Below are 108941 nucleotides of genomic sequence, written 5' to 3' on the forward strand. Positions count from 1 at the left end.
GCGCAGGCAGCCGAAGTAGTTCAGCTGCATGGTGCGCTCGAAGTCGTGGAAGCGGTCGTAGCTCGACTCGATGGCGCGGCGGATCGAACGGCCGGCGTTGTTGACGAGGAAGTCGACGCCGCCATGCGCCTCGGTCAGTGCCTGGATGAAGGCGGCGCAATCGGCCTCGTCGGCGATGTCCACGCTGTAGCTGTGCACGATCGAGTCCTTGCCGGCGAAGGCCTTGATTTCCTTCACCGCCTCGGCGAGCTTGTCGTTGTCGCGCGCACAGATGATGGTGATCGCGCCGGCCTGCGCGAACTTGCACGCTGCCGCCAGGCCGATGCCCGACGAGCCCCCGGTCACCAGCACCACCTTGCCTGCCACCGTGCCGCGCAGGGATCGGTCAATGAACAGCGCCGGGTCGAGGTGGCGCTCCCAGTAGTCCCACAGTCGCCAGGCATAGTCGTGCAGGTTGGGACACTCGATGCCGCTGCCCTTCAGCGCCGCGTCGGTCTCGCGGCGATCGAAGCGGGTCGGGTAGTTGACGAAGGTCATCATGTCCTCGGGCAGGCCGAGGTCTTTCATCACCGCCCTGTAGACACGCCGCACCGGCGCCAGCGCCATCAGGCCCTTCTTGACACTCTTCGGGATGAAGCCGAGCAGCGCCGCGTTGACGAACAGGTTCATCTTCGGCGCGTGCGCGGCCTTGCTGAAGATGTCCAGCACGTCGCCGACGCGGTAGCCCACGGGGTCGACCAGGTGGTAGCACTTGCCGCTGGCGTGGAAGTGGTGGCTGATGTGGTCGAGCGCGGCGACGACGAAGTCCACCGGCACGATGTTCACGCGCCCGCCTTCGAGGCCGACGCTGGGCATCCACGGCGGCAGGATCTGCCGCATGCGCTGGATCAGCTTGAAGAAGTAGTACGGGCCGTCGACCTTGTCCATTTCGCCCGTCTTCGAGTCGCCCACCACCATGGCCGGGCGGTAGACGGTCCAGGGCACCCTGCACTCCTTGCGCACGATCTTCTCGCTTTCGTGCTTGGTCATGAAGTACGGATGGTCCAGGCCCTCGGCCTCCTCGAACATGTCCTCGCGGAACACGCCTTCGTAGAGGCCTGCCGCGGCGATGGACGAGACATGGTGGAAATGCTTGACGTCGATCGCCTTGGCGAATTCGACCGCGCTGCGGGTGCCCTCGATGTTCGTCCTGACCTGGCTCTCTTCGTCGGCCTGGAGGTCATAGACCGCCGCGAGGTGGTACATGTGGTCGATGTGCCCCTTCAGCGCCTTCACCTCGTCGGAGCCCACGCCGAGCTTCTTGCTCGTCAGGTCGCCGTACACCGGTATCGCGCGCGTCCGGCCCACACCCCAGTACTGCAGCAACTCGGGCACCTTGCCTTCCGACTCCGGGCGCAGCAGGAAATACACGACCGCTCCGCGTCGCGCCAGCAGCGTCTTGACGAGACGCCTGCCGATGAAGCCGGTGGCGCCGGTGACGAAGTACTGCATGGGGCTCCTCCTGGGTGGAAACGGGTTTGCACCTATTCTTGACTAAAGGTCCTGGAGCGACGCTGCGCGCTTACCCGGAGCGCTCCACGCCCGGCGTAGAGCCCTCGCCCTAGAGTTTTAGGCTGCTCCCTCCAAGAGGGGTGCCTATAGTGCAACTCATCCCCGCACACCACAGAGGACAGACCATGGTCAAGAAGCTCAAGCAGATGGCGAACAAGAAGGCCACTTCCTCGGCAAGCCTGTTGGACGGCGCGCTCGCCGGCTCGGTGAAGGACTCGGCGCAGCAGATCTGGCTGGCCGGCATGGGCGCCTTCTCGAAGGCGCAGGAAGAAGGCGGCAAGGTGTTCGAGGCTCTCGTCAAGGAAGGCCTGTCGCTGCAGCGCAAGACGCAGGCAGTGGCTGAAGAGAAGATCGGCGCCGTGACCGGCAAGATGACCAGCATGGCCGGCGACGTGCAGAGCAAGGCCGGACAGCACTGGGACAAGCTCGAAACCATCTTCGAGGAGCGCACCGCCAAGGCACTGAACAAGCTGGGCGTGCCCTCGGCGAAGGACGTGGAGGCGCTGATCAAGCGCATCGACGCGCTGAGCGCCCAGGTCGCCAAGCTCTCCAAGGGCGAGGCGCCAGCAAAGAAGGCTGCCGCAAAGAGCCGCGCCAACGGCGCGGCCAAGCCCGCCGCGAAGCGCGTGGCCGCGCGCAAGTCGGCTGCAGCCTGAGCGCCGCCTCCTGCTGCGGGCGGGGCACCAGGGGTGCCCCGTTTCGTCTTGTGCGCGCCGAATCCGATCTAGACACGCTGCTCCAGCGGGAAGCACGTGTCGCGGCCTAGACTGAGGCCATGATGAATCGCCCCCGCATCGGTGTGGCCCTGGCCGGCGGGGGCCCGTTGGGTGCCGTCTACGAACTCGGCGCGCTGTGCGCGTTGGACGAGGCGATCACCGGCCTCGACCTGGCCAACTGCCACGCCTACGTCGGCGTTTCGGCAGGCGGCTTCATCGCCGCTGCGCTGGCCAACGGCATGAGCCCACGCGAGCAATGCGCCTCGTTCATCGAGAACGAGGGGGCGGCCCACGACATCTTCGAACCCTCGCTGCTGCTGCGGCCGGCCTGGGGCGAATTCGCCAGGCGCCTTGCCGCGCTGCCGCGCGTGGCATGGCAGGCGCTGTGGGTGGGCGCGTTACAGCGCCGCTCGGCCAGCGTCACGCTGGAGCAGTTCGGCCATGCGCTGCCCACCGGCTTGTTCTCCAACACCGGCGTCGAGGCGCAGCTGCGCCGGCAGTTCGCGGTGGCGGGGCGCAGCAACGACTTCCGCAAGCTGCAGCGCAAGCTGGTGCTGGTGGCCACCGATCTCGACAGTGGCGAGAGCGCGCCGTTCGGCCAGCCCGGCTGGGACGGCATTCCAATCTCGCAGGCGGTGCAGGCCAGTTCGGCGCTGCCGGGGCTCTTCCCGCCGGTGGAGATCGGCGGACGGTGCTACGTCGACGGCGCGCTGAAGAAGACGCTGCACGCCTCGGTGCTGCTCGACGAGGGCCTCGACCTGCTGCTGTGCCTCAACCCGCTGGTGCCTTTCGACGCCGCGCATGCGCCTCGCCACCGCGTGCTCAGCAGCGGCGAGCCGCGCATCCCCAAGCTGGTCGACGGCGGCCTGCCGGTGGTGCTGTCGCAGACCTTCCGCACGCTGATCCATTCGCGGCTCGAGCTCGGCATGAAGGGCTACGAGCGCAGCCATCCCGACACCGACATCCTGCTCTTCGAACCCGACCAACGCGACCCGGAGATGTTCCTCGCCAACACCTTCGGCTACTCGCAGCGGCGCCGGCTGGCCGAGCATGCCTATCGGCAGACGCGCGAGCAGTTGAGAGCGCAGCGGCCGCTGCTTGCCGCGAAGCTGGCACGGCACGGCCTGACGCTGGACGACGCCGTGCTCGACGACCACCACCGCACGCTGTTGCGCCGCCCGGCGCGCCGCGCCCGACCCGGGCTGCCTTCAGCGCTGGCGGTGAAGAAGCTCGAGCAGGTGCTCGATGAACTCGAGGTGGCACTGCTGGCGGACTGAGGTTCAGAGCTTGCCCGGGAACCACCACAGCAGCACGGCGGTCATCGTCAGGTAGCGCGCGAACTTGCCGATCGCCATGTAGAGCACGCAGGGCCAGAACGGCAGTCGCAGCCAGCCCGCCACGGCGCACAGTGGATCGCCCACCGCGGGCAGCCACGACAGCAGGCAGGCCTTGGGCCCGAAGCGCTCGAGCCACTTCAGGGCCCGTGCCTCGACATGCTTGTGCGTGACCCGCTCGTAGGCGCGCTCCGCTCCGTAGCCCATCGCCCAGGTGAGCGCACCGCCCAGCGTGTTGCCGGCGGTGGCGACGAGGATGGCGCTCCAGAACAGCTCGGGATTGAGCTTGAGCAGGCCGAACACCGCGGGCTCCGAGCCCAAAGGCAGCAGCGTGGCCGACACGAAGGCGACCACGAACACCGTGCTGAGCCCGAACTCGGGCAGGGCCAGCACCGCCAGCAGGGATTGCAGCCAAGCCTCCATCGAAAGCGATTATCGACACAGGACCCTTGATGCACCGCACCACGAGACCTCCCGACGCGCTGGCTATACTCCTGCCTCTCTTTTCAGCACCCGCCCCCTTCCCCATGCGCATCGGCCACATCACGCTGGCAAACCGGCTGTTTGCCGCCCCGATGGCCGGGGTGACGGACCGCCCGTTCCGCATGCTGTGCAAGCAGCTCGGTGCGGGCTACGCGGTCAGCGAGATGGTGACCTCGCGCAAGGACCTGTGGAACAGCCTGAAGACCAGCCGACGCGCCGACCACCGCGGCGAGACGTCGCCGATCGCCGTGCAGATCGCCGGCACCGACGCGCCGATGATGGCCGAGGCGGCGGCCTACAACGTCGACCGCGGCGCGCAGATCATCGACATCAACATGGGCTGCCCGGCCAAGAAGGTGTGCAGCAAGTGGGCCGGCTCGGCGCTGATGCAGGACGAGCCGCTGGCCACGGCGATCGTCGAGGCCGTGGTCGCGGCCTGCGCGCCACGCAACGTGCCGGTGACGTTGAAGATGCGCACCGGCTGGTGCGACAGCGAACGCAACGCGGTGCGCCTGGCGCGCATGGCCGAGGCCGCCGGCATCTCGATGGTGACCGTGCACGGCCGCACGCGCGAGCAGGGCTACGGGGGTGCGGCGGAGTACGAAACCATCGCGGCGGTGAAGGCGGCGGTGTCGATTCCCGTGGTCGCCAACGGCGACATCGACTCGCCGCGCAAGGCGCGCGCCGTATTCGCGGCGACCGGCGCCGATGCGATCATGATCGGCCGTGCTGCGCAGGGTCGGCCGTGGATCTTCGCCGAGATCGCACACTTCCTCGCCACCGGCGAGGAACTCGCCCCGCCGCGCACGGCCCAGGCTAGAGCATGGCTGGTACAGCACCTGCACGCCCACTACACCCTCTATGGAGAAGGCGCCGGCGTTCGCAGCGCCCGCAAGCACATCGGCTGGGCGGTGCGCGCGTTGCCCGGCGGCGAGGCCTTCCGCGCCGAGATGAACCTGATCGACGACTGCGCGGCTCAGTTGCGCGCGGTGGAGACGTTCTTCGACCGCCTCGCCGATACCCATCCACGGCTGCCGGTCACGAGCCGCGCCGCCAACGACGACGTTCTGGCACGAAAAGCATGAGCAAGAAACACATCGAGGAGTGCATCCGGGAGAACCTGGAGGGCTATTTCAAGGACCTGCGCGGTGTCGAGCCGGCTGCGATGTACGACATGATCCTGCGCGTGGTGGAGAAGCCGCTGCTCGAGGTGGTGATGAAACACGCCGAGGGCAACCAGAGCCGCGCCGCCGACTGGCTGGGCATCAACCGCAACACCCTGCGGCGAAAGCTGCTCGACCACAAGCTGATCAAGTAGGACGACCATGACGACCGCGCTGATTTCCGTTTCCGACAAGACCGGCGTGCTCGAGTTCGCACGCGGACTGCACGACCTGGGCGTGAAGCTGCTGTCCACGGGCGGCACGGCGAAGCTGCTCGCCGACGCCGGGCTGGGCGTCACCGAGGTGGCCGACCACACCGGTTTCCCGGAAATGCTCGACGGCCGCGTGAAGACGCTGCATCCGAAGATCCACGGCGGTCTGCTGGCGCGACGCGACCTGCCGGCGCACGTGAAGGCGCTGCAGGCCCATGGCATCGCGACGATCGACGTGCTGGTGGTGAACCTCTATCCGTTCGAGGCCACCGTCGCCAAGCCCGGCTGCACGCTGGAGGACGCGATCGAGAACATCGACATCGGCGGTCCGGCGATGGTGCGCTCGGCAGCGAAGAACTGGAAGGACGTCGCGGTGCTCACCGATGCGTCGCAGTACGAGAGCGTGCTCGCCGAGCTGAAGGCCGGCGGCATCAGCCAGAAGACGAAGTTCGCGCTGTCGGTGGCGGCCTTCAACCGCATCAGCAACTACGACGCCGCGATCAGCGACTACCTGTCCTCGCTGCAGGAGGACGGCTCGCGCAGCGCCTTCCCGGCGCAGGCCAACGGCCGCTTCGTCAAGCTGCAGGACCTGCGCTACGGCGAGAATCCGCACCAGTCGGCGGCCTTCTATCGCGATCTCCACCCCGCCCCGGGTTCGCTGGTGACGGCCCGGCAGCTGCAGGGCAAGGAGCTCTCGTACAACAACATCGCCGATGCCGACGCGGCGTGGGAGTGCGTGAAGAGCTTCGACACACCGGCCTGCGTGATCGTCAAGCATGCCAACCCCTGCGGCGTGGCGCTCGGCGCGAGCCCGGCCGAGGCCTATGCCAAGGCCTTCAAGACCGACCCGACCTCGGCCTTCGGCGGCATCATCGCCTTCAACCGCGAGCTCGACGGCGAAGGTGCGGCGCTGGTCGCCAAGCAGTTCGTCGAAGTGCTGATCGCGCCGTCGTTCACGGCCGAGGCCCGAGCGGCGTTTGCCTCCAAGGCGAACACGCGGCTGCTGCAAATCGCCCTGCCCGCCGGTGGTGACACGGCCTGGCAGCAGGGCCGTAATGCGCAGGACGTCAAGCGCGTCGGCTCGGGCCTCTTGATCCAGGACGCCGACAACCGCGAGGTATCGCGCGCCGAGCTGAAGGTGGTGACGAAGAAACAGCCCACGGCGGCCCAGCTCGACGACCTGTTGTTTGCCTGGAAGGTCGCCAAGTACGTCAAGAGCAACGCCATCGTCTTCTGCGGTGGCGGCATGACACTGGGCGTGGGCGCGGGACAGATGAGCCGCATCGACTCCGCGCGCATTGCCTCGATCAAGGCGGCCAACGCCGGCCTGACGCTGCAGGGCTCGGCCGTGGCGAGCGATGCCTTCTTCCCCTTCCGCGACGGCCTGGACGTGGTCGTCGATGCGGGTGCCGCCTGCGTCATCCAGCCCGGAGGATCGGTGCGCGACGACGAAGTCATCGCGGCGGCCGACGAGCGCGGCATCTCGATGGTGCTGACTGGCGTGCGCCACTTCAGGCACTGATCGCCTGTTCATGAAGCTGCCCGAGGCTGCCGGACTCTTCCTCGCCTTCCTCGCCCGCCTGATCACCGGCGCGCAAGGCCACTGGTACGGCAGCCCGCCCAAGGCCGAGCAGCGCATCTACTTCGCCAACCACCAGAGCCACTTCGACTGGGTGCTGATCTGGGCGGCTCTGCCCCACGAGCTTCGCGCCGTCACGCGGCCGATCGCTGCACGCGACTACTGGACCTCGAGCCGGTTCAAGCACTGGATCACGCGCGAGATCTTCAACGCGGTCTACGTGAGCCGGCAGCGCAGCGAGGACGAAGACCCGCTCGAGCCGCTGATGGAGGCGCTCAGGAGCGGCGACTCGCTGGTCATTTTCCCCGAGGGCACGCGCGGACACGCGGCCGACCCGGCGCCCTTCAGGGCCGGCCTGTTCCATCTGGCCGAGGCCTTCCCGGAGGTGCAGCTGATCCCGGCATGGATCGATAACGTGCAGCGCGTCATGCCCAAGGGCGAGGTGGTGCCGGTACCCATCCTCTGTTCCGTGACGTTCGGCGCGCCGATGGCGCTGCAGCCCGGCGAGGACAAGCGCACGTTCCTCGAACGCGCGCGCCAGGCCGTGATCGCGCTCCGGGACGTCGGCTGACATGGGCGCCCTGCGCAACCTCAGCGTCAGCGAGCAGGTCGGCCTGCTGTTCGTGCTGCTGTTCGGCCTGCTGACCATCGTCAGCATCGTTGCCACCACGCGCTCGGTGCGCGAGCGCTCGCCGGACGAACAGGAGCACTTCGACCGCTTCGTGCGCGACCTGCGCGCGGTGTGGATGGGTGCGGTCCTGTTCTGGATCGCCTGGGCCTCGGGCGCCTTCGTATCGACACTGCTGTTCGGCGTGCTGTCCTTCATCGCGCTGCGCGAGTTCGTCACGCTGACGCACACCCGCCGTGGCGACCACCGCAGCCTGCTGCTCGCCTTCTTCGTCGTGCTGCCGCTGCAATACGGCATCGTTGCCACCGAACACTTCGACCTGTTCACGGTGTTCGTGCCGGTCTACGTGTTCCTCGCCATCCCGGTGGTCAGCGCCTTCGGCAACGACCCGACACGCTTTCTCGAGCGCACGGCGAAGATCCAGTGGGGCATCATGGTGTGCGTCTACGGCATGAGCCACGCCCCGGCCCTGCTGCTGCTCGACCTGCCGCGCTACGAGGGGCGCGGCGCCTTCATGGTGCTCTACCTCGTCGTCGTCGTGGCCACCGCGCAGATCGCGCAGGAGACGGCGAGCCGCTGGCTGCGGCGGCGGCCAGTGGCCCGCGCGATCAGCCGCTCCTTCTCGTGGCGCGCCTGGTGGACCGGCGCGCTGGCGGCGGCGATCGTCGGTGCGGCGCTGTACTGGGCAACGCCCTTTAAGCCGATCCCGGCGCTGATCATGGGTTTCATTGCCGGCGGCAGCGGCACCTTCGGCGAGTTCGTCATGAAGGCATTGAAGAAGGACGCCGGCGTGCCCAGCTGGGGCGGCAAGGCGTCGGTGACCGGCGCGGTGGGCCTGCTCGACCGCGTGGCTCCGCTGTGCTTCGCCGCACCGGTGTTCTTCCACTCGGTGCGCTGGTACTTCGGCGTGTAGGCAACGCAGGCACACTGGCCCCATGCGGATCCTCGGCATCGACCCCGGCCTGCGCACCACCGGCTTCGGCGTGATCGAGGCCGAAGGCTCGCGGCTGCACTACGTGGCCAGCGGCACGATCAAGACCGATGCGGCGGCGATCGGCGAGCTGCCGGCGAGGCTGAAGATCATCTTCGACGGCGTGCGCGAGGTCACCGCGCGCTATCGGCCCGACTGCGCGTCGATGGAGATCGTCTTCGTCAATGTCAATCCGCAGTCCACGCTGCTGCTCGGGCAGGCGCGGGGCGCGGCGCTGGCGGCGCTGGTGTCCAACGATCTGGCGGTGTCCGAATACACCGCGCTGCAGATGAAGAAGGCCGTGGTCGGCCACGGCCAGGCGCGCAAGGAGCAGGTCCAGGCGATGGTGGCGCGGCTGCTGGCCCTGCCCGGCGAGCCGGGCAAGGACGCCGCCGACGCGCTCGGGCTGGCGATCTGCCACGCCCATGCCGGCGCGTCGTTCGCGGCGATCTCGCGCACCACGACGCTGGCGCGCCGCGTGCATGCCCAGTATCGCAAAGGCCGAAGTTACTGACGGGCCACGTCTTCAGGCGACAATCGCGCCCTCTATGTATGCCCTGTTCGAAGACGCCGGGAAATTCCATGCCGGCCGCGTGATGACCGAAGCCGACAGCTCGATGCAGATCGAGCTCGACTCGGGCAAGCGCGTGAAGGTGAAGTCGGCCAACGTGCTGCTGAAGTTCGACAAGCCGCAACCGGCCGAGCTGATCGCGTCGGCGCAGACGATCGCGCGCGACATCGATCTCGACCTCGCGTGGGAATTCGCCCCCGAGCAGGAGTTCGGCTTCGCCGACCTGGCGCGCGACTACTTCGAGGCCAGCGCCGGCGTCGAGAAGCAGGCCGCGGCGCTGTTCCGCCTGTTCGAAGCGCCGCACTATTTCCGGCGGCTCGGCAAAGGCAATTTCCGCAAGGCGCCGGAGGAGACAGTGAAGGCCGCGCTGCTCGGTATCGAGCGCAAGAAGGCCGTCCAGGCGCAGATCGAGGCGTGGGCCGGCGAGTTGCTGCGCGGCGATTGTCCGGCGCCGGTGCGCGAGCAGCTGTACAAGATCCTCTTCAAGCCCGACAAGAACGCACCCGAGTACAAGGCCGTCGTCGAGGCAGCCAGGCGCTCGCAGAAGCCGCCGCTCGAACTGCTCAAGGCCGCCGGAGCGATCGACTCGCCCTACCAGTTCCACTGGCGGCGCTTCCTGTTCGACAACTTCCCCAAGGGCACCGGTTTCCCGCCCCTGGCCGCGCCGGCGATCAAGGAGGAACTGCCGCTGTCGCCGGTACAGGCCTTCTCGATCGACGACTCGCACACCACCGAGATCGACGACGCGCTGTCCGTGCAGGGCCTGGGCTCGGGCACGGTGGTGTTCGGCATCCACATCGCTGCACCGGGCCTGGCCATCACTGCCGAGTCGCCGCTGGACAAGCTCGCGCGTGAGCGCCTGTCCACCGTCTACATGCCGGGCTGGAAGCTCACCATGCTGCCCGACGCGGTGGTGCAGGCCTACACGCTGACCGCCGGCCAGGCCTGTCCGGCGTTGTCGCTGTACGTCACGGTCGACGAGGCCAGCTTGGCGGTGAAGGGCAGCGAGACGAAGCTGGAGCGGGTGAACATCGTCTCCAACCTGCGCCACGACCAGCTCGACGCCGTGATCACCGAGGCCGCGCTGAGCGGCGAGGCGCCCGCCCCCTACGCGCACGCACCCGAACTCGCCTTCGCCTTTCGCCTTGCGCGCCACCTGAAGGCGCAACGCGAGGTGGTGCGCGGCAAGCCCGAGAGCTTCAACCGGCCGGACTACACCTTCCGACTCGAAGGCGGCGGCGAGCCGCGGGGCGACGAGCGCGTGTCGATCAGCACGCGGCAGCGCGGCGCGCCGCTGGACCTGATCGTCGCCGAAGCGATGATCCTGGCCAACAGCACCTGGGGCGGCTGGATCGCGGAATGCGGCGTGCCCGGCATCTACCGCAGCCAGGCGAGCCTGGCGCCGGGCGTGAAGGTGCGCATGGGCGTGAAGCCGGCGCCGCACGCCGGCATGGGCGTGGCGCAGTACACCTGGGCGACCTCGCCGCTGCGCCGCTACGTCGACCTCGTCAACCAGTGGCAGATCATCGCCTGCGCGCGGCACGGCCGCACCGCGGCGCTGGCCGCGCCCTTCAAGCCCAAGGACGCGGCGCTGTTCTCGATCATCTCCGCCTTCGACGCCGCCTACGCCGAGTACAACGGCTTCCAGTCGGCGATCGAGCGCTACTGGACCCTGCAGCACCTGGCACAGAACGACATTGCCGAACTCGATGCCGCGGTGATGAAGGACGGACTGGTGCGCGCCGACATGCTGCCGCTGGTGTTCAGGGCGCTCGGCGCAGAAGGGCTGCCGCGCGGCGCGCGCGTGCGCGTGCGCGTGACCGGCACCGACCTGCTCACGCTGGACGTGCATGCCAGCGTGCTCAGGCGCATCGACGACCCGACCACGACCGCGGACGACGCGCAGGTCGACGAAGCCGACGTCGAGGAGGCGGTGGAGAGCGCCGGACCGCTGACGCTTGCGATCGACGTGGCCGCAGAGGGCGAGGCCGGCGAGCCGGCGAGCAAGGGCGATGCCTGACATGGCTTCGAAGGCACGCCGCAAACTCTCGACGCTGCAGCTCGCGCTGCTCTTCTCGGTCGGCGTGCACGCGGCCCTGCTCGGGGTGCGCTTCGTCGACCCGGAGGGATTCAACCGCGTGTTCCAGGACACCCCGCTGGAAGTGATCCTGGTGAACTCCCGCTCGGGCGAAGCGCCCTCGGTGGCAGCGGCGATCGCGCAGGCCAACCTGCAGGGCGGCGGCGACGCCGAGCGCGGGCGCGCGACATCGCCGCTGCCACCGGCCGCGACCATTGAACTCGGCGACGCCAACGAGGACGCGCGCCGCCAGGTCGAGCAGCTTCAGGAGGCTCAGCAGCAACTGCTCGCGCAAATGCGCCGCGAGCTCGCACTGCTGCCGCCGCCCGATCCGAGGCGCGACCAGGGCTCGCCGCAGGAGCGCTCGCTGGAAGAAAAGCGTCGCCGGCTGATCGAGCTGCTTGCCGAGATCGAGAAGCGCATCAACGAGGAGAACGCGCGGCCGAAGAAGCGCTATATCAGCCCTGCCACGAGAGAGGAGGTCTATGCGCTCTATTACGACCAGCTGCGCCGCAGGATCGAGGAACGCGGCACGCGCAACTTCCCCGAGCACCAGGGTCGCAAACTCTACGGCGAGCTGGTGATGAACGTGACGGTGGATGCCGAGGGCCGTGTCATCGAGACCGAGGTCGTGCGGCCGTCCAGCTCGAAGGTGCTCGACCGGCGCGCGGTGGCGATCGTCAAGGCGGCCGCGCCGTTCGGGCCGTTCAGCGCAGCGATGCGGCGCAAGGCCGACCAGCTGGTGATCACCTCGCGCTTCAAGTTCACGCGCGAGGAGGGACTCGAGACGACGTTGAGCGCGCCCCAGTGACCGTGGCCCATCCCGATCGTTACGCGGTGGCCGGCAATCCGGTCGAACACAGCCAGTCGCCCTTCATCCATGCGGAATTCGCCCGGCAGACGAGGCAGGCGATGGTCTACGGCCGCCTGCTCTGCCCGCTGAACGGCTTCGCCGAGACGGTCCGCGGATTCGCGGCCGACACCTCGGCCGGGGCAGTGCGCGGGTGCAACGTCACCGTGCCGTTCAAGTTCGAGGCCTACGCGCTCGCCGCGCGCCACACGCCGCGAGCCACGCTGGCACGGGCCGCCAACACGCTGCGTTTCGATGCCGGGGGCTGGCTCGCCGACAACACCGACGGCATCGGCCTGGTGCGCGACATCGAGCGCAATGCCGGCGTGCCGCTGGCCGGCGCGCGCGTGCTGCTGATCGGCGCGGGCGGCGCCGCGGCCGGCGCGCTGGGGCCGCTGCTTGCGGCCGGGCCTGCGGAGCTGGTGGTGGCCAACCGCACGCTGGCGAAGGCGCAGCAGCTGGTCGAACGGCACCGTGACGTATCGGCCTCGGTCGCGCTGTCGGTGCGTCCGCCCGGCGATTGCGGACGCGGCTTCGACGTGGTCGTCAACGCCACGGCCTCCAGCCTGCAGGGCGACAAGGTCCCCGTCGGTGCCGGCGTGCTCGGCCACGGAGCACTCGCGCTCGACATGATGTATGGCCAGGCGGCGCAAGGCTTCATCGCCTGGGCCGAAGCGCACGGCGCACGCGGTCGCGACGGCCTCGGCATGCTCGTCGAGCAGGCCGCCGAAGCGTTCGGGTTGTGGCGCGGCGTGCAGCCTGACACCGCGCCCGTGCTCGCCGCATTGCGCGAGCGCCTGGGAAGCCAGGCGTCATGATGCGCACGGTGGCACGGGCGCTGCTGCGTCTGCTGGCCCTGTTCGTGCTCTCGGCGTTCGCGCTGCAGCTGTACTTCCTCGCCCGCGTCGCGCTGATGGCGGTTCTCGACCCGCAGTCGACCACCTTCCAGCGCTCCGAAGCCTGGCGGCTGCTCGTCGAGAAGCGGCAGATCCTGTGGGCGCAGCAGTGGGTGGACTACGCGCGCATCTCGCCGAACCTCAAGCGCGCGGTCATCGCTTCCGAGGATGCCGAGTTCGCCGAGCACAGCGGCGTCGACTGGGACGCGATCGAGAAGGCCTGGGAGCGCAATCAGCGCGCCGAGGAACGCCTCGAGCGGCTGACCGCGCAGCATGAACGCCGGACCGCGAGAGTGCCGGCGGGCAGGGCACCGCCCCCGCCGCCACCGCAGGTGGCCAAGGTGGTGGGCGGCTCGACCATCACCCAGCAGCTCGCCAAGAACCTCTTCCTCGGCAGCGAGCGCAGCCTCGCACGCAAGGGCCAGGAGTTCGTCATCACGATGATGCTGGAGGGCCTGCTGCCCAAGCAGCGCATCCTCGAGATCTATCTGAACAGCGTCGAGTGGGGCGAGGGCATGTTCGGCGCGGAAGCCGCTGCACGGCACTACTTCCGCACCAGCGCGCAAGCGCTCGGTCCGATGCAGGCGGCACGGCTGGCGGTGATGCTGCCGGCGCCCAAGCGGTTCGAGAAGCGGCCGAACTCGGCCTACGTGATCGGCCGCGCCGGCACGATCGCGGCGCGCATGGGCGCGATCGACCCGCCGTAGAGGGGGGTCGGCGCCGCTGCCTAGAATGGGCCATGACTCCGACGCTGACCGAAGAGATTGCCGCCGCCGCCGCCCGCTTGGTGGTGGAGGAGGGCATGGAGTACGGCCCCGCCAAGCGCAAGGCCGCGAAGACGCTGGGCCGGCACAGTGTGCGCCCGGCCGAGATGCCGGCCAACGAAGCGGTGGAGGACGAGGTCCGGGCCTACTTGCAGCTCTTCTGCGCCGACACCCAGCCGTCGGAGCTGCGAGCGCTGCGCGAAGTGGCAGCACAGTGGATGGAGCGCCTCGCGCCGCTGCGGCCGCACCTGGGTGGTGCCGTGTGGCGGGGTACGGCCACGCGACTGTCCTGCGTTCATCTGCAACTCTATTGCGACGACTCCAAGCAGGCCGAGATCCGCCTGCTCGACCTCGGCGTGCCCTACGACGTGGGCAGCCGATCCGGGCCGCGCGGCGAGAGCATCGACGTGCTCACGGTGTCCAGCCCCAGTCGCGAGCTCGGCGAGGCGGTCACCGTGCATCTCTCCGTGCTCGACCACGACGATCTGCGCGGCGCGCTGAAGCCCGATGCGCGTGGCCGGACCTCCTGCGGCGACCTGGCGGCGCTGCGCCGATTGCTGGTGTCGGCATGAAGCGTCGGTCACTGCTCGTCGGCTCGGCGGTGGGTGCCGCGGCGGCGCTGGCTGGCGCGGGCGTGGCGTGGTGGCGGCTGCGTGTCGCCGAACCGCCGTTGCCAGCCGGCTTCTGGGACAGCCGCTTCGAACGGCCCGAAGGTGGAGAGTTGGCACTGGCGAGCTTGCGGGGCAAGCCGCTGGTGCTGAACTTCTGGGCGACCTGGTGCGCGCCTTGCGTCACCGAATTGCCGCTTCTCGATGGCTTTCACCGGGAGCAGAATCCGCGCGGCTGGACCGTGGTGGCGCTGGCCATCGACAGCCCGACACCGGTGCGGGAGTTCCTCCGCCAGCGGCCGTTGGCGATGCCGGTCGGACTGGCGGGTCTGGATGGCGTGGAGTTCGGGCGCTCACTCGGCAATCACCAGGGCGGCCTGCCCTTCACGGTGGTGCTGGGCAGCGATGGCACGGTGCGTTGGCGCAAGCTCGGGGCACTCGGGACAGCCGACATCGAGGCGTGGCAGTCCAGCGTGTCCTGAGTTTCTTCGCCATTCGCAAGCACCAACCGGCGCAAAAGTCAATTGCTGCTAAATGGCGCCAAGGCGCGTAAAGTCGCGGCCTTCGCGCCGCAATTCAGGCTTCATTCCACGGCCATCGAAATCTAACGCAGTCCCGGCATGAAGCGCGTGGCGCCTGGTCCGAGGCGGCGCATCCGGGAAAATTGAGCGCCGTTGGGCACAGGATGGCTGCGGCAGCCCACATCAAGAGGCCAGAGACCTCGCATCACCGTTGGAGAGAGCATGGACCTTCGCAAGCTCAAGACACTGATCGACCTGGTGTCGGAATCGAACATCTCGGAGTTGGAAATCACCGAAGCCGACGGCAAGGTGCGCATCGTCAAGTCCGAACCGGCTGCTGCGGCGTTGGCGGCGAACCCGGGCCAGGCGGCAGCCGTTGCCGCCGTGCCGCCCGTCGCTGCGCCGGTGGCTGCACCTGCGGTGGCTGCCGCACCCGCCGCCGCGCCCGCCGAGACCGGTCATGTCGTGAAGTCGCCGATGGTCGGCACCTTCTACCGCTCGTCCAGCCCGGGCGGCAAGCCGTTCGTCGAGTTGGGCACGGCGGTCAAGGAAGGCGAGCCGATCTGCATCATCGAGGCGATGAAGATCATGAACGAGATCGAGTCGGACAAGTCCGGCACGATCACCAAGATCCTCTGCGAGAACGGCCAGGCAGTCGAATTCGGCCAGCCCCTGTTCGTCATCGAGTGAGCCCGACTCGATGTTCAAGAAGATCCTGATCGCGAACCGGGGCGAGATCGCCCTGCGCATCCAGCGCGCCTGTCGAGAGATGGGCATCAAGTCGGTGGTGGTGTACTCCGAGGCCGACCGCGACGCCAAGTACGTCAGGCTCGCCGACGAGGCGGTCTGCATCGGCCCGGCAGCGTCTGCGCAGAGCTACCTCAACATGCCGGCCATCATCTCGACCGCGGAGGTGACGGACGCCGAGGCCATTCACCCTGGCTACGGCTTCCTGTCGGAGAACGCCGACTTCGCCGAGCGCGTCGAGCGCAGCGGCTTCACCTTCATCGGCCCGACCCCCGAGTCGATCCGCCTGATGGGCGACAAAGTGTCGGCCAAGCAGGCGATGATCAAGTCCGGCGTGCCCTGCGTGCCGGGTTCGGATGGCGCCCTGCCCGAAGACCCCAAGGAGATCATCCGCATCGCCCGAGGGATCGGCTACCCGGTGATCATCAAGGCGGCAGGCGGTGGCGGCGGCCGCGGCATGCGCGTGGTGCACACGGAAGCCGCGCTGATCCATGCCGTGCAGACCACGCGCAGCGAGGCCGGCGCCGCGTTCGGCAACCCGGCGGTGTACATGGAGAAGTTCCTCGAGCACCCACGCCACATCGAAATCCAGGTGATGGCGGACCAGCACAAGAGCGCGGTCTGGCTCGGCGAGCGCGACTGCTCGATGCAGCGGCGTCACCAGAAGATCATCGAGGAGGCGCCGGCGCCGGGCATCCCGAGGCGCGTGATCGAGCGCATCGGCGACCGCTGCGCCGCCGCCTGCAAGAAGATCGGCTACCGCGGCGCAGGCACCTTCGAGTTCCTCTACGAGGATGGCGAGTTCTACTTCATCGAGATGAACACGCGCGTCCAGGTGGAGCACCCGGTCACCGAGCTCGTCACCGGCATCGACATCGTGCAGATGCAGATCCGCGTCGCCGCCGGCGAGAAGCTGCCCTTCGCGCAGCGCAACATCCAGATGCGCGGCCATGCGATCGAGTGCCGCGTGAACGCCGAGGACCCGTACAAGTTCACGCCCTCGCCCGGCCGCATCACCATGTGGCACCCGCCGGGCGGCCCCGGCGTGCGCGTGGACTCGCACGCCTACACCAACTACTTCGTGCCTCCGAACTACGACTCGATGATCGGCAAGATCATCGCGCACGGCGATACGCGCGATCAGGCACTGGCGCGCATGCGCATCGCGCTGTCGGAGACCGTGGTCGAGGGCATCCTTACCAACATCCCTCTGCACCGCGAGCTGATGGTGGACGCCAAGTTCATCGAGGGCGGCACCAGCATCCACTACCTCGAGGGGTGGATGGCCGAGCACAAGCGCTGACGGCCGCACGATGGTCGAGTTGCTGCTGCTCGCGCCGGAGGACGCTGTCGAGACGGTCTCCGACGCGCTGATCGACGAACTCGGCGCCCTCTCCGCGTCGGTGGAGGACGCCGACGCGGACACCGAGGCCGAGCAAGCCCTCTTCGGCGAGCCCGGCATGCCTGCGCCGGCGGGCGGCTGGCGGCGCTCGCGCCTGATCGCGCTGTTCGCCGACGAATCCGCCGCCACCGAGGCCGCGACGCTGCTGCTCGCCCAGGACTGGGCGCGCGACGTGGCGCTGGTGACGATGCGGCCGGTCGCCGAGCAGGACTGGGTGCGGCTCACGCAGTCGCAGTTCGCGCCGGTGGAGGTCGCACCGGGTTTCTGGATCGTGCCGAGCTGGCATGAGGTGCCGGCGGGTGCGCAGCGCGTCATTCGCCTCGACCCCGGACTCGCCTTCGGCACGGGCACGCACCCCACCACACGCATGTGCCTGCGCTGGACTGCTCGTGAGGCGCCTCGCCGCGCCACGTCCTGGACGCGGGTGCTCGACTATGGCTGCGGCTCGGGCATCCTGGCCATCGGTGCGGCGCTGCACGGCGCGCGCAACATCGACGCCGTCGACATCGATCCGGCGGCCGTCGAGGCGACGCGCGCGAATGCGCTCGCCAATGCGGTCGAGGTCCGCGCCGGCTTGCCTGACCTGGCGAGTGGCGTCTATCCGCTGGTGTACGCCAACATCCTCGCCACCCCGCTCAAGCTGCTCGCGCCGCTGCTCAGCGCCCACGTCGCCCCCGGCGGCAGCCTGGTGCTGGCCGGCATCCTCGAGCGTCAGGCCGAAGAACTCTGCGCGGCTTACGCGCCATGGCTCGCACTGGAGGTGACCGATCGCGACGAAGGCTGGGTGCTGTTGAGCGGCCAGATGGCATGATCCCGGCATGAGCCTGGCCACGCGATGCACGTCCTGCGGAACCGTGTTCCGCGTGGTGCAGGATCAGCTCAAGGTGTCCGAAGGCTGGGTGCGCTGCGGCCGCTGCAACGAGGTCTTCAATGCGCTCGAGGGCCTGTTCGACCTGGAGCGTGATCCGCCTCCGGAGTGGTCCGACTCGCGACACATGTCGCCCGTGCCGCCGCCGGAGCAGGAAGAGGAGGAGCGGCGCGATCCGTCGCTGGTCGATCGCATCGACGAGCAGATCTTCGGGGCGGCGCGGCGCACGGGCTTCGGTGCGTTGACCGGCCTGGGCAGTCCGGATCGCGGCAAGGGCCCGGATTTCGCCGACGCCCGCTTCGACAGCGAGGTGCCCGCCGATTCGCTGGGGCCGCCCAGCCAGGAGCCCTCCACCATCGATTCCGGCACCAGCTCCGGCTCGACCGACGCCGACGAGGCGCCGGCGTTCGTGCGCGAGGCGGAACGCGAGGCCCGCTGGCACTCCTCCTCCGCCCGCAAGCTCCTTGCCGCGCTGACTTTGCTGCTGGCCTCGACCCTGGTGGTGCAGGCCGCGCATCATTCGCGTGATGCGCTCGCCGCGCGCTGGCCTGCAACGGCACCCGCGCTGGAGGCCTGGTGCCGGCTGGCCGACTGCGCGATCGGGGCGCCGCGCCGGCTGGAGGACATCGTGGTCGAAAGCACCGCGCTGGCCAAGGCGGCGTCGGGCGATGCGTTCCGGCTGATCGTGGTGCTGCACAACAAGGCGCCGATTGCCGCCGCGCTGCCCTGGGTCGAGCTGTCGCTCACCGATGCCAACGGTGAGCTGGTCGCGCGCCGCGCGCTCGGTCCGAAGGACTTCCGGGCCGGCGCTGCGGCCATTCCCGCCAGCAGCGAGACCACGCTGCAGGCGGTGCTGTCGACCGGCACGCTGCGCGTGACCGGCTATACCGTCGAGATCTTCTACCCCTGACCGTGCCGACCTTCGCGCACGTGGCCCGTTGACATCACCCCTGGAGCCCCCATGGCCGTCCTGATCTGCGGATCGCTCGCCTTCGACACGATCACCACCTTCCCTGGGCGCTTCGCGCAGCAGATCCTGCCCGACCAGGTCCACATCCTGAACGTGTCGTTCCTCGTGCCGACGCTGCGGCGCGAGTTCGGCGGCTGCGCCGGCAACATCGCCTATTCGCTGAGACAGCTGGGCGGCGAGCCGCTCATCATGGCGACGCTCGGCAACGACGGGCAGGACTACCTGGCACGCATCCGGTCGTGGAACGCCAGCACGGAATACGTCCGTGTGATCGAGGACAGCTACACGGCCCAGGCGATCATCATCACCGACGTCGACAACAACCAGATCACCGCGTTCCACCCCGGCGCGATGCAACAGGCCCATCTGACGGCCGTGCCCCGGCGGGACGACATCAAGCTGGCGATCCTCGCGCCGGACGGCCGAGACGCCATGCTGCAGCATGCGAGCCAGCTGGCCGAGGCAGGCATCCCGTTCATCTTCGATCCGGGTCAGGGACTGCCGATGTTCAACGGCGACGAGTTGAAGGACTTCATCGCAAAGGCGACGTGGGTCGCCGTGAACGACTACGAGGCGCGGATGCTCTGCGATCGAACCGGCTACACGCTCGAGTCTCTGTCCCGGACGCACCTCAAGGGCGTGGTGGTGACGCTGGGGGCGGAGGGATGCGACGTGTGGGAACAGGGGCGGCGAACGCACGTGCCCGGTGTTCCAGCAAGTCAGGTTGTTGATCCGACGGGATGCGGGGACGCGTTTAGAGCAGGTTTGCTTTTTGGTCTAGAGCAAGAGTGGACTCTTTCAACGTGCTCGCAACTCGGCAATCAGCTTGGCTGCGCAAAGGTGCGCACAAGGGGAGGCCAAAACTACACACTAAAAGGGGAAATGCTGGCCCATCAATGTAAATAGTAGCCAAAATTGTTTAGGCTAGAAAACGGTACCAGAGACCGAACTAACATGTTTCAGCATTGTCGCCTGAAGTTCGAGAAATTGCCTCCAACAAGTCCTTGCTTTGGCACCATAAGAAGTCGACGCATCATTATCACCCAACAGTGAGTGGCATTCTGCTAGTCGTTGGTAGGTTGCAGCTCTATCGTCAACATGCTGATCCTGCCGGAGACTTTCCTGCGCTCTCGTCAATTGCTCCCTTCCTTCGTTTAGATATCCCATCTTCAGTTGGCACCACGCTCGATCTGCATGCAGCCACGACTGCCATCCACTCACAGAGCGGAGCCTCAGAGTATCCAAATTGGTCGAGTAGATTTCGAGCGCATGCGCATAGTTTCCCTCTAGAGAATAGAGTTGGGCCTGTATGAGAGGCGTTAGCGTATTCAAACTTAGAGCCCCCACTCGTTCATCAAAGTTTAGAGTTGACATGGCTCCAAGTAGAGCAATCCGTGACTTGTCGCTGGTCCTAATTCCACCAATAACTTCGTTTCTTCGATTCGCTGCCCAAATTGATGCCATATTGTGCATCAGTGCACTTAGTGTCGCCTCATCTTCAAGATCGGCAGCATACTGGCGCGACCGCTCGTACCATGGCGACGCTACATCGAATCGATTCGCCAGATGGGCCGTCAGAGCCAAGATCATGCAGAGACGCGACTTTGTTGAGCTATCTGAAGAACTATTCAAAGAGATACCTTCTGCTATGAACTTCGTCATCTCTTCAAAATTGTATGCTGCATATGCTAAGAGCGCGATCCAACTTGCAGCGCGAGACTGAAGGTCGTATTGTCCAGCCGCAGCCGCTAGCGAGTAGGCTCGAAGGAACCTATCTCGTGAACCCGGGTCCATATTGTCAAAATAGTTACAGAGTCCATCGGCGATATTGAGAAGTATCGAAACTCGCATTGATGGATTCCTCACTCTAGCTTCACGTATTCGCCGAATTTCTTCTAGAGCTTCTTGGATCCTACCGAGACGTGCAAGATAGCCGGCACGCTCGGCACTCAGGCAGTCCCGCTCAACTAGGTCTGAGCAAATGGAGATATCCGACTCCAGCCTTGTTAGATATCTGGACTTCATTCGTCACCCCAATAATCTATTAAGCGCTTCGCCATACTTTGTCGCAGTCCGCTCAATCACGTCGGCATCCAGTTCCGGCGCCGGCGCCTTCTTGCCCCAGGGCCGACCATCGATCCTGACGCTCTCCAGCCAGTCGCGGACGAACTGCTTGTCGTAGCTCGGCGGATTGCCGCCCTCGGCGTAACCCTCCGAGGGCCAGAATCGCGAGGAATCCGGGGTCAACACTTCATCCATCAGCGTCAACGTGCCATCGGCATCAAGTCCGAACTCGAATTTGGTGTCCGCGATGATGATGCCGCGTTGCAGAGCGTAGGCGGCCGCCTCGCTGTACAGCCGGATCGAGACGTCGCGCACCTTCGCCGCCAAGTCCGGCCCGACGATCTGCGCCATCCGCTCGAAGCTGATGTTCTCGTCGTGCTCACCCATCTCGGCCTTGGTCGCCGGGGTGAAGATGGGCTCGGGCAGCTTGCTGGCGTTCTTCAGCCCGGCAGGCAACCTGACGCCGCAAACGGACTGACTTTCCTGGTACTCCTTCCAGCCGCTGCCCGCCAGGTACCCGCGCACCACCGCCTCCACCGGCAGTGGCTTGAGCCGCTTGACCAGCATCGAGCGCCCCCGCACCTGCTCGCGCTCGTCCGGCGCCACCACGCTTTCCGGATCCTCGCCCGTGAGGTGGTTCGGCACGATGTGGCCCAGCTTGCCGAACCAGAACAGCGCCATGCGCGTGAGCATCTCCCCCTTTCCCGGGATCGGCTGGCCCATGACGACGTCGAAGGCACTGAGCCTGTCGGTGGCCACCATCAACAGCCGGTCTCTGCCCACGGCGTAGTTGTCGCGGACCTTGCCCCGCGCGATCAGCGGCAGGGAATGGAGGGAGCTTTCGAGCAGGGCGGCGGTCATGGGGAGTCCTTCGTCGGCACAAGGGTGCGTCGTTGCAGGGGGAGATCGGGGCATTCTAGTAATGCGGCCCCATGAAAAAACCCGGCCGAAGCCGGGTCGTCTCAGGAGCGAAACCGTGCTCAGACCACTGTCTGCGCTAGCTCGCCACGCGTGTAGCGCTGGGCCACGTCGTTCAGGGACTGCGCCTTGATCTTGGCGGCCTGGCTTTCGCAGCCGAACTGCAGATAACGCTCCTTGCAGATGGCCTTGGCAGCTTCGCGCGCCGGCTTGAGCCACTCGCGGGCATCGAACTTCTCCGGGTTCTCGGCCAGGAACTTGCGCACCGCGCCGGTCATCGCGAGGCGGATGTCGGTGTCGATGTTGATCTTGCGCACGCCGTGCTTGATGGCTTCCTGGATCTCCTCGACCGGCACGCCGTAGGTCTCCTTCATCCTGCCGCCGTACTGGCGAATCTGCTCCAGCAGGTCCTGCGGCACGCTGGAGCTGCCATGCATCACCAGGTGCGTGTTCGGGATGCGGCGGTGGATCTCCTTGATGCGGTCGATCGCCAGGATGTCGCCGGTGGGCTTGCGCGTGAACTTGTAGGCGCCGTGGCTGGTGCCGATGGCGATCGCCAGCGCGTCCAGCTGGGTGCGCTTGACGAAGTCGGCGGCCTGCTCGGGGTCGGTGAGCAACTGCTCCATGGTCATCGTCGCGTCGGTGCCGTGGCCGTCTTCCTTGTCGCCCTTCATCGTCTCCAGCGAACCCAGGCAACCGAGCTCGCCCTCGACCGTCACGCCGAGCTTGTGCGCCATGTCGACGACCTTGCGCGTCACGTCGATGTTGTAGTCGTAGCTCGCGATCGTCTTGCCGTCGGCCTGCAACGAGCCGTCCATCATCACCGAGCTGAAGCCGAGGTCGATCGCGCCCTTGCAGACGTCGGGGCTCTGGCCGTGGTCCTGGTGCATCACCAGCGGGATGTGCGGATACGCCTCGACGGCTGCCTGGATCAGGTGCTTGATGAAGGCCTCGCCGGCGTACTTGCGGGCGCCGGCGCTGGCCTGCAGGATCACCGGCGCGCCCACCTCGTCGGCCGCGCTCATGACCGCCTGCACCTGTTCCAGGTTGTTGACGTTGAAAGCGGGGATGCCGTAGCCGTTTTCGGCGGCATGGTCGAGCAGTTGGCGCATCGAGACGAGAGGCATGGACGTTCTCCGGAGTTGAATCGGTCGGCTCGCCACGCACCGGCGCCGGTAACCTGGCGGTAACTCAGTGCATTTTAGCCAGCCGGGGTGCGCGCCCCTGTGCTCCAACATGCCTGCATCCAGGGGATCGGGCCGCCGACCAAACTGCTCAAGTGGCCGGCCTTCGCCCGGCTTTTTTCGCGCCGCCGGGCAGCGGGTCGGTCCGACACTGAGACCTCGGTCGCAGGCGCAGCGCGCCCGCAAGGACTCACCATGACCCGCATCGCCCTGAGCGCCGTCACCGCCTGGATCACTCAGGCGGCGCTGGCCCATGCCGACGACCTGCCCACCCATCTCATGCGGCGACTGTCGGTCAGCCGCCTTACGGCCCAGCGGACCCCGTCGCGCCTGGTGGCCGCGCAGTGGCTGCAGCGCACCGGCCCGGCACGCCGGCCGCACTACGCGCCGGGCCTGCTGCGCCAGGTGGTGCAGCGCTACGCGCTCGTCGGCCTGGCCGAGGACCTGCCCTGGTCGCGCGACTTCGCGCCGGCGCTCGCGCTGCCGCCCCCGGTGGCGCGCCTCGCCCAGCATGCCTTCGGCGAACTGCTGAACAACGCGATCGAGCACAGCGGCGGCACCAGCGTCACCGTCTCCATGCGCCAGACCCCGTCGCACGTGCAACTGCTGATCTCCGACGACGGCTGCGGCCTGTTCGAGCGCGTGGCGCAGTCTCTGCGCATCGACGACCCGGACTCGGCGATGCTCGAACTGAGCAAGGGCAAGTTGACCAGCGCGCCGCAGCGCCACAGCGGCCGCGGCCTCTTCTTCACCTCGCGCATCGCCGATGTGCTGGACCTGCACGCCAACCACTGCGTATTCCAGCACCGCGCTCGATTCGCGCGCCCAGGGCCGCCGCGCGGTGCAACGCCTGCAGCAGTTCCGCCACGCGAGCCTCGACTTCGGCGGCATCGAGGAGGTCGGGCACGGCTTCGCCGACGAGCTGTTCCGGGTGTTCGCGCGCAGCCAGCCGCAGGTTGCGCTCGAGCCCGTCAACATGGCCCCGCGGGTGCGCGCGCTGATCGACAGCGTGCGCGCCGGGTCGGCATGACCCGCGCAGCGCTCAGCGTCTTGTCGCCTCGATCTCGGCCAGTGCGCGCATCGTGCGCAAGACGGTATCGGGCGTCAGGCTGATGCTGTCGATGCCGAGCTCGACGAGGTACTTCGCGATCTCAGGGTGATCCGACGGCGCCTGGCCGCAGATGCCGCTGTGCCGGCCGTTGCGCTTTGCGCCCTCGACGGCGAGCCTGAGCATCTTCAGCATGCCCGGGTCGCGCTCGTCGAAGGACTCGGCGACGATCGCGCTGTCGCGGTCGACCCCGAGGGTCAGCTGCGTCAGGTCGTTCGAGCCGATCGAGAAGCCGTCGAAAAGCTGCGAGAACTCGTCGATGAGCAGCACGTTGTTCGGGATCTCGCACATCACGTAGACCTGCAGACCGTTCACGCCGCGGCCGAGGCCGTGGCTGGCCATCGCGTCGAGCACGCGCCGCGCCTCGTCGAGGCGCCGACAGAACGGCACCATCACCTTCAGGTTGGTCAGGCCCATCTCGTCGCGCACGCGCTTGAGGGCCTTGCACTCGAGCGCGAAGCCTTCGGCATAGGCCGGGTGGATGTAGCGCGCCGCGCCGCGGAAACCGATCATCGGGTTCTCTTCGTGCGGCTCGAAGGCACGTCCGCCCACCAGCGCGGCGTACTCGTTGCTCTTGAAGTCGGACAGCCGCACGATCACCGGCCGCGGGTAGAAGGCCGCGGCAATGGTGCCGATGCCCTCGGCGAGCCGCTCGATGAAGTAGCTGGCACCGTCGCGGTAGCCGGCGACGAGCGAGAGCACCTGCGCGCGCTCCTTGTCGTCGGCGATGCGCTCGGGGTGCAGCACCGCCATCGGGTGCACCTTGATGTGTTCGTTGATGACGAACTCCATGCGTGCCAGCCCGACGCCGTCGCAGGGCAACAAGCTGGTCTGGAAGGCCAGTTCCGGGTTGCCGAGGTTGACCATGATCTCCGTGAGCGGCTTCTTCAGGCCGGTGATGTCGCTCACCTCGCGATGGAACGGCACCTCGCCGTCGTAGACCCTGCCCATCGCGCCTTCCGCGCAGGACACGGTGACACGCTCGCCGTCGGCCAGCGCCGTCGTCGCGTGTTCCGCGCCGACCACCGCCGGAATGCCAAGCTCCCGCGCCACGATCGCCGCATGGCAGGTGCGTCCGCCACGGTTGGTGACGATGGCCGCCGCGGTCTTCATCACCGGCTCCCAATCGGGCGTGGTGGTGTCGGCAACGAGCACCTCGCCCGGCCTGAACTCGGCCAAGTGGCGAGCGTCGGCCACCAAGCGCACTGCGCCCGTGGCGATGCGCGAGCCCACCGCGCGCCCCCGCGCCTTCACCGTGCCCTGGCCGTCGAGCACGAACTCCTCGATCTGGTTGGCCTTGCGCTGCGACACCGCCGTCTCCGGCCGCGCCTGCACGATGTACAGCGGCCCCTCGGGGCCGTCCTTGGCCCATTCGATGTCCATGCCGCGCCCGTAGTGGTCCTCGATCTTGATCGCTGCGCCGGCCAGCTCGAGCACGTCGGCATCCGACAGGCAGAAACGCGCGCGGTCGGCCCTCGGCGTCGGCCGGTTCACCACCGGCTCGCGCGTGCGGCCGCTCGCGTAGACCATCTGCACCTGCTTGTCGCCGAGCGTGCGGCGCAGCACGCTGCGGAAACCCTGTTTGTAGGTGGGCTTGTGCACGTAGAACTCATCCGGGTCGACCGCTCCCTGCACCACGTTCTCGCCGAGACCCCAGGCGGCAGTGATGAACACCATGTCGGGGTGGCCCGACTCGGTGTCGATGCTGAACATCACCCCGCTGGAGGCGAGGTCGCTGCGCACCATCTGCATCACCGCCACCGACAGGAACACCTTGAAGTGGTCGAAGCCGTTGTCGATGCGGTAGGAGATCGCGCGGTCGGTGAACAGCGAGGCCTGGCAGCGCTTCACCGCATCCAGCAGCACCTCCTCGCCCTGGATGTTGAGGTAGGTGTCGTGCTGCCCGGCGAAGCTGGCGCTGGGCAGGTCCTCGGCAGTGGCCGAGCTGCGCACCGCCACGCTGAGGTCTTCGCCATAGCGGGAGGTCATCTCCCGCCAGGCTTCGCGGATCGTCGTCTCCACGTGCTTGGGCATGGGCGCGCCGTAGACGATCTCGCGGCAGCGCTTGCCGGCGCGGGCCAGCGCCTTCACGTCGGTCTTGTCGAGCCCGTCGAGCGCGCGGTGCAGCTCGACCCAGGCGTCGGACTCGTCGAGCGCGTCGCGGTACGCCTCCGCGGTCACCGCGAAGCCGTCGGGAATGCGCACGCCCAGCGGAACGAGCTCGCGGAACATCTCGCCCAGCGAGGCATTCTTGCCACCGACCAGCGGCAGGTCGGCCAGCGACAGTTCACGGAACCAGCGAATGCAGCTCGTCGGTGCGCTCGTCATGCGGATCTCCCGGTCGGAACCAAGCCCCATGCTCCGCCGGCCGGCCGGGCGGCGGCTTGAGCCGCGTCAACCGACGCGCTCGGCCCGGTAGCCCTGCTCGCGCATTGCCGCGAGGATCTGCGCGATGTGCTCGACGCCGCGCGTCTGCACCACCACCTCGATCTGCGCCCGCTCGACCGACAGCGAACTGAAGGCGCGCTGGTGCTGCACCTCGTCGATGTTGGCCCCCAGCCTGCCCAGCAGCGTGGCGACGTCGGCCAGCGCGCCCGGCACGTCGCGCACGTCGATGCGCAGCCTCGCGAGTCGCCCCGACTTGACCATGCCGCGCTGAATGATCTCGGCCAGCACCAAGGGCTCGATGTTGCCGCCGCTCAACACCAGGCCGACCTTGCGCCCTGCGAAGCGCTCGCGGTGCTTCATCAGCGCGGCGAGGCCCACGCCGCCGGCGCCTTCCACCACGGTCTTCTCGATCTCGAGCAGCGTCAGGATGGCCTGCTCGATGTCGTCCTCGCCGACGAGCAGCACGTCGTCGACGCGCTCCCTGATGATCGGCAGCGTCAACGCGCCCGGAGTTTTGACGGCAATGCCATCGGCAATGGTCGCCTGGCCGCATTCGCGGTGCTCGCCACGGATCGCGTTCCACACCGCCGGGAAGCGCTCGGTCTGCACGCCGACGACCTCGATGCCGGGCCTCAGCGCCTTGGCAGCGGTGGCCACACCCGAGATCAAGCCACCCCCACCGATCGCCACCACCAGCGTGTCGATCTGCGGCTGCGCCGCGAGCATCTCCAGCGCGATCGTGCCCTGCCCGGCCGCGACGTCGAAGTCGTCGTAGGGGTGCACGACCGTGTAGCCACGCTCGCGAGCCATCGCGAGGCCATAGGCACGCGCATCGTCGAAGGTGTCGCCCTCCAGCACCACGGTGGCGCCGAAGCGCCGCGTGTTCTCCACCTTCACCGCCGGCGCGAAGCGCGGCATGACGATGGTGGCGGGGATGCCCATGCGCTGGGCGTGGTAGGCCACCCCCTGGGCATGGTTGCCGGCCGACACCGCCAGCACGCCCGCCGCGCGCTCGGCCTGCCCGAGCTGGGCCATCTTGTTGAGCGCACCGCGCTCCTTGAAGGAGGCGGTGAACTGCAGGTTCTCGAACTTGAGGTAGACCTCGCAGCCGGTCAGCGCCGACAGCGTGCGCGAGGCGAGGCAGGGCGTATCGACCACCTCGCCGCGCAGACGTTGCGCAGCGGCCTCCACATCGGCCAGGGTCAGCGTGGCGGTCATCAGCCGACCCGGCACACCTTGAGCATGTTCGTGCCGCCGGGGTAGCCCATCGGCTCGCCGCAGGTGATCGCGTAAGTGTCGCCGGGGCGCAGCACGCCGCGCTCGACGAGCAGTTTTTCGGCGGCGGTCAGCGCGGTGTCGCGGTCGTCGAACACAGGCATCAGCAGCGGCCGCACGTTGCGGTACAGCGTCATCTTGCGTTGAGAGACGAGCTGCGTGGTCAGGCCATAGATCGGCACCTTGACGTTGTGCCGGCTCATCCACAACGCCGTCGAGCCCGATTCCGTCAAGGCGAGGATGGCCTTGCAGCCGAGGTGGTGTGCGGTGAACAGCGCGCCCATGGCGATCGACTGGTCGATGCGACCGAACTTCTTGTTGGTGAAGTCGGTCTCGATCGACACGTCCTCGGCCGCTTCCGCCTCCAGCGCAATCGCCGCCATCTGCGTGATCGTCTCCACCGGATACTTGCCGGCGGCGGTCTCGGCGCTGAGCATCACCGCGTCGGTGCCGTCGAGCACCGCGTTGGCCACGTCGCTCACCTCGGCGCGCGTGGGCACCGGGTTGACGATCATCGACTCCATCATCTGCGTCGCGGTGATCACCACCTTGTCCATCTCACGCGCCATGCGGATCATGCGCTTCTGCAGGGCCGGCACCGCGGCGTTGCCGACCTCTACCGCCAGGTCGCCGCGCGCCACCATGATGCCGTCGCTCGCCTTGAGGATCTGGTCGAGCACGGGGACCGCCTCGCTGCGCTCGATCTTGGCGATCAAGGCCGGCTTGTGGCGCCAGGGCTCGCCGGCCACGTTGGCGAGTTGTCGGGCCATCTCCATGTCGGTGGCGTTCTTCGGAAAGCTCACCGCCAGGTACTCGCACTGGAAGGCCATCGCGGTCCTGATGTCCTCCATGTCCTTGGCGGTGAGCGCCGGTGCGGTCAGGCCGCCGCCGGCCTTGTTGATGCCCTTGTTGTTGGACAACTCCCCGCCGATCACGACGGTGGTGTGCACCTCCTCGCCGCGCACCGCGTCGACCGTCAGCTTGAGCAGGCCGTCGTTGAGCAGCAACGTGTCGCCCGGCTTCACGTCGCGCGGCAGGTCCTTGTAGTCCAGGCCCACGCGCTCGTTGTTGCCCAGCTCGGTGGTGGCGCCGTCGAGGATGAAGTGCTGCCCGGCCTGCAGGAGCGTCGAGCCGCCGTCGAACTTGCCGACGCGGATCTTCGGCCCCTGCAGGTCGGCCATGATCGCCACTTCCTTGCCGGCACGCGCCGCCACCTCGCGCACCAACGCCGCACGGTCGATGTGGTCCTGCGCCTTGCCGTGCGAGAAGTTCAGGCGCACCACGTCGACGCCCGCGCGCAGCATGCGCTCCAGCACGTCGGGCGAACTGGAGGCGGGGCCGAGGGTGGCGACGATCTTGGTGGCGCGGGGCATGGGGTCTCCGAGGATGGGGTCGGGGAATTATCGAAGTGCCATGGCGCGCCGACCCCTGGTTGCCGGCATGACTGTCATGCCTGCGCGCGCTTGGCGAGGATCTCGAAGGCCGGCAGCGTCTTGCCCTCCAGCACCTCGAGGAAGGCACCGCCGCCGGTGGAGATGTAGCCCACCTGCTTCTCGATGCCGTACTTGGCGATGGCGGCGAGCGTGTCGCCGCCGCCGGCGATGCTGAAGGCGCTGCTCTCGGCAATGGCGCGGGCGATCGCTTCCGTGCCCTTGGAGAAGGCGTCGAACTCGAACACGCCCACCGGGCCGTTCCAGACGATCGTGCCGGCGGCCTTCAGCTGCGCAGCGAGCTGCGCGGCGGTCTGCGGACCGATGTCGAGGATGAGATCGTCGGCTTCGACGTCCTCGGCCGCCTTCACCGTCGCTTTCGCATCGGCCTTGAACTCCTTGGCCACCACCACGTCGACGGGAATCGGCACGGCGGCGCCACGCGCCTTCATCGCCTCGATCACCGACTTGGCGTCGTTCACCAGGTCCTTCTCCACCAGGCTGTTGCCGATCGGCAGGCCCGAGGCCAGCATGAAGGTGTTGGCGATGCCGCCACCGACGATCAGCTGATCGACGTTCTTGGCCAGGCTCTGCAGGATGGTCAGCTTGGTCGAGACCTTCGAGCCCGCGACGATCGCCACCAGCGGCCTCTTTGGGTTGGCCAGCGCCTTGGAGATGGCATCGATCTCGGCGGCCAGCAGCGGGCCGGCACAGGCGACCTTGGCGAACTGCGCGATGCCGTAGGTCGAGGCTTCGGCGCGGTGCGCGGTGCCGAAGGCGTCATGCACGAAGATGTCGCACAGCGCGGCCATCTTCCTGGCCAGCTCCTCGTTGTTCTTCTTCTCGCCCTTGTTGAGGCGGCAGTTCTCCAACATCACCACCTGGCCGGGTGCGACGGTCACGCCATCGACCCAGTTCGACACCAGCTTGACCTCGCGGCCGAGCAACTCGCCAAGGCGCGCGGCCACCGGCGCGAGCGAATCCTCCGGCTTGAACTCACCCTCGGTCGGACGGCCCAGGTGCGAGGTGACCATGACCGCCGCGCCGGCCTTCAGGGCCTGCTCGATGCAGGGCACGCTGGCGCGGATGCGCGTGTCCTCGGTGATGCGGCCCGCATCGTCCTGGGGCACGTTGAGGTCGGCGCGGATGAAGACACGTTGGCCGGACACCTTGCCGGCGGCGATCAGGTCGGTGAAACGCAGAACGTTCATGATGAAACTCAAGTGTTGATGATAAGGTAACCTGGTTACGAACCCGGTTCGACTTTGACGGGCGCGTCGCTGCTCACCATCCCCACCACCATCGCAGTGGCAGGAACACGGCCAGACCGGCGAGCAGCGGACCGAGCACGCCCGGGCGCCACAGGTAATACAAGGATGCGGCGAGGACGGCGGGAAGCCGGGCGTCCTGCCAGGTGGATATCAACGCTCCACGGGTCATGATCACCTCCGGGACCACGACCGCCGCCAGCGCGGCGAGCGGCGCCACCTTCAGGCCTCGTTGCAGCCAGGGCGGGATCTTGACCTCCCGCTCCGGAAAAAGGAAGAAGTTGCGCGTGACCGCGGTCACCACGGCCAAGCCGAGGATCGCCAGCACGGCGGCCCAGCCGTCGCTCATGCGCCACCCCGAAGCTTGCGATGCGCCCGATCGGCCTGTTCCATCATCAGGCCGGCCGCCACCGCCGCAGCGATCGCCACGACGATGTTCAGCTTGAGCGGCAGCGAATAGGCGGCCACCGCGGCGGCGCCGGCCACCGCGGCGGCCGTCCAGGTGCTGCGGTCCTTCATCAGCCCGTAGGTCAGGCCGAGCATGGCCAGCGTGCCGGCGAAGCCCAGGCCCCACTGCGTCGGAATCGCCTCGGAGAGGAAGATGCCCAGCAGCGAAGGGAGTTGCCAGGTCAGCCAGATCGTCGCGATGCCGCCGACGATGTAGCGCACCTGCCCCGGCTCACGCTTGCCGCCCGGCCAGGCGCGCTGGAAGGCGATCAGGTTCAGATCGGCAAGCAGGTAGCCGATGGTGAGCCGTCGCCCGCGCGGCAGGTGGCCCAGGTGCACGCGCCACTGCGAGCTGAAGATGACGAAGCGCAGGTTGACGCAAAAGGCAGCTGCCCAGATCACCCACATCGGCGCGCCGCTGGCCAGCAGCGGCAGCGATGCGAGTTGCGCACTGCCCGCATAGACTGTCAGCGACATCAGCACCGCGAGCGGCAGCGACAGGCCACTCTTGGCCATCGCCACGCCGGTGACGAGACCCCAGGCGGCGATACCCGGCGCGAAGTCGAGCATGTCGCGTGCGCCGCGGCGGAAGTGGGGGTCGTGACGGAGTGCACGCAGCGAGATCATGCTCGCATTGTCGTCGCTCGAACGGCGCCGAGCGGCGTGGGACGGGTCAGGACTCGCGCGCCTTCTGCTTGCCCCTGGCCCTGGTCTCGGCGCCCTTGGCGGTGCGCTTCTCGGCCTCCGGCTCGAGTTCCTCCTCGGCCGCCGGCTTGACCGGAGCGCCGGCCACCGGCGCGCCTTCCTCCAGCTGGTTCTCGCGCATGTAATCGTTCATCTCGCGCCAGCCGGCGAACACCGCGGCGCGCTCGGCCTTCTTGTTCAGCGCGTAGCAGTCCTCGATCGCGCGGCCGGCGTTCCGGCAGGCGCCGCCGATGGCCTTGCCGTCGGCCTCGCGGTTGGCCGCGATCTTCTCCGGCGACTCGATGCCCAGCATGTCGCAGCCAGCGACGAGGGCGAGCAGCAACAGGGCGAGGTGGCGTTTCATGGCGGTCGGGCCCGGTGGGGAACTGACCGCTGTTTCGACCGTCGCGGCGCCGACTTGAGCGCCGTGCCCGGCCTCAGCGCATGTTGCCGGCCATCGCCAGCAGACGCTGCACGCGCTCTTCGGTCGCCGGGTGGGTGGAGAACAGGCCACGCAGGCCGCCGCCGGACAGCGGGTTCATGATCATCATCTGCGCCGTCTCGGGATGACGCTCGGCCGCCGCCATCGGGATGCCGCGTGCGTAGGCGTGGATCTTCTCCAGCGCCGAGGCGAGCGCACGCGGGTCGCCGGAGATCTCGGCGCCCCCGCGGTCGGCCTCGAACTCCCGGGCGCGGCTGATCGCCATCTGGATCAGGCTGGCCGCCAGCGGCGCGAGCAGCATCACCAGCAGGCCGACGATCGGGTTGCCCGGCCGGCCTTCGCTGTCGCGGCCACCGAAGATCATCGCGAAGTTGGCGAGCATCGAGATCGCACCGGCCATCGTCGCGCTGACCGTGCTGATGAGGATGTCGCGGTGCTTCACGTGCGACAACTCGTGGGCCATCACGCCGCGCAATTCGCGTTCACTGAGCACGCGCATGATGCCGGTGGTGGCCGCCACGGCGGCGTTTTGCGGGTTCCGCCCGGTGGCGAAGGCGTTGGGCGCGTCCTCGTCGATGACGTAGACGCGTGGCATCGGCAGCTCCGCGCGCTGCGCCAGCTCCTGCACCATGCGGTAGAACTGCGGCGCCGAACTCGCGTCGACCTCGCGCGCGTTGTACATCTTCAGCACCAGCTTGTCCGAGAACCAGTAGCTGAAGAAGTTCATGCCCAGGGCCACGACCAGGGCCACCATCATCCCGGTCCGTCCGCCCATGAACGAGCCGATGGCCATGAACAGTGCCGTGATGGCCGCCATCAGGATGGCCGTCTTCATCAGATTGAACATGTTGCGGGGTCCTCGTGAATCAGCACTGCCGTAGATGCGGCCGCGGCCGCGGAGTTCAATCGGCGCCCGTCTCGAAGGACGCACCCTCTGCCACCGGGTGTCCTGCCAGGAAGGCGGCGGCCAGAAGGCGCCTGCCTCCCGGGCGCTGCAGTTCCGTCAGGCGCAGTGCGCCCTCCCCGCAGGCGACCTCGATGCCGGTCTCCCCGACGCTGGTCACCAGTCCCGGCCGGCCGCGGCCCGTGCAGGGCTCGGCACGCCAGATCTTCAACGTCTCGCCGGCGAGCACGCCGGTCGCGCCCGGGAAGGGATCGAAGGCGCGCAGGCGGCGCTCGATGACCGCGGCCGGTTGGCCCCAGTCGATCGCCGCCTCGGCCTTGTCGATCTTGTGCGCGTAGGTCGCGCCCTGCGCCGGCTGCGGCACTGGCTTCAGGCCGCCGCAGGATGCGAGTTCCAGGGCCTCGACGATCAGCCGCCCGCCCAGTTCGGCCAGGCGGTCGTGCAGCGTCGCGGTGGTGTCGCCCGCTGCGATCAGCATGTGCTCGACGAGCAGCATGTCGCCGGTGTCCAGCCCGGCGTCCATCTGCATGATGGTGATGCCTGTTTCAGCGTCGCCGGCCTCGATGGCGCGGTGGATCGGCGCGGCGCCGCGCCAGCGCGGCAGCAGCGAGGCATGGATGTTCAGGCAGCCCAGGCGCGGCAGTTCCAGCACCCAGGACGGCAGGATCAGTCCGTAGGCGGCCACCACGATCACGTCGGGCTTCGCGGCGAGCAGCGCCGCGCGGGCAGCGGCGGCATCGTCGGCGAACTTGCCGTCGAGCTTCAGTCCGCGCGGCTGCGCCACGTCGATCCCCTTCGAGACTGCGAATGCCTTCACCGGCGAAGCCTGCAGCTTCATGCCCCGTCCGGCGGGGCGGTCCGGCTGGGTGAGCACCAGCGCAATCTCGAAGCCCGCGGCATGCAGCCGCTCGAGTGCGATGGCAGCGAACTCCGGCGTGCCGGCGAAGACGACGCGCATGCGCAGTGCCAGCCGCTCAGGAACTCGCCTCGTCGCGCGCCTTCTTCAGCATCTTGGTCTTGATGCGGTCGCGCTTGAGCGGGCTGAGGTATTCGACGAACACTTTGCCGAGCAGGTGATCCATCTCGTGCTGCACGCACACCGACAGCAAGCCCTCGGCGTCGAACTCGTGGCTTTCGCCGCCGCGGTTCAGCGCTCGCACGCGCACGCGCGCGTGGCGCTTCACCTTGTCGTAGATGGCCGGCACCGACAGGCAGCCTTCGTCGCCGACGTGCATCTCTTCGCTGCGCCAGACCAGTTCGGGATTGATCAGAACGCGGGGCTCGTCGCGACCCTCGGAGGTGTCGATGACGATCACGCGCTCGTGCACGTCGACCTGCGTCGCCGCCAGGCCGACGCCTTCGGCCTCGTACATGGTCTCGAGCATGTCGTCGACCAGGCGCCGGATGCGCTCGTCGACCTGGGCCACCGGCTTGGCGACGGTGTGCAGGCGCGGATCGGGATAGCGGAGGATGTTCAGTCGGGCCATTTGTATCCAGTCGATTCTGCCGGAAGCGCTTGTGGAGTGCGCGCAACGAGACGGTCCGTGACAGGCCTCACACCTCGCCCCGCCGCGCCCCAGTTTCGTTGCGATATCAAGGGTTTAGAGGCAGAATCTTCGAAACTGTATGAGCATTTTCGCCGAATGCGGGCCGGGCTCGGAGCGTTCGGCTCAGCAACCCTAGAGCGCGATGGTTTCTGATCGCGCTGCCGGAGAACCGACCCCATGATGCGTCGCCAGCCTATTGTCTCCCCTGCCCGCCGGGCCGCTGCGCTCGGGACGGCCGTCGGCGCCATGCTGTTCGCCGTGTCGGCGTCAGCCGTCAACTACCCCATCACACCCAAGCAGCGAAGCACTGCCCAGCAGGTGGCGCAAGCGGGGGTACCGCTGTCGGAGCTGGCCCTCAACGCCCCCGACACCTACACCGTGAAACGGGGCGACACCCTGTGGGACATCTCCAGCCTGTTCCTGCGCTCGCCGTGGCGCTGGCCGGAGCTGTGGGGCATGAACCTCGAGCAGATCCGCAATCCGCACCTGATCTACCCTGGCCAGATCCTCTTCCTCGACAAGACCGATGGTCGCGCGCGGCTTCGCCTGGGCCAGCAGCTCGGCCCCGACGGGACGGTGAAGCTGTCGCCTCGGGTGCGCGCCTCGGCGCTGGGCGACGGTGCGATCCCGTCCATCCCGTTCCACTTGATCGAGCCCTTCCTCAACGAGGCGGTGATCTTCCAGGCCAACGAACTGGCCACCGCGCCACGCATCGTCGGCACGCAGGAGGGCCGCGTCATCCTCGGCAAGGGCGAAACGGCCTACGTGCGCGGAGAGGTCGCGCCACAGCGCGAATTCCGCATCTTCCGCGAGCCCAAGGCATTGCGCGATCCGACCACGAAGGAAGTGCTCGGCTACGAGGCCACCTATGTCGGCGCGGCGGAGTATGTGCGACCGGGCGAGACGCGCACCGGAGCCGACGGCAAGCCGGAAATCATCCCGGCCACCTTCAGCGTCACGGCCGCCAAACAGGAAGCCGGCGTCGGCGACCGACTGGCACCCGCGCCCGAGCGCGAGTTCAGCAATTACGCGCCGCATGCTCCGCAAAGCCCGATCGCCGGCCAGATCGTTTCGATCTACGGCGACAGCCTGACTGCCGGCCAGAACCAGATCGTCTCGCTGAACAAGGGTGCGGCCGACGGCATGGAGCGCGGCCACGTGCTCGCGTTGTGGAGCGACGGGGCGCGCATCATCGACAAGACGGATCCGTCGCGCCCGACGATCAAGCTGCCCGACGAGCGCCACGGCATGCTGTTCGTGTTCCGGGTGTTCGACCGCATGTCCTATGCGCTGATTCTCTCGGTGCAGAACCCGGTGAAGGCGGGCGACCGCTTCACCCAGCCCTGACCAACCTGGCCGTGTCGCGTTGACCGGCTGACATGCACGGCCGCGACTGCGACGCGGACGAACTCGCCGCCTGGCTGCGGCTGCTCGAGACCCCGGACGTCGGCCGCGCGGCCGCACGCCGCCTGCTGGCCGCCTTCGGGTCGCCGCAGGCCGTGTTCCGTGCCGGCGTTGCGGCGCGCACCACGGTGGTCGGCGGCGCGGCCGCGAGGGCGCTGGCCGAGCCCGCCCTGGGACAGGCCGGACTGCTGCGGGACACCCTGGCCTGGTTGCGCGCCGACGGAGGACCGCCACGGCACATCGTGACACTTGGCGACCCGGATTACCCGGCCATGCTGCTGCAGACAGCCGACCCTCCGCTGCTGATTTACGCGATCGGCCGCGTCGAGTTGTTGCGTGCCGACTCGCTCGCCATCGTGGGCAGCCGCCACGCGACCCCCCAGGGCCGACTTGATGCGGGCGCATTCGCGGCACAGCTCGGCAACGCAGGTCTGACGATCGTCTCCGGGCTGGCGCTGGGCATCGACGGTGCAGCCCATGCAGGCGCGATCGACACCACGGGCAGCACAGTGGCGGTGGTCGGGACGGGGCTGGACCAGGTCTATCCGCGGCGACACGCTGAACTGGCCAGGCGAGTCGCCGAGCGCGGCCTGATCGTCGGCGAATACGCGCTTGGCACGCCGCCACTACCGCCCCACTTCCCGCAACGCAACCGCATCATCGCGGGCCTCACGCGCGGCACCCTGGTGGTGGAGGCGAACCTGCAATCCGGCTCGCTGATCACGGCGCGGCTGGCCGTGGAGGCCGGGCGGGAGGTGTTCGCCATCCCAGGCTCGATCCATGCGCCCCAGTCCCGCGGCTGCCACGCTCTCATCAAGCAGGGCGCCAAACTGGTCGAGACGGCCCAGGACGTGATGGAGGAACTGGGCATGGCCGCGTCGGTGCCGGCACCGGCGATCGATGCCGGACCAGCGCACCCGCTGCTCGAGGCCATGGGCCACGATCCCATCGGACTGGATGAGCTGGTGGCACGCACCGGCTGGAGCGCCGCCGAGCTGAACGCCCGCCTGCTCGATCTCGAGCTCGCCGGACGTGTCGCCCGCCTGCCCGGCCAGCGCTTCCAGCGCCTCGGCCGGGGATGAACCAGCCGAGGGTTGGGGCTTCGCCAAACTTCACGCCCCCATCGGGTATCGCTGGGGTATAGTGAGCCGATGTTCGACGTGCTCGTGTACCTGTACGAAAACTACTGGCGGCCCGATGCGTGTCCCGACCATGATCAGCTGACCCGCAAGCTGTCGTCGGTGGGCTTCGAGTCGGACGAGATCCAGGAAGCGCTTCGCTGGCTCGACGGGCTGGCGACAGCCTCGGAGTCCTATGTCGGCGATCAGGGCGCCGGTGCGTTGCGCGTCTTCTCGTCGCAGGAGCAGGAGCATCTCGGCGAAGAGTCGATCGGCTTCATCAGCTTCCTCGAGTCCGCCGGCGTGCTGCCCCCGCCGATGCGCGAGATGGTCATCGACCGCGCCAGCGTGATCAGCGGCGGCCCGATCGATCTCGAGGATCTGAAGATCATCGTGCTGATGGTCTTCTGGAGCCTGGGCGAAGAGCCCGACGCGCTCATCCTCGACGAGTTGTTCGTCGCGCCGGAAGAGCGGCTGATCCACTGACTCGCGTCAGTTCAACAGTCGGCTCGGGTCGACGTCGAGCTTGGCCAGCGCACTGCGCGTGGCCTTCACCGTGAGAGACTCCTCCTGCGCCGGCACCAGCAGGCCCGCCTGCAGGAACGCCGCCAGGCGGTGCTGCTGGAAGAGGATCCCGCGGCCCTGCGGCGAGACGAACAGCGTGAGCTGCTTGCGCAGGCCCTGCCAGGCGAGCTGCACCTGTTCGTTGCGGCCGCGGTAGTCGAGCATGTACCAGCTGCCGACCTGCAGCTCGCGCGCCCAGGCGAGCATCGCCGGCGTTGGCATCGAGCCGCCCTCGCCCACCACCTCGAGCTCGGAGCTCTCGTGGCCGGACAGATCCAGCACCATCGACTCGTCGATCTCGACGTCAGCGGCTTCGGGCAGCAGTTCCTCCAGCGTCTCGAGCCGGCCCATCAGCTCCTCGAGCCGCTCGTGCGGAATCACTGCCGCCTTGGCGGTAAAGGCCGCGGCCAGCGAGTTGTTCAGCTTCTGGATGTGCTCGTCCTGCTTCTCGACCGGCACGCCGGCATGCTCCATGCCTTCGCGCAGCGTCTTCAGCAGCGGCGGCAGCCTACGAATGACCTCGGCGCGCTCCTCGCGGGAGACCTTGGCGCTGGCCGACCAGATCAGATCGGCCGCGGCGCGCTTCATCGCCTTCGTCTGCTCGCTCTGCGCGCCGCCGGACTTCACCGCGGTCATCGCCAGCACGTCGGCCCAGACCTGGAAGAGGAACTCGCGCACGCCCTCCTGCACGGGTACCTCGTTGAGCATCTTGCGCAGTTCGATGGTGTACTGGATTGCCATCGTCTCGCGCTGCTCGACCTGCTGGGCGAGCGACACGCCCTTGCGCGAGGCCTCGTTGGCGTCCTTGAAGTAATGCTCGAGAAACTTCTCGAACTCGGTCAGCACGGTCTGGAAGACGCGGCGACCGGTGTCCGGGTAGGCCTCGACCACCTGCACGACGCGCTTGATCTCCTTCTCGAGCAGGTCCGCGACGGCGCGGCCGGTGGCGTCGAAGCCCATCACGCAGGCGCCCATGCGGTCGATCAGCTTGCGCGCCGGGTGGTCCACGGTGGCGAAGAAGTCGGGCTCGCTGACCGCCACGCGCAGCACGGGCATCTGCAGCCGCGCGAACCACACGCGCACCGCGGCGGGTATGCGCTCCTCGGTGAGGATGCTCTGGAACAGCAGCGCCACGATCTCGATGGTGGCGCGCTCGACCGGCGTGGCCGCCGCCTGCTTCAGGGCCTGCTTGCGCTGGTGCAGTTCCTCCAGCATCGCCGGGGTGCTGACTGCCCCCACATCGGCCGCGGCAGCTCCGGCCTGGACCAGCCTCCGCGCGATGCCCTGCTGGGCCTCGGAGATTGCCGCACGCAGCGCTGGCGAGGCGGGTGTGCCTACCTGCTGCGTGGCGACGAACTCCGGCAACTGGCGGCCGATCAGCTTGTTCAGCCGCCCGAGCACCGCTTCGGCGTGGTCGATGCCGCGCGCGAGGGGGCCGGCGCGCGTCATCAGCCGAGTCTCGTCGCCCACGCCCATGCGACCTTGGCCCGAGGTGGTCGCTCCAGGCATGGTGTGGACGCCAGAGACGACCGAACCGACCCAGGCCGAGTTGGTCGACCGCCTGATGTACGGCCGCAGATCGACCTCGGGCATCACGCGGCGCTGCACGAGCCAGGTGTTGATCTCGTGGTAACCCTCCTCGACGAATTGCGCAAACTCTTCGTGCAGCACCGTTTGCAGCAGTCGCCAGGTGTCCAGACTCAGCCCCGCCGCGCGCCATGAGGCAGTGGCAATGCGCGCCAGCACATGGGGACGGAAGGCGTCGTTCGGATCCATGTCCTCGCGCTTCTCGAGCTGGCCGATGCGCGAGCGCAGGTCACTGAACTCCCACGAGGCCCGGTCCATCATCGCCAGGGCGAGGCGCGAGCTGAGAATCTCGTGCTCGATCGTGTCGTCGTCGACCAGGCTCAGCGCCGCGCTGCGGTTGGACGGGCTCGGCAGATCGCCGGGCCGCGAGGCCGACACCATGCCGCTGTTCAAGGCACTGCGCAGCATCGTGATCATGCCCTGCTGCCAGAACGGCGCCGCCTTCTGCAGATCGAGGACGACGTCGCGCCGCTTCATCGCCACCGACGGCTCCGCCGTTTGCCCGGCCAGCGCCTTGGCGCCGCGCTCCACCGCCTCTACCACCCCGGGCAGACCACGCAACGTCCCTTCGACATAGGCACGCCGGGCCTGCTGGGCCAGCGCGGACTGGGTCGCGGGCGTCATCGCCATTGGATGGGGTGGGGCTCGGGGCTCGCTGGGAGGACTCGGAAGGACTCTACACCACGGCCCCGGCGTTCGGGTCGTCCGGATCGGTTTCCTTGGGGCCCTGTCGCACCAAGTCTTCACGCTTCACGCCCAACCACATCGCGATCGCGGCGGCGACGAACACGGAGGAGTAGATCCCGAACAGGATGCCGATCATCAGCGCCAGCGCGAAATAGTGCAACGTTGCGCCGCCGAAGATGTACATCGACACCACCATCATCAGCGTGCTGCCGTGGGTGATGATTGTGCGGCTGATGGTGCTGGTGATGGCGTGGTCGATGACCTCGCGCGGACTCAGCTTGCGGAACTTCCGGAAGGCCTCGCGAACACGGTCGAAGATGACCACCGACTCGTTCACCGAGTAGCCCAGCACCGCCAGCACGGCCGCCAGCACGGCCAGCGAGAACTCCCACTGGAAGAAGGCGAAGAAACCGACGATGATGACCACGTCGTGCAGGTTGGCCAGGATGCCCGCCACCGAGAATTTCCACTCGAAACGTACGGCGAGGTACAGCATGATGCCGATCACGGTGGCCAGCAGCGCGTAGGCGCCGTCTCGTGCGAGTTCGGAGCCGACCGATGGTCCGACGAATTCGCTGCGTTGCAGCGTTAGCGGCTCGGCCCCCGGTTGGCCGCAGACCACCTTGCTGACCGACTCGCCCTTGTCGGTGGTCAGCTGTACCGAGCTGGTGCTGGCTCCCTCGGCCTGGCACAAGGCGCCGAAGACACGGCCGACCACGTCGGCCTGCTTGACGTCGCCGCGCACCGGCAGGCGGATCAGCACGTCGCGGGAGGTGCCGAAGTTCTGCACCTGAGCCTCGCCGAAATTCAGCGCGTCGACGCTGGCACGCACCTTTTCCAGAGGGGCCGCCTGAGGGTAGGCGACCTCGATGACGGTGCCGCCGGTGAACTCGATCGACAGGTGCAGGCCGCGCGTGGCGATGAAGAACACCGCGGCGAGGAAGGTCACGGCCGAAATGACGTTCAGCACCAACGCGTGGCGCATGAACGGGATATCGCGGCGGATGCGGAAGAATTCCATGGTCGGCCCCCCTCAGGCCTTGGCGGCCGGTTCGCTGCCGGCGCCGGGCGCTGGTTTCCACACCTGGCCGATCGACACGTTCCTGAGCTTCTTCTGGCGGCCGTACCAGAGATTGACCAGGCCGCGAGAGAACATCACCGCAGAGAACATCGAGGTCAGGATGCCCAGGCAGTGCACGATCGCGAAGCCGCGCACCGGACCGGATCCGAAGGCCAGCAGCGCCACGCCGGCGATCAGTGTCGTCACGTTCGAGTCGAGGATGGTCGCCCAGGCGCGCTCGTAGCCCGTGTTGATCGCGATCTGCGGCGAGGCGCCGTTGCGCAGCTCCTCGCGCACGCGCTCGTTGATCAGCACGTTGGCGTCGATCGCCATGCCCAGCGCCAGGGCGATGGCGGCGATGCCGGGCAGCGTCAGCGTCGCCTGCAGCATCGACAGCAGGGCGATCAGCAACAGTACGTTGAAGGCCAGCGCCAGCGTGGAGAACACGCCGAACAGCAGGTAGTAGACGCACATGAAGGCCGCGATCGCCACGAAGCCGTAGAGCACGCTGTTGAAGCCCTTGGCGATGTTCTCGGCGCCCAGGCTCGGGCCGATGGTGCGCTCCTCGATGATCTCCATCGGCGCGGCCAGCGAGCCCGAGCGCAGCAGCAGCGCGGTGTCGTTGGCCTCCACCGTGGTCATGCGGCCGGAGATCTGCACTCGCCCGCCGCCGATCTCGCTGCGGATCACCGGCGCCGTGACCACTTCGCCCTTGCCTTTCTCGAAGAGCAGGATGGCCATGCGCTTGCCGACGTTGTCGCGCGTGACGTCGCGGAAGATGCGCGCACCCTTGGCGTCGAGCGTCAGGTTGACGGTGGGCTCCTGCGTCTGGCTGTCGAAACCGGCCTGCGCGTCGACCAGGTTCTCGCCGGTCAGGATCACCTGGCGCTTGAGGATCAGCGGCGAGCCGCCGCGCTCGACGTAGCGCTCGGTGCCGAAGGGCACCGGGCCACTGCCGGCGGCTGCCGCCGCAGCTTCGGCGCTGTCCTCGACCATGCGCACTTCCAGCGTGGCGGTGCGACCGATGATGTCCTTGGCCTTTGCCGTGTCCTGCACGCCGGGCAACTGCACGACGACCCGATCCAGGCCCTGCTGCTGGATCACCGGCTCGGCCACGCCCAGTTCATTGACGCGGTTGTGCAGCGTCGTGATGTTCTGCTTGACCGCCGTCTCCTGCACCTTGCGCGCAGCCTCGGGCTTGAGCACGCCGGAGAGCCTGAACTCGGCGCCATCGGGTGATCCGGTCCAGGTCAGGTCGGGCAGCTGATCGGTCAGCAGGCCGCGCGCCGCGTCCATCGTCTGGGCATCGCGGAAGCGGATGTCGAGGTTGTTGCCATCGCGTGCGATGCCCGCGTGGCGCAGGTTCTTGTCGCGCAGCAGCGTGCGGATGTCGCCGGTCAGCGCCTCGGCCTTCTTGGTCAGCGCCGACTTCATGTCGACCTGCATCAGGAAGTGCACGCCGCCGCGAAGGTCCAGGCCGAGGTACATGGGCAGCGCGTGCAGGGAGGTCAGCCATTGCGGCGAGCGCGACAACAGGTTCAGCGCAACGATGTAGCTCGGGTCCGCCGGGTCGGGGTTGAGCGCCTTGTCGATCGCGTCCTTGGCCTTGAGCTGGTCGTCGGAGGTCGTGAAGCGCGCCCGCACCGACGTACCGTCGACCTGCACGAAATCGGCTTGCAGGCCGGCGGCGGCAATCGCCTGTTCGACGCGCGGCACCAGGCTCGTGTCAACTTTCAGCGTCGCCTTGGCACTGCTGACCTGCACGGCAGGCGCCTCGCCGAAGAAGTTCGGCAGGGTGTAGACCAGTCCGACGAGAAGTGCGACCAGCAGGGTCGCGTATTTCCACAGCGGGTAGCGGTTCATGACGGGTTCCTTGCCGGCCAGGGCCGTGCGCCAGCGACAAGCGGTCCGCTCCTGGCGGACCGCACGTTCACTCGTTGGCCTGGCCCGTGATTACTTGAACGTGCCCTTCGGCAGCACCTGCACGATCGCCGTGCGTTGCAGCTGGATCTCGACGCCGTTGGCCACTTCGACGTGCACGTAGCTTTCGCCCAGCTTGGAAACGCGGCCGATCATGCCGCCGCCGGTGACCACCTCGTCGCCCTTGGCCAGGGCTTCGATCATGGCCTTGTGCTCCTTCTGGCGCTTCATCTGCGGGCGGATCATCACGAAGTAGAGCACCACGAACATGAGCAGCAGCGGCAGCATGCTGCCAAGGCTGCCCAGAAAGGACTCGGGTGCGGCGGCCGGGGCGGGGGCCTGTGCGAATGCTTGGGAAATGAACACGGGGACGTCCTCGCTAGTGCGCCCCCGGGCAACCCAGAGGCAAAACCGCAGGATTGTACGGGCGGGGCTTCAAGCCTTCCGCAATGCCTGTGCAACCTCGTTGCTGCCCTGGGCGTTGCCGCTGTCGGGCACGATCTCGCCGCCGCGGTCGGAGATCTCGGCGAATCGCGCCGCCACCTGCTCTGCGGCGTCGACGGCCGCGCCGATGTGCACACCCTCGGTCATCGTCACGTAGGCACGCTCGAATGTGCCCGCACCGGCGCAGAGGATGGCTCGCGTCGGCGCGTCGGCCGAGACGAGGTACAGCAGCCCGGGCGTCACCGACTCGGGCGTCAGCCTGGCCAGCACCTCCGGCGGCAGCAGCCCCTCGGTCATGCGCGTCGCCGCGGTGGGCGCCAGGCAGTTGACGCGGATGCCGTCCTTGGCGCCTTCCAGCGCGAGGGTCTGCATCAGGCCCACCAGGGCCATCTTGGCGGCCCCGTAATTCGACTGGCCGAAATTGCCGTACAGCCCCGAGGACGATGTCGTCATGACCACCCGGCCGTACTTCTGCGCGCGCATGATCGGCCAGACGGCGTGGGTGCAGTTCACCGCGCCCATCAGGTGGACGTCGAGCACGAGGCGGAAATCGGCCAGGTCCATCCTGGCGAAGGTCTTGTCTCGCAGGATGCCGGCGTTGTTGACGAGGACGTCGATGCGGCCCCAGCGCGCCATCGTGTCGGCGACCATCGCGGCCACACCGGCCTCGTCGGTCACCGAGGCGGTATTGACCACGGCCACGCCGCCGGCCGCTTCGATCTCGCGCACCACCGTCTCGGCAGCGCTCGTCGTCTGGCCTTCCACGGCGCGGCCGAAGTCGTTCACCACCACCCTGGCGCCGCGTGCCGCGAGGGCCAGCGCATGCTGCCGGCCCAGGCCGCCTCCTGCGCCGGTGACGATGGCCACCTGGCCGTCGAATCGAATGCTCATCATGTCCTTTCGATCAGGTCGCCAGGCGCAGGCGCCCAGCAGGCGCTCCGTTCCCAGCCGAATGTTTTGATAACCCATTTTGCACAGTCCACCTCAGTCCCGCCGACGAGCAACGGCCGGCGCGCCGGCCCGGCGCATCGCTCGCTCACCTCTGCCGCCGCCCTCCCTATCGTTTCCCCTGATCCAGTCCTCATTGCGTCAGGTTAATATTCATTCTTGCTTATATACAGATGCTCTTTCTGACCCACCCGTCTGGAGACCCCGTGGAACGAGACTCCCATCCGCCCGGCCGCCTGCAGCGTGCCCCGGAAGGCTTCGTCGACAAGAGCGGCGTTCGCACCGTGTTTGTCGAGGCCCGCCAAGGCCGGCGCGACTTCATCCGCAATGCTTTCGCCGCAGCGGCCGCCGCAGGCGCGGCGCCGTTGGCTGTCGCACAGTCGAACCCCGTGCCCAAGGCCGGCGGCGACGCCAACATCCTCGAACTGCCCGAGCACAGCAAGGGCCTCGGCCAGCCGGTGGCCACCGACGGCTACGGCAAGCCCTCGAAGTACGAAGCCAACGTGCAGCGCCGCCCCAGCCCGGGGCTGACGCAGACCTCGCAGGCCTCGGTGTCGTTCGCACCGCTGCAGTCGCTGTTCGGCATCGTCACGCCAGCCGGATTGCACTTCGAGCGCCACCACCAGGGCTGGTGGGACATCGACCCGTCCAAGCACCGGTTGATGCTCAACGGCTCGGACCCGTCGTTGCTGAAGAAGCAGATGGTATTCACGATGGACGAGATCATGCGGCTGCCCAGCGTGTCGCGCTTCCACTTCATCGAGTGCGGCGCCAACACCGGCATGGAGTGGGGCAACGTCGCCGTGCCGACGGTGCAGTACACGCACGGCATGCTGTCGTGCAGCGAGTTCACGGGCATCCCCCTGCGCATCCTGTTCGACATGGCCGGCGTCGACTACAAGCGCGCCCGCTACGTGCTCGCCGAGGGCGCCGACGGCTCCTCGATGACGCGCACCATCCCGATGGAACTGGTCGAGTCCGGCGAGGTGCTGGTCGCGTACGGCCAGAACGGCGAGATGCTGCGCCCGGAGAACGGCTACCCGCTGCGCCTGGTGGTGCCCGGTGTGCAGGGCGTGAGCTGGGTCAAGTACCTGCGCCGCATCGAGGTCGGCGACAAGCCCTACGGCACCAAGGACGAGACGATCCACTACGTCGACCTGATGCCAGGCGGACTGCACCGCCAGTACACGAGCACGCAGGAGGTGAAGAGCGTGGTCACCACGCCGTCGGGCGGCCAGGTGCTGCTCGACAAGGGCTTCTACAACATCTCGGGCCTGGCCTGGTCGGGCCGCGGCAAGGTCAAGCGAGTGGACGTGTCGGTCGACGGCGGGCGCAATTGGCGGCAGGCGCGCCTCGAGGGGCCGGTGATGTCCAAGTGTCTGACGCGCTTCAACATCGACTGGGTGTGGGACGGCAAGCCGGCCATCGTGCAGAGCCGCGCCACCGACGAGAGCGGCCACGTGCAGCCGACCTATCGGCAGAACCGCGCCGTGCGCGGCTCCCGCTCGATCTATCACAACAATTCGATCCAGTCCTGGCTGGTGCAGGAGAGCGGCGAGGTGAAGAATGTTCAACTCTCGTGATCTGCTGGTCGCGGCGATCCTGTTCGCGACGGGCGCCGCATCGGCACAACAGGCCTTCCAAGGCATTGGCCGCGACGCCACACCGTCGGAAATCGCCGCCTGGGACATCGACGTGCGCCCGGACTTCAAGGGCCTGCCCAAGGGCAAGGGCTCGGTCAGCCAGGGCCAGGACATCTGGGAGGCGAAGTGCGCGTCCTGCCACGGCATCTTCGGTGAGTCCAACTCGACCTTCTCGCCGCTGGTCGGCGGCACGACCAAGGAGGACGTGAAGACCGGCCGCGTGGCACGCCTGACCGACGAGGCCTTCCCCGGCCGCACCACGCTGATGAAGGTGTCCACCGTCTCGACGCTGTGGGACTACATCTACCGCGCGATGCCGTGGACGGCGCCGAAGTCGCTCACGCCCGACGAGGTCTATGCGGTCACTGCCTTCCTGCTCAACCTCGGCGATGTCGTGCCGGCGGACTTCGTGCTCAGCGACGCCACCATGGCGCAGGCGCAGGCGCTGCTGCCCAACCGCAACGGCGTGGCCACCGACCACGCCATGTGGCCGGGCGGCAAGCCGCGCAAGCCCGACGTGCAGGGCTCGTCATGCATGACGAACTGCGCGGTCGAGGCCAAGCTCGCCTCGTTCCTGCCCGACCACGCGCGCAATGCCCACGGCAACCTTGCCGAGCAGAACCGCATGGTGGGTGCGCAGCATGGCGCCGACACGACGCTCCCGCCGGGTGCGCAGTCGGCAAAGCCGTCAGCCATGCCCGTCGCCAAGGCCGAGGCGCCAGCAGCGCTGTCGCTGCTGGGCAAGAACGGCTGCGTCGCCTGCCACGCACAGGAGACCCGGCTGGTCGGTCCGGGATTCGTCGAGATCGGCAAGAAGTACGCAGGCCAGGACGATGCGGCGAACTACCTGGCTGCCAAGATCCGCGCGGGTGGCAGCGGCACGTGGGGCGCGATCCCGATGCCGCCGCAAAGCCTGCCCGAAGCGGACGCAAGATCGATCGCGCAGTGGCTTGCCGACGGCGCAAAGAAATGAGCATTCTGGAATACCCCACCCGGTTATCCGTTGACATGCCTGTACAGCGAGGGGAATCACCGAGTCAGTGGTCCCTCTGCCTGAATACCATCCGTTGACTCCACAGGAGAACGAAATGCAAACCCGTCGAGAAATGCTGACGCGCAGCGCGTCCGTGGCTGCCGCGCTGGCAGGGTTGGGGCTGCTGCCCCAGGCGGCCCAGGCTGCCTGGTCGCAGGCCGCCTTCGAGGCCAAGAACATGGGCGACCTGATGAAGGCGCTGGGCACCTCGGGCCCTGCCGAGAGCAAGGACGTCACCATCACCGGTCCCGACATCGCCGAGAACGGCGCCGTCGTGCCGGTCGGTGCGTCGTCCAACTTGCCCGGCGTCAAGCGCCTGCTGCTGCTGGTCGAGAAGAACCCGGCCATGCTGGCGGCGATGTTCGAACTCACCGATGCGGTGGAGACCAACATCTCCACGCGCGTGAAGATGGGCCAGTCGTCCAACGTGATCGCCGTGGCGATCACCGGCGACAACAAGGTGTTCTTCGCGCAGAAGGAAATCAAGGTCACGTTGGGCGGCTGCGGCGGCTGAACAGGCCCGCTGACGTCAATACCCCCTACAGAATCCCAAGGAGCAAGACATGGCAGACCCGATGCGCATCCGCGCTCAAGCCGCCGGCGACAAGACCACCGTTCGCGTGCTGATGAGCCACGAGATGGAGACCGGCCAGCGCAAGGACTCGTCCGGCAAGACGATCCCCGCCTGGTTCATCCAGGAAGTCAGCGCCAGCCACAACGGCAAGCCGGTGATGACGGCCCAGTGGGGCCCGTCGGTGGCGAAGAACCCGTTCCTGCAGTTCACGATCAAGGGCGCCAAGGCCGGCGACAAGGTCGCGATCAGCTGGAAGGACAACAAGGGCGACAGCCGCACCGACGAAGCCACCGTCAGCTGAGAAGGTCCACACCATGCGCCATCTGATCCTCACCACCGCCTTGGCCGCCGCTTCGGCGGCCGCCTTCGCGCAGAAGAGCGCTGCCGACGGCATTGCCGAATACCGCGCGATGCTTGCAGACGGCAACCCGGCCGAGTTGTTCGAGGCCAAGGGCGAAGCCCTCTGGAAGCAGAAACGCGGCCCGAAGAACGCCACGCTCGAGCAATGCGACTTGGGCAAGGGCCCGGGCGTGGTGAAAGGCGTCTTCGTGGAACTGCCGCGCTATTTCGCGGACACGAAGCGAGTGCAGGATCTGGAGACGCGCTTGGTCACCTGCATGGAGACGCTGCAGGGCTTCAACGGCGCCGAGATTGCCAGTACGCCGTTCGGCAAGGGTGAGCAGGCCAACGTGACTGCGCTGGCGACCTGGATCGCCGCCGAGTCGCGCGGCCTGCGCTTCAACCTGCCGCAGGGGCATGGCGAAGAGAAGAAGATGTACGAAGTCGGCAAGCGGGTGTTCTTCTACCGCGCCGGCCCGATGGACTTCTCGTGCGCCTCCTGTCACGGCGAGGACGGCAAGCGCATCCGCCTGCAGGACCTGCCCAATCTGACCAAGAACCCGGGCGACGGAATCGGCTTCGCGGCCTGGCCGGCCTACCGCGTCAGCAACGGCCAGATGTGGGGCATGCAGTTGCGCCTGAACGACTGCTACCGGCAACAACGCTTCCCCTTCCCCGGCTTCGGCACCGAGCCGACCATCGCACTGGGCGTCTTCATGGGCGTGAACGCCAAGGGCGCCGAGTCCATCGCACCGGCCATCAAGCGCTGAATCCGGCAAGGACCACCACGATGAAGAAGACCCTGATCGCCGCAGCCTGCATCGCAGCCGCCATCGTCGCCGGGTGTGCGACAACGCCTTCACCGCAGGATCTGGACAAGCTGACGCTCGACCTGATGAAGGCGTCGTTCCGTACCCAGGGCATCGCCAAGGCCGACCGCCTGAACCAGGATCTCGGTCAGAGCGCCTGCTCGTCCGACAAGGCGCCGAGCGAAGCCGTCGCGAAGCGGATCGAGGCCGAATCGCTGGCCAGCATCCAGTGGCCCGAGGGGGGCCGCTACATCGGCGACTGGCGCGAAGGCGAGAAGCTGGCGCAGAACGGCCGCGGCATGACCTGGACCGACAAGTCCGACGACCCGAAGGCCAACGGCGCCAACTGCTACAACTGCCACCAGATCGACAAGAAGGAGATCTCCTACGGCAGCATCGGCCCGAGCCTGTGGAACTACGGCAAGCTGCGCGGCGTGAAGGACGTGGCCGATCCGGCCACCGCCGCGGTCGTGCAGTACACCTGGGGCAAGTTGTGGAACAGCAAGGCCTACGCCGCCTGCTCGAACATGCCGCGCTTCGGCCACATGAAGCTGCTCAACGAGGATCAGCTGCGCCACGTGATGGCCCTGCTGCTCGATCCGAGGTCGCCCGTCAACCAGTGATCTCCGAAGAGCCCGCCGCCGCGGGCTTTTTGGTCACCAAAACATAAGCCAATACTTATCATGAGTCTGAGCAAGCGCGACTTCCTGCAGGTGCTGGGCGCCGCCGGCGTGGCCGGCATGGGGCTGGCCCGCCATGCCGAGGCCGACGCCGCCACCGCCGAACAGGCGCTTTACGACCTGCCTCGCTTCGGCAACGTCTCCCTGCTGCACATGACCGACTGCCACGCGCAGTTGCTGCCGATCCGCTTCCGCGAACCGAGCGTCAACCTCGGCGTGGGCAGCATGACCGGCGCGCTGCCGCACCTGGTCGGCGAGCGTCTGCTGAAGAAGGCCGGCCTGCGCCCCGGCACGCGCGAGGCGCACGCCTACACCTTCATCGACTTCGAGACCGCCTCGAAGCGATACGGCAAGGTCGGAGGCTTCGCCGAGCTCGCCACCCTGGTCAAGCGCATGAAGGCGAGCCGCCCTGGCGCACTGCTGCTCGATGGCGGCGATACCTGGCAAGGTTCGGCCACCTCCCTGTGGACCAATGCACAGGACATGGTCGACGCCTGCAAGCTGCTCGGCGTGGACGTGATGACGGGCCACTGGGAGTTCACCTATGGCATGGAGCGGGTGAAGGAGATCGTCGAGAAGGACTTCAAGGGCAAGGTGGACTTCGTCGCGCAGAACGTCAAGACCACCGACTTCGGCGACCCGGTGTTCCCGCCCTACGTGATCAAGCAGATCAACGGCGTGCCGGTGGCGATCATCGGCCAGGCCTTCCCCTACACGCCGATCGCCAACCCGCGCTACATGGTGGCCGACTGGAGCTTCGGCATCCAGGACGACAACCTGCAGAAGATGGTCGACGAGGCGCGCGGCAAGGGCGCACAGGTGGTCGTCGTGCTGTCGCACAACGGCATGGACGTCGACCTGAAGATGGCCTCGCGCGTGCGCGGCGTGGACGCGATCCTCGGCGGTCACACCCACGACGGCATGCCGGTGCCGGTGCCGGTGAAGAACGCCGGCGGCACGACCCTCGTCACCAACGCGGGCAGCAACAGCAAGTTCCTCGGCGTGCTCGACTTCGACGTGAAGGACGGCAAGGTCGCCGACTTCCGCTACAAGCTGCTGCCGGTGTTCGCCAACCAGATCCGGCCCGACGCCGAGATGGCTGCATTGATCGCGAAGATCCGCGCCCCCTACGAGGGCAAGCTGGCCGAGAAGCTGGCGGTGACCGACGGCACGCTGTACCGCCGCGGCAACTTCAACGGCAGCTGGGACCAGCTCGTCTGCGACGCGCTGATGGAGGTGCAGGGCGCGCCGATCGCCTTCTCGCCCGGCTTCCGCTGGGGCACCTCGCTGCTGCCCGGAGACGTGATCACGCGCGAGCTGATGATGGACCAGCTGGCCACCACCTACTCCTACGCCACCGTCACCGAGATGAGCGGCGAGATGATCAAGACCGTCCTCGAGGACGTGGCCGACAACCTCTTCAATCCGGACCCCTACTACCAGCAGGGCGGCGACATGGTTCGTGTGGGCGGCCTGTCGTACGCCATCGAGCCAGGGGCCAAGATGGGTTCGCGCATCACCGACATGCGCCTCGGCGGCAAGGCGATCGACGCTGCCAAGACCTACAAGGTGGCCGGCTGGGCGCCCGTGTCTGAGGAGGCGAAGAACGCCGGCAACAAGCAGGTCTGGGACGTGGTCGAGCAATGGCTCAAGGCCAAGGGCCGCGTCGCGCCGCGCCGCATCAACACGCCGCGCCTGATCGGCGTCCAGGGCAATCCGGGCCTGGCCTGACGGACCTTCCACCACGACGAGGAGACGACGATGAACATCCGCCGACTGCTGGCCACCTTCGTGCTGGGCTTTGCCGCCGCCGGGGCGATGGCCCAGGACAAGGTCGTCTACCACTTCGACAGCGACGCGGCGCAGGCGCTCAAGGGCCTGCGCAACATGAAGAACCACCTCGACGTGGACCCGTCGGCAAGGCTCACGGCAGTGGCCCACGCCAACGGCGTGGACTTCCTGATGAAGGACGCCAAGGACCGCAACGGCAATCCCTACGAGGTGGCCGTGCAGGATCTGGTGGCGCGCGGCGTGAAGTTCGAGGTGTGCGAGATCACGCTGAAGAACCGCAACCTGAAGAAGGAACAGTTCATCGAGGAGGCTGCGTTCACGCCCTCCGGCGTGGTGCGCGTGGCCAAGCTGCAGCGCGAGGGCGCCGCCTACATCAAGCCCTAGAACGGCGCTTCACCGATGAGCCTGGAGACGCTGCTCGATCGCTTCGGCCAGGCACCGGTGCTCGCGGCCGGCGGCCTGGCCATCGGCTTCGTGTTCGGCTTCTTCGCTCAGCGCTCTCGCTTCTGCCTGCGCTCGGCGGTGATCGAGTTCGCGCGTGGCGTGCACGGCGGCAAGCTGACGGTCTGGCTGTTCGCCTTCGCGATCGCGCTGCTCGCCACGCAGGGCCTCGTCGCGCTCGGCGTCATGGACGTGGGCAACGCGAGGCAGCTCGCCACGCGCGGCAGTCTGTCGGGGGCGGCGGTCGGCGGACTGCTGTTTGGCATCGGCATGATCCTCGCGCGAGGCTGCTCCAGTCGGCTGCTGGTGCTGGCCGCGCAAGGCAACCTGCGTTCGGTGCTGTCGGGGCTGGTGTTCGCCGTCACCGCGCAGGCGGCCTGGACCGGCGCACTGGCACCCTGGCGCGAGACCATCTCGGCCTGGTGGACCGTCGAGGGGGGCGCCTCGCGTGACCTCACCGTGCTCACCGGCCTCGGCCGCGGCGGTGCGCTGCTGTTCGCCGCGGTATGGCTGGTCGCCGCCATCCTGTGGGCAAGGCGGCAGCGCGTCGCCCCCTGGGGTTGGGCCGGAGCGAGCGCGGTCGGTCTGTCGATCGCCGCAGCCTGGTGGCTCACCGCAACGATCGCCGCCACCTCCATGGAAGCTGGCCTCGCGCCCATCCAGGCGCTCAGTTTCACCGGACCCTCCGCCGAGGTGCTGACGCGCGTGCTGTTCGCTCACGACAGGCCGCCGACCTTCGACTTCGGCCTCGTGCCCGGCGTGTTCCTCGGCTCCTTCGTCGCCGCCGCGCTGTTCCGCGAGCTCAAGCTGGAAGGCTTCGCCGGTGGCGCCTCGATGCGGCGCTACCTGATTGGCGCGGTGCTGATGGGCTTCGGCGGCATGACCGCCGGCGGCTGCGCGGTCGGCGCCGGCCTTTCCGGGGCAGCCGTGTTCACCGTCACGTCATGGGTCACGCTGACCGCCATGTGGGCCGGCGCGGCCGTCACCGACCGGCTCCTCGACCAGCACGGCCACGAGGCCGCCCAGCCGAACCTGGGCGACCAGGCCGTGCCGCACAGCCGCGCCTTTTCCTGACATCCCTGCAACGACGCACGAGAGAGACCATGCGCCGCATCCTGCTCGCCACCGCGTTCGCTGCTGCGGTTCCCGTGGCGCATGCCGCCGACCTGACCCGCGCCGTCGAGATCGTCGAGGGCAAGTGCTTCGTTTGCCACGGGCTGGAGGGCGAGAGCTCCAGCCCGGTGTTCCCGCGCCTGGCTGGCCAGCACGCCGCCTACGTCGCGCGGCAGCTGGCCGACTACAAGTCGGGCCGGCGCAAGAACGACACCATGCAGTCCATGGTGTCGGACCTGTCGGCCGACGACTTCCGCCTGCTCGGCATGTATTTCGAGTCGAAGCCGACGCGCAAGCACGAAGTCGCCGACCCCGAGCTCGCGCAGATGGGCCGCTTCATCTACAACCGCGGCAATCCCTATTCGGGCGTGGCTGCCTGCGCCGACTGCCACGGCGCCGCCGGGCACGGCACCGACAAGCTGCCACGGCTGGGCGGGCAGCATGCCCAGTACGTGGAGAACCAGCTCAAGGCGTTCAGCAGACGCGAGCGCACCAACGACAACGCCGTGATGCACACGATCGCCTCCAAGCTCAGCGAACTGGAGCTGAAGGCGGTGTCGAGCTACGTCAGCGGACTGCAATAGCCTGCACGGTGCCGGCCAAGACAAAGGGCCTGCGCAGCAGGCCCCTGTCGTTGGCCGGCGCTGGCTGCGATCACGCCAGCATGTCGCCCCAGATGTTGTCGGCCCAGGACAGCGCGTAGCGGGCTTCCACCTGGTTGGCCGCGGCGGATACGCCGCCCGCGCCCTTCGCCGGCAGGAAGGTCTTCTGCTCGGCGTCGTACTGGTGCACCGAGGCAACGTGGACGACGTCGCGCGCTGTCACGAAGCTGTAGCAGGTGTTCATCACCACCGGCGCGCCGTTGACCGCCTCGCCCTTGAGCAGCTGGATGATGGCCGCCGCCGCCACCTTGGCCTGCTGGTTGGCCATGTGGCCGGACTTGGGCATGGTCGGCGCCGGAAAGGTCGCGTCGCCGAGCACGTGCACGCCGGGCAGCGCGGTCGACTCCATCGTCAGCCAGTTCACGCCGGCCCAGCGGTTGTTGACGTTGACCAGCCCGGCCGCACGCGCCAGGTCGCCGGCGCGCTGCGGCGGGATGACGTTGAGCACGTCGGCCTTGACGTCCTCGAACTCCAGCTTGGCGCTGCCGCTGGCGGCATCGACCTCCTTGAGCTCGGCGTTCGGGCGGTACTCCAGGATGCCGTCGTAGTGCTGCTTGAAGGCCTTCTCGAACAGGCCCTTCTTCGACGTGATATCGGGGTTGGCGTCGAGCACCAGCAGCTTGGATTTCGGCTTGGCCTGCTTCAGGTAGGAAGCGACCATGCAGGCGCGCTCGTAGGGCCCGGGCGGGCAGCGGTACGGCGCCTTCGGGATGGAGATCGCAAACACGCCGCCGTCGCGCATGGACTCGAGCTGCTGGCGCAGCGCGACGGTTTGCGCGCCGGCCTTCCAGCTGTGCAGGAACTTCGCCTGCGCGGCCGGCGTGCCGAGGCCGGCCACGGCTTCGGTCATGAAGTCGATGCCGGGCGACACCACCAAGCGATCGTAGGTCAGCGTGCTGCCGTCGGCCAGGCGCACCTTCTTGCCGGCGGCGTCGATCGCCGTCACCTCGCCCTGCACGACTTTCACGCCCATGGCCTTCAGGCCGCCGTAGCCACGCGTGATGTCGCCGATCTGCTTGTAGCCGCCGATCACCAGGTTGGAAATCGGGCAGGAGACGAAGCTGGCATTGCGCTCCACCAGCGTGACGTCCACGTTGCCACCCCACATCTTGAGATAGCGCGCCGCGGTGGCGCCACCGAAGCCGCCGCCGACCACGACCACGCGGCCGATCGACGGGCCCGAGGCGGTGGTGGCGCAACCGGACAAGGCCAGGCCGCCAAACGCGGCCGAAGCGCCGAGCAGGCGCCGACGGGAGAACAGGGCTTGATTCATCGTGCGGCTCCTCACTGGGCGGGCTTCTGGGCAGCGAAGTAATTCGCGATGAGCTTCAACTGCTCGTCGGTGTAGCCCTTGGAGATCTGGTGCATGATCGTCGCCGGCTGGGCGCCGCTCTTGAAGTCGGCAATCAGCGCAAGAATCTTCTCGGCCGAGACGCCGGCCAGCGGCTTGACTTCCTTGCCGCGGGCGTTGCCGTTCGTGCCGTGGCAATTGGCGCAGGTGGCGGCGAGGTTGCGCGCCAGGTTCGGGTCCTGGCCCTGCGCGTGGGCCCAGGGTGCGGCCAGCGCCAGCACAGCGGCGGCCAGGGTGCGGCAGACATGCATTGTCGGTCTCCTCGGCGTTGGTATGCGGCCATTGTGGACCAAGGTAACCCCTGGCGCCTCCGGGTTTATGCACTTGCCAACCGGTGTTCGGAGGCCTTCCAATATCAGTCAATGCGAATGAACTGGTGCTTATCGAAGGAGCTGATCCTGAAGACTTTCGGCGCGCTGCTGCTGGGCGCGCTGCTCGGCGATGCCGCACTCGCGCAGGACAGCCCGGTGCCGGTGCCGGTGCCGGTTGCACCCGGAGCGTGGATGGTGCAGGGCAGTTCCGCCCTCGGCTCGTCGGCGAACCGCAACTTCATCTCCAATGCCGCGTTCGTGGTGACCCAGGACGGGGTGGTGGTGATCGATGCGCTCGGCTCACCCCCACTGGCCGAAGAGCTGCTCGCGCAGATCCGCCGCATCACGCCGCTGCCGGTGCGTCACGTGATCGTCACCCATTACCACGCCGACCACATCTACGGCCTGCAGGCATTCAAGGCGGCCGGTGCCACGGTGATCGCCCACCGCGCTGCGGGCACCTACCTCAACTCGGAGACCGCGGCACAGCGGCTGAAGGCCAGCCGCGAGGATCTGTTTCCCTGGATCGACGAGAACACCCGGCTCGTGCCGGCCGACCGCTGGGTCGACGGGCCCGTGACGCTCACGCTCGGCGGCACCGAGTTCCGCCTGCAGCCCGTCGGACCTTCGCACACGCCGGAGGACATGGTGGTCTATGTGCCCCAGCTGCGCACGCTGTTCGCCGGCGACCTGGTGTTCCGTGGCCGCGTGCCCTACGTCGGGCAGGCCGACAGCGGGCACTGGGTTGCCGCGCTCGACACGTTGCTGTCCTACGAGATCGACTTGGTCGTGCCCGGCCACGGACCGGCCTCGACGAGCGCACGCGCCGACCTCGAGATGACGCGCGACTACCTCGTCCACCTGCGTCGGACGATGGGCGAGGCGGCGCGTAACATGGAGCCCTTCGAGGAGGCGTACGCGAATGCGGACTGGTCGCGCTTCGACAAGCTGCCGCTGTTCCGTGCCGCCAACCGCATCAACGCCTACAACACCTACCTGCAGATGGAGCACGAGGCGCGATGACGCTGAAGCGCCGCACGCTGTTGGCGAGCCTGGCTGCCGCTGCCGCCGCGCCGGTCGCGGCCATCCCCGCGGCGCCGGGCGAGGCTGTGCGCTGGCCCGAGGTGACATTGCTCGACGGCTCGCCCTGGACACCGGTGCCCGAGCGCGCCAAGGTGGTGGTGTTCTGGTCGGTGAGCTGTCCCTTCTGCAAGCGCCACAACGCGCACATCGACAGGCTCTACCGCGCCACCGCCGACGGCGGGCCGCAGGTGCTCACTGTCTCGCGCGACCGAGACGCGGCTGCGGTGCGGCGCTACCTCGCTGCCAACGGCTATGCGTTCCCGGTCAGCCTGGACCACGACGCGCTGGCTGCCGCGCTGGCGTCTCGGCGCATCATTCCGCTGACGCTGCTGATCGATCGCAAGGGGCGCCTCAAGCAGGCCGTGCCCGGCGAGATGTTCGAGGAAGACGTGATGGAACTGCTCAGGCTCGCCTGAGCACCGCACCGGGAGCCCGCCATGAAGCCTCTCGCCACCCTGCTTGCCGCGCTCGCCCTGCCGGCCGCAGCCTTCGCCCAGGGCACGCCGATCTACAAGGATGCCGACCTGTCCTTGGGCGAGAAGCTGATCGCCGAGCACAAGTGCACCGCCTGCCATGTGCGCAGGGTCGGTGGCGACGGCAGCGCGATCTACAAGCCTCGCGGACGCATCAGCAATGCCGGGGCACTGCGCGGCATGGTCGAGTACTGCAACACCGAGCTGAACCTCGGCATGTTCCCGGAGGAAGTCACCTCGGTGGCGGCGGTGCTCGACCGCGACCACTACCATTTCGAGCGCAAACGCTAGACTTTCAGGCATGAGCGACTCCGTTTCCACGAGCGCAACGAACGCCGAGGCCGAGGCCGACGAGGTATTCGAGTCCGCCGCCGAGTTGTTCTCGCTGCTGTCCACGCCGATCCGGCTGAAGCTGCTCTCGGCGCTGTGCAACGGCGAGCGCAACGTGTCGGAACTGCTGCAGCAGATCGACACCACGCAGCCCAATCTTTCCCAGCACCTGGGTACCCTGTACCGCGCGCAGATCCTCGGCCGGCGGCGCGAGGGGACGCAGATCTACTACCGCATCGCCAACCAGCGCGCGGTGACGCTGTGCCGCGCGGTCTGCACGCAAATGGCACTGGAGATGGACGGCGAGGCCGACCTGCCCGACGCGGAACGGCTGCTGCCCGCGCGCCGCCGGCCGGCCTGAGTTGCATCGCCAGTCGCGGTGTCCCCGCGCGCTCGCGGGGCTGCGCCGCCGCGCGGGCGGGCGCACAATGCCGCGTTGCCGTTCGTGCCCCTGGTGAGATGAGCGCCCACTTACCCCGCATCGCGCGCCTGCCGGCGAGTCTGCTGCTGGCCGCATCGCTCGCGCCCGGCCCGGCTGCCGCCGCGTCGGCCGAACAGGTGGTCGGCGGCATCGAGGCGGTGGTGTTCGTCTGCACACCGATCGATGCCAACAGCGTCAAACCGGGGCTGCTGATGCTGCAACGCGCCGTCGAACAGCGAAAACTCGACCTCGTCGCGATCCGCCGCACCGACGCCTACCGCAATACCTACAACTCCGAAGTGAACCGGCTGCTCTCGCTGCCGCAGCGCGAGCGCGCTGCGGCCTGCCAGGCCGCCTGGTAGGGGACGTACCCTCCACCCGAAGCGCGGGATTGTGGCCGCCGGCAGCGCTCGCGACCATGCGGAGAACTGCACTCGCATCGAAGTCCCATGCCCGCCGCACCCGACCCCCATCCGCCGCGCAAGCTCACGCCGGCCGAGGCGCAGGAGCTGCGCTGGCACGAGCTGCTGCAACGCCTGCAGACGCTGAACGCCCAGCTCGAGTATCTGAAGCTGATGATGAAGCTCGGCGTGCGCTGACGCAGCGCCGACCCGACGCGCGGCAGCGGCGCGACTACACGCCCGTGAGAACTCGCAGGTGCGCAGCCACGCTGCGTGCCAGCGCACTGAGGTTGTAGCCGCCTTCCAGGCAGGAGACGATGCGGCCCCGGGCGTGACGTTCGGCCACTGCCTTGATGCGCAACGTGATCCATTCATAGTCCGCCTCGACCAGGCCAAGCTGGCCGAGGTCGTCCTCGCGGTGCGCGTCGAAACCGGCCGAGATGAAGATCATCTCCGGGCGGAAGGCTTCGAGTGCCGGCATCCAGTTCGCCTCGATCAGTTCGCGCAACTCGCCACCGCGGGTGTACGGCGGAATCGGCAGGTTGACCATGTTCGTGCCCTTGGGCACCGCGCCGCTGTAGGGGTACAGCGGGTGCTGGAAGAAGCTCACCATCAGCACGCGCTCGTCACCGGCGAGGATGTCCTCGGTACCGTTGCCGTGGTGCACGTCGAAGTCGATCACCGCCACGCGCCGCAGGCCGCGCACGTCCAGCGCGTGGCGCGCCGCCACTGCCACGTTGTTGAAGAAGCAGAAGCCCATCGCCTCGTCGCGCGTGGCGTGGTGGCCGGGCGGGCGCACCGCGCAGAAGGCGTTCTCCGCCCGGCCGTCGATCACCGCATCGGTGGCCGCCACGGCGGCACCGGCGGCGCGCAGCGCGGCCTTCCAGGTGCCGGGGTTGGCGGCGGTGTCGGGATCGAGCGCCTTGGACTGGCCGCTTGTCTCGACCTGCTCGAGCACCTCGCGCAATTCGGCCACGTAGTGGTGGGTGTGGGCCAGCTCCACGTCCTTCAGGTCGACCAGCGGCGCGTCGTGGCGCGTCAGCGCGATGTCCAGCCCGGTGGCGATGAGGTGGTCGTCGATCGCGTCCAGCCGTTGCGGGCACTCCGGGTGGCCGTGGCCCATGTCGTGGCGCCGGCAGTCGGGGTGGCTGAAGAACGCTGTGCTCATGTCTCCGGGTTTTCGCGATTCGGTTATGGTTTGATCATGAACTCAGCCCTCGCCGATCAGATCGACCGACTTATTGACCAGATTAGCACGATCATCGTCGGCAAAAGGCCGCAGATCGAGGACTGCGTCGCTTGCCTGCTCGCAGGCGGCCACCTGCTCATCGAGGATGTGCCGGGGGTCGGCAAAACCACGCTGGCGCATGCGCTCGCGGTGTCGCTGGGTCTGCGTTTCTCCCGAACCCAGTTCACCGCCGACCTGATGCCGTCCGATCTGATCGGGGTCAGTGTCTACGAGCGCAGCAAGGAGGCATTTGTCTTTCATCAAGGGCCGGTTTTCGCCCAGGTGCTGCTCGCCGACGAGATCAACCGCGCCGGCCCGAAGACGCAGAGCGCGCTGCTCGAGGCGATGGAGGAGCATCAGGTCAGCGTCGAGGGAGAAACGCGGGCGCTGCCCGAACCATTCTTCGTGATCGCCACGCAGAACCCGACGGACCAGCTCGGCACCTACCCGCTGCCCGAGTCGCAACTCGACCGGTTCCTCATGTGCATCACCCTCGGCTACCCCGACGCCAGGAGCGAGCGTGCGCTGCTCGCCGGACAGGACCGGCGCGAGGCGATCCACGCGCTGAACGCGGTGATGACGCCGTCCGATTTGCTGGCGGCGCAGAAGGTGGTACAGGCGGTGCATGCCTCCGAGGCGCTGCTCGACTACCTGCAGGCGCTGATCGCCGCGACGCGCTCGGGGCGATGGTTCGTCGAGGGCCTGTCGCCGCGCGCCGGCATCGCGCTGCTGCGCGCCGCCAAAGCACGCGCACTGATCAACCGGCGCGACTACGTGGCACCCGACGACGTGCAGGCCGTGCTGCCGCAGGCGGTGGCGCACCGCCTCGTGCCGGTGGCCGGCGCCGGCCGCGGTCGCGTCGAGCAGGTGCGCGCGATGATCGACGCGGTGCCGGTGCCGTGACCGCGACGACGCTGCGCCGCCGGGGCCGGTCCCCCATCGCGCAGGCCACGCGCGAGCGCTTCCGCGACTGGTGGCAGGCGCGCGTGCCGCGCAGCGACACGCTGCTGCTCACCCAGCGCAACATCTACATCCTGCCCACGCCCGCCGGGCTGATGTTCGCCGCCACGCTGGTCGTGCTGCTGCTCGCCTCGATCAACTACCAGCTCAACCTCGGCTACGTGCTGACCTTTCTGCTCGCCGGCAGCGGCGTAGTGTCCATGCACGTCACGCACAACACGCTGCGCACACTGACGCTGCGCCTGCGCACGCCGGCAGCGGTGTTCGCCGGCGAACCGGCGCTGCTGGAGGCGGTGCTCACCAGCCCCGACGATGCCCGTTTCGGCATCGGCCTCAAGCTCGCCGATGCCGACAACTCGACGCTGACCTGGATCGACGTACCGGCGCAGGGCCAGGCGAGCGCACAAGTGAGCTTCGTGCCCGCGCAGCGCGGCCTGCACGTGCTGCCCACGCTGAGCATCGAAACGCGCTTCCCGCTCGGCCTGTTCCGCGCCTGGGCGATCTGGCGGCCAGCCTCGCAGTTGCTCGTCTTTCCTGCCCCGGAGCGGCCGGGCGCGCCGCTTCCGCCCGCGCGTGCAGTGTCGGGCGGCATGGCCCGAGGCCGTTCGACCCAGGGCGGTGAAGTGGAGGGCGTGCGCAGCTACCGGCGCGGCGACCCGCTCAAGCTGGTGTACTGGAAGAAGGCCGCCAAGACACTGGCCAGCGGCGGCGACCTGGTCAGCCGTGACACCGCCAGTGCAGTGCACCAGCAGCTTTGGCTGGACTGGCAGGCGTGCGCGGGGCTCGACCCCGAGGCACGCCTGTCGCGCCTCGCAGCGTGGGTGGTGGCCGCGCAGCGCGCCGGCGCCGAATACGGCCTGGGACTGCCCGGCCGCAGCATCGAGCCCGGTGAGGGCGAGGCGCACCGGCGCCGCTGCCTGGAGGCACTCGCGCTGTGGCGCTGAGCCTGCCCCGCGGTCCGGGCTGGCGCCTGCCTCGCTGGCCGGGTTGGTCGTCGCTGCCGCGCGAAGGTCGCGACACGCTGTTCCTGCTCGGCGTGATCGCCTGGACGGTGCTGCCGCACGTCGCCCACCTGCCGGTCTGGTGCATCGCGCTGACCACCGTGGTGCTGGCGTGGCGCGCCGCACTGGCGATCGGCAACGGCACGCTGCCGAGCCGCTGGCTGCTCGTCGCCGTGCTGGCAGTGGCCGCCGGGCTGACCTTCTTGAGCTTCCGCACCCTGCTCGGCCGCGAGCCCGGCGTCACCATGGCGGTGGTGCTGATGGCGCTGAAGACGCTGGAACTGCGCGCCCGGCGCGACGCCTTCGTGGTGTTCTTCCTCGGCTTCTTCCTCGTGCTGACGCATTTCCTCTACTCGCAGTCGCTGGGCGTCGCCGCCGCGATGCTGGTGTCGGTGTGGGGCCTGCTCACCGCGCTCGTGCTCGCCCACATGCCGGTGGGCCAACCGAGCCTGAAGCAGGCGGCGCGGCTGGCCGCGCGCACCGCGCTGTTCGGCGCGCCGATCATGCTGCTGCTGTTCCTGCTCTTTCCCCGCATCGGGCCGTTGTGGGGCGTGCCCAAGGACGGGCTGTCGAGCACCGGCCTGTCGGACCGCATGCGCATGGGAACGGTGGCCGAGCTCGCGCTGGACGATCGCGTGGCGCTGCGCATCCGCTTCGACGGCACCGCCCCGTCCCCGGAGAGCCTGTACTTCCGCGGGCCGGTGCTGGCGCGCTTCGACGGCACCGAGTGGCGCACTCTGGTGCCCCGCTTCCCGCCACGGCTGCAGCCGCAGGCGGAGCTGCGCGTGAGCGGAGCGCCGCTGCGCTACGAGATGACGCTTGAGCCGCTGCGCCTGCCGACGCTGCCTCTGCTCGAGGCCAGTCCGTCGGAGCCGCAGATCGAGGGCTACAGCACGCGCAGCACGGCCGATCTGCAATGGCTGGTGAACCGTCCGCTGATCGAGCGGCTGCGCTTCCGCGCCGAGGCGCACCTGCGCTTCGAGCATGGCCCGCGCGAGCCGGTGCTCGGGCTGCAGGACTTCCTCGACCTGCCGCCCGGCTTCAACCCGCGCACGCTGGAATGGGCCGCCGCGCTGCGCCGCGATCCGGCCTACGCGAATGCCGGCGCGCGCGAGCTGGCGCAGCGCGTCATGCGCCACATCCGCGAAGGCGGCTACACCTACACGCTGGCGCCGGGAGAGTACGGCGACAACGCGATCGACGAGTTCTGGCTGGACCGCAAGGAGGGTTTCTGCGAGCACTTCGCCGCCGCCTTCGTGGTGGTGATGCGCGCGCTCGACGTGCCGGCGCGCATCGTCACCGGCTACCAGGGCGCCGACTCGCTGCCCGTGGACGGCTACTACGTGGTGCGGCAGAGCGCCGCCCACGCCTGGGCCGAGTACTGGCAGGCCGGCAAGGGCTGGGTGCGTGCCGACCCGACCGCCGCGGTGGCCCCCGACCGCATCACGCGCAGCCTGCGCCTGGCGCCCGCACCCGGCCTCGTCGCCGGCGCGCTGCAGGCGGTCAATCCCGCCCTGTTGCAGCAGCTGCGCGAGGGCTGGGAGGTGCTGAACAACCGCTGGAACCAGTGGGTGCTCAATTACTCGCGCGGCCAGCAGTTCGACCTGCTCAAGGACATCGGCTTCGACGCGCCCGACTGGCAGACCCTGGCCAAGCTGCTCGTCATCGCCCTGAGCACGCTGGCGCTGGGCGCCGCCGCTTGGGCATGGTGGGACCGCCACCGAGTCGATCCCTGGGCGCGCCAGCGCGAGACGCTGCTGCGCACGTTGCGCAAGCTTGGCGTCGACGCCGCGGCGCAGGACGCGCCCGGCACACTGGCCGGACGCGTGCGCGAACGGCATGGCGCTGCCGGCGAACCGCTCGCTGCGCTGCTCGACACGCTGCAGGCGCAGCGCTACGGCCGCGAGGCGCGCCGCCACCCCGACCCTGCCCTGACCCGAACCTTCGTGGCCGCCGCGCGCGGCCTGCCTTCCGCACGATGACCGCTCCGTTCCGACCTCCCGCGCGCCGCATCGCCCTGACCGCGCTCGGCGCCTTGACGCTGGCACTGGCCTGGCCGGCCCGGGCGCTGGCCACCACGGGACCACGAGGCGCCGACGACGAGGCGGCCGAACCGGCGAGCTACGGCCTGCGCGAGGACGTCATGCGCTTTGCCGACGAAGTGGCGCAGCGCCAGGGCTTCGATGCGGCATGGACGCGCGAGTCGCTGGCGCGCGCGCGCTTCGTGCCGGCCGTGGCACGGCTGATCATGCCGCCACCCGCCAGCGTGGCGAAGGACTGGGCCGCCTACCGCCGCCGCTTCGTCGAGCCGACGCGCATCCGCGCCGGACTCGAGTTCTGGCGTGACAACGAGCGCTGGCTGCAGCTTGCGCAAGAGCGCTGGGGTGTGCCGCCCGCCATCGTCGTGGGCATCGTCGGCGTGGAGACCATCTACGGCCGCCGCACCGGCAGCTTCCGCGTGCTCGACGCATTGGCCACCCTGTCCTTCGACTTCCCCAGCGGCCGCCGCGACCGTACGCCGTTCTTCCGCAGCGAACTGGAGAGCTTCCTGCTGTATTGCCGGCAGGAATCGCTCGATCCGACCGAGCCGCTGGGAAGCTACGCCGGCGCGATGGGCCTGCCGCAGTTCATGCCCTCGAGCCTGCTGCGCTACGGCATCGACTTCGACGAGGACGGCCATGTCGACCTGCACCGCAGTCCGGCCGACGTGGTCGGCAGCGTCGCGCACTATCTCGCGCAATTCGGCTGGGAGCGCGACGTGCCCACGCATTTCGGCGTCACCGCGCCGGTGGAGTTGCGCGACCGCGCGCCGCTGCTCGTGCCCGACATCGTGCCCACCTTTCATCGCGACGAGTTCGCGCAGCGCGGCGCGCTGCTCGACGAGGCGGGCCGCCGCTGGGACGGCAAGCTCGCGCTGATCGAGCTGGCCAACGGCGACGCCACGCCCAGCTACGTGGCCGGCACGCACAACTTCTATGCCATCACGCGCTACAACTGGTCGAGCTATTACGCGATGGCAGTGATCGAGCTCGGCGAGGCGATCCGCCACCAGCGCCCCTGAAGCTGCGGCGCATGAACCATGAACTGACGCTGATCACCACCATCGCCGCGGCACTCGGGCTGGCGCTGTTGCTCGGCTTCGTCGCCGCACGGCTGAAGCTGCCGGCGCTGGTGGGCTACCTCGCCGCAGGCATCCTCATCGGACCGTTCACCCCCGGCTTCGTCGCTGACGGCGGCCTCGCCGCGCAACTGGCCGAGATCGGCGTGATGCTGCTGATGTTCGGCGTCGGGCTGCACTTCTCGCTCGACGACCTGATGGCAGTGAAGCGCATCGCCGTGCCCGGCGCCGTGGTGCAGATGGTGGCGGCGACCGCGATGGGCGCGGCGATGGCCGGCTTCTGGGGCTGGGACCGCGGCGCCGCGCTGGTCTTCGGCATCGCGCTGTCGGTGGCCAGCACGGTGGTGCTGCTCAGGGCGCTGGAGGCCAGGGGCGTGATTCAGACGGTCAACGGCCGCATCGCGGTGGGCTGGCTGGTGGTCGAGGATCTGGCCATGGTGCTGGTGCTGGTGCTGCTGCCCGCGCTCGCACCGATGCTGCGCGCCGACGCGGCGGGCGGCATCGGCGCGGGCGCCCCGGGAGGCGAGCTCTGGCTCGCGCTCGGCCGCACGCTGCTGCAGGTGGCGGCCTTCGTTGCGCTGATGCTGGTGGTCGGCCGGCGTGTCCTGCCCTGGCTGCTCTGGCAGGTCACCAGGACCGGCTCGCGCGAGCTGTTCACGCTGTGCGTGGTCTCCACCGCCGTGACCATCGCCTACGGCTCGGCAGCGCTATTCGGGGTGTCCTTCGCGCTCGGCGCCTTCTTTGCCGGCATGGTGCTGCGCGGTTCCGAGTTCAGCCATCGCGCCGCCGAGGAGTCGCTGCCGCTGCGCGACGCCTTCGCGGTTCTGTTCTTCGTCTCGGTCGGCATGCTGTTCGACCCGCGGGTGATCGTCGAGCGGCCACTGCAGGTGATCGGCGTGGTGGCCATCATCGTGGTCGGCAAGTCGCTGGCCGCCGGCGCGCTGGTGCTGCTGCTGCGCTATCCGCTGAACACCGCGCTGACCGTCTCGGCGAGCCTGGCGCAGATCGGCGAGTTCTCCTTCATCCTCGCCGCGCTGGGCGTGTCGCTGCAATTGCTGCCGCCGGAGGGCCAGAGTCTGATCGTCGCCGGCGCGCTGATCTCGATCGCGCTGAACCCGCTGACCTTCTCGATCGTCGAGCCGATCGAGCGCTGGATCCTGGCGCGCTCGGCGCTGGCGCGGCGCGTCGCCCAGCGCGACGACCCGCTTGCCGAGCTGCCTGCGTCCACCGAGGAGCGCTACCTCGCCCGCCAGGTGGTGCTGGTAGGTCACGGCCGCGTCGGCCAGCGCATCTTGCACGCTCTGCGCGAGGCCGGCATCGCCTGCGTGGTGGTGGACGAGAACCGCGAGCGCGTCGAGGCCCTGCGCGCGCAGGGCCTGCCGGCGGTGCTCGGCGACGCCGCCGAGCCGGCGGTGCTCATCCAGGCGCACATCGCCGAGGCCGCGCTTCTCGTCATCGCCGTGCCCGATTCGCTGGGCGCGCGCCGGATGATCGAGACGGCGCGCACACTCAACCCGCAGGTGCAGGTGGCGGTGCGCTCGCACAACGAGGACGAGGCGCGGTGGCTGGAATCCGAGGGCGGCGCGCGCGTCTTCGTCGGCGAGGAGGAACTCGCCCAATCCATGCTGCGCCACGCACTCGCTACCATGCAGTCCATACCGAGAACAAACACGCCCCGGGGAGGCTCATCGCCAATGCGAGGAAGCCCATGAAAGTAAGAGACGTCGTCATCTTCTCGGGCGAGCGCTTCGAGGTGCCGCAGGGCATCCAGCGCATCGATCACCGGGCCACCCATGGCTGGCAGCTGCGCTACGGCGGCACCAAACTGTTCTCCGACCATTCCAGCGACGGCAGCGGTGCGCGAGCCGCGCTGGAGGCGGCCACTCGGGAGCTGATGCGGCGCATCGCGCGCCTGCCGGCGCCGTCGCGGTTGCAGCGCGCGCCCAGCGGCAACAAGGCCTCCGGCCTGCCGGTGGGCATCTCCGGACCGGTCGTGCGGCAGCGCCCTGGTGCGCGCGTGCGCGACTGCAGCCTGTCGATCTCGCTGCCGCGCTTCGGCGACGCGCCGCGGCGCAGCAGCGTCTTCATCGGCACCGAGAACACCTACTCCGAGGAACGCTACCTGGCCGCGCTGGCCAAGGCCATAGGCCTGCGCGAACGAGCCGAGGCGGCCTACCAGCGCGCGGCCACGCGGGCCAAGCGCGCCGAGGCACAGGAGATGCTCCGGAGCCGCCCTGCGCGGCGGCGCGCGAAGGCCTAGCGCCGGTCGGGGCCCTGCACAGCCCGTGGCGGGCAGGGTGCTGGGTTCGCAGCCATGGTCGAGCCGACGCGCCCGCGGCGGCGCCGAACCGCCTCACCCGTCGCCGACGGTGCGCCGCCGCGGCCTCAGCGCCCGGCCGCGCGGGCGCGCTGCGTGGCCGTCCACAGCGCCTGGCACTGCTGCTCGAGCGGGCTCGAACTCGCGGCGGCGGCAGGCTGGGCGGCATCGGCGAGCGCGGTGCGGCGCGCCTTTTGGTAGGAGGGGCTGCGCCTCAGTTCGGCAAGCCTGGCCCGCGCTCCGTCGTCGGCCTTGACGCGGTAGGCGGCCAGGTAGGCCTCGTCGCGGTAGCCCTTCATGTGCGCGAACCGGGCCTCGCAGCGCGCGTAGCCGACGTCGAAGCGGGCCACGCCGGGGGCGTCGAACGACGCCGCCTGCCCCGCCAGCGGCGCCAGCAGGGCGACGCGGAACAGTACCCGGATCATGCCGCCGCCGATGCGGCCGGTGCGGCCGGCGACACGCAGCCGCGCGCCTGGCCCACGCCCTTGAGGTAGGAGCGCCGCACCGTGCCGGCGGTGATGGCGGCGGCGACCTCCTTCGAGTAGCGCTCGGCGCCGCTGAGCTTGCGCACCCAGCTGCGAAAGGGGATGACGCCCTCCGCGGCGCCGCGAAGGGCGCCGACCGCGGCATCGCCGACCGCCGTGCCGCCGCGCTCGATCAGGCTCGGCCGGGACGCCGAGGGCGGCACGTCGAGGTCGGCGCCGAGCACCGTCTCGAGCTGCATCACCTCGTCGGCGACCGCCGCGCAACCGGCGTCGGGCTGCCGGTAGGGCGCCTTCTGCGCCGCCACGAGCGCCAGGGGGATCTCCGCCTTGACGAGGTTGAGATCCGAGAGCGGTGTGGTCGCGGCGTCGGTGACGCTCGCGCCGCCCGCGGGCGAAGAGGCATCCTTCTGCACCGCGCAGGCGGCGAGCAGCAGGGAAAGCACGCTGACAAGCCATCTCATGGCGGCGCAGGATAGCAGCCGGCCACCCCCCTAACCCCGCAAACGAGTGGTCGTGACACCGTGGTTGCAGGGTCCTTCGCCGCAAGAATGCGTCCATGAGCACCCGAACCGACCGGCACGGGCCCGCGACGCCCCCGGCGCGCGACGAGCCGTCGTGGGCGCACGCGTCCGGCTGGGCGCAACTGTCGGGCTCGCGGCAGACGGTGTCCTGCGTGCTGCCCTGCCGCGACAAGGCGCGCACGCTGTCCAAGCTGCTGCCCATCCTGAGCGACACGCTGACCGAATGCGGCTACCCCTGGGAGCTGATCGTCGTCGATTGCGGCAGTGTGGACGGCACCGATGCGCTGATGCTGGCCTGGACCGAGCTCCCTGGCTTCCGCGTCCTGCCGCTGGCCGCCAGCACGCGGCCCGCGCAGGCGGTGGAGGCGGGCATCTTGGCCGCCCGCGGCGACGCGGTGATCCTGCTCGATCCGGCGCTGCCGCACACGCCCGAGCTGATCCCGCAGATGATCCTGCGCTGGGAGTCGGACGCGCGGCTGGTCTATGCCCACCATGAGCCCTCCGGCACCAGCGCATTGCGCCAGTGGGACGACGCGCGGATGGAGCACGAGACGGCGCAGCCCGACCTGACCCTGCCGCCGGAGTGCATGGAGCTCGGCCTGCTCGACCGCCGCCTGGTCGACTGGCTGGTACAGGCAGGCTGAGGCGACGACACCTGCATGGAGAATCGGGGCTGTCGTCCCCCGATCCCATGCCGAAGCGACCCACTCGCGTGCTTGCCGTCATCCCGCCGATGACGCAGCTGAACACGCCCTACCCGTCGACCGCCTACCTGACCGGCTTCCTGCGCTCGCGCGGCATCGACGCCCGGCAGGAGGACCTCGCCATCGCGCTCGTGCTGGAGCTGCTGAGCGCGACGGGGCTGCGCGCCGTGCGCGCGGAGCTCGAGCAAGGCCCGCGGCACCCGCGCACGGCGAACGTCGCAGCCTTCCTCGCGCAGTTCGATCGCTACGAGGCCAGCATCGACGCGGTGATCGCCTTCCTGCAGGGCCGCGACGCCACGCTGATGCACCGCATTTGCAGCCGCGCCTTGCTGCCCGAGGGTTCGCGCTTCGCCGCGCTCGACGCCTACGTGGCCGGTGGCGACGATGGCGCCGGCGGTGACCCGATGGCCTGGGCCTTCGGCGCGCTGGGCACGCACGACCGCGCGCGCCACCTCGCCACGCTCTACCTCAACGACATCGCCGACGTGCTGCGCGAGGGCATCGATCCGCACTTCGAGTTCGTGCGCTATGCCGAGCAACTCGCCACCAGCCAGCCGAGCTTCGAGCCTCTGGCGCAGGCATTGGCCGCGCCGCCCCACCTGATCGACCGGACCTTGCGCGAACTCGCGCTCGCTGCCGTCGATCGCCACCGGCCGACACTGGTGCTGCTGTCGGTGCCGTTTCCCGGCGCGGTGTACGCCGCCTTGCGCATCGCGCAGGCGATCAAGGCGCACGACCCGTCGATCACCATCGCGCTCGGCGGCGGCTTCGTCAACACCGAGCTGCGCGAGCTGGCCGAGCCGCGCCTGTTCGATCTCGTCGACGTGGTGACGCTCGACGGCGGCGAGCGGCCCTTGCTCGCGCTGATCGACCACCTGGAGGGCAGGCGGTCGCGGGAGCGGCTGGTGCGCAGCTTCGTGCGCGAGGACGATGCGGTGCGCTACGTGAACTTCCCCGAGCCCGACGTCCCCTTCGACGAGACCGGCACGCCGACCTGGGACGGCCTGCCGCTGTGGCGCTACCTGTCGCTGCTGGACATGCTCAATCCGATGCACCGGCTGTGGAGCGACGGCCGCTGGAACAAGCTCACCGTGGCGCACGGCTGCTACTGGAAGAAGTGCAGCTTCTGCGACGTCAGCCTCGACTACATCTCGCGCTACGAGGCGGCCAACGCGGCCACGCTGGTCGACCGCATCGAGGCGATCGTGGCGGAGACCGGGCAAACCGGCTTCCACTTCGTCGACGAGGCCGCACCGCCGAAGGCGCTGCGCGCACTCGCTGTCGAGCTCAAGCGCCGCAGGCTCGCCATCACGTGGTGGGGCAACATCCGTTTCGAGAAGTCCTTCACCCCGCAGCTGTGCGAGGAGCTTGCCGAGAGCGGCTGCATCGCCGTGACCGGCGGGCTGGAGGTCGCTTCCGACCGCCTGCTCGCGCTGATGAAGAAGGGCGTGTCGGTCGAGCAGGTGGCGCGCGTGACGCGGGCCTTCTCCGAGTCCGGCATCCTGGTGCACGCCTACCTGATGTACGGCTTCCCCACGCAGACGGTGCAGGAGACGGTGGATGCGCTGGAGTACGTGCGCCAGCTGTTCGCCGCCGGATGCATCCAGTCGGGATTCTTCCACCGCTTCGCCTGCACCGTGCATTCGCCGGTGGGCCTGCACCCCGCTCAGTACGGCGTGACGCTGCGGCCCCTGCCGCCGGGCAATTTCGCGCGGAACGACATCGGCTTCGTCGACCCCACCGGCGTCGACCACGACCGCCTCGGCACGGCCTTGAAGAAGGCGCTCTACAACTACATGCACGGCATCGCGCTGGAGCAGGACGTGCGCCGCTGGTTCGACATGCCGGTGCCCAGGCCGCGCGTGGCCCGGCAGTTCATCGAGCGCACGCTGCAGGCGCGCTGAGGCCGCTCAGCGCCGCAAGTGCGCGATCATGGTGGCCGCGAAGACGACGATCGCCGCCACTTGCAGCGCCCCCGCCCCTGCGCGCAGCGGCATCAGCGCGGCCAGGTCGCCGACCGCGCGCAGCGCCACGCCGGCACTCATCAGCCACACCGGCACCAGCGTGTAGCGGCCAGGTGCGGCAATGCGGCGGTGCAGCAGCACCGGCAGCACGATCGGCGCATGGCCGAACACCATCGCGAAGACGAAGCCGAGCAGCAGCATGTGCAGCGGGCCGGGCGCGTCCAGCGGCATGCCGCGCAGTCCGTCGACCACTCCCCACACGCCAGCCAGCGCGAGCCAGCCGTAGCCGAGGCGCAGGCACGCGGCCGTGTGCAGCCCCCAGCCCGTGCGCTGCACGCCAGCGCGGCAGGCGAGGTCGAAGCGCAGCAGCCATCCGGCCAGGCCCGCCATCGACAGCCACCAGGCCGCGGCAGCGACCGGGTGCTCCTGCCACGGCACGGCCAGCGCGACCAGTGCGGCTGCCTGCAGGGCCAGCACGGCGAGGTAGAGCCGGCGAGCCGAGGTCGACAACGGCACGAAGCGCGCCAGTTCGCGACGCTCTCCGGCGATGGTGAGCACGAGGAAGGCACACCACCATGCCAGCACGGTCGAGAACGGGCGGTCGAGCAGCCACCACAGCGTGCCGCCTGCCCACGCGAGGGCGCCTGCGCCTTCCACCGCGGTGTGCAGCGCCGGCGCCTTGCGCAGCACGCCGGCGTAGACCAGCGTCAGCGCCGTGCCGGCGGCCAACCAGGACAGCGCGGCGGCGCCGGGCTGCAGGGCCAGCGCGCCGACCGTGCCGGCCGCGGCGAGCACCGGCGCGGCCCAGGCCAGCGGCGTGCAAAGGGCCGCCGCACGCTCCAGCGAAATGACGAAGCCGAAGAAGCCGCAGACCATCAGCGCGCCGTGCAGCGCCACCGGCGCGACGGCGCCCGCGGGCAGCAGCGGCCAGCCCATGCGCACCAGACCACCGGTCAGTCCGGCGAGCAGCGCGATCGCGGCAGCGGCCGCGAGCGGCAGGGCGGGCAGGAATCGCGACGGCGAAGCCTGCGCCTTACTCCTCCTCATCGCCCCACCCGAGCCGGCCGCGCGCCGCATCGCTCATGCGCTGCGGCCCCCAGTCCACGCCCTGCGCCTCCTCCACCACCACCTCGCGGTTCGGGAAGGCTTCCTGCAGCGCCTGGTAGGCATCGTCGGCGATCGCGTCGGCCATCGGACAGGTCGGGCTGGTCATCACCAGGCTGAGCGCCACGCGCGCCGGCGTGATCTCCAGGCGCTCGACGAGGCCGAGGTCGACGACATTCTCACCGACCTCGGGGTCGGCCACCTTGGAGAGCGCATCCAGCGCACGGCGCCGGTCGGTGTCGAAGCTGTCGTTCGTGTTCATGCCTCGATGTTCGGACGCCGGCGTGCGCGGGAGTTGATCGTCGTCAACCTGAAGATGCATGGCGAATGTTGCTTCTCATCGGCCACTCCGATAGTATAGGTGTATTACAAATACACCTTAAAACGAAAGAACTGCCGTGTCGGCCAACACCGCGACCGTCGACGTGCGCGGCATCGCCCCGCGCGAGCGTCATCCACTGATCTTCTCGACCTTCCGCGCGCTGCTGCCCGGCGCGGCGCTGGACTTCATCAACGACCACGACCCGCGCCCGCTCCACCATGCCTTGCAGGCCGAGGGCCCGGGCAGCTTCGACTGGACCTACCTGGAATCGGGCCCGGACACCTGGCACGTGCAGATCACCAGGCGCGAAGCGGCCGGCGGCGGCTGCCACTGAGCCGGGACGCGGCCCGCCCATGCGACTGACCAGCTTCACCGACTACAGCCTGCGCGTGCTGATCTACCTGGCCTGCGAGCCCGGCCGGCGCGCCACCATCGCCGAGGTCGCCGGTGCCTTCGAGGTGTCGGAGAACCACCTGACGAAAGTGGTGCACTTCCTCGGCCAGCAGGGCTGGGTGGCCACGGTGCGCGGCAAGGGCGGCGGCATGGCGCTGGCGCGCGGGGCCGGTGAGATCGTCGTCGGTGACGTGGTGCGCCGGACCGAGGGCGACGCGATGCCGGCCGAGTGCTTCGACGCCACCACCAACCACTGCACCATCACCCGAGCGTGCCGCCTGCAGGGCGCGCTGCGCGAGGCAACCGACGCCTTTCATGCGGCGCTCGACCGCTACACGCTGGCCGACCTGGTGCACAACCGCGCGACGCTCTCGCGCATGCTCTTCATCGGCCGCGAGCGGGCCGACACGAACGACAGGAGAACGACGCCATGACCACGCTGCTGCTGCACATCGAGGAGCCGCGTCCGAAGCCGCTGCAGGGCTTTGCGCTGTGGCAGCTTGGCTTCCGCCCCTTCTACCTGCTGGCCAGCAGCTTCGCGGCGCTGTCGGTGCTGCTGTGGGTGCTGCAGTTCGGCGGCTGGCTGGGTACGCCCTACCTCGCCGGGCCGATGTGGCACGCGCACGAGATGCTGTTCGGCTACGGCCTCGCGGTGGTGGTGGGCTTCCTCTTCACCGCCGGGCGCAACTGGTCGGGCCAGGCCACGCCGAGCGGGCTGCCGCTGGCGCTGCTCGCGCTGCTGTGGTTGGCCGGCCGCGTGCTCGTGCTCACGCCCTGGGGCTGGGCGGCGGCGCTGGTCAACGCCGCGTTTCCGATCGCCGCCGCCCTCGGCCTCGCCGTGCCGCTGCTGAAGGCGCGCAACCGGCGCAACTACTTCTTCGTCGCACTGCTCGTCGCGATGGGCATCGCGCAACTCGGACTGCACCTGGCGCAGCTCGGCGTGCTGACGTTGCCCGGCTGGGTGGGCGTGCAACTCGGCCTGGACATGATGCTCTTCATCATGGCGGTGATGGGCGGCCGCGTGATCCCGATGTTCACCAACAACGGCGTGCCCGGCGTGCAGGCGCGCCGCCAAGCGACGCTGGAGCGCTTCGCGCTCGGCGCCGTGCTGGCGATCCTGGCGGCCGACCTGGCTGGCCTGCGCGGGCCGGGCATGGCCGGGCTGCTCGCGCTGGCTGCCGCGCTGCACGGCGCGCGACTGGCACTGTGGCAGCCGTGGCGCACGCTGCGCACGCCGCTCGTCTGGGTGCTGCATGCGGCCTACGCCTTCATCGTGCTGCACCTCGCGCTGCGCGCGCTCGCCGAGGCCGGCGCGCTGCTGCCTTCGGCGGCCACGCATGCGCTGACCGCCGGCGCGATCGGCGTGATGACGCTGGGCATGATGACGCGCACCGCGCGCGGCCATACCGCGCGGCCGCTGCGCGCCGACCGCTTCGACGTGGCCAGCTACCTCTGCGTGCTCGCCGCGGCGCTGGTGCGCGTGGCGGTGCCGCTGCTCGCGCCGCACTTCACCGTGGGCGCGTCGATGTTCGCCGGCTGGCTGTGGGCCTGCGGCTTCGCGCTCTACACGATCCGCTACGCGCCGATGCTGCTGCGCCCGCGGCTGGACGGCAAGCCCGGTTGACCGCGCCAGGGCCATGGACTACGCGACGCTCAAGCTGATCCACCAGGCCGCCGTCGCACTGTCGATCGCCGGCTTCTTCGCCCGCGGTGCCGCCGCGCTGGCCGGCGCGGCCTGGGTGCGGGGCCGCACCGCGCGCACGCTGCCGCATCTCGTCGACACCGTGCTGCTCGCCTCGGCGATCGGCCTGGCGTGGCTGCTGCGCCTGAATCCGCTGACCACGCCCTGGCTCGCGGCCAAGATCGTCGGCCTGCTCGCCTACATCGCGCTGGGCATGGTGGCGCTCAAGCCGGGCCGGCCGCTGGCGCTGCGCGCCCTTGCCTGCGGCGCTGCGCTGCTGTGCTTCGCGCAGATCGTCGCGGTGGCGATCACCAAGCAGGCGGCCGGGCTGCTGGCGCTGGCCTGACGGCGCAGGGTCAACCGAGCTCCACCGCCCGGCCCTGGCGGTCGAAGGACAGCAGGCCCGCGATCGTGCCCGCGCGCACCGACGCCACCATGCGCTGCAGCGGTGCATCGGCGTCCTGCGCGGTGGGTGCGATGCCGTCTCGCCCCGGCATCGCCGCCACGAACACGATCGCCCAGGGCGGGCCGGCGCGGCGCGACTCCTCCAGCAGCGCGGTGAAACTCGCCACCTCGTCGGGCGTCTTGTCCACGCACATCAGCGGCGCCAGTTCGCCGCCGTGTCCGGCCTCGAAGGCGGCGCGCTGCTGCGGCGTGGCGTCGGCCGGCAGCTCGGCGGCGGCGAAGACGAACAGCAGCCGCTGCGGCTCGCGCTGTGACCGCGCCGTGCGCAGCAGGTCGTCGAAGGTCTCGAGATTCATCACGGTGGTGGTGGCGGCAGGTGAAGGGTGACGAGCAGCGATGTGTCGCTCAGTGCCCGCACTGCATGCGGCTCGCCTCCGGGCAGCAGCACCAGCTGCCCCGCCGCCAGCGCGACCTCGCACGACGGCATGCTCAGCAGCGCCTCGCCTTCGAGGCAATGCACGGTGATCTCGCCCGGCACGCGGTGCTCGGGCAGCGATTCGCCGCGGCGCAGCACCACGCGCATCAGCTGCAGCGAACTCGACCTCAGCAGGCTGCGGCTGACCTGGCCGTCCAGCGCCGCGCCGAGCGGGCGCACGTCGACGACGTCCAGGGGTCGTGCATGGGGCAAGGCCATCACGTCATTGTGGGCCCGCGCCATCGCCGCCGGCCCCTTGCCCCGCCGCATGGGGTGGGCAAATGCCGGTCACTCCTGCACGTTGCGGGGCCACACCGCGATGGTCGGCTGCGGCGCGGCGAGCTGCTCGAGGAACGGCTCGGCGTCGGTCTCGGCGATGGCGCTGCGCTCGGCGCCCCCTGCCGGTGCGATCAGCAGGTTCAGCGACGAGCAGTGCAGCACCTTGAGCGGCCGGCCAACGTCATCGGTCTCGGTGACGATGCCGACATGGCCGGGCAAACGATCGCTCGGCGCGGGGAAGACCAGCATCGCGCCGGGCCGGCAGGCCAGCCGTGCGCCGTCGCTGTCGATGCGCACGAAGTGGGGCCCGCCACCCGGTCGCCGGCCTTCGTCGTAGATCGAACCGGTCCAGACCCAGCCGGCCTGCGCGGACGCTGACGGCGCGCGCGGCATGTCCAGCGCCCAGCAGGCATAGCCCGAGCAGTCGCAGAACGGCATGTGCTTCGGCCCGAGCAATTCCAGATCGATGCCTGCGGCCTGGGCCTCGGCGAGGTAGCGTGCATGTTTCTCGGCGTCCTTGCGCGCCAGTGCGGCGAGCACGTCCGCCACCCGCGCCTCCCGGCCCGGGTGGGGATGCGGCCCTGGTTCGTCGGCATAGAAGCCGCCCCCGCCGAGCAGGTACAGCGTCGGCGTGCGCATCGCCTCGCGGGCGCGGCGGATCAATTCGTCGGCGAGCATGGCGTGACTCCCTGGCAGCACACGACCAGCGTAGTCCGCGACACCCGCCGAGGCGATACCGCCGATGCGGTATGCCGCGCGAGGTCCCCGGTGCCACAATCCGCCGCATCCGGCCTCTCGCGGGGGACCATGGCCATCAGCGTGCTGATCGTCGAGGACGAGCCCGAATTCCTGCGCCGCTTCTCCGAAGCGGTGCTGGCAGACGGCAGGCTGCGCCTGCTCGGCGCCGTCTCCAGCGGCGCCGCCGGGCTCGCGTTGCTCGACGCGCAGCCACCCGACGTCATGCTCGTCGACCTCGGCCTGCCCGACATGGACGGCGTCGAGCTGATCCGCCACGCGGTGCGGCGCCACCCGGGCTGCGACGTGCTCGTCGTCACCATGTTCGGCGACGACCGCCACGTGATGGCCAGCATCGAGGCCGGTGCCACCGGCTACCTGCTCAAGGACGCCAGCATCGAGCGCATCGCCGCCGGCATCCACGAACTGCACGCCGGCGGCTCGCCGATCAGCCCCGGCATCGCGCGCCGCGTGCTGCAGCGTTTCCGCGTCGCGCCGGTGCCGCCCACGCAGCCGGCACCCGCGGCGCCCTCGCTGCTGTCGGAGCGCGAGACCGAGATCCTGCGGCTGGTGGCCAAGGGCTTCAGCTTCGACACCGTCGGCGAGGTGCTGGGCATCTCGTCGCACACGGTGGTCACGCACGTGAAGAAAATCTACCGCAAGCTGGCCGTGCACTCGCGCGGAGAGGCGGTCTATGAAGCCTCGCAGATGGGCCTGCTCTGAGACTCCCGCGCGGTCGCTGCGCGCGATCGCCGCGATCGCCCTGCTGCTCGTGCTGTGGCCGCCGGCGGCGCAAGGCGTCGCGCTCGAACCGCTGCAGGCACGCGTGCTCGCCGGCGACGACGCCGCACCGCCCGCCGACGCGGACCCGCGCTGGCACGGCACCTCGCTGCCCGACGCGCAGCCGGCTGGCGTGCTCTGGTACCGCGTCGAGTTCGATGCCGGCGCGCCCGCTCCTGGCGAAGCCTGGATGCTCTACCTGCCCTACTTCTACGGCGGCGGGCGCATCTGGCTAAACGGCGAGCCCGCCGCCGCGGTGCTGGAGTCGGGGGCGACGATCCGCGTGCGCTGGGAGCGGCCGCTGCTGCTGCCGCTGCCGCCGTCGCAGCTTCGACCGGGTTTGAACGTGCTGCATCTGCGTGCGGTGGCGGCGCACCTGCCGGCCGGCGCCGGCGTGCCGCGTCTGGTGGTGGGCACGCAGGACGAACTGCAGCCGCAGTTCGACCGACGCCTGTTCTTCGTGCGCACCTTGCCGATGGTCACCGTGTTGACGGGCTGTGTGGCCGCGCTGCTGGTGCTCTACATCTGGTGGCGCCGCCGCGACGAGGTGCTCTACGGCCTGTTCGGCCTGGGTGCGTTGCTGTGGGCGCTGCGCACCACCACCTTCGTGTTCGACGCCATGCCGGCGCCATGGTGGCCGCTGTGGCGGCTGCTCTACCACGCCAGCAACGGCGGCTTCATCATCGTCATGGCGCTGTTCGCGCTCACCCTCGCGGGCTGGTACCGGCGCGGCATCGCGCTGGCGCTGGCGATGTACGGCGTCGCGGGGCCGCTGGCCTACCTCATGCTGCCGGGCGAGCAGGCCGACATCGTCGTCGGGCGCTGGTGGGTGGCCGGGTTGATCCCGGTGGGTCTGTCGGTCGCGCTGCTCAGCTTCGTGGCGGCCTGGCGGCAGCGCACGTCCGGCACGCTGGCCATCACGCTGGCGGTGACGCTGGCCTTCCTCGCCGGCGTGCACGACTACCTGGTGGCCTGGCGCTCGCCCTGGATCGAAGCGCTGCTGCCGCGCTGGAGCGACCATCGCCTGTTTCTGCTGCACCATGGCGCCAACCTGCTGCTGGTGGTGATGGGCGTGCTGCTCACCGCGCGCTTCGTGCGCTCGCTGCGCGAGGTGGAGGAGGCCAACCGCACGCTGGAGGCCCGTGTCGCCGAACGCGAACGCGAGATCGCCGCCAGCTACGAGCGCATTGCGTCGCTGCAGCGCGCGCAGGCTGCCACCGAAGAGCGCCAGCGCATCATGCAGGACCTGCACGACGGCCTCGGCGCGCAGCTGTTCAGCTCGCTGTCGCGCGCCGAGCGCGGTGCGCTCGACGCACCGGCGATGTCCGAGGCGCTGCGCCGCTCGATCGACGAGATGCGCATGGCCATCGAGGCGCTCGCCTCCGACGAGCAGGACTTCCGCACCGCCTTCGGCAACTTCTGCTTCCGCTGGGAGCCGCGCCTGCGCGAGGCCGGCGTGGTGCCCACCTGGGCCATCACGCTGCCCGACAAGGTGCTCGCGGTGCCGCCGCACGATGCCCTGCAGCTGCTGCGCATCGCGCAGGAGGCGCTGACCAACGTGCTCAAGCACGCGCAGGCGCGCCACGTGAGCGTGTCACTGGCCCAGTCCGGCGTCGAGCTCGTGCTCGAGGTCGCCGACGACGGCCGTGGCGCGGCCGCGCCGCGCTCGGCCGCCGGCCAGGGCCAGGCCAACATGCGCTCGCGCGCACGCCGCCTCGGCGCGCAGCTCGACATCGACGACACCACGCCGGGCCTGCGCGTGCGGCTTTCGCTGCCACTGCGCGTCCTCCATCCGTAGGACGAGCCGCCTCGCGGCCTACCGCGCACGCGGGATGGCCCGCCATGGTCGCGGCATCGCGCCGCGGGTCTTCGCTTCCTAGATTTGCTTCACGCAGCCCGACCGGACTGCGCCGCGCGAAGAAAGGAAGCCATCATGAACCACGCCCCCTGGACCGCCGCGCTCGCACTCGCGCTCGCCGCCTGCGGCGGCGGCGAGGTCGAGCCGGCCGGCTCGCCGCTCCTGCTGGCCACGCGAGCGCAGGCCGAGCACATCGACCGGACGCTGCCCGGCCGCAGCTTGTGGGTCGACGTCGAGTGCTGCGACGCGCTCAGCGTCGACTTCGCCGTCGCCAGCGCGCAGGTGCAGCAGATCACGCTCGGTCTCGACAACGAGGCGCCGGTGTTCGTCACCGGCCCCGATGCGCGCCTGTCCACCGAGGCGGCGTTGCAGCTTGCCGCGCTCGGCATGAAGCGCGTCCACGTCGTCGCCGACTGAACCCCAGACCACGAAGGAGCCCGCCATGAACCCGCAACGCCACGCAGCCCACCCGTCGCACGAAGACTTCGATCCGCATTGGTGGCTCGTGCCGGCGGCCATCGTCGCCGTCACGCTGCTGATCGCGCTGCTCGGCCTCGCCGTGCACAGCGATGCCACCGTCGTCGCGCCGATGCCGCAGATCTCGCCCGAGGTCCCGATCGTGCCGGACAACGTCGCCGAGGTCACGGTGCCGGACGCCGGCAGCGTCACCTACGCGCAGGAGCCCTTCGACTCGGAACAGCCGCCGACCTTCTGAACGCCGCTCAACGCGCGCCGACACGCCGCATGCCGCGGCGCATCTGCGCCAGCGGCCGCTTTCCCCCGAGCTGGCGCTCGATGCCGTCGTTGAGCGCGCTGCGCAGCGCCTGCACCTCGTCGACATGACCGTAGACGCCGGGGAAGCGCAGGTCCAGCCACAGCCACAGCGTGCAGGCGCGCAGCGCCATCTCCATGCGGTCGAGCCGGCTGTGGGCGTCGACCTCGTCGAGGAACCAGGGCCGGCCGGCACGGCCGGTCAGGGCATGCGCATTGGCCCAGCCGAGGAACTCCTGCAGCTGCGTGTCGGTGCGCGTGTCCACGGGGGCCTGCGCATAGATGAAGCGCTGCTGCAGCGGCAGCCGCGCGGCGCTGTCGTCGAGTTGCTCGGCGAGCAGCAGCATCTGGTCGAGCTCGGCGACCTGGAAATGTGCGTCGTCCAGACGCAGCTGGTCGACGAACACGCCGAGCACCTCGCGCAGCCGCGTGCGGCCCAGGCGGCTGGCGATGGTCTCCACGTGCCAGGGGTTGGGCGCCACCGGCGCCTTGAAGCCGCGCGGCGCCTTCGGCTGGCGCGTCATCAGCTCGCGCAGCTCGCGTGCCGCGTTCGGCTCGGCGGTGTCGAGCACGCCTGCGAAGCCCTCCTCGTGCATGCCGAAGCGGCCGGCGCGGCCGGCGATCTGGTGCACCTCGGTCTCCTCCAGCGGCCGGTCGGCCTCGCCGTCGAACTTCTCCAGCGCGCTGAAGAGCACGCGGCGGATTGGCAGGTTCAGGCCCATGCCGATGGCGTCGGTGGCCACCAGGATGTGCGACTCGCCGCCGGCAAAACGCTCCGCCTCGCGGCGGCGCACCTCCGGCGGCAGCGCGCCGTAGATCACCGAGACCGGGTGGCCGGCGGCCGCGATCTGGTCGCGCAGCATCAGCACGTCGCGGCGGCTGAAGGCGACCACCGCGTCGCCGAGCTGCAGCGCGGCCAGCGGCACCGGGCGTGCGAGCAGTTGCACATGCTGCTTGCGCTCGAAGCGGCGCACCGCGCAGCGCTCCCCGCACAGACCGAGCAGCTTCTCGATCGCCGGCGCGGCGTACTCCGAGCAGATCACGATCACCTCGTTGGCCGGCACGCCGACGATGGCCTGCGTCCAGGCCCAGCCGCGCGACACGTCGAACAGCATCTGCGCCTCGTCGATCACCGCCACGTCGATGGCGCGCCGCGTGTTCACCATCTCGATGGTGCTCGACACCACGCGTGCCTGGTCCGCCGGCACGTTCTCCTCGCCGGTGAGCAGCGAGCAGGGCACGCCACGCGCCACCAGCCGATCGCGCCCTTCGAGCGCGAGCAGGCGCAGCGGCGCGAGGTAGGCGCCGTCCATCGCTTGCGACAGGCGCTCGAAGGCGGCGTGCGTCTTGCCGCTGTTCGGCGGACCGATGTAGAGCGTGACGCTGCGCTGCAGGTGGCGCGCCGTCTCGAAGCTGTCGGGATAGCGCTGGAAGGCGAGCAGGTGTGTCAGCCCTTCCAGCGTGGCGAGTTCGGTGACACGCTGCTCCCAGCGGTCCTGCGCCTGTGTGCAGGCGGCCTTCAGCGCGGCCAGCGGCAGGGGCACGGCACACTCGACCTGCAGGCGCGGCAGCAGCGAATCGAGCCGCCGCGGCTGGTAGGCGTGGCTGCGCGCCACCAGCGCAGCCAGATGCGCACGGATCTCGTCGGCGTGCGCCAGCGGGGGCGGCGCACCCAGCGCGGCGCGCAGCGCGGCGAGATCGCCGCTGCGGTGGAAGGCCCAGGCCAGTTCGGCATCCACCGGCACCTGGTAGGCGACGTCGACGGCCCATGGTGCCGCCTCGGGCACCGGCACGGCGAGGGCCTGCGACACCTGGCGCACGAACTGGCCGGCGATGCGCAGCACGCCCTGCGCCTCCAGCGCGGCGCGGCGCTCCAGCATCTGCGGCAGGGCGCCACTGCCGCTGCCCACGGCATCGAGGTGGGCGAGCGCGCTGTCCATCCACTCGGGAGCGATCCAGCGACTCGGGCGCGCGCCGGCAGCGGACTTCTGCAGCAGCACCAGGCCCAGGCGGTCGAGCTGCGGTCCGGCCTGCGCGTCCGTCTCGTCGCTGTAGTCGGCCGGCGTCACCACCTGCGGCAGCAGGTAGGCGGCGCGGCGGATGCGCTCGATCTGCGCCCGGCCCAGGTGCGGCGGGATGCGCTGCGCGTGGCGCGGGTTGGGCAGCGGGTGGTTTTCGGAGGCGCTCATCGAGGGCAGGCGGGGCAGCCTGCGACTCTAGCGCGACCGGCTGCCCCGCCCTTGGCGCAGCTCAATCGGGGCCGTCGCCCCGGCCGGACCGATCGAGCAGGCGACCGAGCAGATCGAGCGGCAGCGGCAGCACCACCGTCGAGGCGCGATCGCCTGCCACCTGCGTCATCGTCTGCAGGTAGCGCAGCTGCATGGCCTCGGGCTGCCGCGCCAGCATCTGCGCGGCCTCGAGCAGCGCCGTCGCGGCCTGCTTCTCGCCTTCGGCGTGGATCACCTTGGCGCGGCGCTCGCGCTCGGCCTCGGCCTGGCGCGCGATCGCCCGCACCATCGACTCGTTCAGGTCGATGTGCTTGATCTCCACGTTGGTGACCTTGATGCCCCAGGCGTCGGTCTGCGCGTCGAGGATCTGCTGCACGTCCAGGTTGAGGCGCTCGCGCTCGGCGAGCATCTCGTCGAGCTCGTGCTTGCCGAGCACCACGCGCAGCGTCGTCTGCGCCAGCTGGCTGGTGGCCATCAGGTAGTCCTCGACGTGGATGATCGCCCTCTGCGGATCGACGACGCGGAAGAACACCACCGCATTCACCTTGACCGAGACGTTGTCGCGCGAGATCACGTCCTGTGGCTCGACGTCCATGGTGACGACGCGCAGGTCCACCCTGACCATCTGCTGGATGCCCGGCACGACGATCACCAGCCCCGGGCCCTTGACCTTCCAGAAGCGCCCGAGCTGGAACACCACGCCGCGCTGGTATTCGCGCAGGATGCGCAGCGAGCTGGCCAGCAGCACGAGCAGCAACGGCACGAGCAGGCCGCCGAGCCCGAGGTTGAGGTCGAAGATCATGATGCGTCTCCTTTCGGGGTTGTGTTCGTGTCGCCGCGCACGTCGAGCGTCAGGCCCTGCAGGCCGGCCACGCGCACGCGCTGCCCCGCCGCCAGCGGCTCGGAGCTCTTCACCTTCCAGCGCTCGCCCTGCACCTCGGCCCAGGCACCGCCGTCGTCGACCGACAGCACCACACCCTGCGCTCCGATCATCTCCTCGCGCCCGCTGACCACCGGGCGCCGGCGGGCGCGCAGCGCCATGCCGCCGCCCAGCAGCACGAGCACGGCCGAACTGGCCGCCAGGCCGAGGATCAGCCACAACGGCACCCCGAAGCCCGGGATGTCGCGATCGAACAGCAGCAGGCCGCCGGCGACGAAGGCGACCACGCCGCCGACGCCGAGCACGCCGAACGTCGGCGTCACGACCTCGGCGGCGAGCAGCGCGATGCCGAGCAGGATCAGCGCCAGCCCTGCGTAGTTGACCGGCAGCAGCTGCAGCGCGAACAGCGCCAGCAGCAGGCAGATGGCGCCCACCGTGCCCGGCACGCCGAAGCCCGGCGACGAGAACTCGAACAGCAGGCCATAGATGCCGATCATCATCAGGATCAGCGCGAAGCTGGGGTTGGCGATCACCGAGAGCAGGCGCTGCCGCCAGTCCGGCGGCACGACGACGACGCCGGCGCCGCGCGTGGACAGGGTGAGCGCGCCATGGTGGGTGTGCACGCTGCGTCCGTCGAGTTGCGCCAGCAGGTCGGCGCGATCGGCGGCGACGATGTCGATCACCTTCTCGCGAAGCGCCTCGCCGGCGGTGAGGCTGACGGCCTCGCGCACGGCGCGCTCGGCCCACTCGGCATTTCGCCCGCGCTGCTGGGCCAGGCCGCGCATGAAGGCGGCAGCGTCGTGCACCTGCTTGGCCGTCATCGCGTCGGCGCCGCCCAGCGGTGGCGGGGTCCGGGCGGCGTCGCCGCCGTCCTTGCGCTGGGCATCGTCGGCGGGCGGACTGCGCCGGTCGTCGCCGGCCGGTCTGCGGTCGGCACCGGGCAGGCCGATCGCCACCGGCGTGGCCGCGCCCAGCGTGGTGGCCGGCGCCATCGCGGCGACATGCGCGGCCTGCAGCAGATAGGTGCCGGCGCTGGCCGCACGCGCGCCCTCGGGGCTGACGTACATCACCACCGGCACCGGCGACGCCAGCATGGCCTGGATGATCTTGCGCATCGAGCTGTCCAGCCCGCCCGGCGTGTCGAGCTCGATCACCACCGCGGCGGCGCCCGCCTCGGCGGCCTTGGCCATGCCGCGGATCATGTAGTCCGCACTCGCCGGGCCGATGGCGTCGCGCACCTCGAGCACCATCACCGACGCGGCACCGGCGGCCGGCGCCACCAGGGCCATGAACAGGGCGACGCCGATGCCGCGCAGGCGCGCGGACAGCCACTGCGTGGGGAAGACGGCTTCGGCAATCCTGCGTGCAGATGTCATGTCGGTTCCTCGCGCCGATCGCGCCCGCCCCGGCCGGTCGGCCCTCATGAGATCGACCCGCCCCACGAGACGTTCCCGGCGGCGGTGCGGCGGGCACTCCGATTTCCGTCAGTCTGGCACGGCACGGCCCGCGAGGCTCCGATAATCCGGCATGAGCACCCTCCCCGAGACCGCCGACGCCGGCCCGGCGTTCGGCAGCCTGCCGCTGCCCCCGCCCACGCTCGCGAACCTGCAGCGCCTGGGCTACGCCGCGATGACGCCGATCCAGGCGGCCAGCCTGCCCTTGGCGCTGGCAGGCCACGACCTCATCGCCCAGGCCAAGACGGGCAGCGGCAAGACCGCCGCCTTCGCGCTGGCGCTGCTGGCCAACCTGAACCCGCGCCGCTTCGCCGTGCAGGCGCTGGTGCTGTGCCCGACACGCGAGTTGGCCGAGCAGGTGGCGCAGGAGGTGCGGCGGCTGGCACGCGCCGAGGACCACGTCAAGGTACTCACGCTGTGCGGCGGCAGCACCCTGCGCCCGCAACTCGCCAGCCTGGAGCATGGCGCGCACATCGTGGTGGGCACGCCCGGCCGCATCCTCGACCACCTGCGGCGCGGCAGCCTGACGCTCGACGCGCTGAACACGCTGGTGCTCGACGAGGCCGATCGCATGCTCGACATGGGCTTCTTCGACGACATCGCGACGGTGGCGACGCAGTGTCCGACGCCGCGCCAGACACTGCTCTTCTCCGCCACCTATCCGGAAGGCATCGCCAGGCTGAGCGCCGCCTTCATGCGCCAGCCCAAGGAAGTGAAGCTGCTCGCACAGCATGCCGCCACGAAGATCCGGCAGCGGTTCTTCGAGGTGCGCGATGAGCAGCGGCTGCATGCCGTGTCGCAGCTGCTGAACCACTACCGGCCGGTGAGTACGCTGGCCTTCTGCAACACCCGCCAGCAGTGCCGCGACCTGGTGCAGGTGCTGCGCGCGCAGGGCTTCGCCGCGCTGGAGCTGCACGGCGAGCTGGACCAGCGCGAACGCGACCAGGTGATGGTGCGCTTCGCCAACCGCAGCTGCAGCGTGCTGGTGGCCACCGACATCGCCGCGCGCGGGCTGGACATCGCCCAGCTCGAGGCGGTGGTCAACGTCGACATCTCGCCCGATCCGGCCACGCACACCCACCGCATCGGCCGCACCGGCCGCGTCGACGCCGAAGGCTGGGCCTTCAGTCTGGCCAGCATGGACGAGATGGGCCGCGTCGGACAGATCGAGCAGGCGCTCGGCTTCAGCTCCGAGTGGGGCAAGCTCGAGGACCTCGAGCGCGCGAACGAGCCGCCGCTGCAGCCGCCGATGCGCACGCTGCAGATCGCCGGCGGCCGCAAAGAGAAGATCCGCGCAGGCGACGTGCTGGGCGCGCTGACCAAGGACATGGGATTCGCCGGCGCGCAGATCGGCAAGATCAGCGTCAACGAGTTCTCCACCTACGTGGCGGTGGCGGCAGGCATTGCGACTTCGGCGCTCGCGAAGCTGTCGGTGGGGAAGGTGAAGGGGCGAAGCGTCAAGGTCCGTCTGCTGGAACTGTAGGGCGGCGGGGGTGCGGTCGCCGGCGGACCACCCTTCTACACAAGATGGCGGAAGGTGTAGCGCCCGACTTCGCGCTGGCCCCCGGGCTCCACCGCAAGCAGCGTGAGCTGCGCGGTGTGGGCCGGCAGGCGCCGCACCTCGGCGAGCTTCGGCATGTAGAGCACCTCGCCGCTGTGCGCATCGAAGGGGATGTCGTGCAGCGCGTGCCGCACGCCGGGCTCGGTCGACAACTCGAGCACGGCGTCGAGCCGCGCCACCCCCTGCAGCGGCGCCTCGAGATGCGCCACCAGCAGTTCGTCGCCGGGCGCCACGGCGCAATTCACGCTGCCGTTGTGCGGCAGTCGGTACTCGCGCACCTGCAGGCCCTGAGTGGCCAGACGCCGCACGAAGGCGTCGCTCGTCATCGCCGAGACCGCGCCGGCACGGAAGGCGGCCCGCACGCCGTCGCCCAGCGCGATCAGCCCGTCGAGCAGCGCACCGCAGGCCTCGCACTGCATCAGATGCTCGTCCACCGCATCGGTGCTGGCGGCATCGCCGTCGTCCAGCCAGTAGTCCAGCAGCTGTTCGACGGACGGATGGTTCGGCGTGGTGCTCATGGCACGCTCCTGCCGGCGTCGACGCAGCGCCGGAGCTTGTCGATGCCGCGGTGGCGGATGACGCGCACGTTGCCGGCCGACAGGCCGAGCTGCTGCGCCACCGCGTCGGAGGACTGGTCGTCGTAGAAGCTCATCACCAGCACTGAGCGTTCGCGCTCCGGCAGGCGCTCGAGACAGTCGGCGACACGCTGGTGGTCCAGCCGCGGCGCGATGTGGATGTCGGCCAGCGGAAGGTCGGCGGCATAGCGCTCCAGCAGGTCTTCGCGCCGGCGTTCGCCGCGGCGCTGGTCCATCACCGTAAGCCTGCACGCGCCGAGCACGAAGGACAGCACGCGCTGCGGCTCGCGCAGCTGTCCGCTGCGCAGCTGCTCGATGGTCAGTGCCATGACCTGCTGCATCAGGTCGGCCGCGGCATGCTCATCGCGCAGGTGGCGCAGTCCGTAGCGCCGGGCGCGCGGCGCGAGCAGCCGGTAGAGCTCGGCCTCGGCATCGCGCGCCTCGCCGGGCGCCGCTGCGGCGATGCGCCGCGCCGCCCGCACCTCGGGGCTCTCGTCAACGGAGGCGTCCAGGGCTTCCATGGCGCAAGCTTAACCATGACCAGCGCCGGAAAGAAGTGTGTAACGCCAGCCGCCGTGGCGCCACAACCTGCAGCCATCCACTCTTCACCACGAGGCATTCCGATGATCACCAACCCGCATACCGGCACCAACATCCACGAGATCGCCGAGGGCATCTACCGCATCAACACCCCGATCGACTTCCCCGACGGGCAGGGCTTCAGCTTCAACCAGTACCTGCTGGTCGACGACGAACCGCTGCTGTTCCACACCGGACCGCGCCAGCTGTTCGGGGCCGTCAGCGAGGCCATCGCCTCGGTCATGCCCCTCGAGCGCCTGCGCTACGTGGGTCTGTCGCATGTCGAGGCGGACGAGTGCGGATCGCTCAATCTGCTGCTAGGCGCCGCGCCGGCGGCCGTTCCACTGTGCGGCCAGATCGCCGCGATGGTGTCGATCGGCGACCTCGCCGACCGGCCGCCGCGCGCCATGGCCGACGGTGAGCGGCTGGCGCTGGGTCGGCACACGCTGCAGTGGTTCGACACGCCGCACGTGCCGCATGGCTGGGATTGCGGCCTGATGATGGACGTGCTGACCAGCACCTTCTTCTGCGGCGACCTGTTCACCCAGCCGGGCCACGGCGAACAGGCGCTGAGCGAAGGCGACATCCTCGGCCCGAGCGAAGCGTTCCGCCAGCCGATGGACTACTACACGCATGCCCCGCAGACGGCGGCCACGCTGGCGCGCCTGGCACGTCAGCAGCCGCGCACGCTGGCCTGCATGCATGGCAGCGCCTGGCGTGGCGATGGCGGTGCGCTGCTGCGGCACCTGGCGGAGGCGGTCGGCGTCCCGCGCTGAGCGGCGCGGCGGGCGCCACCGGGTCGCCCCGGCCGGCCCGCGACGGACAGGCACAATCCGGGGGCGCACTCCCCGCGTGCCACCCGGGTGCCATGAGACCAGGCCTGCTTGCGTTCATTCGATCGTTGTCCTTCGCCCTTGCCGTCGTCGCGGGGCCGGCGCTGGCCGACGAGTCGCCGGCGAAGGCACTCGTCGAGCAGAGCCGGGCCGCGATGCGCAACGATCCCGCGCGCAGCCGGGCGCTCGCCGAGCAGGCGCTCGCCGAACTGGCCAAGCGTCCCGACCCCGATCTGGAGGTGATGGCGCAGATCCAGCTCTGCGACTACTTCGCCGAGCGCGACCGCGCCGCCGCCGAACGGCACCTCGGCGCCGGCCAGGCGCTGCTGGCGCGCACCACCCGTGCGGCATTGGCGGCGCAGTTGCTCGGCTGCGAAGGCGACCTGCGCGAACTCGCCGGCGACACCGCGCAGGCAATGACGCTCTACGAGCGTGCCGTGGACGTCGCCGAGAAGGCCCGCGACGACGAGGTGCTCGCCAACGCGCTCTACCAGCGCGGCTACCTGCGCGGCGTGCGCGGCGAGCTGGCGGCGGGCCTGGCGGATCTGCGGCGCGCCAGCGACCTCTTCGATCGCCTGCGCAAGACCGAGGAGGGCCTGAACACGCTGCTCTCGGTGGCGCTGCTCTATGACCGCATGGGCGATGCCCGGCAGGCGCGCCGCCACTTCGAGGAAGCACTCGCCGCGCAGCGCAGCGCGGGCCTGGTGCGCGAGCAGGCAGTGACCCACCACAATCTTGGCCGTGCGCTGGAGAACCTCGGCGATCGGGCGGCGGCGCGCGCCTCGTTCGCCGCGGCGCTGTCGCTCAGCGAGCAGCTCGGCTACCCGCGCGGCCAGGCCTATGCGCTGCGCGGGCTGGCGAGCGTCAGCAATGCCGACGGCGATGGCGCCGCCGCACTGCGGCATGCCACGGCCGCCGCCGCGCTGATCGACAAGGCGCCCGACGCACGGCTGCGGGCGCAGATTGGGCTGCAAAGAGGCATCGCACTGCGACTGCTGCATCGGCCGGCGGAGAGCCTCGCGGCCTTGTCCGAGTCGCTCGCGGTCTTCAACGCCGCCGACTCGCGCACCGAGGCCACCGCCACGCGCGGCGAGCTGGCGGCGACCTACGCCGCGCTCGGCGACTTCAAGACCGCCTTCGAGCACGCCAAGTCGTTCAAGGCGGCCTCCGACGAGTTGCTGAAACGCCAGATCGAGGAGCGCTTCGCCAGCCTCCGGGTCGACTTCGAGACCGCGGTGACGCAGCGCGAGAACGAGGCGCTGAAGCGCGAGAACGCCGCCACCGAGCAGGCCCTCGTTCAGGCGCAGCGTGCCAATCGGCTGCGCACCGTGTCGCTCGTGCTTGCCGGCGTGCTGGTCGCCGTGCTGTCCGTGCTGGTGCTGCGGCATCGCCGCGCCAGCTCGCGCATGCACGGGCTGGCGATGACCGACGAGCTGACCCAGCTGCGCAACCGCCGCCACGTGCTGTCGCGCCTGGAGGCGCTGGTCGCGAACGGGACGGCGGGCGCGCTGCTGATTGCCGACATCGATCACTTCAAGGCGATCAACGACGACCACGGCCATCCGGTGGGCGACGAGGTGCTGCGCGCCGTCGCCGCCACCCTGCGCGCGGCCGTGCCGGCGGGCGCCGAGATCGGTCGCCTGGGCGGCGAGGAATTCGTCGTCGTGCTGCCGCGTACCGGACATGCGACGTCGCTGCAGGTCGCCGAGCAGGCGCGCCGGGCCGTGGCCGCGCTCGACGCCTCCAAGTGGCTGCCCGACCGCGGGGTGACCATCAGCATCGGTGTCACCACCTTTGCGCGCCGCGACGACCTGGCCGCGATCCTGCGCCGTGCCGACGAGGCGCTCTACGAGGCCAAGCGCGGCGGCCGCAACTGCGTGCGCTGGTCGCCGGGCGACGACGGGCCGGTGGTCGAGGACGCGGTGGCCGCAGCCTCCGATGCGCCGCCGCAGGCGGCTTGGCAGGGCACGCGGCCCTGAGCGAGCGGCGCCGCACGGCGGTTGACACGTCTGGCCGTCCTCGTTAGCGTAGCCCGAGACATCGGATGTCCGGGTTCCGCCGGTGCGCCAGACAGCCCGAGCCGCTGGGAGGATGTTGATGCCCCGCTCCATGTTGCCCAGCGAGACGCAGGCCCTGGCGACCGCCGAGATCCTGCTTCGTTACGCAGCGGAGAACGTCAAGGAACTGCCCCGTGCCACCGTCGCCACCATCTGCGGCGCCCTCGACGCACAGCAGGCGAACACCTGGGATGAGGAGCGCGCGACCGATTTCTGGTGCGCCTTCAACTCACTGTGCGAACTCGTCAAGCCCGCGACCGTGGACACCCTGATGACCACCGTGGCCGCGGCACCGCCGTCGAAGTGGGCCGCGCTGTTAGGCAGCAAGAAGTCCGTGTCGCCCTCACGGCGCACTGCCACGCGCTACCTCTACCTGCTGCTCTTCCTGCTCGGCGTCAGCGTGGTGCTCGGCTTCCTCGTCTCGACCACCACCAGCCTCAGCAGCGACGTGCAGAACCTCATTGCCCAGAACGACGAGCTGACCGAGAAGCTGCGCGCCGAGACGGACCAGCTCGAGGCGGCGATCGGCGCCAGGGATTTCGCGTCCGCCCCGGAGAACCACAAGCCGGCCATCGCCTCGATCCAGGCACGGCTGAAGCAGCAGGGCTACCTGCTGGACCAGTTGCTGCAGAAGAATCTGATGATGACCAAGCTGCTGGTGTTCGGACTGGGGAGGACCCTCGACGCCGGCAACTTCGTGCAGGCTCGTGACATCAAGGAAGTGCGCGAGGCCATCCGGAACTACGAGATCGCGCGCACCGATGTGGCCGGCGACCGGCTCAATGTGCAGGTCGGCGTCGGCGTCATCACCGCGACGCTGCTGCCCATCGTGCTCGGCATCATGGGTGCCTGCGCCTACGTCGTCCGCCTGATCTCAGATCAAATCAAGGACACCACCTTCTCCGCGACGTCGCCGATCCGGCACCTCGTGCGGGTGGCGCTGGGCGGCTTGGCCGGCGTGGTCATCGGCTTCGGCGGCGTGGTCACCGACATCGGCTTGTCGTCGGCGGCGCTGGCCTTCATCGCCGGCTACGCCGTCGAGCCGGTGTTTTCCACGCTCGACAGCATCGCCGAGAAGTTCCGGCGCTAGTGGAGTTGCCCGATGAAGACACTGCTGATCGCGCTCTCGTGCACCCTGATGCACGGCCTGGCCGCCGCGCAGGACTGCGAAGGCATGGGGATGGCGGGATCACGCATCGTCAAGCGCGACACGCGCGACGCCGGCGACGCAATCGAGAAGCTCGTCCGACAGGCGGGCACCGGCGCGGACCTGCGCGCCATCCGCCTGCAGACGCTGAAGTACGACTATCCGAAGGCGGACGTCGACGTCACCACGCGTCGCATGCTGCGCGCGTACTGCGAGGTGGTGTGGGCCGACGGCAGCCTCGGCGACGACGGCAAGGCCGCCCGCGTTCAGGCCGCCGAGCAGGAGATGACGCGCGCGGTCGAAGGGCCGTCTGAGGTGGCGCGGACCAACAGCCGCATCCGCAGCAGCAGGCCCCGCGAGGGCGGCCGCATCCTGCTGGCGATGGCCCCCGGCATCGAGCCGGCCGCGCAGGAGTGGTTGGGCGCCCTTGTCGCCCAGGCGCCGTCCGCGGCGGAAAGCGAGTTTCTGCGCGACCCACCGAGCTTCGTCAATGACTCGAACAAGTACTTCGTCATCGTCGGTTCGGCCGGCTCCGAGGACGAGGCAATCCGGCTCATGAACCGACTCAAGGCCAAGGCCCCGAAGTACGACTTCGTCGTCTACCTGCCCTACGGCGCCAACCCTTTCTACGGCGTCATGATGGCGACCTGGACCTCGCGCGAGGTCGCGCAGCAGGCCCTGCGCGAGGCGCGTGCGTCGGTCGCGCCCGATGCCTATCTCTGGGCTTGCCGATCCACCGGCGAATCCTGCTGACGGATCACGGTCCAGGCCACGAGCGCGTCCGAGGACGGCGCGTACAGTGCTGCCCATGAGCTACGAACTCCACTACTGGCCGACCATCCAGGGCCGCGGCGAATTCGTGCGCCTGGCGCTCGAGGCCGCGGGCGCACCCTATGTCGACGTGGCACGCGGCGCCGAACACGCGGGACAGGGCGTGCCGGCCATGCTTCACCATCTGCAGGACGCCGGTGTGAAGCATCCTCCCTTTGCGCCGCCCTTCCTGAAGGACGGCGAGGTTCTGGTCGGCCAGACCGCCGCCATCCTGCAGTACCTCGGCCCGGCGCTGAAGCTGGTGGCGCGCAGCGAGCAGGCGCGCTTCTGGACGCAACAGATCCAGCTGACCATTGCCGACATGGTGTCGGAGGCGCACGACACGCACCACCCTGTCGGCCCGGGCCTGTACTACGAGGAGCAGAAGCCCGAGGCGCTGCGGCGCGCCAGGGAGTTCTGCACGGCCCGCATGCCCAAGTACCTGCGATGGTTCGAAGCCATCCTGGAGCGCAACCCGGGCGGATCGCGGCAACTGGTCGGCGGCAAGCTGAGCTATGCCGATCTGTCCCTGTTCCAGCTGGTCGAGGGCCTGCGCTACGCCTTCCCGAAGGCGTCGGAGCGGGTGCTGGCGACGACGCCGCTGCTCGTGCAACTGCACGACCGTGTCGCCGCGCTGCCGCGGGTGGCCGCCTACCTGCACAGCGAGCGGCGCATCCCGTTCAACGAGCAAGGCCTCTTCCGCCGGTATCCCGAGCTCGACGTCGGCTGACGAGCGGGGTCCGGTCCAGGGCGTGATCCGCATGGCGCAGGCCGCCACCGGCGTGCACGCGGCCGATCAGCGCAGCAGCGCCTGCACCGCATCCACCACCTCGCCCTGATGCCCCAGCAGCAGGTGGCCTCCGCGGTCGAAGCCGAGGAAGCGCGCGCCGGGGATGTGCGCCGCGCTGTACTGTGCCGAGGCGTAGGTGCCGAAGCCGTCGTCGCGCGCACTGATGCACAGCGTCGGCGCACGGATGTCCTCCAGCGCCACCCGGGCGGCGCCGGTGGTCAGTCGGGAGTCGTTGAGCAGGCCGAGGCGCCGTGCGCTCACCGGCATGATCTGCTCGAGCACGGTATCGGCCCGGCGCTTCTCTTCGGCGCTGGCGCTGTCGTACGCTGCGGGCGGCGTGGCCAGCACCAGCCGGCGCATCGCATCGGGGGCCACCCTGGCGAGCAGCCAGAACGGCAGGTCGGCACCGATGACCGCATCCAGCAGCCTCAGGGCCCAGTCCGGCGTGGGCACCGCCGGGTCGGGGCGATGGACCGCCGGGACCATCAGCACCAGTGCCCGTGTGCGCCGCGGATGGCGCACGGCGAAGTGCAGCGCCGAGATCGCGCCGGCGGACACGCCCATCACGGCGGCGTCGGCCACGCCGAGCGCATCGAGCAGGCAGGCCAGCTGGTCGGCCTGCCGCTCACCCGAGGCATCGGTCGGAAAGGGCGTGCGCAGGTAGCCGAAGCGCGACGGCGCGATGACCCGGAAGCCGCGAGCGGCGTAGTCGCCGCCCAGCGTCAGGCCCTGGTCGAAACCGCCGCCGCTGCCATGGATGACGAGCAGCGGCGTGCCGTCGGCACGCCCCGCCTCGGCGACCTCGACGGGACCGCACGCCGTCTGCAGCAGCCGGCTGCCGCTGGCGATGCGCTGCTCGTGCGCACGCATGTCGCGCCGGAACGCCGCGGCCGTCCAGGCGGCCAGCAGCGCCGCAGCCAGCAGCAGCGAGCCGACGAGCGCCCACGAGCGCGTCATGGCGGCCAGCGGCTAGCGGCTAGCGATCAGCGCCACAAGTCGACCGGCTTGCCCTGTTCGCGCAGCTTGTCGGCGCGCGACTGCACGAAGCGCTGGAATTGCGGCTCGCGCGCATGGGCGCCGCTGACGACGTAGTCGAACGCGCTCTCGATGTGGAACGGCCGCATGTAGCCGTCGAAGCGGAAGACCTCGCGGCCCTGCGCGTCGAAGAACACCACGGTCGGGTACAGATTGATGCCCAGGTCGCGCGCCCAGGCGCTCGCGTCGATGCGGCGGCCGTCCGGCGTGACCAGCGTCGCCGGCGCACCGGGCACGAGCCGTGCCACGTCGATGCCACGCAGCAGCCGGCGCAGCGGCTCGCGCGTGAAGGCCTCCGCATGCATCTCGACGCAGTGCTTGCAGGCGGGCGACTCGAACAACACCGCCAGCGGCCGGCCGCGACCGGCGCGCGCCAGGTGGGCGGGGTCGCGCATCAGGTAGGGGCGCGGTCCGCGCACGGGAACCTCGGGCTCCCTGAGTTGCGTGCTCAGGTACTCGGCCAGCGACAGCTCGCGGTCGCGGCGCTGGATCACGTAGTCCAGCACATGGGTGAAGCGCTCGGGTGGCTGGTAGCCGTTCAGGCGCAGCACGAGCGTGGCGTCGGTCTCGAAGAACAGCAGCGTCGGCGTGAACTGCACCTTCAGCCGGCGCGCGAGTTCCTTCTCGGTGGTCTTGCTGCCGTCGATCCAGGTGACCTCGGCATCGCCCCAGATGTTGATGGCGATGGCGACGAAGTGCCGGCGCGTCCGGTCGGTGATCGAGCCGGGGCCGAAATTGGCCTTCATCAGCGCCTTGCAGTAGGGGCAGCCGTCCTGGCCGAAGTAGACCATCACGCGCTTGCCCTCGCGCGCCGCCTCGGGGATCTCGTCCTTGAAGTCGAGCAGGCTGTTGGAGAACCAGCGCGGGATGTCGATGGCGTGCGGCGAGGCGATCCCCTGCGCCGGCGCCGGCCCGGTGATCAGCAGAGCGGCGGCCAGGGCCAGCCCGGCGCGCCAGCCGTCGAAGCAGCCCCGCAGCCGCGAGCGCCCGTGCAGCCGCGCCCGATGAAGAGTCGTGTCCATCGCGGTCCTTTCCCTTTCCCGGCCGTCGAGCGGCGATCGCAGGCCCGATGCTCAGGGCACCAGGACGAGCAGCCAGTTGACGAGCGCACGCGCCTCGCGCTCGGTGACCACGGTGCTGTTGGAGGGCATCGTCACGTCGCTGACCTTGCCGACCCAGTGCCTGGCCTTCGGATCCGAACCGGTCATGACCGTGCGCGTGAGCCGCTGCGATGCGCCCGGGTCGTCCCGGTACTTGATCGCGATGTCGCGCCAGGCCGGCGCGATGGGGGGCAGGCCGTCGGCCCGCTTGGGCGCCGGCAGGATGGTGTGACAGGTCATGCAGCCTCGCTCGGTGGCCAGCTTGAGCATGGCCTGACCGTATTCCGCCGGGGTCGCATGGACTGACGTGGCGGCGATGGCAAGCGCGGCGGCGGCACCGGGCGGGATTCGCATTCGACCTCTCCTCGAGACCGGCGACAGCTTATGCCACCGTCGTGACCGCGGCTTGACGAGGGTTAAGCTCGCCGGCGCGGGGGCGTGCACGATGCGGACCTTCCCCACCATGAAAGGGCCTGCCCCGCATGACCGACCTGGTAGGAAAGAACGTCCTGATCACCGGCGCTGCCAGCGGGATCGGCCGGCTGATGGCGATCAGGATCGCCGCCCGCGGTGCCCGCCTCATCCTGTGGGACCTGGACTCGTCGCGACTCGACGGACTGCGCGCCGAACTGGCGGCGCAGGGCGCGAGCGTGCAGGCCTACGTCTGCGATCTCGCGCGGCGCGAGGCCATCCATGCCGCTGCCGAGCGCGTGCTGCAGGAATGCGGGCCGGTGGACGTGCTCATCAACAACGCCGGCATCGTCAACGGCAAGTGGCTGCTCGACAGCTCGGACGACGAGATCGAGCGCACCTTCCGCGTCAACACGCTGGCGCTGTTCAGCACGACGCGCGCCTTCCTGCCGGGCATGCTGGCGCGAGGCTCCGGCCATGTGGTCAACATCGCCTCGGCCGCCGGCCTGGCGGGTGTGCCTCGGCTGGCCGACTATTCGGCCAGCAAGTTCGCGGTGGTCGGCTTCGACGAGTCGTTGCGGCTGGAGCTCGGGCACCGGGGCTCGCGGGTCGTCACCACCATCGTCTGCCCCTACTACATCGACACCGGCATGTTCCGCGGCGCCAGGACACGCTTCGCGTGGCTGCTGCCGATCCTGGCACCGGACGACGTGGCGCGGCGCATCGTGCGCGCCATCGAGACGGATTGCCGGCGCCTGCTGATGCCGCGCTTCCTGCTCGCCACGCTGCTCGTACGCGCCCTGCCGCCGCGCGCGTTCGACGCCGTGCTGGCCTTCTTCGGCATCACCGGCAGCATGGACGCGTTCATCGGCCACGGTCCGCATTGAGCGAGGCAGCGGGCGGGCGCGTCGCTCCCGCCGCGCCCTATGCCTGGGGCTGCTTCAGCAGTTCGTCGATCAGGCCGTCCTTCTGTGACCACTGCGCATCGACCCAGGACCCGACCCGCTGCCGGTAGGCCTTGTCGCCCACCGGATCGCCGCCGAGCACCCCGGCCGGAATCTCGCGCTGCTGCACTCGCACCGTGATCGCGTCGATGTCGCCGCGCAGCAGGTGCCAGAAGGTCGGCGCGCCGTGGGGGTAGACGATGGTCACGTCGAGCAAGGCCTCGAACTGCTCGCCCATGGTCGCCAGCGCGATGCCCAGGCCGCCGATCTTCGGCTTGAGCAGGTGGCGGTAGGGGCTGCTTTGCGCCGCGTGCTTGGCAGGTGTGAAGCGCGTGCCCTCGACGAAGTTCATCACCGTCGTCGGGATGCGCTTGAACTTCTCGCAGGCGTCGCGCGTGGTCTTCAGGTCGCTGTGGCGCGCGCCGTGGCCGCGGCCTCGCTTCATGAACGGGAAGTCCAGCGCCCACCAGGCCAGGCCGATCACCGGCACCCAGATCAACTCGGCCTTGAGGAAGAACTTCAGGAACGGAATGTGGCCGTGGAACACGCGCTGCAGCACCAGGATGTCGACCCAGCTCTGGTGGTTGCTCGACACCAGGTACCAGCCGCGCGGGTGCAGGCCCTCGACGCCCTGCACGTCCCACACCGCGGCGGGGTTCACCGCGGCCAGCCAGGCGTTGTTGTTGGCCACCCAGCGCGAGGCCAGCGCGTTCAGTGCATGGTCGCAGGCGCTGCGCACCGCGTGCGCGGGCACGAGCAGCTTGAGCAGCGCCGGCGGCACCATCAGCGAGAACACCGCCACCGTGTTCAGGCCGAGCAGCGCCCCGGTGATCGCGCCGCGCAGCGGCGCCGCCAGCCGCGCGAGCATCGGTTACTTCGCGCCCTGCGCCAGCCAGCGCAGGATGGCCAGCGCCGATTCGTCGGTCACGAAGGCGTGCGTGTGGACCGTGCCCTTCTCGCGCATCTCCTCGAGCGCATGCCTGAGCGCCGCGTCGCCGTCGCCCCGGCGCGCCAGCTTGGCGGACAGGTCCTCCAGCAAGGGAGCCTCCGAAGGGTGGGTGCGCACGCCATGGCAGTTCAGACAGCCGTGGTCGGCGGCCAAGCGCGCGCCGTCGGCGGCGCAGGCCGGGACATGCAAGGCCGCCAGGCCACTCAGCGCAGTGGCGGCCAGTACGGAGCGGATCGTCATGCCGCGAGTGTCGCCCACCGAAGGCCGGTCATCCAGCGCCGTGCGCTGCGCTGGATCAAGACCCGTGTGGCTGGTCGCGCTCGATGCGCCCGTCGACCAGCTCGATGACGCGGTCGCAGCGCTCGGCCAGCCGCGGATCGTGGGTGACGATCAGGAACGAGGTGCCCAGCTCGGCGTGCATCGTGCGCATCAGCGCAAACACCTCGTCCGACGAATGGCGGTCGAGATTGCCGGTGGGCTCGTCGGCCAGCACCAGCGGCGGCCTCGTCACCAGCGCGCGTGCGATCGCCACACGCTGCTGCATGCCGCCGCTGAGCTCGCCCGGGCGCTTGTGCAGCGCCGCGGCCAGCCCCATCGCGGCGAGCACCTCGCCGGCATGCTCGCGCTGTGCCCGCGAGACGCGCCCGTCGCGCATCAGCGCCGGCAGGGTCACGTTCTCCAGCGCGCTGAAGGCGGGCAGCAGGTGGTGGAACTGGAACACGAAGCCCAGCGCCGAGCGACGGCGCAGCGTCAGGCCGGCGTCGTCGAGGCCGCCGACCTCCTCGCCCTGGATGCGGTAGCTGCCGCCGCTCATCGGCTCGAGCAGGCCGATGATGTTCAGCAGCGTGCTCTTGCCCGAGCCCGAAGGGCCGATCAAGGCGGCGAACTCGCCGCGGGCCAGCGTGAACGACACGCCGTGCAGCACCTCGGCCTCGTTGGGTCGACCGACGTTGTAGCGCTTGCGCACGCCTTCGAGCGCGATCAGCGGCCCGTTCATCTCGTTCACAGGCGGATCGCCTGCGCCGGATCGAGCGCTGCCGCGCGCCGCGCCGGCGCCACCGCCGCGAGCACACCGGCGAGCGTGGCCAGCGCCGCGATGCGCAGCGCGAGCGCGGGCGCGAGACCGATCGAGAAAAGCGGCAGCCCGTCGGAGCCGCGCACGAAGTGCGTGAAGGCCCAGATCAGCGCCACCGCGAGCAGCACGCCGAGCACCGAACCGACCGCACCGACGATCGCGCCCTGCAGCAGGAAGACGCGCAGGATCTGGCCCCGGGTGGCGCCCATCGCGCGCAGGATGCCGATCTCGCGGCGCTTCTGCACCACCGACACCACCAGCACGCTGGCAATGCCGAGCACGACGACGATCATCACCACGCCGCGGATCAGCGTCGTGCTGACCGATTGCGCGTTGAGCGCGGAGACGAGCTGCGCGTTGAGTTGCTGCCAGCTCTCCACCTTGTACGGATAGCGCTGCGACAGCTCGACGGCCAGCGACGAGGCCGACCAGACGTCGGCCAGCGAGAGGTCGAGGTGGGTGGCGCCGCCGGGCAGGCCGACCAGGCTCTGCGCGGCCCGCAGCGGCACGATCACCGTGCGGCGATTCAGCTCGCGCACGCCGAGGTCGACCAGCGCGGTGACACGCAGCGAGTCGCCGACGTTGCCGCTGCTGCTGGCGACCACCACGCCGACGCGGTCGCCGACGCGCACGCCAAGGTCGGCGGCGAGGTCGCGGCCGAGGATGCCCTCGCCCGGGCCGAGTCGCGCCTCGCCCTCGACCACCTTGCCGCGCAGGCCGACGATGCGGTCGTAGCGGTCGAGCTCCACGCCGACCAGCGCGATCGACTTGGAGGCGTCGCCGCGCAGCGCCAGGCCGGCGCCGGAGACCATCGGCGAGACGGCCGACACCGCCGGCATCGCCTCCAGCACCGGCACCAACGCCTGCCAGTTGACGATCGAGCGCGGCCGCTGCGAACGCGGCTGCGTCTGCACCGCCGCGGTGGTGCCGGAGGCCGGCGGCGCGGCGGGCAGCACCGCGTCGTCCTGCGCGGACAGCGTCACATGCGCCTGCGCGCCGAGCGTCTTCTCCAGCGTGTTGCGCTGCAGGCCGCTGATCAGCGCCGAGATGTAGGCCACCACCGCGACGCCGGCGGCCACGCCGACGATGATGAGCAGCGTCTGCATGCGACCCTCGCGCAGGAAGCGCAGCGCCACCTGCCACTCGAAGCCGAGACCGATGCGCATGGCGTGGCGTCAGCGGCCCATGGCGTTGCCGAGCGCCGAGCCGACGTCCTCGCCCGAAGCCCTGCCGCCGTTGGCGGCACGTTGCGCGGCAGCGGCGCTGACGTCGGGCCGCACGCGCGCGCCGGGCGCGGGCGCGGCGCCGAGCAGCACCATCTCGCCGGCGGCCAGGCCCTCCACCACCTCGGCGGCGTCGAACGTGGTCATGCCGAGGCGGACGCGGCGCGACTCGACGCGGCCGTCGCGCACCACGCGCAGCGTCGCCGCGCCGCTCTCGCGCTCGCCGTCGAGCGCGTCCATCGGCACCACCAGCGCGCTCTCGCGCCGGCCGGTCTCCACCTCGACCGACAGCGTCATGTCCTCGCGCAGGAACGCCGGGGCGGCCTGCGGCAGCGCCAACTTCACCTCGACGGCGCCGCGCTGCGCGTCGACCACCGGCGCGATGCTGCGCACCTGTGCGGCAAAGTCCTGCTGCGGGTAGGCGTCGGCGCGCACGCGGGCCGCCTGGCCGACGCGCAGCTGCTCGAGGTAGCGCTCGTCGACCTGGCCGACCAGCTCCACCGGGCTGGCCAGCGCGAGCGTGAGCAGCGCGCGGCCCGGCTGCACGATCTGCCCCGGCTCGACGCTGCGCAGCAGCACGCGCGCTTCGCTGGGCGCGACGATCGCCGCCTGCTCCAGCTTGGCCCGCGCCGCCGCCACCGCCGCCTGCGCCAGCGCCAGCTGCGCCTGTGCCTGCGCCACGTCGGTGCCCTGGTCGGCGTTGGCCTGCGCCTGTGCCAGGGCGTTGTCTCGCTGCGCTTCGGCGACGGCCACCGCACGCTTCGTCTCGTCGAGCCGCGCTTCGCTGAGGAAGCCGCGCGCCACCAGGTCCTGCGTGCGCTGCAGGTCGGCGCGCGCCGCCTGCAGCACCGAGTCGGCCTGCGCCACACCCGCCTGCACGGCGCTGCGGCCGCTGCTCTTCAGCCCGGCCAGTCGCGCCGCGGCCTGGCGTTCGCTGGCGCGGGCCTGGGCGAGCGCCGCGCGCAATTCGTCGCTCTCCAGGCGAAGCAGAAGCTCGCCGGGCTTCACGCTCGCGCCCTCGCGCACCAGCACCTGCTCGACGCGGCCGGTCAGCGTGCTGCCCAGCTCGACGCGCGAGGCACTGGCCACGCGTGCCGAGAAGATCAGCGAACGCACCAGCGGGCGCGCCTGCACGGCCAGTGCCGGCACGGCCGGCGGACGTGTCGCCGCCCAGGCGACGAGAGCGGCCAGCGCGGCGGCGAGGAGAACGAAAAGGGCGAGGGCACGGCGGGACATCGGCGCATTGTTCCACCGACGCATGGCAGCGGGCTGACACAGCCCAACAAGCGGCGGGCGGGGCACCGCGACAATGCGCGGCAGATGGTCGACGCTCCGCCTCCTCCCCCGACCGGCCTCACGCAGGCCGAGGCGGACCGCCGGCTGCGCGAGGACGGCGCGAACGAGCTGTCGCCGCCGCGGCGGCGCACGCCGCTGCGCATCGCGCTGGAAGTGGCGCGCGAGCCGATGTTCCAGCTGCTGGCCGCGGCCTGCCTGCTCTATCTGCTGATCGGCGACCTGGGCGAGGCGTCCATGCTGTCGGCCTTCGTCGTGATGATCGCGGCGATCAGCATCGCGCAGGAGCACCGCACCGAGCGCGCGCTGGAGGCGTTGCGCGACCTGAGCAGCCCGCGGGCGCTGGTGCTGCGCGACGGCGTACCTCAGCGCATCGCCGGGCGCGAGGTGGTGCGCGGCGACCTGCTCATGCTCGCCGAAGGCGACCGCGTGCCCGCCGATGCGCAGCTGCTGTCGGCGCACGACCTGCAGGCCGACGAGTCGCTGCTCAGCGGCGAGTCGATGCCGGTGGCCAAGGCGGTTGCCGAAGACGCGACGGGCTGCGTCTATGCCGGCACGCTGCTCGTCAGCGGCCAGGGCCTGGCGTGCGCCACGGCCACCGGTGCGGCCAGCGAGATCGGCCGCATCGGCAAGGCCCTCGTCGCCCTCGAGCCCGCACCCACGCCACTGCAGAGGCAGACACGGGCCCTGGTGCGGCTGTTCTCGGCGCTGGGACTGGCCGTCAGCGCGGCCGCCGTACTGCTCTACGGGCTGCTGCGCGGCGACTGGCTCGCCGGGCTGCTCGCCGGCATCACGCTGGCGATGTCGATGCTGCCGCAGGAGTTCCTGCTCATCCTCACCGTCTTCATGGCCACCGGCGCCTGGCGCCTGGCGCGCCAGCGCGTACTGACCCGCCGCGCCGCGACCATCGAGGCGCTGGGCGCGGCCACCGTGCTGTGCACCGACAAGACCGGCACGCTGACCGAGAACCGCATGGCGGTGGCGGCGCTCGTCGCGGCCGATGCGCAGGGGCTGCGGCGCTGGCAGGCCGACGAGGCGGCGCTGCCCGAGGCCTTCCACTGCCTTGCCGAGTACGGCCTGCTGGCCAGCGAACGCAAGCCCTTCGACCCGATGGACCGCGCCTTCGAGACGCTGGCGCGCGAGAAGCTGCCGGCGCCGCGGCGGCATGCCGACTGGGCGCTCGTGCGCGAGTACGGCCTGGCCCCCGACTGCATGGCGATGACGCACGCCTGGCGCGCGCCGGGGGCGATCGAGTCCGTGGTGGCGGTGAAGGGCGCGCCCGAGGCCGTGGCGGTGCTGTGCCGCCTCGCGCCGCAGGAGCTCGCCGCCTGGCAGGAGGAGGCGCAGCGCATGGCGGCGCGCGGACTGCGCGTGCTGGCGGTGGCGGGCGGCACGGCCGGCGGCGATGCCTGGCCCGCGACGCCGAGCGGCTTCGAGCTGCACTGGCTCGGCCTCGTGGCGCTGGCCGACCCGCTGCGCCAGGGCGTGCCGGCGGCCGTGCAGGAGTGCCGCGAGGCCGGCATCCGCGTGCTGATGATCACCGGCGACCACCCCGCCACGGCGCACGCCATTGCCGCGCAGGCAGGCATCGCCGCCGATGCCGTGCACGCGCGCGTGCGGCCCGAGGAGAAGCTGCAACTGGTCGAGGCGCTGAAGGCGTGCGGCGAGGTGGTCGCGATGACCGGCGACGGCGTCAACGACGCGCCCTCGCTGAAGGCGGCGCACATCGGCGTGGCGATGGGCAGCCGCGGCACCGACGTGGCGCGGGAGGCGGCGTCGCTGGTGCTGCTCGATGACGACTTCGGCTCGATCGTGCGCGCGGTGCGCCTGGGCCGGCGCATCCACGACAACCTGCGCAAGGCGATGCGCTTCGTCTTCGCGGTGCACGTGCCGATCGCCGGGCTCGCGCTGCTGCCGCTGCTGTTCGGCACGCCGCTGCTCTTCACGCCGCTGCACATCGCCTTCCTCGAACTGGTGATCGACCCGGTGTGCTCGATCGTCTTCGAGGCCGAGCCCGAGGAGGCGGACGTGATGCGGCGGCCACCGCGCGATCCGGGCGCGCCGCTGTTCTCGCCCGCGATGATCGCCGCCGCGCTGGCGCAGGGCGCGCTGGTGCTCGCCACGGTGGCTGGCTTCCACGCCGCGCTGCTGCAGATGCAGCTCGGCGAGGCCGCGTCGCGCGCCGCGGCCTTCGTCGCGCTGGTGGCCTGCAACGGCGCGCTGATCCTGTCCAACCGCGCCTTCGACGGCGCGCTGCTCGCCTCGCTGCGACGGCCCAATCCCATGCTCTGGCGCATGCTCGCTGCCACGGCGGCGATGCTCGCGCTGGTGCTGGCGGTGCCGCCGCTGCGCACGCAGTTCGCCTTCGCGCTGCCGCCGGCCTGGTCCTTCGGGGCGGCGGCGCTGCTGGCGCTGGCCGTGCTGGCGGTGCTGGAAACGGCGAAGCGGCTGCGCCTGCGCGGCTGAGCGCCGCCCTGCTCGCGCTAGGCCGCGCCAGTCACGCCCTGCTGGCGACGCCGCGGCGCGGGCCGGCGCGGGCGCGCCGACTGGAGCCCGCCCGGTGACCCTGGCATGCCGCAGGCATGCCAGGCGCGGCGCAACTGCAGGTCGGAGTGAAAGCCCGCCGCCTCGGCCGCGGCGGTCACCGTGCTGCCGGCTTCGAGCGCGGTGCGCGCCAGCGCAAGGCGAATGCCGCGCAGGTAGCCCAGCGGCGTGACGCCGGCGTGCTCGCCGAACAGGCGTGTCAGCGTGCGCGGCGTGGCGTGGGCCACCTCGGCCATGCGCGCGACGTCCCAGGGCTCGCGTGGCGCGCGCGACACCGCGTCCTGCACGCGGTGCAGCCGCGCGTTGAAGTGCTGGCGATGCGCCAGAAAGGGCGAGAGCTGCGGGTCGTCGGGTCCGCGGCGAAGGGCCACCGCCATGCGCTGCGCCACGCGCGCCGCCACCAGCGGGCCGCATTGCTCGGCGACGAGGTGCAGGGCGAGGTCGATGCCCGCGGTGACGCCGGCGCTGGACCAGGTGTCGTCGTCCTGCACGAACACGCGATCGGGCACGACGATGGCGTCGGGCGCGCGCCGCGCCAGCTCGTCGAGGTCGCCGTGGTGCGTCGTCGCGCGCCGGCGCGCGAACAGGCCGGCCGAGGCGGCGAGCAGCGCGCCCGAGCACACGGTCACGAGGCGCACGCCGCGCTGCCCCGGCTGAACGCGGCGCAGCCAGTCGATGACGAGGCGGTCCTCCTTGTCGTCGTCGCGGCGCTGCGCCGTGGACGTGCGCCCGACCAGCACCACCCAAGCTGGCGCCTCGATGCGCTCGGGCAGCGGCGCCAGGCCGGCGACGGTGGCGCCCACCGAACTCTCGGACTCGCTCGCGGGCGCCACGAAGTGCAGGCGGAACGCCGGCCGACGCGCCGGCAGCTCGGTGTTGGCGAAGCGCAGCGCTTCGGCCGGCCCGGCCCAGTCGAGGATCAGGCTGCCGCGCGGCAGCACGAAGAAGACGTCAATCGGCGCGGACATGTGCGAGAGTGTCGTCCACGCTCAGCACGCGGGCGAAGCGGCCCTGCAGCACGCTGGCCGTGCGCGCACGGATGTCGGCGGCGCGGAACGGAGCGCCGTCGGGCAGCGTCATGTCGAAGGTGAGCGTGGCCTCGGGCACGAACACGACCTTCCAGCCCAGGTCGCTGGCATGGCGCGCGGTGGTCTCGCAGCACTGCTCGGTGCGGATGCCGCTGATCACCAACTCGCCGATGCCCTGCTGCGTGAGCCAGACGTCCAGGCCGGTGCCGACCAGCGCGCTGTGGCGCGTCTTGCGCACCTCGAGCGCAGGCGTGAAGCCGCGCAGGCCCTCGAGCGGCCTGACCAGGCCGCTGGCGGTCGCGAAGGGGTCGCTCGCCTCGCCGTCGGGCGAGACGTGGAACACGCGCACGATCGGCAGGCCCTTCGCCTCGAAGTGTTCGATCAGGCGGTTCTGCGCGGCCAGGAAGGCGGGTAGCCCGTCCGCGCAGAAGTACGGGCGGTGGGTGAAGGATTGCTGAACGTCGATGACCAGCAGTGCGCTGCGCATGGAGGGCTCCTTGTCGGACGGGTTGCAGTGCATGCAGGATGCACCGACCGCCGAGGCGGCGCCACGCGATCAGCGACGCGCGCCGATCACTTCCGGACAGGCGGACGCAACGTCACCGTCGGCGCGAACGAGGCTCGCAGGTGGGCGAGCAGTTCCTCGCGCGAACCGGCCCTGCCGCTGTGGATCCAGCCGTCGGGCAACGGGCGTTCGCTGGGCCAGACCGCGTACTCGCGGCGCTCGTTGACGACGATCTCGTGGGTGGGGGCGTGGGCGGTCTTCGGCATGCATCGAGTGTGGCGAAGCTTGGCCCGCCGATCCAGAGCGCGGCGCGCAAGCTGGGCATGTTTTCACGGCAGCTTCTCATGCCATCCGCGCCCGTAACATGGGGCACCGTGGTCGCCGTCGGAGGCTGCGTCGACGCCCCCGCGCCGCCCCGTCTTGCGCATCCATGCGCCGCGCAAGCGCTCACTCGCGGCGAGCCTGCGGGAGGGCGCGGATCGACTCGCACCGCGCCCCAAACGCAGCGGCCGTTGGCAAGGCAGTACGGCGCAAAAGCTGCCGCGATGCGCCGGCCTGCTACCCTTGCCGCGATGGCACCACGCGCCGACGGATTCACGCTTCACGACCTGCTGCTCACCGAGGCTGTGAAGGACCTCGAGGCCGGCACGCCGCTGCAGGACAGTGCGGCGATGGCCGAGGCAGCGGCCGCGACGACCGATCGCGAAGCGCGCATCGTGTGGCGCGCGCGCCGTCTCGCCGCCGCCACTGCGCTGGACGAGGACGCGGCGCAGTTGCGCCGTCGGCTGACCGCGCTCGGCCTCGCCGTGGTGTTCGCCGGCATCGCGGTGGCCGCGCTGCTCGCAATCTCGATGCTGGGCGACGGTCGGCGCATCAACGCCCTGGCGGCGATGGCGCTGCTGATCGTGCCCAACACGATCGGCATCGTGCTGTGGACGCTGCTCGCGGCCGGCAGCGGACGCCGCGGCGCCGGGCTGCTCGGCACGGCGGCCGCCGCGCTGGCGCGGCAGCGCTGGGCCCAGGGGCGCGCGCGGCGCGTGCTGCCGGCGGCCAGTCGCCTGCTCGACGCGCAGCGCCTCACGCCCTGGGTGCTGGGCGGGCTCAACCACCTGCTGTGGACGCTGGCCTATGGCCTCGCCGCGCTGCTGCTCGCCGCCGTGCTCGCGCTCAGCGAGTACCGCCTCGTCTGGGAGACCACCATCCTCTCGCCGCAGACGCTGCACGAGACCTCTCGCACCCTCGCCTGGCTGCCGGCGCAGCTCGGCCTGCCCGCGCAGGTCCCGGCCCATGCCGAAGCGCCCGGCGCCTCGCAGGCGCTCGGCTGGTGGCTGATCTCCGGCACGCTGGTCTACGGCGCGCTGCCGCGCCTGCTGCTGCTCGGGCTGAGCGTCGTCGTCGCGCTGTCGCGCAGCCGCGGCTTGGCGCTGGACACGCGCGATCCGTACTACCGCAGGCTGATCAACCGCTTCGAGGTGATGGCCCCCACGCACGTGATCGACAGCGAACGCGCCACGCCGGCGGCGGCGCGCGATGCCCGCTCCGGCGTGGCGGCCGTAGGTCCGTTCGCAGTGGTCGGCTTCGAGCTTCCGCTCGAAGTCGGCGTGCCGCCGCCGCTGCTGACGCAGGCCGCCTGGAGCGAACGCATCGACGGAGGCGCCGAGGAGCGGCTGGCCCTGGCGCGCCGCCTGGCGGGCGCGCCGCCGGCGCGGCTGCTCGTGGTCTGCCACGCGCTCTCGACGCCCGACCGCGGCACGCTGCGCTTCCTCGACGGCATGCGCGCGAGTGCCACCGCCTTGCTGCTGGCACCGGCCGAACACGCCGCCGCCGGGGCGCCGCGCTGGCGCGCCTGGCTGGCCGAAGTCGGCCGCAGCGACACACCGGTCTTCGCCGACACCGACAGCGCGCTGCACTGGTGCGCCCCTGCCCATGGCTGAGCCCATCACCATCGCCGTGGTCGGCCACACCAATGCCGGCAAGACCTCGCTGTTGCGCACGCTGACGCGACGCCGCCACTTCGGCGAGGTGTCTCCTCGGCCGGGCACGACGCGCCACGTCGAGGCGGTGGACCTGGCGATCGACGGCGGCGCCGCGCTGCGCTTCTTCGACACGCCGGGTTTGGAGGACCCGATCGGCCTGCGCGACGCCCTGGGTCCGCCGCAGGCCGGCATGACGCCGCCGCAGCGCATCCGCGCCTTCCTCGCCACGCGCGCTGCGCAGGAGGCCTTCGAGCAGGAGGCCAAGGTGCTGCGCACGCTGCTCGACATCGACGCCGCGCTGTTCGTGATCGACTGCCGCGAGCCGGTGGTGGCCAAGTTCCGCTGCGAGGTCGAGATTCTTGCCTCCTGCGGCAAGCCGGTGCTGCCGGTGCTCAACTTCGTGCGCGACCCGCTTTCGCGCGAGGCGGCGTGGAGCGCGCTGTTGGCCGACTTCGCGCTGCACGCGCAGGTGCGATTCGATGCCGTGGCGCCTTTCGACGACGGGCAGGCGCAGCTCTACGCCAGCCTGCAGGCCTTGCTGCCGCAGCGTCAGGCGGCGCTTCGCGCAGTGGCCGAGTTCCTCGACCGCGAGCGCGAGGCGCGCGACGAGGCCGGGCTGCGACTGATCGCCGACGCCCTGCTCGCGCTGACCGCAATGCGCGTGACCTTGTCGCGCGACGATCTCGCGGCGCCGCAGCGCAAGGCGCGCATCGTCGAGGCATTTCGCGCCGACGTGCTGCAGCGCGCGCGCCGGGCGGTACGGGACCTGCTCGAGGTCCATGCCTTCGCGCGCGACGACGCGGAGCTCGCCATGCTGCCCTGGCTCGACGGCCGCTGGGCCACCGACCTGTTCCACCCGGAGACGCTGCGCGACGCCGGCGTGCGCCTGGGCAAGGGCGCGGCCATCGGCGCGGGCATCGGGCTGGCGGCCGACGTGGCGCTGGCCGGCCTGTCGCTGGGTGCGGCCGCCGCACTCGGCGCAACGCTCGGCGGCGCGGCCAGCCAGGGCTTCGGCACGCTCGGCCGTCGGCTGGCGCATGCGCTGCAGGGCCGCGAGGAGCTCTCGCTGGAGGACACGGTGGTGCTGGTGCTCGCACAGCGGCTGCTCGGCCTGCATCGCACCCTGCGCTCGCGTGGCCATGCCGCCAGCGACCGCGTCGACCTGGAGCGTGCGGCGCTGCCGGCGGAGCAATTGCGTCCGGTGCTGCGCGCGCTGCAGCCGTCGCGCGCCCATGCGGACTGGGCCGAGGGCGACTCGGCGCGACGCGCCATCGCGCAGCGCGCGGTCATCGCCGAGCTGCGCACGCTTCAGCAACACTGAACGCCGCGGCTCGACACGAGCAACGGCGGACTGCCTCGCGCCAGGGTCAGGCTGCAGCCGGCCTGCGGGCGACCACGGTGACGAAGGCTTTGACCAGCGCGCGCGGCGCCGCGAAGTCCTGCTGTTCGGCGTGCAGGATCTCCCAGCCCGCGAAGCGCTGCTGAAGCTCGTCGCGCGCGAACAGGCAGTGAGCCGACGGATCGAACATGTCGCGGTATGTGGTGCCTTCGACCAGCACGTTCACCACGGCCACCCCTCCGGGCCGGACATGCGCCTGCAGGTGGCGCAGTTGCGCGTCGGCGGTCGGGCAGTCGAAGAACATCAGCAGGCCGATGCAGACGACGGCGTCGAAGTCCTCGTTCAGCGCATGGGTCCGCAGATCGGCTTCGCCGGCCTGCAGGTCCAGCGACTCGTCGCGCGCGACCTGCTGCAGGTGTTCGATGGCGGTATGGCTGGCATCCAGCGCCACCACCGAGCAACCGCCACGGGCCGCGGCGACGGCCAGGTTGCCCAGCCCGCAGCCGTAGTCCAGCACGCGACCGTGCAGGTACGGCAGGGCGACCTGCTCGAATGGATTGAGGCCGGTCTCCGCCTCGCGCACCTGGCGCTGGAACTGGGCGTCGAAGAATCGGATGCTGGCGTCCGCGACCATGCAGCGACTGTACCGCGGCGGCTTGGCACCGCGCCGTGCCCGCCCGGCACGTTCCCGGCTCGGGGAGCGCTCTCAGCCTTTCTGCGGCGCGACCGCCGCCGCGCTGGACGCCGAGGCCCACACGCCCTGCAGCCAGGCCCCCGCGGCGAGGCCGACGATGACCCAGAGCATCTGCAGGTTGCCCGTTCCCAGGCCGGCGATCGCCGGGCCGGGGCAGACGCCGCTCAAGCCCCAGCCGACACCGAACAGCGCGGCGCCGACGAAGGTGTCGCGATTCATGCTCGCGCTGTGTGCTTCGTAGGCGGTAGCGAGCAGCGGTGCACGGCGCAGGCGCGGCGCGAGCTGGTAGGCCACGAGCGTGACGGCGAGCGCGCCGGCCATCACCAGCATCAGCCCCCAGTCGCGGAACTGCAGGAAGGACAGCACCACCTCCGGACGGACCATGCCCGACAGCGCGAGGCCGAAGCCGAACAGCGCACCGCAGCCGAGCACGGCCAGCGAATCCTTCATGTCGCGTGCAGGGCTCATGGTGCCACCCCGAGGCCGCCGAGCAGCTGTGCGGTGACGAAACCGGTGGCCATGAAGGTCAGCACCGCCAGCAGCGAGGGCAGCTTGAGCGAACCCAGCCCGCAGATGCCGTGGCCCGAGGTGCAGCCGCCGGCAAGCCGCGCGCCGAAGCCGGCCACCACCCCGCCCGCCGCCAGGCGCCAGGCAGGCACGCTGGTCGACAGTGGTTCGGCCGGCCCGAGTGTCAGCCACCACAGCGCCGCGCCCAGCACCAGGCCGGACGCGAGCTGCAGCCGCCAGGCACGGCTGGCCAGCCAGCGCGGCTGGCGGAACGCCGGACGCGCCGACACGTACGACCAGGTGGAGGTGAACACCGAACTCATGCCGGCGAGCCGGCCGGTGGCCAGGTAGAGCAGCGCCACGCCGGCGCCGATGATGAAGCCGCCGGTCAGGTAGTGGGACCAGCCGAGCGGGAAGAGTTGCGCGAGCACCAGGGACTCCGTGGGGAAACGAAGCGCGGATTGTGTGCGAGACCGGCCCGCTCAGCGCGAGGCGCTTTCCTGCCGCCAGCCGCCGCCGAGCACCTTGTAGAGCGTGGCGAGGTTCT

114 protein-coding genes and 1 pseudogene (1 of these 115 running past the window's edge) are annotated in these 108941 nt (G+C 69.9%); 66 read left to right on the plus strand and 49 right to left on the minus strand.

Features of this window, described 5'->3' with window-relative positions:
- Window positions 1-1491: SDR family oxidoreductase (locus tag Q0599_RS03840; protein ID WP_298825975.1), on the minus strand; the 1491-nt coding region annotated here is incomplete at its 3' end.
- Between the two features lie 185 nt (window positions 1492-1676).
- Between Q0599_RS03840 and Q0599_RS03845 the strand changes: the two genes are divergently transcribed.
- Complete coding sequence (locus tag Q0599_RS03845) at window positions 1677-2207, plus strand: phasin family protein (RefSeq protein ID WP_298825978.1); 531 nt, start codon at window positions 1677-1679, stop codon at window positions 2205-2207.
- A gap of 119 nt (window positions 2208-2326) precedes the next feature.
- Window positions 2327-3544, plus strand: a complete 1218-nt coding sequence (locus tag Q0599_RS03850) for a patatin-like phospholipase family protein (RefSeq protein WP_298825981.1) — start codon at window positions 2327-2329, stop codon at window positions 3542-3544.
- 3 nt (window positions 3545-3547) lie between these two features.
- Here the strand turns inward: Q0599_RS03850 and Q0599_RS03855 are convergent, their stop codons facing one another.
- Entirely contained in the window at window positions 3548-4024 is a 477-nt protein-coding gene (locus Q0599_RS03855) for a YqaA family protein (RefSeq protein WP_298825984.1), read from the minus strand.
- Window positions 4025-4128: 104 nt separating this feature from the next.
- Between Q0599_RS03855 and dusB the strand changes: the two genes are divergently transcribed.
- From dusB to Q0599_RS03940, 17 genes are all read left to right on the plus strand, one after another.
- The gene (dusB, locus tag Q0599_RS03860) at window positions 4129-5169 is read left to right on the plus strand and encodes a tRNA dihydrouridine synthase DusB (protein ID WP_298825987.1); all 1041 of its coding nucleotides are present in this window, start codon (window positions 4129-4131) and stop codon (window positions 5167-5169) included.
- The gene (locus tag Q0599_RS03865; protein WP_298825990.1) at window positions 5166-5402 is read left to right on the plus strand and encodes a Fis family transcriptional regulator; all 237 of its coding nucleotides are present in this window, start codon (window positions 5166-5168) and stop codon (window positions 5400-5402) included. The genes dusB and Q0599_RS03865 overlap by 4 nt, the downstream gene beginning before the upstream one ends.
- 7 nt (window positions 5403-5409) lie before the next feature.
- Window positions 5410-6981, plus strand: coding sequence for a bifunctional phosphoribosylaminoimidazolecarboxamide formyltransferase/IMP cyclohydrolase (gene purH / locus Q0599_RS03870; protein WP_298825993.1), 1572 nt, complete (start codon window positions 5410-5412; stop codon window positions 6979-6981).
- Window positions 6982-6991: 10 nt separating this feature from the next.
- Complete coding sequence (locus Q0599_RS03875) at window positions 6992-7609, plus strand: 1-acyl-sn-glycerol-3-phosphate acyltransferase (RefSeq protein ID WP_298825996.1); 618 nt, start codon at window positions 6992-6994, stop codon at window positions 7607-7609.
- A gap of 1 nt (window position 7610) precedes the next feature.
- Entirely contained in the window at window positions 7611-8579 is a 969-nt protein-coding gene (locus Q0599_RS03880) for a phosphatidate cytidylyltransferase (RefSeq protein WP_298825998.1), read from the plus strand.
- A 22-nt stretch (window positions 8580-8601) separates the two neighbouring features.
- On the plus strand, window positions 8602-9150 hold the full coding sequence (gene ruvC / locus Q0599_RS03885; RefSeq protein WP_298826001.1) for a crossover junction endodeoxyribonuclease RuvC: 549 nt from the start codon (window positions 8602-8604) through the stop codon (window positions 9148-9150).
- Between the two features lie 34 nt (window positions 9151-9184).
- Window positions 9185-11227, plus strand: a complete 2043-nt coding sequence (locus Q0599_RS03890; RefSeq protein ID WP_298826003.1) for an RNB domain-containing ribonuclease — start codon at window positions 9185-9187, stop codon at window positions 11225-11227.
- A complete protein-coding gene (locus Q0599_RS03895) occupies window positions 11220-12095 on the plus strand; it encodes an energy transducer TonB (protein WP_298826006.1) in 876 nt (291 codons plus the stop codon). Before Q0599_RS03890 ends, Q0599_RS03895 begins: the two co-directional genes overlap by 8 nt.
- Before the next feature lie 2 nt (window positions 12096-12097).
- A complete protein-coding gene (aroE, locus tag Q0599_RS03900; protein WP_298826009.1) occupies window positions 12098-12952 on the plus strand; it encodes a shikimate dehydrogenase in 855 nt (284 codons plus the stop codon).
- Complete coding sequence (locus Q0599_RS03905; RefSeq protein ID WP_298826474.1) at window positions 12952-13737, plus strand: transglycosylase domain-containing protein; 786 nt, start codon at window positions 12952-12954, stop codon at window positions 13735-13737. Before aroE ends, Q0599_RS03905 begins: the two co-directional genes overlap by 1 nt.
- Before the next feature lie 32 nt (window positions 13738-13769).
- Entirely contained in the window at window positions 13770-14366 is a 597-nt protein-coding gene (locus Q0599_RS03910; RefSeq protein WP_298826012.1) for a hypothetical protein, read from the plus strand.
- Window positions 14363-14884 carry a TlpA disulfide reductase family protein gene (locus Q0599_RS03915; RefSeq protein ID WP_298826015.1) on the plus strand — a complete coding sequence of 174 codons (522 nt, stop codon included), beginning with the start codon at window positions 14363-14365 and terminating at the stop codon, window positions 14882-14884. Before Q0599_RS03910 ends, Q0599_RS03915 begins: the two co-directional genes overlap by 4 nt.
- Window positions 14885-15145: 261 nt before the next feature.
- Window positions 15146-15613, plus strand: a complete 468-nt coding sequence (gene accB / locus Q0599_RS03920) for an acetyl-CoA carboxylase biotin carboxyl carrier protein (RefSeq protein WP_298826018.1) — start codon at window positions 15146-15148, stop codon at window positions 15611-15613.
- A 10-nt stretch (window positions 15614-15623) separates the two neighbouring features.
- Complete coding sequence (gene accC, locus Q0599_RS03925; RefSeq protein ID WP_298826021.1) at window positions 15624-16973, plus strand: acetyl-CoA carboxylase biotin carboxylase subunit; 1350 nt, start codon at window positions 15624-15626, stop codon at window positions 16971-16973.
- Between the two features lie 10 nt (window positions 16974-16983).
- A complete protein-coding gene (gene prmA / locus Q0599_RS03930) occupies window positions 16984-17883 on the plus strand; it encodes a 50S ribosomal protein L11 methyltransferase (protein WP_298826024.1) in 900 nt (299 codons plus the stop codon).
- A 7-nt stretch (window positions 17884-17890) separates the two neighbouring features.
- Window positions 17891-18850, plus strand: a complete 960-nt coding sequence (locus Q0599_RS03935) for a zinc-ribbon and DUF3426 domain-containing protein (protein ID WP_298826026.1) — start codon at window positions 17891-17893, stop codon at window positions 18848-18850.
- 51 nt (window positions 18851-18901) lie between these two features.
- Complete coding sequence (locus tag Q0599_RS03940; RefSeq protein ID WP_298826029.1) at window positions 18902-19816, plus strand: carbohydrate kinase family protein; 915 nt, start codon at window positions 18902-18904, stop codon at window positions 19814-19816.
- Window positions 19817-20938: 1122 nt separating this feature from the next.
- Here Q0599_RS03940 and Q0599_RS03945 read toward each other — a convergent pair.
- Window positions 20939-21835 (minus strand): phosphoribosylaminoimidazolesuccinocarboxamide synthase, encoded by an 897-nt coding sequence (locus tag Q0599_RS03945; protein ID WP_298826031.1) that lies wholly within the window; start codon window positions 21833-21835, stop codon window positions 20939-20941.
- A gap of 119 nt (window positions 21836-21954) precedes the next feature.
- Entirely contained in the window at window positions 21955-23019 is a 1065-nt protein-coding gene (gene fba, locus Q0599_RS03950) for a class II fructose-bisphosphate aldolase (RefSeq protein WP_298826034.1), read from the minus strand.
- A 336-nt stretch (window positions 23020-23355) separates the two neighbouring features.
- On the opposite strand from fba, the pseudogene Q0599_RS26100 reads away from it, so the two are divergent.
- Window positions 23356-23844: pseudogene (locus Q0599_RS26100) on the plus strand (ATP-binding protein); the annotation flags it as partial.
- Window positions 23843-24106, plus strand: a complete 264-nt coding sequence (locus tag Q0599_RS26105; protein ID WP_367180900.1) for an STAS-like domain-containing protein — start codon at window positions 23843-23845, stop codon at window positions 24104-24106. The pseudogene Q0599_RS26100 and the gene Q0599_RS26105, both read left to right, overlap by 2 nt.
- A 12-nt stretch (window positions 24107-24118) precedes the next feature.
- On the opposite strand, the gene ppsA is transcribed toward Q0599_RS26105, so the two are convergent.
- From ppsA to def, 10 genes are all read right to left on the minus strand, one after another.
- Entirely contained in the window at window positions 24119-26512 is a 2394-nt protein-coding gene (ppsA, locus tag Q0599_RS03960) for a phosphoenolpyruvate synthase (RefSeq protein ID WP_298826040.1), read from the minus strand.
- A gap of 66 nt (window positions 26513-26578) precedes the next feature.
- Window positions 26579-27790 (minus strand): threonine ammonia-lyase, encoded by a 1212-nt coding sequence (locus Q0599_RS03965; protein ID WP_298826042.1) that lies wholly within the window; start codon window positions 27788-27790, stop codon window positions 26579-26581.
- A complete protein-coding gene (gene pyk / locus Q0599_RS03970; protein WP_298826045.1) occupies window positions 27790-29220 on the minus strand; it encodes a pyruvate kinase in 1431 nt (476 codons plus the stop codon). The genes Q0599_RS03965 and pyk overlap by 1 nt, the downstream gene beginning before the upstream one ends.
- Before the next feature lie 74 nt (window positions 29221-29294).
- Window positions 29295-30488, minus strand: coding sequence for a phosphoglycerate kinase (locus Q0599_RS03975; RefSeq protein WP_298826048.1), 1194 nt, complete (start codon window positions 30486-30488; stop codon window positions 29295-29297).
- Window positions 30489-30561: 73 nt separating this feature from the next.
- Entirely contained in the window at window positions 30562-30894 is a 333-nt protein-coding gene (locus Q0599_RS03980) for an AzlD domain-containing protein (protein WP_298826051.1), read from the minus strand.
- Window positions 30891-31619 carry an AzlC family ABC transporter permease gene (locus tag Q0599_RS03985; protein WP_298826056.1) on the minus strand — a complete coding sequence of 243 codons (729 nt, stop codon included), beginning with the start codon at window positions 31617-31619 and terminating at the stop codon, window positions 30891-30893. The genes Q0599_RS03980 and Q0599_RS03985 overlap by 4 nt, the downstream gene beginning before the upstream one ends.
- A 46-nt stretch (window positions 31620-31665) precedes the next feature.
- The gene (locus tag Q0599_RS03990; RefSeq protein ID WP_298826059.1) at window positions 31666-32040 is read right to left on the minus strand and encodes a hypothetical protein; all 375 of its coding nucleotides are present in this window, start codon (window positions 32038-32040) and stop codon (window positions 31666-31668) included.
- Window positions 32041-32113: 73 nt separating this feature from the next.
- A complete protein-coding gene (htpX, locus tag Q0599_RS03995; RefSeq protein ID WP_298826062.1) occupies window positions 32114-32965 on the minus strand; it encodes a zinc metalloprotease HtpX in 852 nt (283 codons plus the stop codon).
- Between the two features lie 55 nt (window positions 32966-33020).
- Window positions 33021-33980 (minus strand): methionyl-tRNA formyltransferase, encoded by a 960-nt coding sequence (fmt, locus tag Q0599_RS04000; protein WP_298826065.1) that lies wholly within the window; start codon window positions 33978-33980, stop codon window positions 33021-33023.
- Window positions 33981-33996: 16 nt separating this feature from the next.
- Entirely contained in the window at window positions 33997-34509 is a 513-nt protein-coding gene (gene def, locus Q0599_RS04005) for a peptide deformylase (protein WP_298826068.1), read from the minus strand.
- 237 nt (window positions 34510-34746) lie between these two features.
- Between def and Q0599_RS04010 the strand changes: the two genes are divergently transcribed.
- From Q0599_RS04010 to Q0599_RS04020, 3 genes are all read left to right on the plus strand, one after another.
- Window positions 34747-35916: a LysM peptidoglycan-binding domain-containing protein gene (locus Q0599_RS04010; protein WP_298826070.1), complete on the plus strand. Its 1170-nt coding sequence runs from the start codon at window positions 34747-34749 to the stop codon at window positions 35914-35916.
- Window positions 35917-35948: 32 nt separating this feature from the next.
- Window positions 35949-37055 carry a DNA-processing protein DprA gene (dprA, locus tag Q0599_RS04015; protein WP_298826073.1) on the plus strand — a complete coding sequence of 369 codons (1107 nt, stop codon included), beginning with the start codon at window positions 35949-35951 and terminating at the stop codon, window positions 37053-37055.
- A 69-nt stretch (window positions 37056-37124) separates the two neighbouring features.
- Window positions 37125-37577: a DUF494 family protein gene (locus tag Q0599_RS04020; protein WP_298826076.1), complete on the plus strand. Its 453-nt coding sequence runs from the start codon at window positions 37125-37127 to the stop codon at window positions 37575-37577.
- A 6-nt stretch (window positions 37578-37583) separates the two neighbouring features.
- Here Q0599_RS04020 and Q0599_RS04025 read toward each other — a convergent pair whose 3' ends face one another.
- The 5 genes from Q0599_RS04025 to Q0599_RS04045 all read right to left on the minus strand — a co-directional run bounded on the left by Q0599_RS04025 (window position 37584) and on the right by Q0599_RS04045 (window position 44244).
- A complete protein-coding gene (locus Q0599_RS04025; protein ID WP_298826079.1) occupies window positions 37584-39866 on the minus strand; it encodes a DUF1631 family protein in 2283 nt (760 codons plus the stop codon).
- Window positions 39867-39918: 52 nt separating this feature from the next.
- Window positions 39919-40950 carry a protein translocase subunit SecF gene (gene secF, locus Q0599_RS04030; RefSeq protein WP_298826082.1) on the minus strand — a complete coding sequence of 344 codons (1032 nt, stop codon included), beginning with the start codon at window positions 40948-40950 and terminating at the stop codon, window positions 39919-39921.
- Between the two features lie 12 nt (window positions 40951-40962).
- Window positions 40963-42852, minus strand: coding sequence for a protein translocase subunit SecD (secD, locus tag Q0599_RS04035; protein WP_298826086.1), 1890 nt, complete (start codon window positions 42850-42852; stop codon window positions 40963-40965).
- A gap of 90 nt (window positions 42853-42942) precedes the next feature.
- A complete protein-coding gene (yajC, locus tag Q0599_RS04040; RefSeq protein ID WP_298826089.1) occupies window positions 42943-43275 on the minus strand; it encodes a preprotein translocase subunit YajC in 333 nt (110 codons plus the stop codon).
- 69 nt (window positions 43276-43344) lie between these two features.
- Window positions 43345-44244, minus strand: a complete 900-nt coding sequence (locus Q0599_RS04045; protein ID WP_298826476.1) for an SDR family NAD(P)-dependent oxidoreductase — start codon at window positions 44242-44244, stop codon at window positions 43345-43347.
- 230 nt (window positions 44245-44474) lie between these two features.
- Here Q0599_RS04045 and soxC point away from each other — a divergent pair, with 230 nt between their 5' ends.
- The 10 genes from soxC (at window position 44475) to Q0599_RS04095 (ending at window position 53308) form a co-directional block, all read left to right on the plus strand.
- Window positions 44475-45884 carry a sulfite dehydrogenase gene (gene soxC, locus Q0599_RS04050; protein WP_298826092.1) on the plus strand — a complete coding sequence of 470 codons (1410 nt, stop codon included), beginning with the start codon at window positions 44475-44477 and terminating at the stop codon, window positions 45882-45884.
- Window positions 45868-46917: a c-type cytochrome gene (locus Q0599_RS04055; protein ID WP_298826095.1), complete on the plus strand. Its 1050-nt coding sequence runs from the start codon at window positions 45868-45870 to the stop codon at window positions 46915-46917. The genes soxC and Q0599_RS04055 overlap by 17 nt, the downstream gene beginning before the upstream one ends.
- Window positions 46918-47032: 115 nt before the next feature.
- The gene (soxY, locus tag Q0599_RS04060) at window positions 47033-47491 is read left to right on the plus strand and encodes a thiosulfate oxidation carrier protein SoxY (protein ID WP_298826097.1); all 459 of its coding nucleotides are present in this window, start codon (window positions 47033-47035) and stop codon (window positions 47489-47491) included.
- Between the two features lie 49 nt (window positions 47492-47540).
- Window positions 47541-47852 carry a thiosulfate oxidation carrier complex protein SoxZ gene (gene soxZ / locus Q0599_RS04065; protein ID WP_298826099.1) on the plus strand — a complete coding sequence of 104 codons (312 nt, stop codon included), beginning with the start codon at window positions 47541-47543 and terminating at the stop codon, window positions 47850-47852.
- A gap of 13 nt (window positions 47853-47865) precedes the next feature.
- Entirely contained in the window at window positions 47866-48660 is a 795-nt protein-coding gene (soxA, locus tag Q0599_RS04070) for a sulfur oxidation c-type cytochrome SoxA (RefSeq protein WP_298826101.1), read from the plus strand.
- A gap of 20 nt (window positions 48661-48680) precedes the next feature.
- A complete protein-coding gene (gene soxX / locus Q0599_RS04075; RefSeq protein ID WP_298826103.1) occupies window positions 48681-49322 on the plus strand; it encodes a sulfur oxidation c-type cytochrome SoxX in 642 nt (213 codons plus the stop codon).
- A gap of 60 nt (window positions 49323-49382) precedes the next feature.
- Entirely contained in the window at window positions 49383-51110 is a 1728-nt protein-coding gene (gene soxB, locus Q0599_RS04080; RefSeq protein ID WP_298826106.1) for a thiosulfohydrolase SoxB, read from the plus strand.
- Window positions 51111-51140: 30 nt separating this feature from the next.
- Entirely contained in the window at window positions 51141-51554 is a 414-nt protein-coding gene (locus Q0599_RS04085; RefSeq protein WP_298826109.1) for a DsrE family protein, read from the plus strand.
- Window positions 51555-51569: 15 nt separating this feature from the next.
- A complete protein-coding gene (locus Q0599_RS04090) occupies window positions 51570-52685 on the plus strand; it encodes a YeeE/YedE family protein (protein ID WP_298826112.1) in 1116 nt (371 codons plus the stop codon).
- A 29-nt stretch (window positions 52686-52714) separates the two neighbouring features.
- Window positions 52715-53308, plus strand: coding sequence for a c-type cytochrome (locus Q0599_RS04095; RefSeq protein ID WP_298826114.1), 594 nt, complete (start codon window positions 52715-52717; stop codon window positions 53306-53308).
- Between the two features lie 70 nt (window positions 53309-53378).
- Here Q0599_RS04095 and Q0599_RS04100 read toward each other — a convergent pair whose 3' ends face one another.
- Together Q0599_RS04100 and Q0599_RS04105 are read right to left on the minus strand one after the other, a co-directional pair.
- Window positions 53379-54659: an NAD(P)/FAD-dependent oxidoreductase gene (locus Q0599_RS04100; RefSeq protein WP_298826118.1), complete on the minus strand. Its 1281-nt coding sequence runs from the start codon at window positions 54657-54659 to the stop codon at window positions 53379-53381.
- A gap of 11 nt (window positions 54660-54670) precedes the next feature.
- A complete protein-coding gene (locus Q0599_RS04105; RefSeq protein ID WP_298826120.1) occupies window positions 54671-54988 on the minus strand; it encodes a c-type cytochrome in 318 nt (105 codons plus the stop codon).
- A 252-nt stretch (window positions 54989-55240) separates the two neighbouring features.
- Here Q0599_RS04105 and Q0599_RS04110 point away from each other — a divergent pair, with 252 nt between their 5' ends.
- The 6 genes from Q0599_RS04110 to Q0599_RS04135 all read left to right on the plus strand — a co-directional run bounded on the left by Q0599_RS04110 (window position 55241) and on the right by Q0599_RS04135 (window position 57954).
- A complete protein-coding gene (locus Q0599_RS04110) occupies window positions 55241-56071 on the plus strand; it encodes an MBL fold metallo-hydrolase (RefSeq protein WP_298826477.1) in 831 nt (276 codons plus the stop codon).
- A complete protein-coding gene (locus tag Q0599_RS04115) occupies window positions 56068-56547 on the plus strand; it encodes a TlpA disulfide reductase family protein (protein ID WP_298826122.1) in 480 nt (159 codons plus the stop codon). Before Q0599_RS04110 ends, Q0599_RS04115 begins: the two co-directional genes overlap by 4 nt.
- 21 nt (window positions 56548-56568) lie before the next feature.
- Window positions 56569-56895 carry a hypothetical protein gene (locus Q0599_RS04120; RefSeq protein ID WP_298826124.1) on the plus strand — a complete coding sequence of 109 codons (327 nt, stop codon included), beginning with the start codon at window positions 56569-56571 and terminating at the stop codon, window positions 56893-56895.
- Between the two features lie 10 nt (window positions 56896-56905).
- On the plus strand, window positions 56906-57295 hold the full coding sequence (locus Q0599_RS04125) for a metalloregulator ArsR/SmtB family transcription factor (RefSeq protein ID WP_298826126.1): 390 nt from the start codon (window positions 56906-56908) through the stop codon (window positions 57293-57295).
- A gap of 98 nt (window positions 57296-57393) precedes the next feature.
- Window positions 57394-57717: a hypothetical protein gene (locus Q0599_RS04130; protein WP_298826127.1), complete on the plus strand. Its 324-nt coding sequence runs from the start codon at window positions 57394-57396 to the stop codon at window positions 57715-57717.
- Between the two features lie 87 nt (window positions 57718-57804).
- Window positions 57805-57954, plus strand: coding sequence for a hypothetical protein (locus tag Q0599_RS04135; RefSeq protein ID WP_298826129.1), 150 nt, complete (start codon window positions 57805-57807; stop codon window positions 57952-57954).
- Between the two features lie 34 nt (window positions 57955-57988).
- On the opposite strand, the gene Q0599_RS04140 is transcribed toward Q0599_RS04135, so the two are convergent.
- The gene (locus Q0599_RS04140; protein ID WP_298826133.1) at window positions 57989-58924 is read right to left on the minus strand and encodes a histone deacetylase family protein; all 936 of its coding nucleotides are present in this window, start codon (window positions 58922-58924) and stop codon (window positions 57989-57991) included.
- A 36-nt stretch (window positions 58925-58960) separates the two neighbouring features.
- Here Q0599_RS04140 and Q0599_RS04145 point away from each other — a divergent pair, with 36 nt between their 5' ends.
- From Q0599_RS04145 to Q0599_RS04170, 6 genes are read left to right on the plus strand one after another with little or no spacing between them, the layout of a single operon-like run.
- Window positions 58961-59887, plus strand: a complete 927-nt coding sequence (locus tag Q0599_RS04145) for a MoxR family ATPase (RefSeq protein WP_298826136.1) — start codon at window positions 58961-58963, stop codon at window positions 59885-59887.
- Window positions 59884-60888, plus strand: coding sequence for a DUF58 domain-containing protein (locus Q0599_RS04150; protein WP_298826139.1), 1005 nt, complete (start codon window positions 59884-59886; stop codon window positions 60886-60888). The genes Q0599_RS04145 and Q0599_RS04150 overlap by 4 nt, the downstream gene beginning before the upstream one ends.
- Window positions 60879-62927 carry a DUF3488 and transglutaminase-like domain-containing protein gene (locus tag Q0599_RS04155; protein WP_298826142.1) on the plus strand — a complete coding sequence of 683 codons (2049 nt, stop codon included), beginning with the start codon at window positions 60879-60881 and terminating at the stop codon, window positions 62925-62927. The genes Q0599_RS04150 and Q0599_RS04155 overlap by 10 nt, the downstream gene beginning before the upstream one ends.
- Window positions 62924-64006 (plus strand): lytic murein transglycosylase B, encoded by a 1083-nt coding sequence (gene mltB / locus Q0599_RS04160; RefSeq protein WP_298826145.1) that lies wholly within the window; start codon window positions 62924-62926, stop codon window positions 64004-64006. Before Q0599_RS04155 ends, mltB begins: the two co-directional genes overlap by 4 nt.
- 11 nt (window positions 64007-64017) lie before the next feature.
- Window positions 64018-65775 carry a YbaL family putative K(+) efflux transporter gene (gene ybaL, locus Q0599_RS04165; RefSeq protein WP_298826148.1) on the plus strand — a complete coding sequence of 586 codons (1758 nt, stop codon included), beginning with the start codon at window positions 64018-64020 and terminating at the stop codon, window positions 65773-65775.
- A complete protein-coding gene (locus Q0599_RS04170) occupies window positions 65772-66323 on the plus strand; it encodes a hypothetical protein (protein ID WP_298826151.1) in 552 nt (183 codons plus the stop codon). Before ybaL ends, Q0599_RS04170 begins: the two co-directional genes overlap by 4 nt.
- 125 nt (window positions 66324-66448) lie before the next feature.
- On the opposite strand, the gene Q0599_RS04175 is transcribed toward Q0599_RS04170, so the two are convergent.
- Entirely contained in the window at window positions 66449-66805 is a 357-nt protein-coding gene (locus Q0599_RS04175) for a hypothetical protein (protein ID WP_298826153.1), read from the minus strand.
- Window positions 66802-67326 carry a hypothetical protein gene (locus tag Q0599_RS04180; protein WP_298826155.1) on the minus strand — a complete coding sequence of 175 codons (525 nt, stop codon included), beginning with the start codon at window positions 67324-67326 and terminating at the stop codon, window positions 66802-66804. The genes Q0599_RS04175 and Q0599_RS04180 overlap by 4 nt, the downstream gene beginning before the upstream one ends.
- Before the next feature lie 95 nt (window positions 67327-67421).
- Between Q0599_RS04180 and Q0599_RS04185 the strand changes: the two genes are divergently transcribed.
- Together Q0599_RS04185 and Q0599_RS04190 are read left to right on the plus strand one after the other, a co-directional pair.
- Window positions 67422-68030: a glycosyltransferase gene (locus tag Q0599_RS04185; protein ID WP_298826157.1), complete on the plus strand. Its 609-nt coding sequence runs from the start codon at window positions 67422-67424 to the stop codon at window positions 68028-68030.
- Between the two features lie 47 nt (window positions 68031-68077).
- On the plus strand, window positions 68078-69994 hold the full coding sequence (locus Q0599_RS04190; RefSeq protein ID WP_298826158.1) for a radical SAM protein: 1917 nt from the start codon (window positions 68078-68080) through the stop codon (window positions 69992-69994).
- A 6-nt stretch (window positions 69995-70000) separates the two neighbouring features.
- On the opposite strand, the gene Q0599_RS04195 is transcribed toward Q0599_RS04190, so the two are convergent.
- Both Q0599_RS04195 and Q0599_RS04200 read right to left on the minus strand, forming a co-directional pair.
- Window positions 70001-71101, minus strand: a complete 1101-nt coding sequence (locus Q0599_RS04195) for a hypothetical protein (protein ID WP_298826159.1) — start codon at window positions 71099-71101, stop codon at window positions 70001-70003.
- Window positions 71088-71420 (minus strand): metal-sulfur cluster assembly factor, encoded by a 333-nt coding sequence (locus Q0599_RS04200; protein ID WP_298826160.1) that lies wholly within the window; start codon window positions 71418-71420, stop codon window positions 71088-71090. The genes Q0599_RS04195 and Q0599_RS04200 overlap by 14 nt, the downstream gene beginning before the upstream one ends.
- Before the next feature lie 136 nt (window positions 71421-71556).
- Between Q0599_RS04200 and Q0599_RS04205 the strand changes: the two genes are divergently transcribed.
- Genes Q0599_RS04205 through Q0599_RS04220 form a run of 4 tightly spaced genes read left to right on the plus strand, consistent with a single transcriptional unit; the run spans window position 71557 to window position 73900 of the window.
- The gene (locus Q0599_RS04205) at window positions 71557-71814 is read left to right on the plus strand and encodes a DUF2249 domain-containing protein (RefSeq protein ID WP_298826162.1); all 258 of its coding nucleotides are present in this window, start codon (window positions 71557-71559) and stop codon (window positions 71812-71814) included.
- A gap of 19 nt (window positions 71815-71833) precedes the next feature.
- Window positions 71834-72307, plus strand: coding sequence for an Rrf2 family transcriptional regulator (locus Q0599_RS04210; RefSeq protein WP_298826164.1), 474 nt, complete (start codon window positions 71834-71836; stop codon window positions 72305-72307).
- Window positions 72304-73497: an NnrS family protein gene (locus Q0599_RS04215; RefSeq protein WP_298826167.1), complete on the plus strand. Its 1194-nt coding sequence runs from the start codon at window positions 72304-72306 to the stop codon at window positions 73495-73497. The genes Q0599_RS04210 and Q0599_RS04215 overlap by 4 nt, the downstream gene beginning before the upstream one ends.
- A gap of 13 nt (window positions 73498-73510) precedes the next feature.
- Window positions 73511-73900, plus strand: coding sequence for a SirB2 family protein (locus Q0599_RS04220; protein ID WP_298826168.1), 390 nt, complete (start codon window positions 73511-73513; stop codon window positions 73898-73900).
- Window positions 73901-73910: 10 nt separating this feature from the next.
- Here Q0599_RS04220 and Q0599_RS04225 read toward each other — a convergent pair whose 3' ends face one another.
- The 3 genes from Q0599_RS04225 to Q0599_RS04235 all read right to left on the minus strand — a co-directional run bounded on the left by Q0599_RS04225 (window position 73911) and on the right by Q0599_RS04235 (window position 75391).
- Window positions 73911-74315: a ribonucleotide reductase subunit alpha gene (locus tag Q0599_RS04225; protein WP_298826171.1), complete on the minus strand. Its 405-nt coding sequence runs from the start codon at window positions 74313-74315 to the stop codon at window positions 73911-73913.
- Window positions 74315-74653 carry a cupin domain-containing protein gene (locus Q0599_RS04230; protein ID WP_298826173.1) on the minus strand — a complete coding sequence of 113 codons (339 nt, stop codon included), beginning with the start codon at window positions 74651-74653 and terminating at the stop codon, window positions 74315-74317. The genes Q0599_RS04225 and Q0599_RS04230 overlap by 1 nt, the downstream gene beginning before the upstream one ends.
- A gap of 69 nt (window positions 74654-74722) precedes the next feature.
- Window positions 74723-75391 (minus strand): CHAP domain-containing protein, encoded by a 669-nt coding sequence (locus Q0599_RS04235; protein WP_298826175.1) that lies wholly within the window; start codon window positions 75389-75391, stop codon window positions 74723-74725.
- Window positions 75392-75520: 129 nt separating this feature from the next.
- Here Q0599_RS04235 and Q0599_RS04240 point away from each other — a divergent pair, with 129 nt between their 5' ends.
- From Q0599_RS04240 to Q0599_RS04255, 4 genes are all read left to right on the plus strand, one after another.
- Window positions 75521-76171, plus strand: coding sequence for a response regulator transcription factor (locus Q0599_RS04240; RefSeq protein WP_298826177.1), 651 nt, complete (start codon window positions 75521-75523; stop codon window positions 76169-76171).
- Window positions 76143-78026, plus strand: a complete 1884-nt coding sequence (locus tag Q0599_RS04245) for an ATP-binding protein (protein ID WP_298826179.1) — start codon at window positions 76143-76145, stop codon at window positions 78024-78026. Before Q0599_RS04240 ends, Q0599_RS04245 begins: the two co-directional genes overlap by 29 nt.
- Window positions 78027-78161: 135 nt before the next feature.
- Window positions 78162-78503, plus strand: coding sequence for a hypothetical protein (locus Q0599_RS04250; protein WP_298826180.1), 342 nt, complete (start codon window positions 78162-78164; stop codon window positions 78501-78503).
- Between the two features lie 25 nt (window positions 78504-78528).
- Window positions 78529-78801 (plus strand): hypothetical protein, encoded by a 273-nt coding sequence (locus Q0599_RS04255; protein ID WP_298826182.1) that lies wholly within the window; start codon window positions 78529-78531, stop codon window positions 78799-78801.
- Window positions 78802-78808: 7 nt separating this feature from the next.
- Here the strand turns inward: Q0599_RS04255 and Q0599_RS04260 are convergent, their stop codons facing one another.
- From Q0599_RS04260 to Q0599_RS04270, 3 genes are all read right to left on the minus strand, one after another.
- Complete coding sequence (locus tag Q0599_RS04260; RefSeq protein ID WP_298826184.1) at window positions 78809-81046, minus strand: helicase-related protein; 2238 nt, start codon at window positions 81044-81046, stop codon at window positions 78809-78811.
- Window positions 81047-81107: 61 nt separating this feature from the next.
- Window positions 81108-81887 (minus strand): slipin family protein, encoded by a 780-nt coding sequence (locus Q0599_RS04265; RefSeq protein WP_298826186.1) that lies wholly within the window; start codon window positions 81885-81887, stop codon window positions 81108-81110.
- Entirely contained in the window at window positions 81884-83341 is a 1458-nt protein-coding gene (locus Q0599_RS04270; RefSeq protein WP_298826189.1) for a nodulation protein NfeD, read from the minus strand. Before Q0599_RS04270 ends, Q0599_RS04265 begins: the two co-directional genes overlap by 4 nt.
- Window positions 83342-83492: 151 nt before the next feature.
- Here Q0599_RS04270 and dbpA point away from each other — a divergent pair, with 151 nt between their 5' ends.
- Entirely contained in the window at window positions 83493-84902 is a 1410-nt protein-coding gene (dbpA, locus tag Q0599_RS04275; RefSeq protein ID WP_298826191.1) for an ATP-dependent RNA helicase DbpA, read from the plus strand.
- A 35-nt stretch (window positions 84903-84937) separates the two neighbouring features.
- Here the strand turns inward: dbpA and Q0599_RS04280 are convergent, their stop codons facing one another.
- Together Q0599_RS04280 and Q0599_RS04285 are read right to left on the minus strand one after the other, a co-directional pair.
- Complete coding sequence (locus Q0599_RS04280) at window positions 84938-85498, minus strand: hypothetical protein (protein ID WP_298826194.1); 561 nt, start codon at window positions 85496-85498, stop codon at window positions 84938-84940.
- On the minus strand, window positions 85495-86076 hold the full coding sequence (locus tag Q0599_RS04285) for a sigma-70 family RNA polymerase sigma factor (protein ID WP_298826196.1): 582 nt from the start codon (window positions 86074-86076) through the stop codon (window positions 85495-85497). Before Q0599_RS04285 ends, Q0599_RS04280 begins: the two co-directional genes overlap by 4 nt.
- 102 nt (window positions 86077-86178) lie before the next feature.
- Here Q0599_RS04285 and Q0599_RS04290 point away from each other — a divergent pair, with 102 nt between their 5' ends.
- The 5 genes from Q0599_RS04290 to Q0599_RS04310 all read left to right on the plus strand — a co-directional run bounded on the left by Q0599_RS04290 (window position 86179) and on the right by Q0599_RS04310 (window position 91711).
- Window positions 86179-86910 carry an MBL fold metallo-hydrolase gene (locus tag Q0599_RS04290; RefSeq protein WP_298826198.1) on the plus strand — a complete coding sequence of 244 codons (732 nt, stop codon included), beginning with the start codon at window positions 86179-86181 and terminating at the stop codon, window positions 86908-86910.
- Between the two features lie 125 nt (window positions 86911-87035).
- The gene (locus Q0599_RS04295) at window positions 87036-88946 is read left to right on the plus strand and encodes a tetratricopeptide repeat-containing diguanylate cyclase (RefSeq protein WP_298826200.1); all 1911 of its coding nucleotides are present in this window, start codon (window positions 87036-87038) and stop codon (window positions 88944-88946) included.
- 118 nt (window positions 88947-89064) lie between these two features.
- Window positions 89065-90114, plus strand: coding sequence for a hypothetical protein (locus tag Q0599_RS04300; RefSeq protein WP_298826202.1), 1050 nt, complete (start codon window positions 89065-89067; stop codon window positions 90112-90114).
- A 12-nt stretch (window positions 90115-90126) separates the two neighbouring features.
- A complete protein-coding gene (locus Q0599_RS04305; RefSeq protein WP_298826204.1) occupies window positions 90127-90924 on the plus strand; it encodes an SPOR domain-containing protein in 798 nt (265 codons plus the stop codon).
- Between the two features lie 55 nt (window positions 90925-90979).
- Window positions 90980-91711 (plus strand): glutathione S-transferase, encoded by a 732-nt coding sequence (locus Q0599_RS04310; protein WP_298826206.1) that lies wholly within the window; start codon window positions 90980-90982, stop codon window positions 91709-91711.
- Window positions 91712-91777: 66 nt separating this feature from the next.
- Here Q0599_RS04310 and Q0599_RS04315 read toward each other — a convergent pair whose 3' ends face one another.
- Genes Q0599_RS04315 through Q0599_RS04325 form a run of 3 tightly spaced genes read right to left on the minus strand, consistent with a single transcriptional unit; the run spans window position 91778 to window position 94260 of the window.
- Window positions 91778-92728, minus strand: coding sequence for an alpha/beta hydrolase (locus Q0599_RS04315; protein ID WP_298826208.1), 951 nt, complete (start codon window positions 92726-92728; stop codon window positions 91778-91780).
- A gap of 26 nt (window positions 92729-92754) precedes the next feature.
- Window positions 92755-93828 (minus strand): thioredoxin fold domain-containing protein, encoded by a 1074-nt coding sequence (locus Q0599_RS04320; RefSeq protein WP_298826211.1) that lies wholly within the window; start codon window positions 93826-93828, stop codon window positions 92755-92757.
- 51 nt (window positions 93829-93879) lie between these two features.
- Window positions 93880-94260, minus strand: coding sequence for a c-type cytochrome (locus Q0599_RS04325; protein WP_298826212.1), 381 nt, complete (start codon window positions 94258-94260; stop codon window positions 93880-93882).
- Between the two features lie 128 nt (window positions 94261-94388).
- On the opposite strand from Q0599_RS04325, the gene Q0599_RS04330 reads away from it, so the two are divergent.
- Complete coding sequence (locus tag Q0599_RS04330) at window positions 94389-95204, plus strand: SDR family oxidoreductase (protein WP_298826215.1); 816 nt, start codon at window positions 94389-94391, stop codon at window positions 95202-95204.
- 37 nt (window positions 95205-95241) lie between these two features.
- Here Q0599_RS04330 and Q0599_RS04335 read toward each other — a convergent pair whose 3' ends face one another.
- The 5 genes from Q0599_RS04335 to Q0599_RS04355 are packed head-to-tail and all read right to left on the minus strand — an operon-like array spanning window position 95242 to window position 99744.
- Window positions 95242-96129, minus strand: coding sequence for an acyltransferase (locus tag Q0599_RS04335; protein WP_298826217.1), 888 nt, complete (start codon window positions 96127-96129; stop codon window positions 95242-95244).
- A 3-nt stretch (window positions 96130-96132) separates the two neighbouring features.
- Window positions 96133-96450 (minus strand): hypothetical protein, encoded by a 318-nt coding sequence (locus Q0599_RS04340; protein ID WP_298826219.1) that lies wholly within the window; start codon window positions 96448-96450, stop codon window positions 96133-96135.
- A 55-nt stretch (window positions 96451-96505) separates the two neighbouring features.
- The gene (locus Q0599_RS04345) at window positions 96506-97207 is read right to left on the minus strand and encodes an ABC transporter ATP-binding protein (protein WP_298826478.1); all 702 of its coding nucleotides are present in this window, start codon (window positions 97205-97207) and stop codon (window positions 96506-96508) included.
- A 5-nt stretch (window positions 97208-97212) separates the two neighbouring features.
- Window positions 97213-98451, minus strand: coding sequence for an FtsX-like permease family protein (locus tag Q0599_RS04350; protein WP_298826221.1), 1239 nt, complete (start codon window positions 98449-98451; stop codon window positions 97213-97215).
- A 9-nt stretch (window positions 98452-98460) separates the two neighbouring features.
- Window positions 98461-99744: an efflux RND transporter periplasmic adaptor subunit gene (locus Q0599_RS04355; protein ID WP_298826224.1), complete on the minus strand. Its 1284-nt coding sequence runs from the start codon at window positions 99742-99744 to the stop codon at window positions 98461-98463.
- Window positions 99745-99828: 84 nt separating this feature from the next.
- Here Q0599_RS04355 and Q0599_RS04360 point away from each other — a divergent pair, with 84 nt between their 5' ends.
- Window positions 99829-102267: a cation-translocating P-type ATPase gene (locus Q0599_RS04360; RefSeq protein WP_298826226.1), complete on the plus strand. Its 2439-nt coding sequence runs from the start codon at window positions 99829-99831 to the stop codon at window positions 102265-102267.
- Between the two features lie 17 nt (window positions 102268-102284).
- On the opposite strand, the gene Q0599_RS04365 is transcribed toward Q0599_RS04360, so the two are convergent.
- From Q0599_RS04365 to Q0599_RS04375, 3 genes are all read right to left on the minus strand, one after another.
- On the minus strand, window positions 102285-103313 hold the full coding sequence (locus Q0599_RS04365; protein ID WP_298826228.1) for a GlxA family transcriptional regulator: 1029 nt from the start codon (window positions 103311-103313) through the stop codon (window positions 102285-102287).
- Window positions 103297-103860, minus strand: a complete 564-nt coding sequence (locus tag Q0599_RS04370; RefSeq protein WP_298826231.1) for an isochorismatase family protein — start codon at window positions 103858-103860, stop codon at window positions 103297-103299. The genes Q0599_RS04365 and Q0599_RS04370 overlap by 17 nt, the downstream gene beginning before the upstream one ends.
- Window positions 103861-103946: 86 nt before the next feature.
- A complete protein-coding gene (locus Q0599_RS04375) occupies window positions 103947-104144 on the minus strand; it encodes an MbtH family NRPS accessory protein (RefSeq protein WP_298826234.1) in 198 nt (65 codons plus the stop codon).
- Window positions 104145-104450: 306 nt separating this feature from the next.
- On the opposite strand from Q0599_RS04375, the gene Q0599_RS04380 reads away from it, so the two are divergent.
- Entirely contained in the window at window positions 104451-105812 is a 1362-nt protein-coding gene (locus Q0599_RS04380; RefSeq protein WP_298826237.1) for a DUF2868 domain-containing protein, read from the plus strand.
- A complete protein-coding gene (locus Q0599_RS04385) occupies window positions 105805-107175 on the plus strand; it encodes a GTPase/DUF3482 domain-containing protein (RefSeq protein ID WP_298826240.1) in 1371 nt (456 codons plus the stop codon). Before Q0599_RS04380 ends, Q0599_RS04385 begins: the two co-directional genes overlap by 8 nt.
- Window positions 107176-107221: 46 nt before the next feature.
- Here the strand turns inward: Q0599_RS04385 and Q0599_RS04390 are convergent, their stop codons facing one another.
- The 4 genes from Q0599_RS04390 to Q0599_RS04405 form a co-directional block, all read right to left on the minus strand.
- The gene (locus tag Q0599_RS04390; RefSeq protein ID WP_298826243.1) at window positions 107222-107827 is read right to left on the minus strand and encodes a methyltransferase domain-containing protein; all 606 of its coding nucleotides are present in this window, start codon (window positions 107825-107827) and stop codon (window positions 107222-107224) included.
- A 72-nt stretch (window positions 107828-107899) separates the two neighbouring features.
- The gene (locus Q0599_RS04395) at window positions 107900-108355 is read right to left on the minus strand and encodes a DUF6691 family protein (protein WP_298826246.1); all 456 of its coding nucleotides are present in this window, start codon (window positions 108353-108355) and stop codon (window positions 107900-107902) included.
- Complete coding sequence (locus Q0599_RS04400) at window positions 108352-108825, minus strand: YeeE/YedE thiosulfate transporter family protein (protein WP_298826249.1); 474 nt, start codon at window positions 108823-108825, stop codon at window positions 108352-108354. Before Q0599_RS04400 ends, Q0599_RS04395 begins: the two co-directional genes overlap by 4 nt.
- Before the next feature lie 51 nt (window positions 108826-108876).
- Window positions 108877-108941: the end of an efflux transporter outer membrane subunit gene (locus Q0599_RS04405; RefSeq protein ID WP_298826251.1), read on the minus strand. The gene runs 1342 nt beyond the window's last position; 65 of the gene's 1407 nt are visible here — the last part of the coding sequence; the start codon falls outside the window, past its right edge; it ends in the stop codon at window positions 108877-108879.

Origin of the sequence: uncultured Piscinibacter sp., from assembly GCF_937952055.1 — a bacterium.
In the GTDB taxonomy this organism is placed as follows: Bacteria; Pseudomonadota; Gammaproteobacteria; order Burkholderiales; family Burkholderiaceae_C; genus Piscinibacter.

What these genes read in the sequence shown, in the direction of transcription:
- Q0599_RS03845 (WP_298825978.1), top strand. Translation starts at nt 1,677, where the DNA reads ATGGTCAAGAAGCTCAAGCAGATGGCGAACAAGAAGGCCACTTCCTCG.
- Q0599_RS03850 (WP_298825981.1), top strand. Translation starts at nt 2,327, where the DNA reads ATGATGAATCGCCCCCGCATCGGTGTGGCCCTGGCCGGCGGGGGCCCG.
- Q0599_RS03855 (WP_298825984.1), bottom strand. Translation starts at nt 4,024, where the DNA reads ATGGAGGCTTGGCTGCAATCCCTGCTGGCGGTGCTGGCCCTGCCCGAG.
- dusB (WP_298825987.1), top strand. Translation starts at nt 4,129, where the DNA reads ATGCGCATCGGCCACATCACGCTGGCAAACCGGCTGTTTGCCGCCCCG.
- Q0599_RS03865 (WP_298825990.1), top strand. Translation starts at nt 5,166, where the DNA reads ATGAGCAAGAAACACATCGAGGAGTGCATCCGGGAGAACCTGGAGGGC.
- purH (WP_298825993.1), top strand. Translation starts at nt 5,410, where the DNA reads ATGACGACCGCGCTGATTTCCGTTTCCGACAAGACCGGCGTGCTCGAG.
- Q0599_RS03875 (WP_298825996.1), top strand. Translation starts at nt 6,992, where the DNA reads ATGAAGCTGCCCGAGGCTGCCGGACTCTTCCTCGCCTTCCTCGCCCGC.
- Q0599_RS03880 (WP_298825998.1), top strand. Translation starts at nt 7,611, where the DNA reads ATGGGCGCCCTGCGCAACCTCAGCGTCAGCGAGCAGGTCGGCCTGCTG.
- ruvC (WP_298826001.1), top strand. Translation starts at nt 8,602, where the DNA reads ATGCGGATCCTCGGCATCGACCCCGGCCTGCGCACCACCGGCTTCGGC.
- Q0599_RS03890 (WP_298826003.1), top strand. Translation starts at nt 9,185, where the DNA reads ATGTATGCCCTGTTCGAAGACGCCGGGAAATTCCATGCCGGCCGCGTG.
- Q0599_RS03895 (WP_298826006.1), top strand. Translation starts at nt 11,220, where the DNA reads ATGCCTGACATGGCTTCGAAGGCACGCCGCAAACTCTCGACGCTGCAG.
- Q0599_RS03905 (WP_298826474.1), top strand. Translation starts at nt 12,952, where the DNA reads ATGCGCACGGTGGCACGGGCGCTGCTGCGTCTGCTGGCCCTGTTCGTG.
- Q0599_RS03910 (WP_298826012.1), top strand. Translation starts at nt 13,770, where the DNA reads ATGACTCCGACGCTGACCGAAGAGATTGCCGCCGCCGCCGCCCGCTTG.
- Q0599_RS03915 (WP_298826015.1), top strand. Translation starts at nt 14,363, where the DNA reads ATGAAGCGTCGGTCACTGCTCGTCGGCTCGGCGGTGGGTGCCGCGGCG.
- accB (WP_298826018.1), top strand. Translation starts at nt 15,146, where the DNA reads ATGGACCTTCGCAAGCTCAAGACACTGATCGACCTGGTGTCGGAATCG.
- accC (WP_298826021.1), top strand. Translation starts at nt 15,624, where the DNA reads ATGTTCAAGAAGATCCTGATCGCGAACCGGGGCGAGATCGCCCTGCGC.
- prmA (WP_298826024.1), top strand. Translation starts at nt 16,984, where the DNA reads ATGGTCGAGTTGCTGCTGCTCGCGCCGGAGGACGCTGTCGAGACGGTC.
- Q0599_RS03935 (WP_298826026.1), top strand. Translation starts at nt 17,891, where the DNA reads ATGAGCCTGGCCACGCGATGCACGTCCTGCGGAACCGTGTTCCGCGTG.
- Q0599_RS03940 (WP_298826029.1), top strand. Translation starts at nt 18,902, where the DNA reads ATGGCCGTCCTGATCTGCGGATCGCTCGCCTTCGACACGATCACCACC.
- Q0599_RS03945 (WP_298826031.1), bottom strand. Translation starts at nt 21,835, where the DNA reads ATGACCGCCGCCCTGCTCGAAAGCTCCCTCCATTCCCTGCCGCTGATC.
- fba (WP_298826034.1), bottom strand. Translation starts at nt 23,019, where the DNA reads ATGCCTCTCGTCTCGATGCGCCAACTGCTCGACCATGCCGCCGAAAAC.
- Q0599_RS26105 (WP_367180900.1), top strand. Translation starts at nt 23,843, where the DNA reads ATGTGCTGGACCTGCACGCCAACCACTGCGTATTCCAGCACCGCGCTC.
- ppsA (WP_298826040.1), bottom strand. Translation starts at nt 26,512, where the DNA reads ATGACGAGCGCACCGACGAGCTGCATTCGCTGGTTCCGTGAACTGTCG.
- Q0599_RS03965 (WP_298826042.1), bottom strand. Translation starts at nt 27,790, where the DNA reads ATGACCGCCACGCTGACCCTGGCCGATGTGGAGGCCGCTGCGCAACGT.
- pyk (WP_298826045.1), bottom strand. Translation starts at nt 29,220, where the DNA reads ATGCCCCGCGCCACCAAGATCGTCGCCACCCTCGGCCCCGCCTCCAGT.
- Q0599_RS03975 (WP_298826048.1), bottom strand. Translation starts at nt 30,488, where the DNA reads ATGAACGTTCTGCGTTTCACCGACCTGATCGCCGCCGGCAAGGTGTCC.
- Q0599_RS03980 (WP_298826051.1), bottom strand. Translation starts at nt 30,894, where the DNA reads ATGAGCGACGGCTGGGCCGCCGTGCTGGCGATCCTCGGCTTGGCCGTG.
- Q0599_RS03985 (WP_298826056.1), bottom strand. Translation starts at nt 31,619, where the DNA reads ATGATCTCGCTGCGTGCACTCCGTCACGACCCCCACTTCCGCCGCGGC.
- Q0599_RS03990 (WP_298826059.1), bottom strand. Translation starts at nt 32,040, where the DNA reads ATGAAACGCCACCTCGCCCTGTTGCTGCTCGCCCTCGTCGCTGGCTGC.
- htpX (WP_298826062.1), bottom strand. Translation starts at nt 32,965, where the DNA reads ATGTTCAATCTGATGAAGACGGCCATCCTGATGGCGGCCATCACGGCA.
- fmt (WP_298826065.1), bottom strand. Translation starts at nt 33,980, where the DNA reads ATGCGCGTCGTCTTCGCCGGCACGCCGGAGTTCGCTGCCATCGCACTC.
- def (WP_298826068.1), bottom strand. Translation starts at nt 34,509, where the DNA reads ATGGCCCGACTGAACATCCTCCGCTATCCCGATCCGCGCCTGCACACC.
- Q0599_RS04010 (WP_298826070.1), top strand. Translation starts at nt 34,747, where the DNA reads ATGATGCGTCGCCAGCCTATTGTCTCCCCTGCCCGCCGGGCCGCTGCG.
- dprA (WP_298826073.1), top strand. Translation starts at nt 35,949, where the DNA reads ATGCACGGCCGCGACTGCGACGCGGACGAACTCGCCGCCTGGCTGCGG.
- Q0599_RS04020 (WP_298826076.1), top strand. Translation starts at nt 37,125, where the DNA reads ATGTTCGACGTGCTCGTGTACCTGTACGAAAACTACTGGCGGCCCGAT.
- Q0599_RS04025 (WP_298826079.1), bottom strand. Translation starts at nt 39,866, where the DNA reads ATGACGCCCGCGACCCAGTCCGCGCTGGCCCAGCAGGCCCGGCGTGCC.
- secF (WP_298826082.1), bottom strand. Translation starts at nt 40,950, where the DNA reads ATGGAATTCTTCCGCATCCGCCGCGATATCCCGTTCATGCGCCACGCG.
- secD (WP_298826086.1), bottom strand. Translation starts at nt 42,852, where the DNA reads ATGAACCGCTACCCGCTGTGGAAATACGCGACCCTGCTGGTCGCACTT.
- Q0599_RS04045 (WP_298826476.1), bottom strand. Translation starts at nt 44,244, where the DNA reads ATGAGCATTCGATTCGACGGCCAGGTGGCCATCGTCACCGGCGCAGGA.
- soxC (WP_298826092.1), top strand. Translation starts at nt 44,475, where the DNA reads ATGCTCTTTCTGACCCACCCGTCTGGAGACCCCGTGGAACGAGACTCC.
- Q0599_RS04055 (WP_298826095.1), top strand. Translation starts at nt 45,868, where the DNA reads ATGTTCAACTCTCGTGATCTGCTGGTCGCGGCGATCCTGTTCGCGACG.
- soxY (WP_298826097.1), top strand. Translation starts at nt 47,033, where the DNA reads ATGCAAACCCGTCGAGAAATGCTGACGCGCAGCGCGTCCGTGGCTGCC.
- soxZ (WP_298826099.1), top strand. Translation starts at nt 47,541, where the DNA reads ATGGCAGACCCGATGCGCATCCGCGCTCAAGCCGCCGGCGACAAGACC.
- soxA (WP_298826101.1), top strand. Translation starts at nt 47,866, where the DNA reads ATGCGCCATCTGATCCTCACCACCGCCTTGGCCGCCGCTTCGGCGGCC.
- soxX (WP_298826103.1), top strand. Translation starts at nt 48,681, where the DNA reads ATGAAGAAGACCCTGATCGCCGCAGCCTGCATCGCAGCCGCCATCGTC.
- soxB (WP_298826106.1), top strand. Translation starts at nt 49,383, where the DNA reads ATGAGTCTGAGCAAGCGCGACTTCCTGCAGGTGCTGGGCGCCGCCGGC.
- Q0599_RS04085 (WP_298826109.1), top strand. Translation starts at nt 51,141, where the DNA reads ATGAACATCCGCCGACTGCTGGCCACCTTCGTGCTGGGCTTTGCCGCC.
- Q0599_RS04090 (WP_298826112.1), top strand. Translation starts at nt 51,570, where the DNA reads ATGAGCCTGGAGACGCTGCTCGATCGCTTCGGCCAGGCACCGGTGCTC.
- Q0599_RS04095 (WP_298826114.1), top strand. Translation starts at nt 52,715, where the DNA reads ATGCGCCGCATCCTGCTCGCCACCGCGTTCGCTGCTGCGGTTCCCGTG.
- Q0599_RS04100 (WP_298826118.1), bottom strand. Translation starts at nt 54,659, where the DNA reads ATGAATCAAGCCCTGTTCTCCCGTCGGCGCCTGCTCGGCGCTTCGGCC.
- Q0599_RS04105 (WP_298826120.1), bottom strand. Translation starts at nt 54,988, where the DNA reads ATGCATGTCTGCCGCACCCTGGCCGCCGCTGTGCTGGCGCTGGCCGCA.
- Q0599_RS04110 (WP_298826477.1), top strand. Translation starts at nt 55,241, where the DNA reads ATGGTGCAGGGCAGTTCCGCCCTCGGCTCGTCGGCGAACCGCAACTTC.
- Q0599_RS04115 (WP_298826122.1), top strand. Translation starts at nt 56,068, where the DNA reads ATGACGCTGAAGCGCCGCACGCTGTTGGCGAGCCTGGCTGCCGCTGCC.
- Q0599_RS04120 (WP_298826124.1), top strand. Translation starts at nt 56,569, where the DNA reads ATGAAGCCTCTCGCCACCCTGCTTGCCGCGCTCGCCCTGCCGGCCGCA.
- Q0599_RS04125 (WP_298826126.1), top strand. Translation starts at nt 56,906, where the DNA reads ATGAGCGACTCCGTTTCCACGAGCGCAACGAACGCCGAGGCCGAGGCC.
- Q0599_RS04130 (WP_298826127.1), top strand. Translation starts at nt 57,394, where the DNA reads ATGAGCGCCCACTTACCCCGCATCGCGCGCCTGCCGGCGAGTCTGCTG.
- Q0599_RS04135 (WP_298826129.1), top strand. Translation starts at nt 57,805, where the DNA reads ATGCCCGCCGCACCCGACCCCCATCCGCCGCGCAAGCTCACGCCGGCC.
- Q0599_RS04140 (WP_298826133.1), bottom strand. Translation starts at nt 58,924, where the DNA reads ATGAGCACAGCGTTCTTCAGCCACCCCGACTGCCGGCGCCACGACATG.
- Q0599_RS04145 (WP_298826136.1), top strand. Translation starts at nt 58,961, where the DNA reads ATGAACTCAGCCCTCGCCGATCAGATCGACCGACTTATTGACCAGATT.
- mltB (WP_298826145.1), top strand. Translation starts at nt 62,924, where the DNA reads ATGACCGCTCCGTTCCGACCTCCCGCGCGCCGCATCGCCCTGACCGCG.
- ybaL (WP_298826148.1), top strand. Translation starts at nt 64,018, where the DNA reads ATGAACCATGAACTGACGCTGATCACCACCATCGCCGCGGCACTCGGG.
- Q0599_RS04170 (WP_298826151.1), top strand. Translation starts at nt 65,772, where the DNA reads ATGAAAGTAAGAGACGTCGTCATCTTCTCGGGCGAGCGCTTCGAGGTG.
- Q0599_RS04175 (WP_298826153.1), bottom strand. Translation starts at nt 66,805, where the DNA reads ATGATCCGGGTACTGTTCCGCGTCGCCCTGCTGGCGCCGCTGGCGGGG.
- Q0599_RS04180 (WP_298826155.1), bottom strand. Translation starts at nt 67,326, where the DNA reads ATGAGATGGCTTGTCAGCGTGCTTTCCCTGCTGCTCGCCGCCTGCGCG.
- Q0599_RS04185 (WP_298826157.1), top strand. Translation starts at nt 67,422, where the DNA reads ATGAGCACCCGAACCGACCGGCACGGGCCCGCGACGCCCCCGGCGCGC.
- Q0599_RS04190 (WP_298826158.1), top strand. Translation starts at nt 68,078, where the DNA reads ATGCCGAAGCGACCCACTCGCGTGCTTGCCGTCATCCCGCCGATGACG.
- Q0599_RS04195 (WP_298826159.1), bottom strand. Translation starts at nt 71,101, where the DNA reads ATGAGGAGGAGTAAGGCGCAGGCTTCGCCGTCGCGATTCCTGCCCGCC.
- Q0599_RS04200 (WP_298826160.1), bottom strand. Translation starts at nt 71,420, where the DNA reads ATGAACACGAACGACAGCTTCGACACCGACCGGCGCCGTGCGCTGGAT.
- Q0599_RS04210 (WP_298826164.1), top strand. Translation starts at nt 71,834, where the DNA reads ATGCGACTGACCAGCTTCACCGACTACAGCCTGCGCGTGCTGATCTAC.
- Q0599_RS04215 (WP_298826167.1), top strand. Translation starts at nt 72,304, where the DNA reads ATGACCACGCTGCTGCTGCACATCGAGGAGCCGCGTCCGAAGCCGCTG.
- Q0599_RS04220 (WP_298826168.1), top strand. Translation starts at nt 73,511, where the DNA reads ATGGACTACGCGACGCTCAAGCTGATCCACCAGGCCGCCGTCGCACTG.
- Q0599_RS04225 (WP_298826171.1), bottom strand. Translation starts at nt 74,315, where the DNA reads ATGAATCTCGAGACCTTCGACGACCTGCTGCGCACGGCGCGGTCACAG.
- Q0599_RS04230 (WP_298826173.1), bottom strand. Translation starts at nt 74,653, where the DNA reads ATGGCCTTGCCCCATGCACGACCCCTGGACGTCGTCGACGTGCGCCCG.
- Q0599_RS04235 (WP_298826175.1), bottom strand. Translation starts at nt 75,391, where the DNA reads ATGCTCGCCGACGAATTGATCCGCCGCGCCCGCGAGGCGATGCGCACG.
- Q0599_RS04240 (WP_298826177.1), top strand. Translation starts at nt 75,521, where the DNA reads ATGGCCATCAGCGTGCTGATCGTCGAGGACGAGCCCGAATTCCTGCGC.
- Q0599_RS04245 (WP_298826179.1), top strand. Translation starts at nt 76,143, where the DNA reads ATGAAGCCTCGCAGATGGGCCTGCTCTGAGACTCCCGCGCGGTCGCTG.
- Q0599_RS04250 (WP_298826180.1), top strand. Translation starts at nt 78,162, where the DNA reads ATGAACCACGCCCCCTGGACCGCCGCGCTCGCACTCGCGCTCGCCGCC.
- Q0599_RS04255 (WP_298826182.1), top strand. Translation starts at nt 78,529, where the DNA reads ATGAACCCGCAACGCCACGCAGCCCACCCGTCGCACGAAGACTTCGAT.
- Q0599_RS04260 (WP_298826184.1), bottom strand. Translation starts at nt 81,046, where the DNA reads ATGAGCGCCTCCGAAAACCACCCGCTGCCCAACCCGCGCCACGCGCAG.
- Q0599_RS04265 (WP_298826186.1), bottom strand. Translation starts at nt 81,887, where the DNA reads ATGATCTTCGACCTCAACCTCGGGCTCGGCGGCCTGCTCGTGCCGTTG.
- Q0599_RS04270 (WP_298826189.1), bottom strand. Translation starts at nt 83,341, where the DNA reads ATGACATCTGCACGCAGGATTGCCGAAGCCGTCTTCCCCACGCAGTGG.
- dbpA (WP_298826191.1), top strand. Translation starts at nt 83,493, where the DNA reads ATGAGCACCCTCCCCGAGACCGCCGACGCCGGCCCGGCGTTCGGCAGC.
- Q0599_RS04280 (WP_298826194.1), bottom strand. Translation starts at nt 85,498, where the DNA reads ATGAGCACCACGCCGAACCATCCGTCCGTCGAACAGCTGCTGGACTAC.
- Q0599_RS04285 (WP_298826196.1), bottom strand. Translation starts at nt 86,076, where the DNA reads ATGGAAGCCCTGGACGCCTCCGTTGACGAGAGCCCCGAGGTGCGGGCG.
- Q0599_RS04290 (WP_298826198.1), top strand. Translation starts at nt 86,179, where the DNA reads ATGATCACCAACCCGCATACCGGCACCAACATCCACGAGATCGCCGAG.
- Q0599_RS04300 (WP_298826202.1), top strand. Translation starts at nt 89,065, where the DNA reads ATGCCCCGCTCCATGTTGCCCAGCGAGACGCAGGCCCTGGCGACCGCC.
- Q0599_RS04305 (WP_298826204.1), top strand. Translation starts at nt 90,127, where the DNA reads ATGAAGACACTGCTGATCGCGCTCTCGTGCACCCTGATGCACGGCCTG.
- Q0599_RS04310 (WP_298826206.1), top strand. Translation starts at nt 90,980, where the DNA reads ATGAGCTACGAACTCCACTACTGGCCGACCATCCAGGGCCGCGGCGAA.
- Q0599_RS04315 (WP_298826208.1), bottom strand. Translation starts at nt 92,728, where the DNA reads ATGACGCGCTCGTGGGCGCTCGTCGGCTCGCTGCTGCTGGCTGCGGCG.
- Q0599_RS04320 (WP_298826211.1), bottom strand. Translation starts at nt 93,828, where the DNA reads ATGGACACGACTCTTCATCGGGCGCGGCTGCACGGGCGCTCGCGGCTG.
- Q0599_RS04325 (WP_298826212.1), bottom strand. Translation starts at nt 94,260, where the DNA reads ATGCGAATCCCGCCCGGTGCCGCCGCCGCGCTTGCCATCGCCGCCACG.
- Q0599_RS04330 (WP_298826215.1), top strand. Translation starts at nt 94,389, where the DNA reads ATGACCGACCTGGTAGGAAAGAACGTCCTGATCACCGGCGCTGCCAGC.
- Q0599_RS04335 (WP_298826217.1), bottom strand. Translation starts at nt 96,129, where the DNA reads ATGCTCGCGCGGCTGGCGGCGCCGCTGCGCGGCGCGATCACCGGGGCG.
- Q0599_RS04340 (WP_298826219.1), bottom strand. Translation starts at nt 96,450, where the DNA reads ATGACGATCCGCTCCGTACTGGCCGCCACTGCGCTGAGTGGCCTGGCG.
- Q0599_RS04345 (WP_298826478.1), bottom strand. Translation starts at nt 97,207, where the DNA reads ATGAACGGGCCGCTGATCGCGCTCGAAGGCGTGCGCAAGCGCTACAAC.
- Q0599_RS04350 (WP_298826221.1), bottom strand. Translation starts at nt 98,451, where the DNA reads ATGCGCATCGGTCTCGGCTTCGAGTGGCAGGTGGCGCTGCGCTTCCTG.
- Q0599_RS04355 (WP_298826224.1), bottom strand. Translation starts at nt 99,744, where the DNA reads ATGTCCCGCCGTGCCCTCGCCCTTTTCGTTCTCCTCGCCGCCGCGCTG.
- Q0599_RS04360 (WP_298826226.1), top strand. Translation starts at nt 99,829, where the DNA reads ATGGTCGACGCTCCGCCTCCTCCCCCGACCGGCCTCACGCAGGCCGAG.
- Q0599_RS04365 (WP_298826228.1), bottom strand. Translation starts at nt 103,313, where the DNA reads ATGTCCGCGCCGATTGACGTCTTCTTCGTGCTGCCGCGCGGCAGCCTG.
- Q0599_RS04370 (WP_298826231.1), bottom strand. Translation starts at nt 103,860, where the DNA reads ATGCGCAGCGCACTGCTGGTCATCGACGTTCAGCAATCCTTCACCCAC.
- Q0599_RS04375 (WP_298826234.1), bottom strand. Translation starts at nt 104,144, where the DNA reads ATGCCGAAGACCGCCCACGCCCCCACCCACGAGATCGTCGTCAACGAG.
- Q0599_RS04380 (WP_298826237.1), top strand. Translation starts at nt 104,451, where the DNA reads ATGGCACCACGCGCCGACGGATTCACGCTTCACGACCTGCTGCTCACC.
- Q0599_RS04385 (WP_298826240.1), top strand. Translation starts at nt 105,805, where the DNA reads ATGGCTGAGCCCATCACCATCGCCGTGGTCGGCCACACCAATGCCGGC.
- Q0599_RS04390 (WP_298826243.1), bottom strand. Translation starts at nt 107,827, where the DNA reads ATGGTCGCGGACGCCAGCATCCGATTCTTCGACGCCCAGTTCCAGCGC.
- Q0599_RS04395 (WP_298826246.1), bottom strand. Translation starts at nt 108,355, where the DNA reads ATGAGCCCTGCACGCGACATGAAGGATTCGCTGGCCGTGCTCGGCTGC.